The 92,518-nt window shown below is 62.4% G+C and carries 79 protein-coding genes, 2 tRNA genes and 1 pseudogene (1 of these 82 cut by a window edge); 32 read left to right on the forward strand and 50 right to left on the reverse strand.

Annotated elements, in window-relative coordinates:
• Both AC1D11_RS19305 and AC1D11_RS19310 read left to right on the forward strand, forming a co-directional pair.
• A protein-coding gene (locus tag AC1D11_RS19305) for an ATP-binding cassette domain-containing protein (protein ID WP_477647036.1) crosses the window boundary here: on the forward strand, positions 1-343 show its end. 1,586 nt of this gene lie to the left of the window's left edge; only the last 343 of its 1,929 coding nucleotides appear in the window; its start codon lies beyond the left edge, outside the window; it ends in the stop codon at positions 341-343.
• Between the two features lie 126 nt (positions 344-469).
• Positions 470-2,167 carry a phospholipase D-like domain-containing protein gene (locus AC1D11_RS19310; protein ID WP_477647037.1) on the forward strand — a complete coding sequence of 566 codons (1,698 nt, stop codon included), beginning with the start codon at positions 470-472 and terminating at the stop codon, positions 2,165-2,167.
• A gap of 19 nt (positions 2,168-2,186) precedes the next feature.
• On the opposite strand, the gene AC1D11_RS19315 is transcribed toward AC1D11_RS19310, so the two are convergent.
• On the reverse strand, positions 2,187-3,794 hold the full coding sequence (locus AC1D11_RS19315) for a B12-binding domain-containing radical SAM protein (protein ID WP_477647038.1): 1,608 nt from the start codon (positions 3,792-3,794) through the stop codon (positions 2,187-2,189).
• Between the two features lie 146 nt (positions 3,795-3,940).
• Between AC1D11_RS19315 and AC1D11_RS19320 the strand changes: the two genes are divergently transcribed.
• The 5 genes from AC1D11_RS19320 to AC1D11_RS19340 all read left to right on the forward strand — a co-directional run bounded on the left by AC1D11_RS19320 (position 3,941) and on the right by AC1D11_RS19340 (position 9,760).
• The gene (locus tag AC1D11_RS19320; RefSeq protein ID WP_477647039.1) at positions 3,941-6,121 is read left to right on the forward strand and encodes a protein-disulfide reductase DsbD family protein; all 2,181 of its coding nucleotides are present in this window, start codon (positions 3,941-3,943) and stop codon (positions 6,119-6,121) included.
• Positions 6,122-6,171: 50 nt separating this feature from the next.
• On the forward strand, positions 6,172-6,825 hold the full coding sequence (locus tag AC1D11_RS19325) for a thioredoxin family protein (RefSeq protein ID WP_477647040.1): 654 nt from the start codon (positions 6,172-6,174) through the stop codon (positions 6,823-6,825).
• Between the two features lie 78 nt (positions 6,826-6,903).
• Positions 6,904-7,368, forward strand: a complete 465-nt coding sequence (locus AC1D11_RS19330) for a CoA-binding protein (RefSeq protein WP_477647041.1) — start codon at positions 6,904-6,906, stop codon at positions 7,366-7,368.
• Positions 7,369-7,450: 82 nt separating this feature from the next.
• Positions 7,451-8,233, forward strand: a complete 783-nt coding sequence (locus tag AC1D11_RS19335) for a hypothetical protein (protein ID WP_477647042.1) — start codon at positions 7,451-7,453, stop codon at positions 8,231-8,233.
• A 192-nt stretch (positions 8,234-8,425) separates the two neighbouring features.
• The gene (locus AC1D11_RS19340) at positions 8,426-9,760 is read left to right on the forward strand and encodes a class I SAM-dependent methyltransferase (RefSeq protein ID WP_477647043.1); all 1,335 of its coding nucleotides are present in this window, start codon (positions 8,426-8,428) and stop codon (positions 9,758-9,760) included.
• A 106-nt stretch (positions 9,761-9,866) separates the two neighbouring features.
• Here the strand turns inward: AC1D11_RS19340 and AC1D11_RS19345 are convergent, their stop codons facing one another.
• Positions 9,867-10,163 carry a hypothetical protein gene (locus AC1D11_RS19345; protein ID WP_477647044.1) on the reverse strand — a complete coding sequence of 99 codons (297 nt, stop codon included), beginning with the start codon at positions 10,161-10,163 and terminating at the stop codon, positions 9,867-9,869.
• Between the two features lie 252 nt (positions 10,164-10,415).
• Here AC1D11_RS19345 and AC1D11_RS19350 point away from each other — a divergent pair, with 252 nt between their 5' ends.
• The gene (locus tag AC1D11_RS19350; RefSeq protein WP_477647045.1) at positions 10,416-12,929 is read left to right on the forward strand and encodes a putative bifunctional diguanylate cyclase/phosphodiesterase; all 2,514 of its coding nucleotides are present in this window, start codon (positions 10,416-10,418) and stop codon (positions 12,927-12,929) included.
• Here the strand turns inward: AC1D11_RS19350 and AC1D11_RS19355 are convergent.
• Positions 12,910-13,278: an aminoacyl-tRNA synthetase gene (locus tag AC1D11_RS19355; RefSeq protein WP_477647046.1), complete on the reverse strand. Its 369-nt coding sequence runs from the start codon at positions 13,276-13,278 to the stop codon at positions 12,910-12,912. The two genes, AC1D11_RS19350 and AC1D11_RS19355, sit on opposite strands and share 20 nt — an antisense overlap.
• A gap of 123 nt (positions 13,279-13,401) precedes the next feature.
• Here AC1D11_RS19355 and hemE point away from each other — a divergent pair, with 123 nt between their 5' ends.
• Genes hemE through priA form a run of 3 tightly spaced genes read left to right on the forward strand, consistent with a single transcriptional unit; the run spans position 13,402 to position 17,000 of the window.
• Positions 13,402-14,511 (forward strand): uroporphyrinogen decarboxylase, encoded by a 1,110-nt coding sequence (gene hemE, locus AC1D11_RS19360; RefSeq protein ID WP_477647047.1) that lies wholly within the window; start codon positions 13,402-13,404, stop codon positions 14,509-14,511.
• Between the two features lie 48 nt (positions 14,512-14,559).
• Positions 14,560-14,889, forward strand: a complete 330-nt coding sequence (locus tag AC1D11_RS19365; RefSeq protein ID WP_477647048.1) for a hypothetical protein — start codon at positions 14,560-14,562, stop codon at positions 14,887-14,889.
• On the forward strand, positions 14,886-17,000 hold the full coding sequence (gene priA / locus AC1D11_RS19370; protein ID WP_477647049.1) for a replication restart helicase PriA: 2,115 nt from the start codon (positions 14,886-14,888) through the stop codon (positions 16,998-17,000). The genes AC1D11_RS19365 and priA overlap by 4 nt, the downstream gene beginning before the upstream one ends.
• 899 nt (positions 17,001-17,899) lie before the next feature.
• On the opposite strand, the gene AC1D11_RS19375 is transcribed toward priA, so the two are convergent.
• Positions 17,900-18,664 (reverse strand): ArsR/SmtB family transcription factor, encoded by a 765-nt coding sequence (locus AC1D11_RS19375; protein ID WP_477647221.1) that lies wholly within the window; start codon positions 18,662-18,664, stop codon positions 17,900-17,902.
• A gap of 140 nt (positions 18,665-18,804) precedes the next feature.
• On the opposite strand from AC1D11_RS19375, the gene AC1D11_RS19380 reads away from it, so the two are divergent.
• Entirely contained in the window at positions 18,805-20,091 is a 1,287-nt protein-coding gene (locus AC1D11_RS19380; protein ID WP_477647051.1) for an MFS transporter, read from the forward strand.
• A gap of 7 nt (positions 20,092-20,098) precedes the next feature.
• Here AC1D11_RS19380 and AC1D11_RS19385 read toward each other — a convergent pair whose 3' ends face one another.
• The 10 genes from AC1D11_RS19385 to AC1D11_RS19430 form a co-directional block, all read right to left on the reverse strand.
• Positions 20,099-21,397, reverse strand: a complete 1,299-nt coding sequence (locus AC1D11_RS19385; protein WP_477647052.1) for an RNA polymerase sigma factor — start codon at positions 21,395-21,397, stop codon at positions 20,099-20,101.
• A 6-nt stretch (positions 21,398-21,403) separates the two neighbouring features.
• The gene (locus AC1D11_RS19390) at positions 21,404-21,841 is read right to left on the reverse strand and encodes a YciI family protein (RefSeq protein ID WP_477647053.1); all 438 of its coding nucleotides are present in this window, start codon (positions 21,839-21,841) and stop codon (positions 21,404-21,406) included.
• A gap of 32 nt (positions 21,842-21,873) precedes the next feature.
• Positions 21,874-22,410 (reverse strand): SRPBCC family protein, encoded by a 537-nt coding sequence (locus AC1D11_RS19395; protein ID WP_477647054.1) that lies wholly within the window; start codon positions 22,408-22,410, stop codon positions 21,874-21,876.
• 173 nt (positions 22,411-22,583) lie between these two features.
• Entirely contained in the window at positions 22,584-23,357 is a 774-nt protein-coding gene (locus AC1D11_RS19400) for a YciI family protein (RefSeq protein ID WP_477647055.1), read from the reverse strand.
• A gap of 65 nt (positions 23,358-23,422) precedes the next feature.
• Complete coding sequence (locus AC1D11_RS19405; protein ID WP_477647056.1) at positions 23,423-23,860, reverse strand: YciI family protein; 438 nt, start codon at positions 23,858-23,860, stop codon at positions 23,423-23,425.
• Positions 23,861-24,023: 163 nt separating this feature from the next.
• A complete protein-coding gene (locus tag AC1D11_RS19410) occupies positions 24,024-24,977 on the reverse strand; it encodes an AEC family transporter (RefSeq protein WP_477647057.1) in 954 nt (317 codons plus the stop codon).
• Positions 24,978-25,205: 228 nt separating this feature from the next.
• A complete protein-coding gene (locus AC1D11_RS19415; protein WP_477647058.1) occupies positions 25,206-26,267 on the reverse strand; it encodes a porin in 1,062 nt (353 codons plus the stop codon).
• Between the two features lie 194 nt (positions 26,268-26,461).
• Positions 26,462-27,244, reverse strand: a complete 783-nt coding sequence (locus tag AC1D11_RS19420; protein ID WP_477647059.1) for an L-fucose dehydrogenase — start codon at positions 27,242-27,244, stop codon at positions 26,462-26,464.
• A gap of 61 nt (positions 27,245-27,305) precedes the next feature.
• On the reverse strand, positions 27,306-28,586 hold the full coding sequence (locus AC1D11_RS19425) for an L-fuconate dehydratase (protein WP_477647060.1): 1,281 nt from the start codon (positions 28,584-28,586) through the stop codon (positions 27,306-27,308).
• Positions 28,583-28,990, reverse strand: a complete 408-nt coding sequence (locus AC1D11_RS19430; RefSeq protein WP_477651308.1) for an ATP-binding cassette domain-containing protein — start codon at positions 28,988-28,990, stop codon at positions 28,583-28,585. The genes AC1D11_RS19425 and AC1D11_RS19430 overlap by 4 nt, the downstream gene beginning before the upstream one ends.
• A 516-nt stretch (positions 28,991-29,506) precedes the next feature.
• Here AC1D11_RS19430 and AC1D11_RS19435 point away from each other — a divergent pair.
• From AC1D11_RS19435 to AC1D11_RS19475, 9 genes are all read left to right on the forward strand, one after another.
• The gene (locus tag AC1D11_RS19435; protein WP_477647062.1) at positions 29,507-30,370 is read left to right on the forward strand and encodes an IclR family transcriptional regulator; all 864 of its coding nucleotides are present in this window, start codon (positions 29,507-29,509) and stop codon (positions 30,368-30,370) included.
• Between the two features lie 269 nt (positions 30,371-30,639).
• A complete protein-coding gene (locus tag AC1D11_RS19440; RefSeq protein WP_477647063.1) occupies positions 30,640-32,733 on the forward strand; it encodes an ATP-dependent helicase in 2,094 nt (697 codons plus the stop codon).
• A 407-nt stretch (positions 32,734-33,140) separates the two neighbouring features.
• Entirely contained in the window at positions 33,141-33,527 is a 387-nt protein-coding gene (locus AC1D11_RS19445; protein WP_477647064.1) for a hypothetical protein, read from the forward strand.
• Between the two features lie 25 nt (positions 33,528-33,552).
• Positions 33,553-34,758: a phospholipase A gene (locus AC1D11_RS19450; RefSeq protein ID WP_477647065.1), complete on the forward strand. Its 1,206-nt coding sequence runs from the start codon at positions 33,553-33,555 to the stop codon at positions 34,756-34,758.
• 252 nt (positions 34,759-35,010) lie between these two features.
• Positions 35,011-36,336, forward strand: a complete 1,326-nt coding sequence (locus AC1D11_RS19455) for a cation:proton antiporter (protein ID WP_477647066.1) — start codon at positions 35,011-35,013, stop codon at positions 36,334-36,336.
• A 180-nt stretch (positions 36,337-36,516) separates the two neighbouring features.
• Complete coding sequence (locus tag AC1D11_RS19460) at positions 36,517-37,662, forward strand: imelysin family protein (RefSeq protein WP_477647222.1); 1,146 nt, start codon at positions 36,517-36,519, stop codon at positions 37,660-37,662.
• Entirely contained in the window at positions 37,662-39,134 is a 1,473-nt protein-coding gene (locus tag AC1D11_RS19465; protein ID WP_477647067.1) for a di-heme oxidoreductase family protein, read from the forward strand. The genes AC1D11_RS19460 and AC1D11_RS19465 overlap by 1 nt, the downstream gene beginning before the upstream one ends.
• A 66-nt stretch (positions 39,135-39,200) precedes the next feature.
• A complete protein-coding gene (locus tag AC1D11_RS19470; protein ID WP_477647068.1) occupies positions 39,201-40,286 on the forward strand; it encodes an imelysin family protein in 1,086 nt (361 codons plus the stop codon).
• Between the two features lie 10 nt (positions 40,287-40,296).
• Positions 40,297-41,445, forward strand: a complete 1,149-nt coding sequence (locus tag AC1D11_RS19475; RefSeq protein ID WP_477647069.1) for a DUF1513 domain-containing protein — start codon at positions 40,297-40,299, stop codon at positions 41,443-41,445.
• 295 nt (positions 41,446-41,740) lie between these two features.
• On the opposite strand, the gene AC1D11_RS19480 is transcribed toward AC1D11_RS19475, so the two are convergent.
• Both AC1D11_RS19480 and AC1D11_RS19485 read right to left on the reverse strand, forming a co-directional pair.
• On the reverse strand, positions 41,741-42,571 hold the full coding sequence (locus AC1D11_RS19480; RefSeq protein ID WP_477647070.1) for a hypothetical protein: 831 nt from the start codon (positions 42,569-42,571) through the stop codon (positions 41,741-41,743).
• A 145-nt stretch (positions 42,572-42,716) separates the two neighbouring features.
• Positions 42,717-43,001 carry a DUF4148 domain-containing protein gene (locus AC1D11_RS19485; protein WP_477647071.1) on the reverse strand — a complete coding sequence of 95 codons (285 nt, stop codon included), beginning with the start codon at positions 42,999-43,001 and terminating at the stop codon, positions 42,717-42,719.
• A gap of 206 nt (positions 43,002-43,207) precedes the next feature.
• Here AC1D11_RS19485 and AC1D11_RS19490 point away from each other — a divergent pair, with 206 nt between their 5' ends.
• From AC1D11_RS19490 to AC1D11_RS19515, 6 genes are all read left to right on the forward strand, one after another.
• Positions 43,208-44,134: a LysR family transcriptional regulator gene (locus AC1D11_RS19490; protein WP_457282660.1), complete on the forward strand. Its 927-nt coding sequence runs from the start codon at positions 43,208-43,210 to the stop codon at positions 44,132-44,134.
• Positions 44,135-44,515: 381 nt separating this feature from the next.
• Positions 44,516-44,875, forward strand: coding sequence for a DUF4148 domain-containing protein (locus AC1D11_RS19495; protein WP_477647072.1), 360 nt, complete (start codon positions 44,516-44,518; stop codon positions 44,873-44,875).
• A gap of 199 nt (positions 44,876-45,074) precedes the next feature.
• Positions 45,075-45,680, forward strand: a complete 606-nt coding sequence (locus AC1D11_RS19500; RefSeq protein ID WP_477647073.1) for a TetR/AcrR family transcriptional regulator — start codon at positions 45,075-45,077, stop codon at positions 45,678-45,680.
• 92 nt (positions 45,681-45,772) lie between these two features.
• A complete protein-coding gene (locus AC1D11_RS19505; RefSeq protein WP_477647074.1) occupies positions 45,773-46,609 on the forward strand; it encodes an oxidoreductase in 837 nt (278 codons plus the stop codon).
• Positions 46,606-47,607, forward strand: coding sequence for an NADP-dependent oxidoreductase (locus AC1D11_RS19510; RefSeq protein WP_477647075.1), 1,002 nt, complete (start codon positions 46,606-46,608; stop codon positions 47,605-47,607). Before AC1D11_RS19505 ends, AC1D11_RS19510 begins: the two co-directional genes overlap by 4 nt.
• 45 nt (positions 47,608-47,652) lie before the next feature.
• Complete coding sequence (locus AC1D11_RS19515; RefSeq protein WP_477647076.1) at positions 47,653-48,357, forward strand: SDR family oxidoreductase; 705 nt, start codon at positions 47,653-47,655, stop codon at positions 48,355-48,357.
• A gap of 85 nt (positions 48,358-48,442) precedes the next feature.
• Here the strand turns inward: AC1D11_RS19515 and xylB are convergent, their stop codons facing one another.
• The 7 genes from xylB to xylA are packed head-to-tail and all read right to left on the reverse strand — an operon-like array spanning position 48,443 to position 56,951.
• Positions 48,443-49,912, reverse strand: coding sequence for a xylulokinase (gene xylB / locus AC1D11_RS19520; RefSeq protein WP_477647077.1), 1,470 nt, complete (start codon positions 49,910-49,912; stop codon positions 48,443-48,445).
• A gap of 3 nt (positions 49,913-49,915) precedes the next feature.
• The gene (locus AC1D11_RS19525) at positions 49,916-51,070 is read right to left on the reverse strand and encodes a Gfo/Idh/MocA family protein (RefSeq protein WP_477647078.1); all 1,155 of its coding nucleotides are present in this window, start codon (positions 51,068-51,070) and stop codon (positions 49,916-49,918) included.
• The gene (locus AC1D11_RS19530; protein ID WP_477647079.1) at positions 51,067-52,092 is read right to left on the reverse strand and encodes a sugar phosphate isomerase/epimerase family protein; all 1,026 of its coding nucleotides are present in this window, start codon (positions 52,090-52,092) and stop codon (positions 51,067-51,069) included. Before AC1D11_RS19530 ends, AC1D11_RS19525 begins: the two co-directional genes overlap by 4 nt.
• Positions 52,093-52,099: 7 nt before the next feature.
• Positions 52,100-53,062, reverse strand: a complete 963-nt coding sequence (locus tag AC1D11_RS19535) for an ABC transporter substrate-binding protein (RefSeq protein WP_477647080.1) — start codon at positions 53,060-53,062, stop codon at positions 52,100-52,102.
• Between the two features lie 55 nt (positions 53,063-53,117).
• Positions 53,118-54,134 carry an ABC transporter permease gene (locus tag AC1D11_RS19540; protein ID WP_477647081.1) on the reverse strand — a complete coding sequence of 339 codons (1,017 nt, stop codon included), beginning with the start codon at positions 54,132-54,134 and terminating at the stop codon, positions 53,118-53,120.
• Positions 54,115-55,602, reverse strand: coding sequence for a sugar ABC transporter ATP-binding protein (locus AC1D11_RS19545; RefSeq protein ID WP_477647082.1), 1,488 nt, complete (start codon positions 55,600-55,602; stop codon positions 54,115-54,117). Before AC1D11_RS19545 ends, AC1D11_RS19540 begins: the two co-directional genes overlap by 20 nt.
• A gap of 23 nt (positions 55,603-55,625) precedes the next feature.
• A complete protein-coding gene (gene xylA / locus AC1D11_RS19550; RefSeq protein ID WP_477647083.1) occupies positions 55,626-56,951 on the reverse strand; it encodes a xylose isomerase in 1,326 nt (441 codons plus the stop codon).
• A gap of 155 nt (positions 56,952-57,106) precedes the next feature.
• Here xylA and AC1D11_RS19555 point away from each other — a divergent pair, with 155 nt between their 5' ends.
• Complete coding sequence (locus tag AC1D11_RS19555; RefSeq protein WP_477647084.1) at positions 57,107-58,300, forward strand: XylR family transcriptional regulator; 1,194 nt, start codon at positions 57,107-57,109, stop codon at positions 58,298-58,300.
• A 21-nt stretch (positions 58,301-58,321) separates the two neighbouring features.
• Here the strand turns inward: AC1D11_RS19555 and AC1D11_RS19560 are convergent, their stop codons facing one another.
• The gene (locus tag AC1D11_RS19560; protein ID WP_477647085.1) at positions 58,322-59,284 is read right to left on the reverse strand and encodes an amidohydrolase family protein; all 963 of its coding nucleotides are present in this window, start codon (positions 59,282-59,284) and stop codon (positions 58,322-58,324) included.
• Between the two features lie 645 nt (positions 59,285-59,929).
• On the opposite strand from AC1D11_RS19560, the gene AC1D11_RS19565 reads away from it, so the two are divergent.
• Positions 59,930-60,928 carry an NAD-dependent epimerase/dehydratase family protein gene (locus AC1D11_RS19565; RefSeq protein ID WP_477647086.1) on the forward strand — a complete coding sequence of 333 codons (999 nt, stop codon included), beginning with the start codon at positions 59,930-59,932 and terminating at the stop codon, positions 60,926-60,928.
• A gap of 86 nt (positions 60,929-61,014) precedes the next feature.
• On the forward strand, positions 61,015-61,992 hold the full coding sequence (locus AC1D11_RS19570) for an ABC transporter substrate-binding protein (RefSeq protein ID WP_477647087.1): 978 nt from the start codon (positions 61,015-61,017) through the stop codon (positions 61,990-61,992).
• A gap of 84 nt (positions 61,993-62,076) precedes the next feature.
• On the opposite strand, the gene AC1D11_RS19575 is transcribed toward AC1D11_RS19570, so the two are convergent.
• From AC1D11_RS19575 to AC1D11_RS19605, 7 genes and pseudogenes are all read right to left on the reverse strand, one after another.
• Positions 62,077-63,024 carry an SMP-30/gluconolactonase/LRE family protein gene (locus AC1D11_RS19575; protein WP_477647088.1) on the reverse strand — a complete coding sequence of 316 codons (948 nt, stop codon included), beginning with the start codon at positions 63,022-63,024 and terminating at the stop codon, positions 62,077-62,079.
• A 2-nt stretch (positions 63,025-63,026) separates the two neighbouring features.
• A complete protein-coding gene (locus tag AC1D11_RS19580; protein ID WP_477647089.1) occupies positions 63,027-64,013 on the reverse strand; it encodes an ABC transporter permease in 987 nt (328 codons plus the stop codon).
• Complete coding sequence (locus tag AC1D11_RS19585; protein WP_477647090.1) at positions 64,013-64,996, reverse strand: ABC transporter permease; 984 nt, start codon at positions 64,994-64,996, stop codon at positions 64,013-64,015. Before AC1D11_RS19585 ends, AC1D11_RS19580 begins: the two co-directional genes overlap by 1 nt.
• Complete coding sequence (locus tag AC1D11_RS19590) at positions 64,993-66,528, reverse strand: sugar ABC transporter ATP-binding protein (protein WP_477647091.1); 1,536 nt, start codon at positions 66,526-66,528, stop codon at positions 64,993-64,995. The genes AC1D11_RS19585 and AC1D11_RS19590 overlap by 4 nt, the downstream gene beginning before the upstream one ends.
• Positions 66,529-66,602: 74 nt before the next feature.
• A complete protein-coding gene (locus AC1D11_RS19595; RefSeq protein ID WP_477647092.1) occupies positions 66,603-67,706 on the reverse strand; it encodes a sugar ABC transporter substrate-binding protein in 1,104 nt (367 codons plus the stop codon).
• 252 nt (positions 67,707-67,958) lie between these two features.
• A pseudogene (locus AC1D11_RS19600) lies at positions 67,959-68,113 on the reverse strand (dehydrogenase); the annotation flags it as partial.
• Between the two features lie 69 nt (positions 68,114-68,182).
• Positions 68,183-68,593: a helix-turn-helix domain-containing protein gene (locus AC1D11_RS19605; protein WP_477647093.1), complete on the reverse strand. Its 411-nt coding sequence runs from the start codon at positions 68,591-68,593 to the stop codon at positions 68,183-68,185.
• Positions 68,594-68,717: 124 nt separating this feature from the next.
• Here AC1D11_RS19605 and AC1D11_RS19610 point away from each other — a divergent pair, with 124 nt between their 5' ends.
• Positions 68,718-69,410, forward strand: coding sequence for a FadR/GntR family transcriptional regulator (locus tag AC1D11_RS19610; protein ID WP_477647094.1), 693 nt, complete (start codon positions 68,718-68,720; stop codon positions 69,408-69,410).
• A 149-nt stretch (positions 69,411-69,559) separates the two neighbouring features.
• Positions 69,560-70,327, forward strand: coding sequence for an SDR family NAD(P)-dependent oxidoreductase (locus AC1D11_RS19615; protein WP_477647095.1), 768 nt, complete (start codon positions 69,560-69,562; stop codon positions 70,325-70,327).
• Between the two features lie 122 nt (positions 70,328-70,449).
• On the opposite strand, the gene AC1D11_RS19620 is transcribed toward AC1D11_RS19615, so the two are convergent.
• The 19 genes from AC1D11_RS19620 to AC1D11_RS19710 form a co-directional block, all read right to left on the reverse strand.
• Positions 70,450-70,525: transfer RNA gene (locus tag AC1D11_RS19620), tRNA-Phe, on the reverse strand.
• A gap of 57 nt (positions 70,526-70,582) precedes the next feature.
• Complete coding sequence (locus AC1D11_RS19625; RefSeq protein WP_457282636.1) at positions 70,583-71,263, reverse strand: response regulator; 681 nt, start codon at positions 71,261-71,263, stop codon at positions 70,583-70,585.
• Between the two features lie 67 nt (positions 71,264-71,330).
• A complete protein-coding gene (locus AC1D11_RS19630; RefSeq protein WP_477647096.1) occupies positions 71,331-73,634 on the reverse strand; it encodes a sensor histidine kinase in 2,304 nt (767 codons plus the stop codon).
• The gene (locus AC1D11_RS19635) at positions 73,631-74,323 is read right to left on the reverse strand and encodes a DUF4390 domain-containing protein (protein WP_477647097.1); all 693 of its coding nucleotides are present in this window, start codon (positions 74,321-74,323) and stop codon (positions 73,631-73,633) included. Before AC1D11_RS19635 ends, AC1D11_RS19630 begins: the two co-directional genes overlap by 4 nt.
• Positions 74,274-75,704 carry a 16S rRNA (cytosine(967)-C(5))-methyltransferase RsmB gene (gene rsmB, locus AC1D11_RS19640; protein ID WP_477647223.1) on the reverse strand — a complete coding sequence of 477 codons (1,431 nt, stop codon included), beginning with the start codon at positions 75,702-75,704 and terminating at the stop codon, positions 74,274-74,276. Before rsmB ends, AC1D11_RS19635 begins: the two co-directional genes overlap by 50 nt.
• Before the next feature lie 177 nt (positions 75,705-75,881).
• Complete coding sequence (locus AC1D11_RS19645; RefSeq protein WP_477647098.1) at positions 75,882-77,192, reverse strand: NAD(P)/FAD-dependent oxidoreductase; 1,311 nt, start codon at positions 77,190-77,192, stop codon at positions 75,882-75,884.
• Between the two features lie 12 nt (positions 77,193-77,204).
• Positions 77,205-77,555, reverse strand: coding sequence for a c-type cytochrome (locus AC1D11_RS19650; protein WP_477647099.1), 351 nt, complete (start codon positions 77,553-77,555; stop codon positions 77,205-77,207).
• 163 nt (positions 77,556-77,718) lie between these two features.
• On the reverse strand, positions 77,719-78,723 hold the full coding sequence (locus AC1D11_RS19655) for a M48 family metalloprotease (protein WP_477647100.1): 1,005 nt from the start codon (positions 78,721-78,723) through the stop codon (positions 77,719-77,721).
• A 254-nt stretch (positions 78,724-78,977) separates the two neighbouring features.
• Complete coding sequence (locus tag AC1D11_RS19660; RefSeq protein ID WP_477647101.1) at positions 78,978-79,571, reverse strand: LemA family protein; 594 nt, start codon at positions 79,569-79,571, stop codon at positions 78,978-78,980.
• Positions 79,572-79,867: 296 nt separating this feature from the next.
• Positions 79,868-84,088, reverse strand: coding sequence for a DNA-directed RNA polymerase subunit beta' (rpoC, locus tag AC1D11_RS19665; RefSeq protein WP_477647102.1), 4,221 nt, complete (start codon positions 84,086-84,088; stop codon positions 79,868-79,870).
• Positions 84,089-84,115: 27 nt separating this feature from the next.
• Positions 84,116-88,228: a DNA-directed RNA polymerase subunit beta gene (rpoB, locus tag AC1D11_RS19670; protein ID WP_477647103.1), complete on the reverse strand. Its 4,113-nt coding sequence runs from the start codon at positions 88,226-88,228 to the stop codon at positions 84,116-84,118.
• 341 nt (positions 88,229-88,569) lie between these two features.
• Complete coding sequence (gene rplL / locus AC1D11_RS19675) at positions 88,570-88,947, reverse strand: 50S ribosomal protein L7/L12 (protein WP_431094480.1); 378 nt, start codon at positions 88,945-88,947, stop codon at positions 88,570-88,572.
• Positions 88,948-88,976: 29 nt separating this feature from the next.
• The gene (gene rplJ / locus AC1D11_RS19680) at positions 88,977-89,507 is read right to left on the reverse strand and encodes a 50S ribosomal protein L10 (protein ID WP_477647104.1); all 531 of its coding nucleotides are present in this window, start codon (positions 89,505-89,507) and stop codon (positions 88,977-88,979) included.
• A 262-nt stretch (positions 89,508-89,769) separates the two neighbouring features.
• The gene (gene rplA, locus AC1D11_RS19685; protein WP_457282626.1) at positions 89,770-90,465 is read right to left on the reverse strand and encodes a 50S ribosomal protein L1; all 696 of its coding nucleotides are present in this window, start codon (positions 90,463-90,465) and stop codon (positions 89,770-89,772) included.
• Positions 90,462-90,896, reverse strand: a complete 435-nt coding sequence (gene rplK / locus AC1D11_RS19690) for a 50S ribosomal protein L11 (protein ID WP_007871338.1) — start codon at positions 90,894-90,896, stop codon at positions 90,462-90,464. Before rplK ends, rplA begins: the two co-directional genes overlap by 4 nt.
• 139 nt (positions 90,897-91,035) lie before the next feature.
• The gene (gene nusG, locus AC1D11_RS19695) at positions 91,036-91,563 is read right to left on the reverse strand and encodes a transcription termination/antitermination protein NusG (RefSeq protein WP_228778638.1); all 528 of its coding nucleotides are present in this window, start codon (positions 91,561-91,563) and stop codon (positions 91,036-91,038) included.
• A 68-nt stretch (positions 91,564-91,631) separates the two neighbouring features.
• Positions 91,632-92,015: a preprotein translocase subunit SecE gene (gene secE, locus AC1D11_RS19700; protein ID WP_477647105.1), complete on the reverse strand. Its 384-nt coding sequence runs from the start codon at positions 92,013-92,015 to the stop codon at positions 91,632-91,634.
• Positions 92,016-92,148: 133 nt separating this feature from the next.
• Positions 92,149-92,224 (reverse strand) — tRNA-Trp (locus AC1D11_RS19705).
• Positions 92,225-92,240: 16 nt separating this feature from the next.
• Positions 92,241-92,518: EF-Tu C-terminal domain-related protein (locus tag AC1D11_RS19710; protein ID WP_477651471.1), on the reverse strand; the 278-nt coding region annotated here is incomplete at its 5' end.

Below are 92,518 nucleotides of genomic sequence, written 5' to 3' on the forward strand. Positions count from 1 at the left end.
CACGCAATCCAAACGCGCAGCGCAGATCACCGGTGCCAACAAGCCCGCCAGCAGCCCCGCCGGCGGCAAAACTTCAAGCAAAACAAGCCCGCAGCCCAATAAGGACGAGCGCGAGCAGCTATCAAAAAAGAAGCTGAGCTACAAAGAGCAGCGCGAGCTCGACGGCCTGCCGGCGCTGATCCAGCAATTGGAGTCGCAGCAAAAAGCCATCGAGCAGGAGCTCTATGACGGAACGCTCTACACCACGAATGCCAAGCGCGCCGCGGAACTCAACGCGCGCAACAGCAAAATCGAGGAAGAGCTGATGGCGGCGCTGCAGCGTTGGGAAACGCTGTCGTCTTGACTCGCCGGCTTCGCGCCTTTCCGGCGCAGTCAGCGTAGTCAAGCCTCGCGCCTACAAGAAAAATAGGCGCGAACGCAGGGACCGGCGGCACCAAATACATCTCCTTACGCTAAAGTGGCCTGCACCATGCAGCCCACTTCCCGCACCCTTTCCGGCACCCGCTTGATCCCGCACACAGGCTGGCGCGCGTTGCAGGGGCTGGCGCTCGTTTTCGCCGCTCTCTGGGTGACGGGTTGCGCCTCGCTGCCCAGCGAGGTCGACCGCCCGGTTTCCACCGCGCTGGCCAACCCGGCCGAAACGCGCCTGGGCAGCCTGGTGGCAGCCCGTGCGGCCAAAGCCGGCACGCGAAACGATTCGGGGTTTGCGCTGGTCGGCGACGCAGAACTGGCTTTCACCAGCCGCATGACCCTGATCAAGGCGGCGCAAAAGACACTGGATATCCAGTACTACGCGATCTTTGCCGACGAAACCACCGAACGCATGTTTGATGCGCTGCGCGATGCGGCCGGCCGCGGCGTGCGGATCCGCATCCTGCTGGACGACTTCAACACCTCGGGCAAAAACGCACAGGTGCTGAAGCTGGCTTTTGAGAAGAACATCGAGTTGCGCCTGTTCAATCCCTTGCCGGGCGGCCGCGGCTCGCTGATGTTCCGCATCCTGGGCAACCTTAAGGACACCGCGCGCATGCAGCGGCGCATGCACAACAAGATTTTTGTGGCAGACAACGCCGTGGCGATCACCGGCGGGCGCAACCTGGGCGAAACCTACTTCGGCCAGAGCACCGGCACCAATTTTGTGGACATCGACGTGCTGGCGGCTGGCCGCATCGCGCAGGACTTGTCGCGCAGCTTTGACCAGTATTGGAACAACCCGCTGGCTTACCCGGTGCAGTCGCTGATGACCGAGAAGGAAATCGACGCACTCAAGCGCAAACCGCCGGCCCCGGAAAACCCTTCTTCTCCCGCAGGCACGGCGCAGGCCGCTACCCTCCAGGCTGGTGACGGCGCCATACCCTCCCCTACCAAGCCTGAACGAGCCACCACCACACCGCCAGCATTGCCGGATTCGACCGACCTGCGGCTGTTGACCTGGACCTGGGCGCCGTCGGTGTTGCTGGTGGACAAGGCCTCCAAGATCGCCGCCGACGCCGACACGACCGAAGAATCGCAGGACACCACGGTGGACGGCCTGCTTCAGCTGATGTCTCAGGCCAAAAACAACCTGCTGATCGTTTCGCCCTACTTCGTGCCCGGTGAACGCATGATGAAGCAGTTTGCCGACCTCCGGCAACGCGGTATTCGTGTGCGGGTGCTCACCAACTCACTGGCATCCAACGACGCGCCGGCTGCCCACGTCGGTTACGCCCGCTACCGCAAGGCCTTGCTGGAGATGGGTATCGAGATTTACGAGATGCGCGCCGAGCAGGAAGGCTCTTTCAGCAGCTTCGGCTCGGCAGCGATCGCGGGGGGATCCACGGGCGGCTCCACCGGCGGCTCACGTGCCAGTCTGCATTCCAAGGTCGTCGTCATGGACGACCGGCTGCTGGTCGTGGGATCCATGAACCTGGACCTACGTTCGCAGCTGCAAAACAGCGAAGTGGCCATCGTCATCCGCAACCGCGCCATCTCGGCCGAGGCCACGCGGCTGATCGAGCCCACGCTGGCTTCCGGCGCCTACCGTGTCGAGCTCGAAAACGGCAGGCTGGTGTGGCGTGCGCCGCAAGGTTCGCCACTGAAAGACTCCATGATCGAGCCAGACGCGAGCTGGGGACTGCAACTGATGCTCAAGCTGATCGGGCCGTTTGCGCCGGACGAAATGCTTTGAAGATGGGGGCTTTGGCTCATCAAGCGGCTGCCGCGGCCTTTTGAATGGCTTCCCGGTGGGCGCCCGACTCGTCCTGAAACCCTGATTGCTGGTTCACATGGCGCCCCTGCCGCGCTGCGCCCTGCCTTCCGGCGTGCAGCGGCGCAGCCGGCCGGGCGGTACCCAGCAGATCGGCCAGGCAATGGGGGCGGCCGCGAGCGCCACTGGCCAGATAGTCGGCCAACAGGGCGGTGCGCACATCTGCGCTGGCCAGGCCCCGCACTGCGGTAAGGTGCTCAAACAAAAAATCCACCAGCTTTTCGGGCGCGAACTCATGAGTCTTTCCAGTGCTGGCCCAGAGCCAGTCGCTGAAATGCAGAAAATGGCCGAACGCCGAGCCGGGAGCCAGCAGCAACTGGAGTCCCCGTGCAAAACGCCCTGAATTGGCCAGCATTTCCCAATACCGCGCAAAACGGTTGATGCGTTGCATGGTGACAAAGTCGATCGTGGAGTTCTGCAAAATCGTGTACGGTGTCTGCGGGTCATACGCCATGGCGAACTCCGCCGTGTGCCGGGTAATCGGAGTGCCGCGCAGGCGCTTGAGGATGCCGAACTGGATTTCATGCGGCGCCAGTTCATGCAGGCGATCAAAACCCTCGGCGAAGCTCTCCAGCGTCTCGCCCGGCAAACCGAAGATCAGGTCGGCGTGCACATGGGCCTGGCTTTCGTTCACCAGCCAGCGCAGGTTGTCCGCGGTCCTGGCGTTGTCCTGCTTGCGCGAAATGCGCTGCTGCACCTCGGGGTTGAAGCTCTGGATACCGACTTCAAACTGCAGCGAACCTGCCGGGAACTGTGCAATCAGCGCTTTGAGCCGGTCGGGCAGGCTGTCGGGCACCACTTCAAAATGCACAAACAGGTCTGGCGCCATCCGGTCCAGGAAAAACTGCAGGATACGCACCGAGTTCTCGACCTTCAAGTTAAACGTGCGGTCCACAAACTTGAAGTTGCGTGCGCCGCGCCGGTAGAGCGCGTCCATCCCGGCCATGAACGCGTCCAGGTCAAAAGCCCAGGCTGTTTTATCCAGGGAGCTCAGGCAGAACTCGCACTTGAAGGGGCAGCCGCGCGAGGCTTCGACATACAGCAACCGTTTGGCCAGGTCTTCGTCGGTGTATTCGCCGTAAGGCAAGACCAGCGCCTCCAGTGCCGGCTGCTCCCCTGCAACGACCTTCATCAGCGGTTGCGGGCCATCGAGCAAGGCACGGCAGAGCTTGGGAAAACTCACATCGCCCCAGCCGGTGACCACATGGTCGGCCAGGCGGCAAATTTCCTGTTCGCCCGTCTCGTAACTGACCTCGGGGCCTCCCAGCACCACCTTGATGCCGGGCCTCAGGGTTTTGAGCAGGCGCACAACCTGGGTGGTTTCCACCACGTTCCATATATAGATGCCGAGGCCGATGACTTCAGGATCGAGCGCCAGCAACTCCTCGACGATCTGCATGGGCCGTTGCTGGATCACAAATTCGCGCAGCAACGTTTGCGCACGAAGGCCGGGGCCGCCATGCAGGTCCATATTGGCCAGCAGGTAGCGCAGGCCCAGCGAAGCGTGGATGTACTTCGCGTTGAGGGTGGCGAGGACAATGCGCGGCATACCCCTATTATCTGGGCTGACTCTGAAAACGGCTGTAATAAGGCGGCGTGAAAACGGACGAACCATCATCGAGCGATGCCCGCACGCTGTCTTGCCCCCCGGCCTTCCAGGAACTAATCTCTGCGCCACCCGCTCACACTTGCACAATGAATTCCCTGCGTTTTCCGTTTGCCAAGCTTGCTGCTACATTTTTGATAGCTGCTTGCGCAATTCCCGTGCCGGCCAGCGCTCAAAAAGCCTTTAGCGACATTCTGGGCAAGGGCACCCCGGGCACAACCGGTGCGGTGGTCACAACGGAGCAGGTCAGTGCCGAACTGCTGGCCTGGGCGCCGCAAGGCGTGGAGCCCGGCAAGCCGGTCTGGGTGGGGCTGCGGCTCACGCACCAGCCCGAATGGCATACCTACTGGAAAAACTCCGGTGATTCAGGGCTGCCGACGCAGCTCGACTGGCAATTGCCCGCCGGCATCACCGCAGGCGATATCGCCTGGCCGACGCCCAAAAAAATCCCGATTGGCACGCTGGCCAACTACGGCTATGAAAAGACCGTGCTGCTGCCCGTGCCTTTGACCGTGGCGCCCGGTTTCGCCGCCAGGCAGCTGGACGTCAAACTCAAGGCGTCCTGGCTGGTGTGCCGCAAGGAATGCATTCCGCAAGAGGGTGACTTTTCACTGAGCATCCCGGCAAGAAGCTCGACCGCCTCCAGTGGCCAGTTGTTTCAGGACACGTTCGCCGCCACGCCCAAAGCACTGGCGGCCGGCGCCAGCAAAGTGGCAGTCGAAGGCAAGGCGATCAGCATCTCCCTGGCCGGCTTGCCCCCCGCCCTGCAGGGAAAAACACTGGCGCTATACCCAGAAACCGGTAGCGTGATCGAGCCCGCCGCCCCCTGGCAGCAGGCTTGGCATGGCGCGATGTGGACGGCCCAGGTGCCCCTGTCGGGTCAACGCACCGAAAGCCCGGCCAGCATGCCGCTGGTCGTGGCCCTGGAGAACGCTGCCTATCGCATTGACGCGCCGGTCAAAGGCCCCTGGCCCGCGCCGGCGGCCGCCACCGTCGTGCCGCCGGCACTTGAAGCGGCCTTGCGCGCCAATGCGTCGGCCGGTGCAGCGCCCGTGCAAACCAGCGCACCACCGGTCGGCCTCATCGCCGCAATGCTGGGTGCGTTGCTCGGCGGGCTGATCCTCAACCTCATGCCCTGTGTGTTTCCGGTGCTGGCCATCAAGGTGGTGGGTTTTGTGCAGGTGAAGGACCAGGCCACGCGTCTGACCAGCGGCCTGGCTTACACCGTGGGCGTTGTGGTGTCTTTCCTGGCGCTGGGTGCGCTGCTGCTGGGTTTGCGCGCAGCGGGTGAGCAGCTCGGCTGGGGCTTTCAGCTGCAAAACCCGGCGGTGGTCGCATTGCTGGCCGCGCTGTTCACTTTGCTGGGCCTGAACCTGGCGGGCCTGTTTGAATTCGGCAACGTCTTGCCGGGCCGGCTCGCCGGCTGGCAGGCGAAAAATCCCACCGTCAACGCATTTTTGTCGGGTGTGCTGGCCACCGCCATTGCATCGCCCTGCACCGCTCCTTTCATGGGCGCCTCGCTGGGCTATGCGGTGGGGCTGCCGCCGCTTGAAGCGCTTGCGATCTTCGCGGCCATCGGCGTGGGGATGGCGTTGCCGTATCTGGCGGCGAGCGTCATACCGGCCGTAGCAAGAATGCTCCCGCGTCCCGGCCCATGGATGGTGACCTTCAGGCAACTGATGGCTTTCCCGATGTTTGCCACGGTCGCCTGGCTGGTCTGGGTGCTGGGCCAGCAAAGCGGCATCGACGGCGCGGGTGCGCTGCTGGCCCTGCTGGTGTTGATGGCGCTGGCGATCTGGGCTTTTACCCTGCGCGGCGCGGCGCGCACGTTGCTGGCCACTTTTTCGGTGGCGTTGGGCGCGTTGGGGCTGTGGGCCATTGGCCCGAACATCACCAAACCCGCGGCCCTGGTGTCGGCAACACCGACAGCAGGCGGTTGGCAGGCCTGGGAGCCGGGCCGGGTTGACCAGCTCACCGCGCAAGGGCAAAGTGTGTTCGTGGATTTCACCGCCGCCTGGTGCGTGACCTGCCAGTACAACAAAAAGACCACCCTCTCGAATGCGTCGGTACTGGCCGACATCGAAACGAAGAACGTGGCGCTGTTGCGTGCCGACTGGACGCGGCGCGACCCGGCAGTGACAGCGGCACTGAAGCAACTGGGCCGCAACGGCGTGCCGGTGTATGTGATTTACAAGCCCGGCCGCGCGCCGGTCGTGCTGTCGGAGATTCTGTCGGTGGACGACGTCAGGGTCGAACTGGCCAGGCTGTAAAGAAGAACCTGTTGTCGTGTTGTTGATTTCTTCCTGAAGGAGTTCAAGCCATGTTGAATACCCCTCTGCACCCCGTCCGGGCACTTACCCGCCGCAACTTTTCCGGCGCTCTCGTTGCCGCCCCCTGGCTGGCGTCGGCCGCTTTTTCCGTGCAGGCGGCCACAGCAAGTGTCGGCCAGGCAGCCCCCGACTTTTCGGCCCCCGACACGGCTGGCAAGACCCGCAACCTGGGCGATTACAAGGGCAAGCTGGTGGTGCTGGAATGGACCAATCCGGGCTGCCCTTTTGTGCGCAAGCACTACAGCGGCAACATGCAAGGCCTGCAAAAGGAGTTCACCGCCAAAGGCGTGGTGTGGCTGTCCATCAACTCCACGGAGGCCGAAAGCAGCGACTACCTGGCGCCGGCCAAACTGGCCGGCTGGATGGCCGAAAAACAGGGCCAGCCGACTGCAACACTGATGGACGAGTCAGGCAGGATCGGCCAGCTTTACGGCGCCAAGACGACGCCGCACATGTACATCATTAGCCCGCAGGGACAGCTGATTTACGCGGGAGGCATTGACAGCATTCCTTCCGCCCGTGTTGACGATATCAAGACCGCCACCAATTACGTGCGCCAGGGCCTGAGCGAAGCGCTGGGCGGTAAGCCCTTGAGCGTAGCGACCAGCCGGGCTTATGGCTGCTCCGTCAAATACAAGGCATAAACCCGCTTGAATAGATAAACAGCGCCTGAACCGTGTCCGGCAACGCCGGTCCAAGCAAGGCCAACACAAAGCCCAGCCATGAACCCCTTGCCCCCTGCAGAGCGTATGCCGCACATCCTCAACCACTGCCGCACCATCGCGGTAGTGGGCTTGTCGCCCAAGCCTCACCGCGCCAGCTTTGATGTGGCGCGCTACATGCAGGCCAATGGCTACCGCATCATCCCGGTCAACCCGAACGCCGCCGAGGTGCTTGGTGAAAAGGCCTATTCGACGCTCACCGAAGCCGCGCAGCACGAAAAAATCGACTTGGTGAACTGCTTTCGCAACAGCGAAGATATTCCGCCAGTGGTCGACGAAGCCATTGCCATTGGCGCCAAGGCCGTGTGGATGCAGCTCGGAATTTCCAATCCGGCGGCCGCCGCCAAGGCAGAAGCCGCAGGCTTGCTGGTGGTACAGGACCACTGCCTCAAGATTGACCACCGCGTACTGCTATCCCGCGGAATGTTGCACCGGACTGCCCCAACGGGTGCGGCTTCCGCCTAGGAACCTGTTTACGGTCTCTCGGCCGGCAGCAGCCCGGGAAAGCCATGCTTGCGCGGCGCGGCGCAGCCGCTGAAAATGCCCCATGTCACTGCGCACGGCACCCATCCCCCTTCCCGCACCAGCCATTTCTCCTTCCATTTTTTTATTCTTCCGCCTTCCCTTGCTGCTGGCCCTGGCGGCATTGGCCGGCTGCGCCAGCCAGGCGCCCACCCACAAGGGCGAAGCACAGGCCGCCCCGATGGCCGCCAGCGAGGTCGGCCAGTCGGACGTGAACCGCATGGCCACCCTGGGCATGCGCGACAACCTGGAAAGCTTGCTGCGCCTGGCCGACAAGCTGTACCGGCGCAACCCGGCGGAATGGCGGAAAACCAGCACGCTCGGGCGCGACGCGGCCCTTGCCCAGCTGCGCGTGGCGGTCGACACCCGCACACCCTGGCTCGAACTGCAGGGCAAGCGAGATATCGCCGCGCTGTCGCTGGCGCTGGGGCCCGACTTCAAGGGCGACCGCGTGGCGGCGTTCATTTATGCCAGCGCCGACATGGTGGTCACGGCTCACGGCGGGAAAACAGCGTATTACCTGACCGACAGCCTGGATGCGCAATACATCTACAACGCCGCCCGCAACATTGAAATCGCCGTATGGATGCTGTCCAACCGGCGCAATGCCGCAGGTCAGCCCTTGCTGCTGGCCGATGAAATCACCGAGCGCGAGCGCAACCTGAGCTTTGAGCGCGAGTTCGGCAAAATCATTGGACGGCTGGACCTGCTGGCCTCTGTTCTGACCGAGAAATACCGCCGCGCGGTGATCACCTATGTTCAAAATCTACTGGGCGGAACGTTTTTGCAGTTCCTACCTGTGAGGTAGGAACTGCAAAATTAGGTACACCCCCGTCTCGGCTCACTTCGTGTAGCCGGATCCCCCCTTGCAGGGGGCGACCGCTGTGGCCCGGCGAAGCCGGTTCCACGCCGTCACTTGATTTGATGGGCCGTGCCCGACGTCACAGCTCTTCGGGCGGAGACAATAGGCTTTTTGCCAATCGCCTTTCCGGAAGATGCCATGCCCGACAACTATTTGCCCGAAGTCAGAAACCAGTACGAGGCGCTGCCTTATCCGCCTTGCAATCCGCAGGACGACCACAAGCGCCTGGTGCGGACCTGGCTGGAAGACCTGCCCATGATCAATCACTACTGCTTTGCGGGAAAGCAGTCGTTCCAAAATGGCTTTCGTGCGCTGGTGGCGGGCGGCGGCACCGGTGACGCCACCATTTTCCTGGCCGAGCAGTTGCGCCATACCGACGCACAAATCGTGCATCTCGACATGAGCGGAGCCAGCATCGCACTGGCGAAGGAGCGCGCGCAGATTCGCGGACTGGCAAACATCACCTGGGTTCACGATTCATTGCTGAACCTGCCCGCCCTGGCGGCAGAGCTCGGCACCTTCGACTACATCAATTGCAGCGGCGTGCTGCACCATCTGGCCGATCCCGATCTGGGATTCAAGGCGTTGCGCAGCGTACTCAAGGACGACGGCGCCATCGGACTCATGGTGTATGCCACCACGGGCCGCACCGGCGTGTACCAGATGCAGGAACTCATGCGCCTGGTCAACGGCGACGAGGCTGATGCGCAGCGGAAAATCGCCAACACGCGCGACTTGCTGGCCAGCCTGCCCGCCACCAACTGGTTCAAGCGCAGCGAAGACCTGCACCACGACCACAAGATGGGCGATGCAGGCATCTACGACCTGCTGCTGCATTCGCAGGACCGCTCATACAGCGTGGGCGAGCTGTTTGACTGGCTTGGTGACGAAAAGGAAGGGGCAAAGAGCGGACACGGCATGCACCTGGAGTTCACCGATGTACAGCGCGGCCTTTCGCCTTATTTGCCGCATATGGTGCTGGGAAGCAAGCCGCCGGCCATGGCCGCCGCATTGCGCAAACTGCCACGGCGCAAGCAGTACGAAATGGCCGAACTCATGGCCGGCACCCTTATTACCCATTCGCTATACGTCACACGTAACGACCGTTGCAAGGCCCCCTACGGCGATCCGGAGTACGTGCCGTTCTTCTACCATGAGCCCTTGACCGGCGACATCGCGGCGCAGGTGTTTGGCAGCAACAAGGGCCAGCCCTTCATGCTCAGGCATCAGCACTCAGGCGCCTCGGTGATGGTGGATCCCGGCAAATACGGCGCAAAAATTCTCGCGTTGATAGACGGGGAAAAAACCTTTGGCGAAATATTCGACCAGTTCCGCGCGGCCTGGCAGGGCAAAGCGGCTGCGCCCGACAATGCCGTTCTGTTTGGCGACTTTGCCGAGTCGTTCGACGTTCTCAGCGCGCTGGACCGACTGCTGCTCAGGCATCCCTCGGCCGAAGTCGCCGCCGCGAAATAGAGACGCTCACAAACCAAGCGAAGCGGTCCTGGCCAGGCGCGCCGCCGCAGACAGTACACCAGTACGGCAAGGCGGCGCAACAACGCCAGGAAGGTTTGAGTGGCCCTCAGGCGAGGGAGCCCCACGCACTCTCAGTTTGGGGTGACCCGGCCACAAGCAGATCCACAACGACCACCAGCTCGCCGCCGAAGCGGCCTATTCCCAGGCCGCTCATGAGCTTTTGCTCTTCCTCGTCGGAAGCCATTCGCAAAAAGCACAGGGCCTGCTGCTTGCCGGCATGGGCGGCCGGCAGGATGTTGAGCTGCGTGACCGAGCCGAAGCGCTCGCACATGTTTTTCAGAGCCTTCCGCAAAGCGGGGATGTCGGGGCATTGCTGAAGCTGGTCAAGTTCGAGTGGGCTCATGGATTCTTGCGTGAAATAGAACAACGGAAACAATACAAAAACGGAGATAGCCGGGAGTGCTGCAGGTTGAAGGGTGACGCAGTAACCCGGCGTGAGGGGCCGCGCGCCTAAAGCGTAGGACAAAATCCTGTGCAGGTAAGTGACCGAACGTTTTGCAACGCTTTATGCCCAATGCTTGCAAATCTTGCGTAAAAAAAATGCCGCCATGCGTCAGCATCGTCTATTGAATGTCTGAAAAGCAGGTGTTTGCCCGTGACCGTTTCCGTTCCCGTCATTGATCCTGCGTTCGCGCTCCATGTCCTGCCCCATTCCGGCGCCGACCGGCTCGCCCGGCTGGCCGCGCGCGCTTGCGACGCCCCCATCGCCATCGTGGTGGCCCTGGCGGGCGGCGAGGCGGCGCTCAGTTCTGGCACCGGCTTTTCCCCGCAAGAGCGCGAAGGGCTGGTCGCTCTGTGTGAAGCCACACTGGACACACCACCCCGCCAGCCGCAGTTGCCGGCCCGCAGCGCGCCCGACATCCTGTTTTATCGAGGCTTGCCGCTGACACGGGAAGACGGCACGCTGCTGGGCGCGCTAGCGGTCATGGACAAGGTCGCACGAAGCCTCAGCGCCGACCAGGAACAGGATCTCGAAACGCTGGCGGGCCTTGCTGCCGGGCAACTTGTCGCGCAGCACAGCCACGCACTGCAGGCCACGCAGCAGACTGAAGAAGATGCCCAGCGGCTGGCAACTCGGCTGGGTATCACCCTGGAGAGCATCACCGAAGGGTTTTATACGCTGGATACGCAGTGGCGCTTTACCTACCTCAACCGGGAGGGTGCCCGGCTGCTCGGCCGCCCCAGCAAAGACCTGCTGGGAAAAAGCATCTGGAAGGAATTTCCGGGCGCCATCAATACCTCGTTTTCCGAGCAGGTCCGGGCCGCGGTTGCGGGCAACTATCAGGTGGAATTTGAGGCCCTGTATGCGCCGCTAGACAAATGGTTCGAGATCCGCGCCTACCCGTTCCCGGACGGAGTCGCCATCTACTTTCGTGATATCAGCGAACGACGCAAGGCCAGGGAACAGCTCATGCTGCTGGAGACAAGCATCTCCCGCCTTAACGATATCGTGCTCATCACGGAAGCGGTACCTTCCGGAAAACCGGGCTTGCGCATCATCTTTGTCAACAACGCCTTCGAACAACATACCGGCTATAGCCCGGAAGAGGCCCTCGGCCATTCGCCGCGCCTGCTGTGCGGGCCGTTAACCCAACGCAGCGAACTGGAGCGCATCAGCGCCGCCTTTCAGAAAGGCGAACCCGTCCAGGCCGAACTTATCACCTACAAGAAAAACGGCCGGCACTTCTGGATGGAAGTCGACATCGTGCCGGTCGCAGATGACGCCGGCGTTTTCTTTACCCATTGGGTTGCGGTGGGGCGCGACATCACGCGCCGCAAGGTGGCGGAAAGTGAAATCAAGCACCTGGCCTTCTACGACCCGCTGACGCAGCTGCCCAATCGCCAGCTGCTGATGGACAGGCTGCAAAAAGCACTCACCCACAATTACAGACACCCGCGCGAAGCCGCGCTGATGTTCATCGACCTGGACAATTTCAAGACGCTCAACGACACCATGGGCCACCAGAAGGGAGACCTGCTGCTGCAACAGGTGGCCAAGCGCCTGGCGGCCTGCCTGGAGCAGCCCGACACGGTGGCACGGCTGGGCGGGGACGAATTTGTGGTCATGCTGGAAGACCTGGGCCAGGATCCTCGCGAAGCGGCCGCAAAAGCTGAAGCTGTGGGCACGCGGATTCTTGCCGCGCTCAGCGAGCCCTACAGCCTGGCGGGCTACCAGCACTACAGCACCTGCAGCATTGGCATTACCTCGTTCAACCAGACCCTGGACAACATCGGGGATCTGCTCAAGCAGGCTGACCTGGCCATGTACCAGGCCAAGATGTCGGGGCGCAATACCATCTGCTTTTTCAACCCGGCAATGCAGGCCGCCGTCACCGCCAGCGCCGCGCTGCAATCGGACCTGCGCCAGGGCCTGCGTGAAAAGCAGTTCCTCCTGTACTACCAGCCGCAGGTGGGGCGTGACGGGCGCATGACAGGCGTCGAGGCGCTGCTACGCTGGCAGCACGGCAGGCGCGGCCTGGTACAGCCGTCCGAGTTCATTCCGGCGGCTGAGGAGGCCGGGCTGATACTGCCGCTGGGCCAATGGGCGCTCGAGACAGCCTGCCACCAGCTCGCAGCGTGGGCCCATCGCCCTGAAACCGCGGCCTTCAGCGTGGCCGTCAATGTGAGCGTGCGGCAGTTCCGTCATCCGGAGTTCGTGGACCTTGTCATGGCCGCGCTCAAGGAAACGAAAGTCAGCCCGCACAAGCTCAAACTGGAGCTGACCGAAAGCCTGCTTGCCGAAAACATGGATGTCACCATCACAAAAATGGCCCGGCTCAAGAAGATGGGCGTAACCCTTTCCATTGACGATTTCGGCATGGGCTATTCCTCACTCTCATGCCTGAAGCGCTTGCCGCTTGACCAGCTGAAAATCGATAAGTCTTTTGTGGAAGACATACTGCGCGACCCCAATGACGCAGCCATCGCACGCACCATCATCGGCCTGGCGCAAAGCCTTGGGCTGGGTGTGGTGGCAGAAGGCGTTGAGACCGAAGCCCAGCGCGACTTCCTGTCGCGCCACGGTTGCGACTGCTACCAGGGCTATCTGTTCTGCAAGCCCCTGCCCATCGACGAGCTCGAAGCCTTCATCAAGACACTTCGCATTTAAAGGTGACGGCAGGCAATGGCGCGGCCTTGTGGTGTTCCAGCCGGAAGATCACCTCCTTGACGATGCCGTACATCACCGCGCGGTCGCGGCCAGGGTGGTCCGCGAAATGCACCGTCGTGGACCCGAGCGTCGCACCCTCGGCGTCATAGCTCACCGTGATGCCGTAGGCCGTCATCAGCGGCCCGCAGGCACGCCAATCGCGCGTCCACTGCGGCAAGGCCTGATTGCTGTCCCAGAGGGTGCCTGCGCTTTCGTAGCATTCCTCGATGTGTGCATGGCCCAACAGTTGTGCCAGATGCCGCTCTTTGGCGATGCAGCTGCGAAAATACTCCTGGTCATTCATGCGCATGAAACACCTCTTTCGGACCCTGCGGGGCCCATGAGGCCATGGTAAATCCGAACCCGCTCAAGTGCCAGCCCTGCAGATATCCCGCGATGGGAGGGCCCGCCTCACACCTGAGACAATCAGGGCATGTTCGCACCCCTTCAAAACGACACCTTTTTACGCGCCTGCCTGCGCCAGGCCACTGATCACACCCCCGTCTGGCTGATGCGCCAGGCCGGCCGCTATTTGCCCGAGTACCGCGCCACACGCGCCCAGGCCGGCAGTTTCATGGGCCTGGCCACCAACACCGACTACGCCACCGAAGTCACGCTGCAGCCGCTTGAGCGTTACCCGCTGGATGCCGCCATCCTGTTCAGCGACATCCTGACCGTGCCCGATGCCATGGGCCTGGGCCTGTCCTTCGCGCTGGGCGAAGGCCCGCGCTTTGCCACGCCGGTGCGCGATGAGGCGGCCGTGGCGAAGCTTGAGGTGCCCGACATGAACAAGCTGCGCTATGTGTTTGACGCCGTGACCTCAATCCGCAAGGCCCTGAACGGCCGCGTGCCGCTGATCGGCTTTTCGGGCAGCCCCTGGACGCTGGCCTGCTACATGGTCGAAGGCGCGGGCTCCGACGACTACCGCCTGGTCAAGACCATGCTGTACCAGCGCCCGGACCTGATGCACAAAATGCTTGCCGTGAACGCCGACGCGGTTGCCTCCTATCTGAACGCACAGATTGAGGCCGGGGCCCAGGCCGTGATGATTTTTGACAGCTGGGGCGGCGTACTGGCCGACGCGGCCTTCAAAACCTTCAGCCTCGCCTATACGGCCCGCGTGCTGGCCCAGCTCAAACGCGAGCACGAGGGCGTCAAGATCCCCCGCCTCGTCTTCACCAAAGGCGGCGGCCAGTGGCTCGAAGCCATGGCGCAGCTCGATTGCGAGGTGCTGGGACTGGACTGGACGGTCAACCTGGCCAGGGCACGCGTGCTGGTCGGTGAAAACGGACCACATGCCAAAGCCTTGCAGGGCAACCTGGACCCCAACGTGCTGTTTGCCAACCCGACCCAGATAGAAGCCGAAGTGAAAAGCGTGCTGGACAGCTTTGGCAAGCCCCATATTGATGCCAGCGAGCCTGGACCGGCCCATATTTTCAACCTGGGGCATGGCATCAGCCAGCACACACCACCCGAAAGTGTGGAAGTGCTGGTGCGCGCAGTGCACGCTCACTCTCGCAGCATGCGCGCCGCTGGTACCTAAACTTTCCGTCTACCTTCCCAAAAAGCCAGCGGATGACTGATTTCAACCATGGCTAGCACAAAACGGGGCGATGGCGCCCGGACTTATGCACAAAATTCGTGTTGCGGTGCCGCAATGATGAACGCAGGCAGCATGCTTCGCTATCAAAGCAATAGCGGACGTAAGTTGTTGATTTATATAGAGACTTTAAATTGCTTTTTTTCCGGGCAGTTTAAGAAAAGCCTTGATTTACAAGGCTTCGCGACGCGCCACGGCAAGCTATCAACAAAGTTATCCACAGAAAATCTGGAAATCTGTAAAGCGGTGGTAAATCAAGGACTTAGCGCATTATCTGGATGTACTTCTCAAGAAGTAAACACATTTAGTTACTCCAAATGAGCTATTGGCTTCAAGTTGCGGTTGCCGCGCCCGCGCACAGTTCCATCGCAGGGCCACTGACCTACCAGAGTGAACTGCCACTTGCTGTGGGTGCCCTGGTGCGGGTGCCGCTGGGTAAGCGCGAAGTCCTTGGGGTGGTGTGGAAAGTCATGCCTGACAGTGGAACGCTGCTGGAAATACAGACGCGTCATGTCACCGGTGTGCTGGAAGGGCTGCAGCCTCTTTCGGCGACCTGGCAAAAACTGGTGACGTTTACCGCCGCTTATTACCAGCGCTCCCTGGGCGAGGTGGCGCTGGCGGCATTGCCGCCGCAACTGCGCGACCTGAGCAATGTTCAGCTGGCGCGGCGGCTCAAGCGCCCGGTTGCGGACACCAGCGGCCCGCAAGATACCGCGGCGCTGCTGCCGCTCAGTGCGCAGCAGACCCTTGCCCTGGCTGAATTTGACAACGATACCCGGCCCGCGCTGCTGTTCGGCGCCACCGGCAGCGGCAAAACCGAGGTCTACCTGCGCGCCGCGGCCCGCGTGCTGGAGCAAGACCCGACGGCACAGGTGCTGGTGATGGTGCCGGAGATCAACCTCACGCCCCAGCTGCAGTCGCGCTTTGCAGAACGTTTTGCCCACCTGGGCAAAGAGCGCGTGGTGGCCTTGCACAGCGGCCTGACCCCAGCCCAGCGCCTGAAAAGCTGGCTGGCGGCCCACGCCGGCCATGCGCGCCTGGTACTGGGCACGCGCATGGCGGTGTTTGCGTCGATGCCCAACCTGCGCCTGCTGGTGGTCGATGAGGAACACGACCCCAGTTATAAGCAACAAGAGGGCGCACGCTATTCCGCCCGCGACCTGGCGGTCTACCGCGCAAAGATCGAGACCGAAGACGCCACGCATGGTCACGGTCCTTGCAGAGTGCTGCTCGGCTCAGCCACGCCTTCGCTGGAAAGCTGGCAGGCCACCCTGGCCGGCCGCTACCAGCGTCTGACCATGATTGAGCGAGTGGCAGCCAATGACGGCGAACAGGGAAGCCTGCCCGCCGTCCGGCGCGTGGACATGAACCACCAGCCCAAGCACTGCGTCATTGCGCCGCCACTGCTGGACGCCATTGCACAGCGTGTGGCACACGGCGAGCAGTCCCTGATCTTTTTGAACCGGCGCGGCTACGCACCCGTGCTGGCCTGCCACGACTGCGGCTGGAAAAGCGAGTGTCCGCACTGCAGCGCCTATCGCGTCTTCCACAAGATAGACCGCACCCTGCGCTGCCACCACTGCGGCTTCACCGAACGTGTGCCGCGCGCCTGCCCCAGCTGCGGCAACATCGACATCGCACCCGTGGGGCGCGGCACCGAACGACTGGAAGAGCACATGGCCGAGCTGCTGGCCGGCGTGAAACGGCCAGACGGCGAGCCGCCGCGCATTGCCCGCATCGACGCCGACACGACAAGGCTCAAGGGCGCGCTTGAATCACAGCTGGCCAGCGTGCATGCGGGCGAGGTCGACGTGTTGGTCGGCACGCAGATGATCGCCAAGGGCCACGACTTCCGGCACATCACACTGGTGGCGGCAATCAACCCCGACGGGGCGCTGTTCTCCAGCGACTTCCGCGCACCCGAGCGCCTCTTCAGCCTTTTGATGCAGGCGGGAGGCCGCGCCGGCCGTGACGCGCGCCACAGTGAAGCCAGCGAAATGTGGGTGCAGACCTTTCATCCGGGCCATCCGCTTTTTGAAGCACTGAAAAAGCATGACTATCCGGGTTTTGCGACCCAGCAGCTGGCCGAGCGCGAAGCAGCGGGCATGTCGCCCTTCGGTTTTTCAGCGCTGGTGCGCGCCGAGGCGCGTGCGCAGGATGTGGCACAAGGATTTCTGAACGCAGCAGCGGCCCAGGCCGAGGCGCAACAGCTCACGGGCAACGGGCAGGTCACTGCATATCCGGCCGTGCCGATGACGATACAGCGTGTGGCCAATATCGAGCGCGCGCAGATGCTGGTCGAAAGCCCGTCACGCGCGGCGCTGCAACGCTTCCTCGCGGCCTGGCAGCCCACGCTGTTTGAAACGCGCCAGCAGGCAGAATTTAAAAGCCTGATCCGCTGGGCGATTGATGTGGATCCGATTGCGATTTAGGTGGCGCGATGCAAACGTCTCATCTCTCATGCACATCAACGTTGCTTAACTACCGGCCGCCCCGTCTTGACCTTCGCATCTGTGCAATGAGTGACTTCATATCAGCCAGATAAGCCTCATAACTTCTCCAACCCATTACATTGGCCCAGTAACGTTGTTTGAAAAACTTGCGATGGCTTGATTATTCAGGTCATGCTCGATAGCATCAACTAACGAAGCGCCACTTAAGACCCCGTGAGAACTAAAGAAGACCCCTCGCAAGACCGATTGAGCTATCGAATCGTTTTTTTGAGCCTTCTGGGAGGATCTCTTTTCACCGCTGCAGTGTGGGTTGCGATGGATAGAGTTAAGCCTTCTGAAGGCTTCGTCTTTCAACGGTTGCCCGCCCTCAGCGGAGTCTACCGATGTTGCAGTGACAATGACGGAGATTCGCGTACTAGCCAAAGCACTATCGACAATGCACGCATCGAGTGCATTGACATAGGTTATTTCCAAACTGGACGTAGTCGTGATTGTGGAGTCAGGCAACTCAATCTGGAAGTGGTCGAGGTCGAACAAGTTCTCATACCGACTTACTCTGGGCTTTCCCCTGTTGTCTCAAGAATCAGTTACAGAGGGCATAGCTACCTCGACGTAGACGACAAAAAAATTCGAGAGCGATGGCTACTGAGCAATACCATCCATCTTGCGTTTGCGGGTCCGATAGGGGCGCTGGCTTCGGCGTTTCTTCTACTTCTATTTACCAAGCTCATGCGAAAGTGGAGAGTTCGTCAAAAAGGTGTCTCATTGCGCTGACGCCTATACCGAGTGTGTGGGATCTGCCTCAAAGTCCGCCGCCTTATGAATCAATGACGTAAAGGCCGTCTAAAGAATGATGGGGTGGCTGATGGGGCTCGAACCTAGGCGACGCGCAGCGCAGGAGTTGTGCGTGCAGGAAAGGAATCGCCTTCGGTCACCTGCCGCCAGTCCTCCTGCCCCATCCAGTCACGCAGCGCCACCTCGCCCTTGGGCGTGATCTCCAGCGCGCGCATGCCCTGGCGGCGCAGCAGCCAGCCGCTCTCCAGGCTGTGTGTGCAGATCAGCGTGCCCAGTTGCCCGGCCACATGAAAGCGGCGCTCGCTCCAGTCAAGGCACGGGCGGCAGTAAGGCCGCTTGGTGTTGATGCTGGTTGGCGACGTTGACAGCTCAATGCCCAGGCGCGCCAGCACCGCATTGGCTTTGGGGGTGACGTGGCCGGCTTCACCGTCGAACGTGATGGCGCCGTCGGCCAGCAGGTGGTGGGCGATGGCCACGCCGAGGCGGCCGGCGATGTGGTCGTAGCAGCTGCGTGCCATGCGCATGGCGGCGTCTTTGGGGCCGGGCACCACGGCGCGGCGCGGCGCGGGCGCGTTTTGTGAGGCGAGCTGCGTGATGCCTTCGAGCACGCGCGCCACCTCCACCGAGGCCAGGCGGTGGTAGCGGTGGCGGCCGTGTTGCTCCACGCACAGCAGGCCACCTTCGACCATCAGGGCCAGGTGGCGGCTGGCGGTTTGCGGCGACACATTGCCGACGCCGGCCAGTTCGTGGGCTGTGAGCGAGCGGCCGTCCAGCAGCTCCATCAGCATGGCGGTGCGGGCCGGCTCGCCGACCAGCGAGGCGATGTGCGCGATTTGGTTGGTATTCATCATGGTTTAAGACCTTCCGGGTACCAACCTTAGCAGCATCGCAAACCCCATGCTTCGTTCCGGGACGAAGCATCGCGCGCCCTCTTCGCCACACCATGAAGGTCATGCAGCGGCCGCTGCCTTCTCACCAGGAGAACTTCATGGAATTGCCAATGACACCTGCCCTGCAGTCGCCGGCGCCCCGCGCCTTTTACGGAACGACCGTGGTACGGGCCGCCTTTGTGCTGGCCATCTTCGGTTGGGGCATAGGCTTTTACAGCCCGGCGATTTTTCTGCATGCGGTGACCGCGCGCACCGGCTGGGCGTTGCCGCTGGTGTCGGGTGCGGTGACGTTTCACTTTCTCTTTGGCGCAGGCGTGGTGGCCTGCCTGCCGCGCATCCACGCCCGGCTGGATGTGGCCATGACCACGGCCGCCGGTTGCACCGCGCTGGCACTCGGGCTTTTGGGCTGGGCGCTGGCTGCACAGCCCTGGCAACTGTTTGCGGCTGCCATGCTGACAGGCGGTGGCTGGGTGACCATGGGCGCGGCGGGCATCAACGCCATCATCTCGCCCTGGTTTGTGCACGGCCGGCCCATGGCCTTGGCCAAGGCCTATAACGGCGCCAGCCTGGGCGGGGTGATCTTCTCGCCGCTCTGGGGCGCGCTGATCGCCGCGATGGGCTTTACCGCCGCCACTCTACTGGTGGGCGCAGCCATGCTGGTTGTCGTGGGGTGTCTCTGTTTTTATGTGATCACACAAACGCCCGAGCGCATGGGCCAGCAGCCTGACGGTGACGCACGGGGCACGCCAGCACGCAGCGTCACCTCTGCGCATGCCAAGCCCTTGCCGGGCCGCCTGTTGTGGCGCGACCGGAGCTTTCGCACACTGGCTGCGGCGATGGCGCTGAGCATGTTCGCCCAGGCCGGTTTGATCACTCATTTGTATTCGCTGCTGGTGTCGGCCATGGGGGCCCAAGGCGCGGGCCTGGCGATGGCGTTGGCTACCGCTTGTGCCATCGGCGGCCGTACCATCGTCGCCAAATGCATGCCGACCGGAGCCGACCGGCGCCTGATCGCCAGCATGAGCTACGCGGTGCAGATCACCGGCTCACTGCTGCTGGCTTGTGCGGCGGGACACCAGACCGTGCTGATCCTGCTGGGCGTGGTGCTGTTCGGTGTCGGCATTGGCAACGCGACTTCGTTGCCGCCGCTGGTGGCGCAGGTGGAGTTCGTCAAGGAAGATGTGCCGCGCGTGGTGGCGCTGATCGTCGCGATGTCGCAAGGGCTGTGGGCACTGGCGCCGGCCACCTTTGCCCTGTTGCTGGTCACCGCCAGCGGGAGTCCGGCGCATCTCGGTGCGGGCACAGCCCTTTACTTCGGCGCAACGGTGCTGCTCCAGCTGGCAGCCATCGCCTGCATGCTGGGCGGCCGCAGACCGGCACCGTAAGCACGCCTCAGGAAATGCGCGGTGTGGAGCCCGGCGCGCAGGCCGCAGCGCGCGCCAGCAGCAGTTCACGTTCGCGCAGGTTGCGCGTGAGCGAGGCGGCGCGCTCGAACTCGGCATGGGCTTCCTCCAGCCGGCCGAGCTTGAACAAGAAGTCGCCGCGCACGCTAGGCAGCAGGTGGTAGTTCTTCATCAAGGGCTCGGCCAGCAGCGCATCGGCCACCTCCAGCCCCGTCGCCGGACCGAAAGCCATCGCCAGCGCGACTGCGCGGTTGAGTTCCACCACCGGTGACGGCATGAGCTGCGCCAGCGCGTCGTAGAGCGCGGCAATCCGATGCCAGTCGGTGTCGGCGCCGGTGGGCGCGCGTGCATGGCAGGCGACAATCGCGGCCTGTAGCGCGTACGGCCCCAGCGCGCCGCCCAGTGCCTCTGCACGCGCCAGCGCCGCGAGGCCGCGGCGGATCAGGATATGGTCCCAGCTCGCACGGTTTTGTTCCAGCAGCAAGATGGGCTCACCCGAAGGCCCGGTGCGCGCCTTGGCGCGCGAGGCCTGGATTTCCATCAGCGCCACCAGGCCATGAACCTCGGGCTCCTGCGTCGCGAGTTCGGCCAGCACGCGCCCCAGCCGCAAGGCTTGATCGCACAGCGCGGGCCGCATCCAGTCGCCGCCCGAAGTGGCTGAGTAGCCTTCATTGAAGATCAGGTAAATAACTTCCAGCACCGAGGCCAGCCGGCCATCGCGTTCTTCGGGGCCGGGTACTTCAAAGGGCACACGCGCCTCGGCCAGGGTGCGCTTGGCGCGCACGATGCGCTGGGCCACGGTGGGCTCGGGCACCAGGAAGGCGCGCGCGATTTCGTCGGTGCTCAGGCCGCCCAGCAGCCGCAGCGTCAGCGCAATGCGCGCCTCGGTTGATAACACCGGGTGGCAAGCGGTGAAGATCAGGCGCAGCAGGTCGTCGCCATAGTCGTCGGCGCCATCATCCCCGGATCCGGCCTCGTCTATGTCGGCGAAAGCCATTTCCTGCTCCAGCTCGAGTTCATGGCCCAGCTCTTCATGCTTGAGCGCGAGCAGCTTGCGCCGCCGCAGGTAGTCGATGGCGCGGTGCTTGGCGACGGCCATGAGCCAGGCGCCAGGGTTGTCCGGCACGCCGGTCTTGGGCCAGCGCTCCAGCGCAGTGACCAGTGCGTCCTGCGCAATCTCTTCAGCCGGGCCCACCTCTTGCACCATGCGTGCAACCTTGGCGATGACCTTGGCCGATTCGATGCGCCAGACTGCGTCGATGGCACGGTGGGTTTCATGCGACGCCATGCGGCTTCAGGCGCCCTTGCTTCCGATTTTCCCGCTCGGCGCTTGCTGCATCTCGACGAAGCCAGCCGCAGCTTCCTGCACGTCAGGCGGAAAGTCAGACATCTCCTGCACCTGGCGCACTTCAATCATTTCATTTTCACCGCCGGGGCAGCGCGAGGCCCACTCGATGGCCTCGGCACGCGAAGCCACATTGATCATCCAGTAGCCGCCCAGTACCTCACGGGCTTCGGCAAAGGGGCCGTCGCTGACATGGGCCTTGCCACCGGGAAAGGTGACGCGAGCACCCATGGAGGGTGGGTGCAGGCCGTCCAGCGCGAGCAGCACGCCGGCTTTTTGCAACTCCTCGTTGTATTTCATCATCGCTGCGACGGCGTCGGCGTCAGGCACAGTGCCGGCAGCGGCGGTTTCGTAGCCTTTGGGGATCATCAGCATCATGAATCGCATTTCAATACTCCTTGAGTGGGTTGAGATCAGATTTACTTTTCTGCGGCAGCCTTCATGGCGGCCAGGCCGTCTTCAAAGTCCTTGCCCACCATCTTGTCGATGTTGAAAAAGACATGCATGACCCTGGAGATCAAGGGCGCGGGGCCCGCCATCTCCCAACTCACCACGCTGCTACCGGCTTGCGGCTGGATGGTGAAAACCACCTTGTTATGGGCCTCAAAAGGTTTGCTGAAGTTCAGGTCTATCTTGACCAGCGAAGAGGGCACGGATTCGGTGATCAGCATGTCGCCTGTGCCAACCTCCTTGCTTTCCCAGGCGTAGGCCGCTCCCTTGCCGGTGGCCGGGCCGCTGAAGCTGCGCTTCATGGCCGCGTCCTTCTTCTCCCAGGGCGACCAGGCGGCCCACTGTTTGTAGTCATTGATCAGCGGGAAGATTTTCTCTGGCGGCGCCTGGATGGTGGTCTGGCGTTGTACGCGGAAGGTGTCGGGCTTGTTGGAGGCCAGTATCAGCACGGCCACGATGAAAACCACGATGGCGACGGCCGCAATGATGGCGATGGTCTTGAACATGTTTGTATCCCTTTAAGTTGGTGTTTGTTCACTTCGTAAATGGTCGAGCGCCGGATTCACAGGCCCTTTCCGGCCTCCAAAAAGCGTCTGCTCACCGGTACGACGAACGAAAAACCCGAAATCGACAGGCCGGGTCGAAAAATTTCAATTATTTTTTGACCAAACCCAGAACGCTAGGCCTGTGCAAAATCGGCAGCTTCATACAGCAGCCGGATTTCCACCTCAACCTCTTCCGTGTCGCGAAACGGGAAGGGATAAGCCAGCGCCCAGTCCACCGCAGCCTGCAGCGACTGCGCCTGGATGATCCAGAAACCGGCCAGCAATTCCTTGGCCTCGGCAAACGGTCCGTCCATCACGCTGGGTTTGCCCCGCGCGAACTTCATGCGGGATGCGCTGGCGCTGGGCTTGAGCCCTTCGCCCATGAGCAGAACGCCGGCCTTGACGGCCTCGTCGTTGTGCTGGGCCATGCGCCCCAGCCACTGGCTGTCGGGCACGATGCCGGCCTCGGCCCTGTCGTTGGCCTTGAGCAAAATCATGAAGCGCCGGAAACCCTCGGGCAAGGGCGGAGCGCCTTCTCCGGCCACACCGCGCAGACCGCCGGGGCAGCCGCCTTCGCGGATTTCCAGCGAGGTGTTGCCGTCCGCATCTTCCTGCGGCCAGCGCTCCAGCCACTCCAGCACTTCCTGCCGCGACGCCGCTTCCATCATGGTGAAGCCGGCAATGAGCTCCTTGGCTTCGGCGAAGGGGCCGTCAGTCACCGTGGGTTTGCCGCCGGAGAACCGGATGAGCGCGCCTTTGGAACTAGGCTGCAGGCCAACGCCGCCCAGCAACATGCCGGCCTTGGCCAGTTCTTGGTTGTAGGCGCCCATGGCCGCCAGCAGCGCGGGGCTGGGCAGCTCGCCCGCTTCGGTGCTCGCGTCGGATTTGCGCAAGATCATGTATTGCATGCGTGGGATCTCCTTGGAACCCGGTTTTTACCTCAAATGCGGGCCCGGCAGCCAGCCGCCCGCTTTCAGGACTTCGCGGCAGTCTGTGCTTCGACCTGCTGGCGCAAGCGCTCTTCGGCTTCGCGAAGTTCAGGCGTGAATTCGGCGCCGAAGTCTTCAGCCGAAAACACCTGGCGGATTTCGATTTCAGCTTCGCTCTCTGGCGGCAAGGGGCAGCGCTTGATCCACTCAATCGCCTCTTCTTTTGACGAGACTTGCAGCATCCAGAAGCCGGCGACCAGCTCTTTGGTTTCGGGAAATGGCCCGTCGATGACGGTACGCTTGCTGCCGGAAAACCTGACGCGCGCGCCTTTAGAGCTGGGGTGCAGCCCCTCGCCCGCCAGCATGACGCCAGCCTTGACCAGCGATTCGTTGAATTTTCCCATGTCGGCCAGCAGTTGTTCGCTGGGCATTTCACCGGCTTCGCTGTGCTTGTCGGCTTTGATGAGGACCATGAATTTCATTTCGGACTCCTTTGGGGTTGCGTTGGGAGCGGAGAGCCCGGACAACCCGGGCAGAAACATCCTGCTCTTACCGGTACGACGAACGGAAAGCGCGGAATCGACAGCGCGGGCCATCTTTTTTCAGGTTTTTTGTAACGGCGGCCGACAAGGCCTGGTACCTGGCTCAGGTCAGCAGGGTCACTGCTGCCGAAAAGCTGAAAAAGGCCAGCACCGTCGACAGCAGGATGATGCGCGCGATGCGGCCGTTGTCCGCACCGAAACGCTCGGCCAGCAGCGCCACATTGCTGGCGCTGGGCAACGCCGCCACCAGTACGATGACAGTGAGCGCGAAGGGTTGCAGCGGCACGCCCACAGCGATGGCACCCAACCCGACGAGGCCCACCAATACCGGGTGCACCACCAGTTTGATGAGCGCAACCGGCACATACTCCTTCAGGGGTGTGGCAGCCGTACTGTTCATCTGCGAGCGCGCCAGCACCGCGCCAATGGTGAACAGCGCCACAGGCGAGGCCGCATCGGCCAGCAGCCCGACGGTCTGCATCACCGGCCCTGGCAACATCACACCAAAGCCGGACGATAGCGCGCCCAGCACGATGGCCCACGGCATGGGATTGAGCGCCACGCCCTTGAGCGCATTCTGAGCGGCAACCTCGGCGCCATGAATGTCGGCCGAGTCCAGCCGCGACAGCGCGATGCACAGCGAGCTTGTCACCAGCAAATCAACCAGGATGGTGACAATGGCCGGACCGGCGGCCTGCGCGCCCAGCAGCGCCACCAGAAGCGGCACGCCCATGAAGCCGGTATTGGGAAAGGCCGCCACCAGCGCACCGAAAGACGCATCGTTCCAGGCAATACGGCCCTTGCGCGTGAGCATCACGGTGAAGGCCACCATCAGCAACGCGCACACCAGGTAGACGGCGACCAGGCTGGCATCCAGCAGCTGCGCAATCGGCGTGCCGGCGCCAAAGCGGTACAGCATGCAGGGCAGTGCGAAATACAGCACGAAGGTGTTGAGGCCGGGAATGGCCAGCTGCGGGAGCAGGCCCCGGCGTGCAGCAAGGTAGCCGCACAGCACCAGGGCGAAAAATGGGAAGGTGACAAAAAGAATGCTGAGCACGGCGCTGATTGTCGCCCACGCCCTTGCATACGAGTGCGTAGCACGGTTCCGCCTGCACGCCGATTGAGCATAAAAATAGCTGCGGCGCAGGCAGCGCCTGCGCCGCAGCTATATTTTTAATAGCAAAAGTGGCCGGCCGGCTGGTCCGCGTCAGGTGATCCCGATCTGAACCTGCCAGCCTGCCAGCCTGCCGCCGAACGCATGGAACTCGCCCGGCAGCGTTGCCCTTTAAAAGCTGTGCGCGATACCCGCGTAAATGGTTCTTTGCCCCTGGTTGGCCGCCGGATTTCCCGAGATCCCACCGTCCACCCCGAAGTTGGCACCACTGGAGTTGCTGACGCTACCGAATGACGCGTACAGCAGCGTGCGCTTGGACATGTTGTAGTCCGCACCCACCATGCCCAGCGTGGCCTTGCCGGCCACCCGGTCAGATTTGACGTGGAAGACCGAACCGATCAGCGTGAGCGCCGGCGTCACGTCGTAGCGAACGCCGACCCAGGCATGCTTGAGCTTGGACGCGGCGGTGAGGGCCGCGTCGGGTGCGGTGATGTAGTCGTAGGCTGCATAGAGCTTGGCCGGGCCGAACTTGTAAGTGCCGCCTATGATGGTTTCCTTGGAGGTGCTGAAAACATCCGTGAAGGTGGCGGTAGCATTACGGCGCTGGGAATAGATGGCGCGCAGCATCAGGTCCTGGTTCGCATAGGTCATCGATATGCCTTCGCCGCGGAGAGCCTTGCTGTTGCCAGCCTGTTCGCCAAACGAGATTTGCCCGGTGGCGCTAAAGCCGCCCATATCAGGCGTTGAATACTCCACCACATTGTTGGCACCGGGCCAGCTGCGGCCCCTGACCAGTGTGGCGCTGCCCACCCACTGCTGGCCGGTCGGGTCCAGGTCCCACACGTCGTTGCTGATGAACAGGTTCTTGCCGAGGCGGAAACTACCCCAGCTGGCGTTGGACAGACCGACATAGGCGCGGCGGTTGAACAGTCCCCCGCCGGTCGACCCGTTTTTAAGCTCAAAACCGCTTTCGAGAAGGAAGTTGGCCGTCAGGCCGCCCCCAAGGTCTTCTTTACCCTTCATGCCCCACATGCTGGTGCCCCACTGGTTGCTGGCCACCATGGCTTTGGAGAAGCTGGCATTGGCCACCGGGTCATACACATTGTCAATATAGGCCAGGCCGGATACGGCACGTCCGTACAAGGTGACGCTTGACTGGGCCGAGGCCAACTGCGGCGCCAGCACGGCCGCGCAGGCCACACCGAGGTACACACTACGGAAAGCAGCTTTCATGATTTGTCTCTCTTTGCTTTGGTTAGGTTGAGTCAGTTAAAAAGTCCGGATATGCCCATCCGCCGGCATGGCTGCCCAGAGCGAACCCGGTTCGGGCGGGGAAAATCTGCGGCGAGCTTCATCGTGCTTTTCAGGGCTCGGTAGCTGGCAGCGCCGCATGGCGTTTTGGCCGTATTGATGTCTGTTCATGGTGGTCAGCCGACAGGTAAGGCGCGGTCCAGATGCACATAGCCGCCATCGGGATGAATCCACTGACCCGTCGTGTGTGAGGCACGGTCGGACAGCAGGAACACCACCGTGTCGGCAATTTCACGGTCGGTCGTCATGCGCTGACCGAGGGGAATCCGGGCCGTGATGTCGGCGAGCGCCGCTGCAGGGTCGGCAAAGGTCTTGAGCCACGTTTCATAGAGCGGTGTCATGACTTCGGCCGGCAGCACCGCATTGACCCGCACGCCATGCGGCGCCAGCGCGGCAGCCCATTCGCGTGTCAGCCCCAGCTGGGCCGCCTTGGCCGCGACATAGCCGCTGGTGTTGCCCTGCCCGGTGAGCGCCGTCTTGGAGGAAATGTTGACGATGGCGCCGCGCCTGGCCTTTAGCTGGTCCAGGCACAGGTGCGCCATCAGGTAGTAATGCATCAGGTTGGACTGCAGCGAGCGCTCGAAGGCCTCGGGGCCGGCCTCCAGGCCGACGCTGTCGTTGACGCCGGCGTTGTTGACCAGCGCATCAATGCCGCCGAATTCGGCCACGGCACCCTGCACCGCGGTCCGGCAGGCCGACTCGCTTTCAAGGTCGAGCTGGAAAAACCCGTAGCGTGCACCGAGCTCCCGCAAGGCCGCGGAAAATTCCGGCAACAAGGGGCTGCGGCCGAAGATCACCGGCACGGCGCCTTCGCGTGCCAGCTGCAGGCTGATGGCCCCGCCAATTCCGGCGCCCCCGCCGGTGACAATGACAATCTTGTTTTGAAGGTGCAAATTCATCAAGCGCTCCGGTGTCAGATGTTGGTTATGGTCAGGCTCAGCCGAGGGTGTGTAGCGGCCATCAGCCCTTGAAGGCGTACTGCGCCAGCGACTCGCGCTTCATCTCAATCGAATAACCTGGCCGCTGCGGCGGCATGTAGGCGGCATGGCGAATCACGCAGGGGTCCACGAAATGCTCGTGCAGATGGTCCACGTATTCGATCACCCGGCCTTCCTTGGTACCGGCGATGCAGAGGTAATCGATCATCGACAGGTGCTGCACGTATTCGCACAAGCCGACCCCGCCGGCATGCGGACAAACCTTGAGCCCATATTTGGCCGCCATCAGCATCACGGCCAGCACCTCGTTGACCCCGCCCAGACGGCAGGCGTCGATCTGCACCACGTCAATGGCGCCCTGCATGATGAGTTGCTTGAACATGACACGGTTCTGGCACATCTCGCCGGTGGCGACCTGCATGTCGCCCTTCACCGCCTCGCGGATGCGGCGGTGACCCTCGATGTCGTCGGGGCTGGTCGGCTCCTCGATGAACCAGGGCTTTGCAAAGCCCAGGTGGCCCAGCCACTCAATCGCCTCGTTGACATCCCACACCTGGTTGGCATCAATCATCAGGGTGCGGTCGGGGCCGAGCACCTCGCGGGCGACGCGAACCCGCCGGATGTCGTCCTGCAGGTCGCGGCCCACCTTGAGCTTGATGTGCGAAAAGCCGGCGTCCACCGCCTCCTGGGCCAGACGCCTGAGCTTTTCGTCGTCATAGCCCAGCCAGCCGGCGGAAGTGGTGTAGCAGGCGTAGCCTTCCTGCTCGAGCGTCTTCATGCGCGCGTCCTTGCCGGCGGCCTGGTGCGTCAACAGCGCCAGCGCTTCAGCCGGCGTAATGCAGTCGGTGATGTAGCGGAAGTCGATCAGCCTGACGATCTCTTCCGGGCTCATGCGGGCCACCAGCTTCCACACCGGCAGGCCCTCCTGCTTGGCCCACAGGTCCCACACGGCATTGACCACGGCGGCAGTCGCCAGGTGGATCGCGCCCTTGTCGGGACCGATCCATCGCAGCTGGCTGTCCGAGGTGATGTAACGCCAGAAGCGGCCCATGTCTTCGGTCACCCAGTCCATGTCGAGACCGACCACCAGGTGGCGCATGGCTTCGATGGCGGCGCAGCAGACTTCATTGCCGCGGCCGATGGTGAAAGTCAGGCCATGGCCTTCGAGCCCGGGCTCGCCGGTTTCCAGCACCACATAGGCAGCCGAATAGTCCGGGTCCGGATTCATCGCATCCGAGCCGTCAAGATGCCGCGACGTCGGGAAGCGCACGTCGATGACACGCAAGGATTGAATCGTGCTCATGAAGGATTGCCTGCCTGGGGATTGCTGTTTGCCTGGTGAAGAAGCGCCTGAGCGCTTGCCAGCTGCATAAAACCCGGTGAGGCCACGTTGAAGAAAATCAGCAAGCCCAGCAAGCTGGCAAAGGCCAACAGCTTTTGACGGGTGTTGCTGCTAAAAGCCGCAGTGTTGAAACCTTGCAGCCCCTTGGAGATAGTCATGGAGGATGGCTCCTGTATGGCGGCGGGCTCGAGGATGAACCCCAAACTCAGGAAGCGCCGCAGGGTCGCCAGGATCATCATCAGGGTCGACTTGCCGCCGCCGTTCTCACCCATCAGTGCACGCACTTCGCCTGCAGTGATCTCTAGCCGGGCGTTGTGCAGGGCATCCCCTCCCGGAAAGGACTTGCACAGGTTGGTGATGGCCACAAGAGGTGTCATGAGCGGTTCCGGGCAGTTGCGGTGTCACTCAGATCGTTGCGCCGCCGTCGACCCGTAGCGGCTGGCCGGTGACAAAGCGCGGCTCGCCGTTGGCCGGTTTGCCCGTTGGCTGGCGTCTACAGGCCGGTAGTCCGGGCGCCGGTGCCAAGACCGATATCGTTTTCTTGTCAAATCGTCCTGGGCGCATAACAAAACCTTTTTTAGCTGACGGGACCAATGGGCGAGGGCGCCAAAATCAGGAAACTTATTGTTACAAATAGTTCATTGATGAACAATCTATTCACTTATGGATCGAATCGGACTGAATGATAGAAATCTGCTCATCGTTCCAAGCTCCGGACTTTCCCTAGGTCAGGATTTAATTTATTGATGAACATTAAGTGCAAAAGTAAATAAATCGAAAACAATGAAGGCGAAAGTCGTCGCGAACGCCCCGTGCCATATCAAGAGTGCCGCTTTACATATCAAAATTGCAATGCCTTTGACTTCACCTACCCTGCCGCCATGACATCAAAATATTCTTTTCCTCCCCTTGCCGACCAGAACCAGAACGACGATGGCGCCACCGCATCCCCGCCGCTAGCGGAGGACCGCTACCGCGCACCGGCACTCGACAAGGGTCTGGACATCCTGGAATTGCTGGCCCGCCAGCCGCAGGGCCTGACGCGCGCGGAGATCGTCAAGGAAATGGACCGCAACGCGAGCGAGATCTACCGCATGCTGGAGCGTTTGGTGGCGCGGCAATACGTGATGCGCTCGCTCTCGGGCGACCGCTATTCGCTGAGCCTGAAGCTCTTCACGCTGGCCCACATGCATCCGCCGCTTAACCGGCTGGTGACCCAGGCGATTCCCGTCATGGAGGCCTTCGCACAGAAGGCGGAGCAGGCTTGCCACATGGGCGTTTACGACCACGGCAACGTGCTGATCACCGCGCAGGTCAACGGCCCAGGCACCTGGAGCATGACGATCCGCGTCGGCGTGCACGTCGGACTGGTCGATACCGCCTCGGGCCGGGTGTTGCTGGCTTTCGCAGATGCCAGCCGGGCCCAGCAAATGCTGGCCCAGCACACGGCACTCGAGGGCGAGGTGCCGATCGAGTCCGATGCGCTGGCTGCCGCGCTGGCCGTCATCCGCAAGCAAGGCTATTTCGAGCGCGACAGCCTGCAGTCTTTCGGTGTGGCCGATATTTCCTGCCCCGTCTTCGGGCCAGACCACAGTGCACTCGCTGCGCTGACCTGTCCTTATGTACGGCGTATAGACCGCCATGTCGGCCCCGACCAGAAAACCGTGCGCCTGCTGCTGCAGCAGGCAGCCCAAGCCCTGTCATTGACGCAGGGCGGGTTCGCCCCCGCGAGCCGGCAGGCATGAAGCCGCCAACTCGAATGCTACTAATTTAATAGCTACCCGCGCTGGTGGATATTGCCCCTCAGGCCTTTATTGCCTGAATCCGCAGTTGAGGCCGGTTCCATCCGGTGGCGGTTTTTCACCCGGCCTGACCGACCGGCATGAAACCTGCTGCGCGGTCCAGGCCTGCGCTGCAGGCGCCAAAAAAGGCAGCCGCTATGATTTGCCGTTCACCGGCAGCATCTGACAGGGCCGGTCCCGCGCATTTTTCCCCTGGAACCGATCCCTTTTTCATGACCCACGGCCTGAACCTCGCCCAACAAGAAGCCGTGAACTACCTGCATGGTCCCTGCCTTGTACTGGCGGGCGCCGGTTCAGGCAAGACGCGGGTGATCACACACAAGATAGGCCGGCTGATCCAGTCAGGGCTCAAGCCCGAACAGATTGCCGCGATCACCTTCACCAACAAGGCCGCCGCTGAAATGCGCGAGCGGGCCAAGGCGCTGATCGGCAAAAGCGCCAAAGGCGTGCTGGTTTGCACCTTCCACGCGCTGGGCGTGCGCATGCTGCGCCAGGACGGCGCGGCGCTGGGCCTCAAGCCCCAGTTCTCGATTCTGGACAGCGACGATGTGACCAGCATCATCAAGGACGCAGGTGGCAGCACCGATGCGGCCACGGCCCGGCAGTGGCAATGGACCATCAGCCTGTGGAAGAACATGGGCCTCAATGCGGCTGAAGCCATGGCTCATGCCAACGGCGACGAAGAGCGTGCCATTGCCCGTGTCATGGCGCACTACGAAGAGCGCCTGACCGCCTACCAGAGCGTCGACTTCGACGACCTGGTGGGCCTGCCGCTCAAGCTGCTGCGCGAGCACGACAGCGTGCGCGAAAAATGGCAGCAGTCGCTGGGCCATGTGCTGGTCGACGAATACCAGGACACCAACGCCACGCAGTACGAGATGCTCAAGCTGCTCGTCGGTCCGCGCGGCCGCTTCACCGCGGTGGGCGACGACGACCAGTCGATTTACGGCTGGCGCGGCGCCACGCTGGACAACCTGAAAAAGCTGCCGCAGGACTACCCCAACCTCAAGGTCGTGAAGCTCGAGCAGAACTACCGATCCACCAGCGCCATCCTGCGCGCGGCCAACAACGTGATCGGCCCCAACCCCAAGCTTTTCCCGAAGACGCTGTTCAGCGAGCTCGGCGAAGGCGAGCCGGTGCGCGTGATCGACTGCGACAGCGAAGAGCACGAAGCCGAACGCGTGGTGGCCCGCATCCAGAGCCTGCGCGCCGAAGGCAGTTTGCAGGCAGAAGGCGGGCAGTACAAGGAGTGGAAAGATTTTTGCGTGCTGTACCGCGCCAACCACCTGGCCAAGCCTTTCGAGAAAGCCTTTCGCAAAGCCAACATTCCGTACAAAGTCTCGGGCGGCCAAAGTTTTTTCGACCGCGCCGAGATCAAGGACCTGTGCTGCTGGATGCGGCTGCTGGTCAACAACAACGACGACCCGGCGTTCATGCGCGCGGTGACCACACCCAAGCGCGGTATCGGCCACACCACGCTGGGCGCACTCGGCACCTTCGCGAGCCAGTCGAAGCAAAGCCTTTTCGAAGCACTGTTCAGCAACTCGCTGGGCTCGGTGCTGCCGGCCAAGGCGGTCGGTTCGCTGCATGAGTTCGGCCGCTACCTCAACGACCTCGAATACCGGGCCAAGCGCACCGTGGGCGCGGAGGACGCGCGCGTTTTCCTGAACGACTGGCTCAAGGAAATCGACTACGAGAAGCACCTGTACGACGGCGAAGACAGCGAAAAACTCGCGGCCGCGCGCTGGACCAACGTGATGGATTTTTGCGACTGGGTGGCCCAGCGCTGCGGCGGGCAGATCGACGACGCCTCAGGCGCCGTAGTGGCCGCCGAAACCAAAACCATGCTCGAAGTGGTGCAGACGATTGCGCTGCTCTCGACCATCAGCGAGCGCGAAGGCGACCAGAACGTGGTGACACTCTCCACCCTGCATGCCGCCAAGGGCCTGGAGTGGCCGCACGTGGTGCTGGCCGGCGTGAACGAGGGCCTGCTGCCCTTCAAGCTGGAAGACGATGACGGCGTCAACACCGACAGCATCGCACTGCGCCTGCAGGAAGAGCGCCGCCTGATGTACGTGGGCATCACCCGCGCGCAGCGCACGTTGGCCGTGAACTGGCTGCGCAAACGCAAGAAGGGCCGCGACATGATTCCCGGCGCGCCCAGCCGCTTCATCGCCGAGATGGCACTGGACAAAGCCACCGTGAAGGAAGACCCGCGCGAAAAGCTCAAGGCCTTGCGTGCGGAGTTTGCGAAGAAGTCAGCGGACGGGATTGCGGCGGCAGCAGCGGCGGCAGAGACGCGCTAGCGCTGTCCTGTTCCGTGGCTAATTCCGCGCGAGATCAGGTGGGGGCCGCATGAAGGCGTTTTCAGTGCTGTGGTTACAAACCGTTTCAGGCCACGGGTTTTTGCCGGTGCTTTACCTGATTGAGATGTATTCATGAGATAGTGCGCAAGCTCCACGGCCTGCGCGTTGCATCACCCCCGCACTCGCGTGCCCGAGTTTTCCGTTTCACCCCTGCACTGCAGCCTTGGCCGCTCCGTCCGCCTTGCTGCGTTGCTACAGCCCCGTACCGCACGGCCAGGCCGTGCACTCACTTGTTCATGACTTTGCTTTTTCTTCGACCCGCTCTTTTTTTAATTGCCGCTTGCGCAATATCCGCTGGCGCTACGGCCCAAACAAAACCTGACACCGCGTGCCCGGCCGCCGCGGAGATGAAAGCCGCGCAACTCCATGGCCTGTGGGCCGTGCGCTTTGACCGCCCACCTGCCGGCCTGCCGGCCCGTGCCACCATGCTGCTGGAACGGCATGCCGAATTCGCCGAAAGCCTGGCCGGCATCGTGAGCCGCGACCTGGGGCCGGCCGCCGGCGCCAAAGCCATTGCCGGACATGCGGCCAAGGCCGCATTGGCCGGTGACCTGGAGGGTGGCATGTTGCTGCTCGACGAATCCTCCGACAATGTCAGCATCACCGGCACCTGGAACGGCGAAATGGTCGAAGGTTCTTGCGGCAAGGCCTTCAAGGGCACCTGGAAAGACACCAGCAGCAGCGCCCCGGACAATGCCCCCGATGTGCCTTTTACGCTGACCCGGCTGCCCTGAACAGCGCGATTTTCAAGACCGAGCCATGCCACTGAAATCTCTCCATCCTGCTGCTGCATCGCTTTGCACGGTGCTTCTGGCCTTCCTGGGTCTTGGCGCCGCGGCTGCGGCACATGCACAGGCCGCGCCGGCAAACCGCCCATCCAGCACAGGCTGGCAAACCTGCCAGGCCATGAAGGGCGACCCTGCGGCGCAGCTCACCTGCTTCCAGCAATGGGCCGATGCGCAAACGCCTGCCAACACGCCCGCACCCAGCCTGACCACTGCGCCGGCCAATGCCCAGACCGGCCAGCCGGCTACCCCGGTGCTGCTGCTGCCATCACTGAACACCGAAGCGCCGGACGGCAAGCCGATCGGCTGCAAGAACACCAAGTACTCCGAGCTCTCCCGCTTCTGGGAACTGCAGCGCGGCACCGACTGCGACACCTTCTCGCTGCGCGGCTACCGGCCGATCACGCTGGCCGTCTCCACCGCCGACAGCGTGAACACGCAACCCTCATCACCCTCCGCAGGGCATACCGCGCTGACCTCTGTGCCTTATATGCGCACTGAAAACAAAATCCAGCTGTCGGTGCGCACCAAGGTCGCCAAAGGCCTGCTGAAAAGCGGCGACAACGACGATGACGACCATGACTCGGTATGGTTCGGCTACACGCAGCAAAGCTATTGGCAATTGTTCAACGGCAGCATCTCGCGGCCGTTTCGCACCACCGACCACGAGCCCGAGGTGATCTACATCTACCCGCACCAGATCCCTTTGGCCGGTGGCTGGAACTACCGGCTCTCGGGCCTGGGGCTGGTGCACCAGTCCAACGGCCAGTCGCTGCCGCTGTCGCGCAGCTGGAACCGCGTCTACCTGATGGGCGCCGCCGAGAAAACACTGGGCCAGGACTCGGGCCTGATCCTGCAGGGGCGCATCTGGGACCGCCTCAGGGAGTCCTCGGGCAATGACGACAACCCCGGTATCGAAAACTATGTGGGCCGCGCGGAGGTCACGGGCAGCTGGCAGATCAACAAAGCCAACACGGTGGGCGTCACGCTGCGCCACTCGCTGCGCAAGGAAGCCCGCGGCTCGGCCCGGTTTGACTGGATGATGGCGCCGGCCTCGTCGCCCAACTACACCGGCCTGCGTTATCACGTGCAGCTTTTCAGCGGCTACGGTGACAGCCTCGTGGACTACAACCGAAAGCGCAATGTTCTGAGCATCGGCCTGAGCCTGGTGGACTGGTAAATCCGCCGGGTTGCGACAGCAGCCGCAGGCTCATCCGCTATATTTTTTATAGCTGCTTGCGCCCGTTTATATTGGCTCCGAAAGCTTTTCTGCTTAAATTCTTAAGCGAGACCGGCACTCCCGCAGCCGCATCCGGGCCGCGGCCGCGAACAGCCACCTGCGCCCCGCCTTGCTTTAAGCTGTGCGGATGCCCCTCGTCGCCACCTCCACCGGTTCTTGCGCGTGCCTGTCACTGCGCGCACCGGCCGCGCCATGACCGAGCCCACCACCTTCACGCTGGCCTGCATCGTGGCCGGTGCGCTGCTGATTGCCATGACCCTGGGCGGCTCATTCATTGCGCGGCTGCCGCTGAGCGCGGCCATGCTCTACCTCGGCGTCGGCCTGGCAATCAGTCCCGTCGGGCTGGGCTTGCTCAAGCTCGACGCCCTCAAGAATGCCGTGTTGCTGGAGCGCCTCACGGAGGTGGCGGTACTGATCTCGCTGTTCACCGCGGGCATGAAGCTCGAGTTCCGCGTGCGGGATGGCCGCTGGCGCATTCCGGTGCAGCTCGCAACCGTGTCGATGGTGGTTACCGTGGGCGCCATCACTGCACTGGGCGTTTATGTGCTGGACCTGCCCGTGGGCGCCGCGGTGCTGCTGGGCGCCATCCTCGCACCGACCGACCCGGTGCTGGCCTCCGATGTGCAGGTGGCCAACCCGGGCGACCGCGACCGCCTGCGTTTCGGCCTCACCGGTGAAGGCGGCCTGAACGACGGCACCGCTTTTCCGTTTGTGATGCTCGGGCTGGGCCTGCTGGGCCTGCATGAACTCGGTGAAGGCGGCTGGCGCTGGTGGGCCGTTGACGTGCTGTGGGCCGTGGCCGGTGGCCTGGCCCTGGGCTGGCTGCTCGGCACGCTGGTGGGCCGCGCCATCCTCTACCTGCGCATGCGCCACCGCGAAGCACTGGGCTCGGACGAATTCATCGCGCTGGGGCTCATCGGGTTGACGTACGGGCTGGCGCTGCTCTTTCAGACTTACGGTTTCCTGGCGGTGTTTGCGGCGGGCCTGGCGCTGCGCCGCATCGACGAACCCGATGCGCGGCCCGCGCCCCAGGCAGCGGCCGCGCCCGACGAAACGCTGAGCCCCGACGACCAGGAAGCCTCGGGCGCAGAAGCGCCCGCCCACATGATGCGCGCAGTAGAGCGCTTTAACAGCCAGCTGGAAAGTTTTGTGGAAGTCGCCATCGTGCTGGCGGTGGGCGTGCTGGTCGCCACCACACGCTTTCGCACTGAAGTGCTGTGGTTTATCCCGGCACTGTTCCTGGTGATCCGGCCGGCGGCGGTTTTTATCGGGCTGCTGGGAACGCCGGTCAGGGGTTCACAGCGCCGCCTGATGGCCTGGTTCGGCATTCGCGGCATCGGCTCGCTGTATTACCTGCTCTACGCCATCAACCACCACCTCCCGCCCGCGCTCGCGCAGCGGCTGCTTTCCATCACGCTCGCGGTGGTCGTCGCCTCGGTGATTGCCCACGGCATTTCGGTCACGCCGCTGATGAAACGCTATGAGGCGCGCAAGCCGGGCAAACGCCGCAGGCCCTGAACAAGCGGTCCGGCGGGCGTCCGCACAGCCTCACAGAATGTCACCTTATTGATAACGATAACGATTCTCATTTGTATAATCGCACTTTGACCGATTAACAAAGACACAGGAGTCGTCGTGAAACCAGCCATCAAACCCGCCATCCTTGCCGCCCTGGTGGCCCTGCTTGCCGTGCCGGCCATGGCCCAGCCCGCAGCAACAGCGTCGGCCGGTACCGCGCCTGGCACAGTGGCAGCACCAGCCACCACAGCAGCCGCCGTGGCAAAGCATTACGCCCACCTGGTGCAGTCAAACTATGACGACACGCTGGCCAGCACGCTGATCCTGCAAAAAGCGGTGCAGGCTTTTACCGACGCACCTTCGGACGACGGCCTCAAGGCCGCGCGCAAGGCCTGGCTGGACGCCAGAGAGTTTTACGGCCAGACCGAGGCCTTCCGTTTTTACGGCGGCCCTATTGATGACAAAAACGGCCCCGAAGGCCGCATCAATGCCTGGCCCATGGACGAGTCCTATGTCGACTACGTGAAAGATGCACCCAACGCCGGCATCATCAACAACCGCAAGGCCGTGATCAACAAAAAACGGCTGGCCAGCCTGAACGAGCGCAACGGCGAAGAAAACATCGCCACCGGCTGGCACGCGATTGAATTTTTGCTGTGGGGCCAGGACCTGAGCACCACCGGCCCGGGCAACCGTTCGTTTGAAGATTTTGTAGACGGCAAGAAACCCAACGCCGACCGCCGCCGCCAATACCTCAAGGTGGTGACCGAGCTGCTGGTTGACGACCTCGGCAGCCTCTCAAAAGCCTGGGCGCCCACGTCGACGTCTTACCGAGCGAAGTTCGAGCGCGGCGGCCTGGAGTCGGTGCGCAAGATTTTTGTCGGCCTGGGCTCGCTTTCGCGCGGCGAGCTCGCCGGTGAACGCCTCGAAGTCGCCCTGGCCAGCCAGGACCAGGAAGACGAGCACTCATGCTTTTCCGACAACACGCACCGCGATGTGGTGAACAACGCCAAAGGCATCCAGAACGCCTGGCTGGGCCAGTACAAGCGCGCCGACGGCACCACGCTGGCCGGCCCTTCACTGCGTGACCTGGTGGCGGTAAAAAACCCGGCATTGGCAGACCGCACCAGCAAACAGATTGCCGCATCCGTCGCCGCCGCCGAAGGCATCCAGGCGCCGTTTGACCGCGAAATCGTCGGCGCCAAGGATGCACCGGGCCGGCTGCGCGTGCAAAAAACCGTCGACAGCCTGGTGCAGCAAAGCAAGGACCTGGTGGAAGCCGCCAACGCCGCCGGCATCACCAAGCTGACCCTGGTCAAACCTTAATGGCCGACGCCGCATCGTCCTGGAGGGTCACGCGCCCTGCGCGTGCAGTGCTTGCCTGCGTGGCCGCAGCGGGACTGGCGGGGCTGGCCTTCTGGGCGTCGGCAGGGCCGGGTGCGCAAGCCGCCGGCCCGGCGCCCGACGACGAGAAAACCGGCGGCGACACCACGGTGTTTGCCACCGGCCACAACGCGTTTTCATTTCCGCTGGCCAACCTGGGCGATGAGGAACGCACGCGGTTTGTCATCGGCAATTCTTTCTTCAAGCGCAACTGGGTACAGGCGCCGTCCTCCACCACCGCGCGCGACGGCCTGGGCCCGCACTTCATCGCCCGCTCCTGTGGCGGCTGCCATGTGCAGGACGGGCGCGGCGCACCGCCCGACTTCAACCGCGGCCTGGCCGACCAGCCGGTCGGCCTGCTGCTGCGCCTGTCGGTGCCGGGCAAAGACGCGCACGGCGGGCCGCTGCCGGACCCGGTATACGGCGACCAGTTTTCCAATTTCGCGGTGCAGGGCGTGATGCCCGAAGGGCAGATCTCGCTGCGCTACGACGTGGTGCGCGGCAAGTTTGCCGACGGCACACCCTACCAGCTGCAAAAGCCCCGCTACGGTTTCAGCAAACTCAACTACGGCCCCATGGCCAAAGATGTGATGGTGAGCCCGCGAATCGCGCCGCAGATGGCCGGCGTGGGTTTGCTCGAAGCGATTCCCGAAACGGAAATCCTGCGCAATGCGCGTGAGCAGGCCGCATCTGACAGCCCGGTGCGCGGCGTCGTCAACCAGGTGTGGGACGCGCCGACGCAGCAGATGCGCACAGGCCGCTTCGGCTGGAAGGCCAATGTGGCCACCCTGGCGCACCAGACCGCCGGCGCCTTCCTCGGCGACATGGGCATCACCTCGCCGGTCTTTCCGAAAGAGACCTGCACGGCCGCCCAGAAAGACTGCCTGGCGGTGCCGCGCGGCGCACAGGGCAAGGCCAGCGAGATTGACGAAAAAACATTCAACGACGTGGTGTTTTATGAAACCACACTGGCACCGGCGGCGCGCCGCAATCCGCGCGATGCCCAGGTGGTGCGTGGCCAGAAACTGTTTGCCGAAGCACAGTGCGCCGCCTGCCACCGCCCGAGCTACGTCACCGGCGAAAGCCCATTTCCGCGGCTGGGCAGCAAGGCCGTGCAGGGCCAGACCATCTGGCCCTATACCGACCTGCTGCTGCACGACATGGGCGAAGGCCTGGCCGACGGCCGGCCCGACTTCCTGGCGGGTGGCCGCCAGTGGCGCACGCCGCCGCTGTGGGGCATCGGCCTGGTGCCCGACGTGAACGGCCACAACCGCCTGCTGCACGACGGCCGTGCGCGCGGCGCGCTGGAAGCCGTGCTCTGGCACGACGGCGAAGCCAAAGCCAGCAAGGACAAAGTCCTGCGGATGAATGCGCAGGAGCGCGCTGCGCTGGTGAAATTCCTCGAATCGCTATGAGCGCCATGAAGGTATCGAGTGCCTGACCCAGGCATTGCAAGCGACAACCCACAAGGGAGCAGCCCGATGAATCCCCTCACCTCTTTGTTGCAGCCGGCCATCGCCGCCGCGCTGCTGCTGGCCGGCGGCACGGCGCTGGCGCAAGTGGTCGCGCCCAACGTTGCCGTGCCGTTTTACACGGCGGGTGATTTCATGCGCGGCATCCATCGCTTCTGGTATGCGCCGCAAGCCACCGCGTTTGCCGAACAGGCCGGCGGCTTGCCTGCGGCAATGCAAGCCGTGTGCGACGCAACCGCCACCACCGCACCCGCAAAGCTGGAGCAAGCCAAAGAGCGCTGGAAAACCACTGCGCTCGCCTGGGACCGCCTGAGCGGCGTGCAGATCGGCCCACTGGTACAGCGGCGCTCGGCGCGGCAGATCGACTTTTCGCCGACGCGGCCCGAGCTCATCAAGCGGGCGATTCAGTCAGCGCCGCAAGATGCCACCGCCATGGAAAGCATAGGCACGCCGGCCAGGGGCTTGCCGGCGCTGGAATGGCTGCTGTGGAGCCAGCCTGTCTCGTCGTCAGTACCCGCCACACCGGCCTGCCGCTACGCCGTGCAGGTGGCTGCCGATATCCAGCGCGAAGCTGACACGCTGGCCAAAGCCTTCGGCGAGCTGGCAGCGCGCCAACCCGGCGAGTCGGAAGAAAGCAATGGGCCGGCGATGAGCGAGCTGGTCAACCAGTGGACCGGCGCGCTGGAACGCCTGCGCTGGGCCGAGATGGAAAAGCCCCGCATGGCCGGGGCGCAAGGTAACCGCAACGCCGCTTATGCGCGCAGCACCAGCGGCCAGACTGCAGCGCGCTGGGCCGCGCAATGGCAGGCGCTGCGCACACTGGGCGCATCGCAGGCGCGTGAAGCACCGCTGCCCGGTGCCGGCCTGGCGCCGCTGGAAACCTATTTGCGCGGACTGGGCCGCAACGAGCCGGCCAACCAGCTCGCGCAAGCGGTGAACAAAGCCGACAAAGCCATGCAAAGCGCATCGCCCGTCAACAAGGCCGGCATGGGCAGCGCCGGGCGCTCACTGGCCGACCTGAAAAAACTCGCCGAAGCCGACATCGCGCCCGCGCTGGAAGTGAGCATCGGCTTTTCAGATGCCGACGGCGACTAGGAGCCCCGTCATGAGGAACGCGGAGGCCCTGATGAAACTGCAGCGCCGGCAATGGCTGGTGCTGGCAGCCGGCGCAAGTGCCTGGCTCAGACCGGCCCTGGCAGCTGCCACTACGACTGCCCCCTCGCAGCAGCTGGCCGCCGCCTGGGAGGTAACGCACGGCTACCAGGTCGGTGTGCTGGCGTATCGCGGCGCCGCGCTCCAGGTCAGCGCCGCACTCGACGTGCCGACGCGTGCCCATGGCGTGTGGGTCGAGCGCAGCGGCACACTGCTGGCGGTGGCCCGCCGGCCGGGTGACTGGCTGCTGCGCTGGAAGCCCGAAAGCAACGGCACCGGCCAGGCCATCACCTGGGGTTGGGCCGAGCCCGACCGCGCCTTCAACGGCCACGTGATCGCCAGCCCCGACGGCAAAACGCTCTACACCACCGAAACAAACCTCGAAACCGGCGAAGGCCTGGTCGGCCTGCGTGATGCCGCCACGCTGGAGAAATTTGGCGAATGGCCGACCCACGGCACGGACCCGCACGAACTTTTGCTGGATGACGACGGCAGTTTGGTCGTGGCGAACGGCGGCATTCCCGCACTGCCTGAAACCGGCCGCCTGAAAATTCACATGGACCGCATGGACGCCTCGCTGGTGCGGCTGGACACACGCAGCGGCGCGCTGCTGGGCCAGTGGCGCCTGGCCGACAAACGCCTCAGCCTGCGGCACATGGCCTGGGGCCGCACACCAGTGGCGGGCGGTGCGCGTGTATTGGGCATCGCGCTGCAGGCCGAGCATGACGACTCTGCGGCCAAGGCCCGCGCGCCCGTGCTGGCACTTTTTGACGGCCAGAAGCTGCAGACCTGTGCTTCAGGCGCCGGACAGGTGCTTGCGGGTTACGGCGGCGACATCGCCTGGGCGGCCGGCGGTTTTGCCGTGGGTTGCCCGCGCGCCAACGGCGTGGCTGTGTGGCATGCCGATGGGCGCTGGACAGGTTTTTTCCCGCTGGAAGAAGCCTGCGCCGTCACGTCGGTCCCCGCGGCGGGCCAGGCTGACGCCATGTTGTGGGCCGGCGGACGGCTCGCCGCACTGACACGCGACGTCGCGGGCCGCACAGCTTTGCCGGCGCTCAAAAATGTGCGGCTGGACAACCACTGGGCGCCGCTGGCGGGTTAGATAACGGTTGGGTTGGCCGAAGGCATCGATGAATCGCTATCTTTTTGATAGCTGCTCGCGCAGGTTCTTATTGGTCTGCCGGCACATTTGGCACATAAATATGCCCTGAAACTGCGTCCTGGCAGGGATTTTTGCCGTCCCCGGACAACTAAAAACGGCTATTTTCAAAGCAAAACCCGGCTTTGACCCAAGCAGATCCTGTGCAAGCAGCTATTGTTTTTATAGCAACCTGATGCCCTGAGGATTCGAACGCAGCTTGTTCGGCGCCCTATTCGGCAACGTTATTCGGCGGACTTCACAGCTTCTTCCACAGCTCACCGTCCCTGGAGCGGTAAGTGCCACCCGTGGCGCAGCAGCCCCCCGCACCGAAGGCGATGCGCCCGAGGGTAACGGTGACGACACCGTTGTCTGCCTGCAGCGACTGCCGCTCGCAATACGTGAAGAAGGGATAGAGATCGGGTTCGAGCACCATCTGCCAGTCGCCCTCGCCGCCCTTTCCGGGCTCCGTGGACACCTTGGGTATGGCGCGGTAGACCTTGCAGTCATGCACCGCGAGGTGCACCGGCTTACCCTCCAACAGTCCCTTGAATACGCGCTCCGGCGGTATCGCTGCCATGGGGTCCGGCTCGGCAGGTGGCGGAGCAGGGAGACTGCCACCGCCTGCCAGCCCCAATCCAATCCCAAGCCCGACAGCCAGCAGGAGCTGGCCCCACAGCATGTTCCGCTCAGGCCTTGTCACCGGCGAAAACGCCTGCCACGCCAGCGCCGCCGCAGCCGCGGCTGACAGCACTGTGGCAACCCAGATCAGCAGCTCCGCGGCGTCGGTGAAGGGACTGATCGCCCAGGCAACAGCCAGCACAGCCGTATTGACCAGCAACAGCACGAGGCTAGCCCATGGCCGCACCCGGGAGAACAAGCCTGCAATCAGCAAGAGCACCGTGCACAGCAGCACGGCGGGCAGCACCACCACGCCTGAAAACAGCAGCTCGAACACTCCCAGCAGCCAGCCACCACTGCCCGCCATCTTGCCAACGGTGTACAGGTAAAGCGCCAGACCCAGGCCTGGCAGGGCCAACAGCTGTGCGGCGACAAAAGCAAAGGCGTAAGGTGTGTTGGAGGTCTTCAAGGTGTCTGGGATTCTAGAGTGCGGCCGGGATACTGCCGTATGCGGACCTGCGTGAATCCCGTACGCCCAAATGCCATCGCCCCGGCAACCTTTGGCTACCGGGGCGATGGTGCTGAAGCCGGCTGCTACCGGCGCCTTAGCAGGCTTATTGCTGGCTGGTCTTCACGAGTTCAGCAGCAGCCTGGGGTGCTGCACCGGCCTTCTCGGCGCGGGGAGCGCCGAGGTTTTGCTGGGCGGTGGCGCCGTTGTAGCTGGAAGCAGAGCCGGCATTTTGGGCGTGCACCACTTCGCTTTTGACTTCAGCGCGGGTTTTGGTCGCAGGTGCCTGCATCTGGTCAAACAGATAGGAGTTGAAGGTTTGGGCAGAAGCAGCCACGGAAGTCAGGGCGGCAACAGCAACAACGGTAGCGGCGATAAAGTTCGATTTCATGATGAATATCCTCTCAAAGTTAAGTGACGTTCCGGGCATGGCGGGCTCATCTTCCCGTCTGTCCAGCCTCGGTGAGTCGCCTTGTAGTGGGCTTCGGCTCATCGATGTATGAACTTTATTCCATTCAAATCCATCAAAAAATAGCAATTTCAACAATACATTACTGTTAAATCAGCAACAATGATGGCTTAATTTAGGGGTAAACCATGGACCGGCTTCAATCAATGCGCGTTTTTCAGCAAGTGGTGGATGACGGGAGTTTTGCGGCCGCAGCGCGCAAATTCGACATGTCTTCCGCCGTGGTGACCCGGCTGGTCGGTGACCTGGAAGATCACCTTGGGGTGCGGCTGCTGCAGCGCACCACCCGCCGCCTGGCACTCACCGATGCGGGGGAAACCTACCTGGCCCGCGTGCGCCATATCCTGAACGACATTGATGAAGCCCATGCTGCCGCCCAGGCGCACGCCCAGGAAATGTCCGGCGTCATCCGCATCCTGACGCCCCCGGTGTTTGCCACGCATGTGCTGGCGCCACTGGTGGCCGAGTTCGGGCGGCGCTACCCCAAGGTCGTGCTCGACATCCATACGGATTCGCCGCTGGTGCCGCCCATTGAAGACTACGACCTGACCCTGCTGGGCGCCGCCGACACCTTCGACGCCAACATCATCGCGCGGCCCATCGCCTCTTCGGATGGGATCCTGTGCGCCGCCCCCAGCTACCTCCAGGAGCACGGCATCCCCGCGCAACCGGAAGATCTGGCGCATCATCGCTGCCTGCGCGTCAAGCTCCAGGCAAACCGGCACCTCAGCCTGCGCCTCATCAACCCGGAAGAAAACAAGCGCGAACTGGAAATAAAGGTCGAGCCCGCCCTGCTGGTCAACAACACCTCCACGCTGATCCGGGCTTGCCTCGATGGGGCCGGCATCAGCATCCAGCCTATCGACCTCGTGGCGAAATCCCTCCAGAACGGCGAGCTGCAGCGGGTGCTGTCGCCGTGGATCACGGGAAGGAACACGCTGTATGCCGCGCTGCCCAGCCGCAAATTCATTCCTGCACGCACCAGCGTGTTTCTGGAGTTCATGACCGAGTACACACGCGCCGTGCTCAGGAAGATGGAAGCCCGGCAGGACTAAAACCTGCGCCGGGCACACGGCAGAAGCACCAACCCGGCGGCCGGTGTAGAAAAAGCAGCCGAGCGGCCCAACCTAACGATGGCGGCCTTGCCTCGTGCTGCCCTGGTTCATGGCATTTCGCCCTTCGTGCAACATGCCTCAGAAATCGCGAAGAACCGTGTGCGAACTTTTCGAACACCAAAAAGTTCCAGGACTACACGCCGTTATTGTTCCGGTTTCGACAATTGAATGTTCTGCCAATACGCACTTGTGTATCAGCGCTGCGGAACAAGGTTTGATGCATCGGTGAGCCACCTGTTCAAAGCGACTCAGCGATGAAGGCCTCACGGGCAGAACGCCCGTCCCGCCTGTTTTCACAATTGTTCTTAAAGGAAATTCACCATGAAATCGACGAAACTTGTTTCCGCATCCGTTCTTGCCCTTGCAGCGCTCGCCTCGGCGAACAGCTTTGCCCAGGACAGCAACTACCCCGGCAATGAAGTGAGCTCCGCCAGCACCTTGAGCCGCGCCGATGTCCGCGCAGAGTTGGCGCAATCACCGCGCGCGTCATACCAGGTCAACAGCGACAGCAGCTACCCCGGAACCGATGCGACACCCGTTGCGAGTACCAAGACCCGCGCCGAAGTCCGCGCCGAACTGGAGCAGGCACAGCACGAAGGCTACAAGCTGAGCATCGACAACTCCTATCCCAACGACTTCAACGTGCCTGCCGCACACGGCAGGGCACACTCCGCGGGCTAAGCAGCGCCGCACCGCCAGCCAGGCGTGTGCACCTCGCGTTAAATCGCATTGCAACGTCCAGGAAGCCTCCGGCTTTCTGGACGTTGGCCTGCGCGCAGCACGGCCCTTTCTTCCCTGTTGTCCTTCCTGGCGTGCGTGAAGGACATTCAACAAGTCAGCGCTCAAAATTGCCTGGACACGCATATTTGCGAAATCATGTATGATGTACATCATGCGAAACACCAAGATCAACGCCAGAACAGCCGCCAAGGAAGCCTCCCATGAACGCATCGTGTCAGTCGCTGCGCGGGCGATACGCCGCAGTGGCTATAGCGGCACCGGCGTGGCCGACATCATGAAAGAGGCAGGCCTGACGCATGGCGCGTTTTACGCCCACTTCGCGTCGCGCGAGGCCATGCTGGCCGAAGCCGCAACGCGGGCCTGTGCCGAATCGGCTGCCGTGGTGGCGGGTGTTGCAGCCGGCTCGCCGCCTGAACAGGCCATGGCGGCCATGCTGCGCACCTACCTTTCGCCGGAGCACCGGGAGCAGATCGAGATGGGCTGCCCCCTGGCCGCGCTGGGCTCGGAGACGCCGCGCCAGGCGCCTGAAGTGCGCCGCGCGACCACCCGGCACATCAAGGAAATGGTGGATTTCGTCGCCCGCCAGTCACCCGATTGGGGCCAGCCCGGCGCCCACGAGCGCGCACTGGCCACGGTCGCCACCATGGTCGGCACCTTGCTGCTGGCGCGCGTGGCCGACGAGCCCGCGCTGGCGGACAGCTTTTGCGAAGCCGCGCTGAAGCAGCTGGTACCGGTCTCCCACTGAATTCATTTTTTTGAAGCACGCCTGCTTCTTTCTTCGCTATTACGTATGACAGTCATCATGCCAAATTCACCTCACACTGAAAGAACAACACCATGAACACCCAAAACAAAATTGCCCTTGTGACGGGCGCCTCCTCAGGCATCGGCAAAGAGACGGCAGAGCGGCTTGCAAAAGCCGGCTACAAGGTCTACGGCACCAGCCGGCGCGGTGGCCGGGCGGGCGGGCAACCCTTCGAGATGCTGTCGCTGGATGTGACCCAGGACGCATCTGTTGAAGCCGCGGTGCAACAGCTGATTCAGCTTGAAGGCCGCATAGACCTTCTCGTCAACAACGCGGGCTTCGGGGTCGCCCCGGCCGGTGCGGAGGAGAGTTCGATCACGCAGGCCCAGGCTATCTTCGACACCAACTTCTTCGGGATCGTCCGGATGACGCGCGCGGTCGTGCCGCACATGCGCCGACAGGGCGCGGGACGCATCATCAACATCGGCTCGGTGCTCGGGTTCCTGCCCATGCCGTACGGGGCACTGTATGCGGCGACCAAGCATGCGATCGAAGGCTACTCCGAGTCGCTCGACCATGAGCTACGCACGAGGGGCATTCGGGTCTCGGTCATCGAGCCTGCATACACGAAGACGCCGTTCGACGCGAACTTCCTGGAACCCGACACCAAGCTCGAGGAGTACCGCGAGGTTCGCGCCGCCGTGAACCAGCGCGTGAAGGAAGTGATGGCCACTGCGGAACAGCCGGGCGTCGTGGCGGATGTCGTGCTGAAAGCTGCCAGCACTGCTCGCCCCAAACTCCGATACACCGCAGGCGGACTCGCGAGTCGCCTGCGATTGCTCCGCACATTTGCGCCTGCTGGTCTGGTGGATGCCGGGATTCGAAAAGATCTGCGGCTCGACGTGATGCCAACCGTGAAAACATCATGAAAGCATTCATCGTTGAACGTTATGGAAAAAAGAGCAGTTTGCGGTTGACGGACATGCCGAGCCCGGAGCTGCGCGATGACGAGGTCATGGTCCAGGTGCATGCCGCCGGCGTGAACCAGCTGGACTTCAAGATCCGCGACGGCGAGTTCAAACTTATCCTGCCCTATCGCCTGCCTCTCATCCTGGGCCACGACGTCGCTGGGGTGGTCGTCCGGGTCGGCCCACGCGTGCGGCAGTTCAAGCCGGGTGATGAGGTCTACGCGCGGCCCGATGATTTCCGGATCGGTACCTTCGCTGAATTCGTCCCGGTCAAGGAGGCATCCCTGGCGCTCAAGCCTGCGGGGCTCACGATGGAAGAAGCCGCGTCTATCCCGCTGGTGGCCCTAACGGCCTGGCAGGCACTTGTCGAGAAGGCCAAGCTGAAAAAAGGGCAGAAGGTCTTCATCCAGGCTGGCTCAGGGGGCGTTGGCACCTTTGCCATCCAGTTGGCGAAACATCTGGGCGCTACCGTTGCCACGACGACGAGCACGGCCAATGTCGCGCTTGTCAAGAGTCTGGGCGCGGACATCGTGATCGACTACAAGACGCAGGATTTCGAAAATGTCCTGCGCGACTACGACGTAGTGCTGAACAGCCAGGACGGCAAGACGTTGAAGAAGTCACTGCGGGTGCTTAAGCGCGGCGGGAAACTCATCTCCATCTCCGGCCCACCCGATCCGGCATTCGGCAAGGAAAGCAGTGCTCCTGCATTCGTAAAGCTGGTGATGCGCATGCTGAGTTCAGGCATCCGGCGCAGGGCAAAGAGCCGCGGAGTTGACTACGCGTTCCTCTTCATGAAGGCAAGTGGCAGCCAGCTGCGCGAGATCACGCGGCTCTTCGATGCTGGAGTCATCCGTCCAGTGATGGATCGGGTCTTTCCGTTCGAAGCAACCAACGAGGCCCTGGCCTACGTCGAGGCGGGCCGTGCAAAAGGCAAGGTCGTCATCAAGGTCAAGTGAGCCTGTTTTCCCGAATCAGCTTTTCCCACCCACTGGAGTTTTCTCATGCAAATCAAAAACGCTGTTGTTCTCGTCACCGGCGCCAATCGCGGCATCGGCCTGGCATTCGCGCGCGAGCTGCTCGCCCGCGGTGCCCGCAAGGTCTACGCGGCCGCTCGCGACCCCGCCACCGTCACCCTGCCCGGTGTTCAGGCTTTAAAGCTCGACGTCACCAAGCCTGAAGACGTAGCGGCCGCCGCGGCGCTGGCGCCGGATGTCACGCTGGTGATCAACAACGCCGGCATTGCCCAGCCGGGCGGTTTTCTGGCGGCCGACAGCGAGGATGTCGCTCGGCGCATTTTTGAGACCAACTTTTTTGCCGTGCTGCGCATGAGCAAAGCCTTCGCGCCTGTGCTCAAGGGCAACGGCGGCGGCGCCCTGCTCAATGTGTTGTCGGTGGCCTCGTGGGTGAACGGCGGTGAGCTGGCAGCTTATTCGGCCAGCAAGTCGGCGGCCTGGTCGCTCACCAATGCCTTGCGCAGTGAACTGGCGGCGCAAAAGACGCAGGTGCTGGGGCTGCACATGGCCTATGTCGATACCGACCTCACCCGCGGCTTCGAGGTTCCGAAGTCCAGCCCTGAAGACATCGTCAAGCGTGCGCTCGACGGACTCGAATCGGGCGTTGATGAAGTGCTGGCCGATGAAATCACCCAACATGTCAAAGCCGGGATGACAGCGGCCAGGCCCAGCTACCTTCCGCAGGCATCCTGACTTCGAAACCTGGCCGGAGCCTCTGCGCCTGAAGGTTGTGGCCGATGCCATCGCCACGCCAACGCACGGGTGGTGACTCGACGTTCTATGGCTGAAAATGAGGTGCGAGACTGCTGTACAACCCTGCCAGCCGGTCGGCGCGGTTCTGCATCCGCGTGCGCTCGGCCGCTCGCACCTCGAATACGTCAGTCACCCCTGGTGCTCGAAATATTTCCGCCGCTTCGCCCGGGTCGCAGGCCAGCCAGGCCAGCCGGGCCGCGCCCAGCGATGGGCCGACCTCGGCATCCGCATGCCGGACTACCTGCAGACCGGTAGCGTCGGCCAGCATCTGAGCCCAATAGGCATTGCGCGAGCCGCCGCCGATCAGGCTGACGCACGCCAGGCCAGGCTGAACCGACTGCAGCGCGGCAATCCCCTGCGCCATGCCCAGGCACACACCCTCGAGGGTGGAATTCACAATGTCTTCGCGCTGCGTGCCTGCGTGCATGCCGAAGAACACGGCCTTGGCATGCGGATTGTTGTGCGGCGTGCGTTCGCCGTTCAGGTAGGGCAGGAACAGCGGCGTATCTTCACGCAGGCCGCGCTGCTCTGCCTGCGCAAGCAGCACGGCCACGTCGCGCTCTCCCAGCAGCCCCGCTGTGAACTCGAGGCACGAGGCGGCCGACAGCATCACGGACATCAGGTGCCAGGCCTCTGGCAACGCGTGGCAAAAGCTGTGCACCGCCTGCTGCGGATTGGCGACAAAAGAGCCGGTGGCCACGAACACCACACCGGACGTTCCCAGGGACAGCATCGCCTCACCCGGGTTCACCACTCCGGCGCCCAGGGCGCCTGCTGCGTTATCGCTGGCACCGGCTACCACTGGCACTTCGCGCAAGCCCCAATGCTGCGCGACCTCGGGCAGCAGGGTGCCGGTGACCTCGGGGCCTTCGTGCAACCTGGGCATGTGCGCGGTGGACAGGCCGCAAGCGGCCAGGAGTTCGTCACTCCATTCGCGCCTGCCCACATCCAGCCACAGTGTGCCGGATGCGTCGGACAGGTCGGTCGCATAGTCGCCGGTCAGGCGCCAGCGCAGCCAGTCCTTGGGCAGCAGTACTTGCCGAACCCGGTCGAACACGCCGGGCTCGTGTCTGGATACCCAAAGCAGCTTGGGCGCCGTGAAACCCGGCATCATCAGGTTGCCGGTGATCTGCCGCGACTGCGGCACCGCCCGCTCCAGTTCCGCGCATTCCGCCGCCGCCCGGCCGTCGTTCCAGAGGATGGCCGGCCGCAGAACGTCACCGCGCCCATCCAGCAAGGTTGCGCCGTGCATCTGCCCGGTCAGGCCGATGGCCTCGATCTCGCTGCCTGTGCGGCCGCCGCGCCGCAACTCCTGCAACGCGGCACCTACGGCGGCATCGCACGCACGCCACCATTCGGCGGGATGCTGCTCACGCCACAAGGGATGGGGCGCATCCACCGACAGCGGCGCGGAGCCGCTGGCTACCAGGCGGTGGCCACGGTCCAGCACGACCGCCTTGACACTGGAGGTGCCCAGATCAATGCCCATGAACATCGGTCAGTCCTCGAACGGCGTCCACTTGGCCGTGCTGGCCGCGGACTGCACCACCTTCTCGATGAACCGCACACCGCGGGCGCCATCTTCGAGGCGGGGATAGTCGGCGTCCAGCGGATCCGGCGTACTGCCGGATTGCAGCGCGCGGATATGCGCGGCCACCCCCAGATAGACATTGGCAAAGGCTTCGATAAAGGCCTCGGGGTGCCCCGTGGGCAGTCGTGTCGCGCGGCGAGCCGCCTCACCGAGCCACGGCGAGCCCCGCGTCAACATGCGGGCCGGACCGTCGATGGGGGCATGCAGCAGCCGGTTAGGCTCCTCCTGGCGCCAATCCAGCGTACCGGTGGTGCCGAACACGCGCAGCCGCAGGTCGTTCTCGCAACCCACCTCGATCTGGGACGCGATCAGCACGCCCCTGGCGCCGTTCTTGAACCGCAGCAGGACATTGCCGTCGTCGTCAAGGCGCCGGCCCTGCACGAAGATGGTGAGGTCCGCGCAGATGCTTTCCAGCTCCAGCCCCGTCACCGTCGCCACAAGGTTCTCCGCGTGAGAGCCGATGTCGCCGATGGCGCCGGCCACACCGCTGCGCGCCGGGTCCGTACGCCAGTCGGCCTGCTTCTGCCCGCTTGCCTCCAGGTGGGTGGCAAGCCAGCCCTGGTTGTATTCGACGATAACCTTGCGCACCACGCCGATCGCGCCGCGCGCAACCATGTCACGCGCCTCGCGCACCATGGGATAGCCCGTGTAGTTGTACGTGACGCCGAAGATGGAGCCGCTGCGCTCGACGACCCGAACGAGCTCGGCGGCCTCCTCGCAGGTATGGACCAGCGGCTTGTCACACACCACATGGATGCCCGCCTCGGCGAACGCGCGGGCGACGGGGAAATGCACATGGTTCGGCGTGACGATGGAAACGAAATCGATGCGCTCGTCCTTGCTGCGCCGCAGTTCGCCTTCCAGCAGGTCTTCCCAGCGGCCGTGGTTGCGTTCATCCCGCAGGCCGAGGTCGCGGCCCGATGCGCGCGCGCGCTCAGCATCCGAGGACAGCGCACCGGCCACCAGTTCCATCTGCCCATCCAGCGCCATGGCCTTGCGGTGCACAGCGCCGATAAAAGCACCCTGCCCGCCGCCCACCATCGCATAGCGCAGTTTTCTCATGAGCCCGCCATCCCGCCCTGCTTGGCCTTGTCGAACACGGCGTCGAACGCTCCCGCGGCCGGCTTGAAGTCCAGCCGCTTGCTGTAGGCCGCGCTTTCAGTAGCGCCGTGCACGCGGTCCATGCGGCTGTCCTCCCACTCGACGCTCAGCGGTCCGTTGTAACCCACGTCGTTGAGTGCAACGATGATGGATTCGAAGTCGATCTGCCCGCGCCCGACACTGCGAAAGTCCCAGTGGCGGCGCGCGTCACCGAAATTGGTGTGCCCGCCGAAGACCCCCACAGTGCCGTCGCCCCGGCCCCACCACACGTCCTTCATGTGCACGTGATAGATGCGGTCGCCGAATGTCCGGATGAACTTGACATAGTCCACGCCCTGGTAGCCCAGGTGGCTGGGGTCGAAGTTGAAACCGAAACGCTTGTGACCTCCCACGGCTTCGATGGCGCGCTGCGCTGAAGCGATGTCGAAGGCGATTTCCGTGGGGTGCACTTCCAGCCCGAAATTCACGCCACACTGCTCGAACACATCGAGGATGGGTTTCCACCGGTTGGCAAAGTCGACGAAGCCCTTGTCCCAATACTCCTGCGAAGTGGGCGGAAACGCGTACAGCGAATGCCAGATGGACGAGCCGGTGAAGCCCGTCACCACCTTCACGCCCAGCTTGGCGGCGGCACGCGCGGTGTCCTGCATTTCCCGCGCGGCGCGCTGCCGCACGCCTTCCGGATCGCCGTCCCCCCAGACTTGCGGCGGCAGGATGGCCTTGTGCCGCTCGTCGATGAGGTCGCACACCGCCTGACCCACCAGGTGGTTGCCGATGGCGAAACAGCGCAGCCCGTGCTGTTCCAGCAGATCGCGCCGGTCCTGCACGTAGCGATCACTCGCCAGGGCCTCCTGCACATTGAAATGGTCGCCCCAACATGCCAGTTCCAGGCCGTCGTAGCCCATGCTGCGTGCCAGGGGTGCCAGCTCCTTGAGAGGCAGGTCCGCCCATTGCCCGGTAAAAAGAGTGACAGGTCTTGCCATGACTGCCTCAGAACGGGGAATCGGGGAAGTAATACTGCTTGGCGTTCTCCCTGGTCACCAGCACCGACGGGATGATGGTGGTGGCAGGCAGTTTCTCGCCCTTCACCCGCGCGGCGGCCGTGAGTTTCATCGCGTCGGCAATCATGGCGGGAGAGTAGGTGACGTCGGCCGTCACGATCTTGTCGCCGTCCATGACCTTCTTGATGTAGTCCTTGGAACCTGCGCCGCCCAGCACGAGCTTGACATCGGTTCGCTTGGCCTGCGCGATGGCCTTTTGCACGCCGACCGCCATGTCGTCGTCCGAGGCCCATACGGCGTCGATCTGCTTGAAACGGGTCAGGTAGTCCTGCATCACCTTGAAGGCATCGTCGCGGTTCCAGTTGCCATGCTTGGCATCCAGAACCTTGATGTCGGGATAGTTCTTCATCACAGCCGTGAACGCGTCCACGCGCTGGTTGTCGATGACCGTGGGAATGCCCCGCAGTACTACGACGTTACCCTTGCCGCCCAGGGCTTTGGCCATGTACTCGGCCGATACCTTGCCAAAGCCGGGGTTGTCCCCGGCAACGTAGGCGTCCTGCGCATTCACATCCGTGAGGCCGCGGTCGACAACCGTGACGTACACGCCTTTGCCCTTGACCTGCGCGACCGGTTGCGTGAGCGGCGCCGACTCGAATGGCAGGATCACGAGGGTGTCGATCTTGTTGGCTGTGTGCAGGTCCTGCACCTGGTTGGCCTGTTCCGAAGCAGACCCGGCCGTCTTGATGGTGACTTTCAGGCCCGGGTACTGCTTTTCCAGTTCGGACTTGGTCCGGTTGGCCCAGTACACGACCCCGCCTGTCCAGCCGTGCGTGGCGGCCGGTATCGAAACGCCGATGTGGGGCTTGCCCTGGGCTATGGCGGAGGGTGCCGCACCCAGCGCCGCGAGAACTGTGGCGCCTGCGGCCATCAGACTTATCAGTGATTTCATGGTTTGTCTCCTTATGTTGTGAGAAACGGCAGCCTTGCCACCTGTGGGGAACCGGTTACTTGCGCCCGCGCTGGAAGAACGCGACGGCGATGATCACGAAGCCCTGCACCGCCGCGTTCAGGTACACACTGATGATGCTGGTCAGGTTGAGGATGTTGCCGATCACCGAGAGCAGCACGGCGCCGATTACGGTGCCGGTGATGCCGCCGGCGCCGCCGCGCAAGGCGGTGCCACCGACTATGACCGCAGCGATGGCTTCCAGCTCCCACAGCAGCCCGGTGCTCGGCGAGGCCGAACCCAGGCGCGGCACATAGAGCACGGTGGCGATTCCGACGCAGATGCCCAGCAACATGTATGTGAGAACCTTGACGCGGTCCACCTCGACGGCCGCGTAGCGCGCAACCTGCTCGTTGGAACCGATAGCCTGAACGTACCGGCCGAAAGCGGTACGATTGAGAACGAGGCCGCCCAGTAATGCGACGGCGGCGAATACCCACACGGGTACCGGCACCCCCAGCCAGCTGCCGTAATACACCGGGCTGTAGATATCGACCAGTGCACTGTCGAGCGTGATGGCGCCGCCGTTGGAGAAGTAGGTCAGGTAAGCACGGAAAATGCCCAGCGTTCCCAGCGTCACGATGAAAGGCTCGATGCGTCCCTTGCTGATGAGCAGCCCATGGCCCAGGCCGAACAGCGCGCCAAGCACGACAGCGAAGGCCATGCCGGTCACCACGGCCGCCATGGGGTTCCAGCCGGCGCCTGCTGCCGCATTCATCAGCAGGATCGTGCTGCCCGCAATCAGCGCGGCCATGGATCCCACCGAGAGATCAATGCCGCCGGAGATGATGACGAAGCACATTCCCACCGCGATGATCCCGATGAAAGCCGTGCGGGTGAGCACGTTCATCGCGTTGTCGAGGCTGGCGAAGTTCTCGTTGAGAATCGCACCCGCGATGCACATCAGTGCCAACCCGGCCAGCGGCCCGGCTCCGGTGAAAGAGGGCCATCTGCGCAGGGTCGGCCTGACGACAGGCACTGGAGCGGCGGCGGTGTCAGTGGGTTCCAGTTGCATGGGCAATCAACAGTTCTTCGGACAGCTGGTCTTGCGGGAGCTCGGCAACGAGCCTGCCTTGCCGCATCACGAGGACGCGATGGCAAAGGCCGATCAGCTCGAGCAGCTCGGAGGACACGACGATGATCCCGCGGCCTTCGCTGGCCAGCCGCTGGATCAGGAAATAGATATCGCGCTTGGCGCCGACGTCGACCCCTCGTGTCGGCTCGTCCAGCACCACGACTTTAGGGTCGGGCTGTAACACCCGCGCGAGCGCCAGCTTCTGCTGGTTGCCGCCGGACAGGGCGGAAGCCGGTATGTCGGAGCGTTGCGTGCGGATACCAAAAGCCGTGGTCGCGGCCACGAGGGCTGCCTGTTCCCGCTGCGGGTCGAGCAGCGGCTTCGCATAACGCTCCAGCGCCATCAGCGTGAGGTTCTGCGCCAGCCCCATGCGCAGGTGCAGGCCACGGGTCTTGCGGTCCTCGCTGAGATACGTGAGACCCAGCCGTGCGGCCGAACGCGGATTGCGCCGCATCCAGGTTTTGTCTGCCACCTGCACAGATTCCGCGCTGGAGGGGCGCAACCCCAGGAGCCCTTCAAACAGCTCGGTCCGGCCCGCACCGACCAGCCCTGCAAAGCCAAGCACCTCCCCGGCGCGCACCTGGAAGCTTGCGTCGTGGCACCACCCGGGTACGGTCAGGCCTTTCACATCCAGCAGGACGGGCGCGCCGGCCGCCACGGGAAGCCTTCCCGGAAAGAGATCGGCCAGTTCGCGTCCCACCATCAGGCTGGCCATTTGCTGGCGTGTCACGTTCTGTGTGGGCCGGCGAGCCACGAAGCGCCCGTCACGCATGACGACCACCTCGTCGGTGATGCGTTCGACTTCGTCCAGCTTGTGGGATATATAAAGGATGGTGGAGCCTGCCGTTCTCAGTTGCCCGATGAGGGAAAACAGGCGCTCGGTCTCGGAGGGCGTCAATGTGGCGGTGGGCTCGTCCATCACCAGTACGCGTGCGCTCCGGCTGAGCGCGCGTGCGATCTCCACCAGCTGCTTCTCGGCCACGATGAGATCGCCCACGCGGCGCGCGGGGCTGCAATTCAGGCCAACCTGACGCAATGCGGCGCCCGCCTCCCTGGCCATCAGGTCTTCGTCCAGCAGCCCGTAGCGCTTACGCTCATGACCGAGGAAGATGTTCTGCGCAATCGTGAGGTCATCGGCAAGGTTGAACTCCTGATGGATCATCACCACACCGGCCGCTTCGGCCTCGCGCGGCCCCTTGAAACGCACGACATGCCCGCCCACCTCCACCACGCCCTCACTGGCGACCTCGTAGCCGGCCAGGATCTTCATCAGTGTCGACTTGCCGGCGCCATTTTCTCCAAGCACCCCGTACACCCGGCCCGGCGCGAGTTCGAAACTGACCCCATGCAGTACCTGCACGGGGCCAAAGCTCTTGCTCACGTCCTTGAAGCCGACCGTCAAACTCACTGAGTGCTCCTGCGCTCGGTTCTTCAGGCCGCGCCGGCGAAGATCGCGGCATTGACCCGGTTTTCCAGCCACTCCTGACGGCCGCTCACAGGCTTGGGCCGAAGATCGTTGACGAAGGCATGTTCGGCGAGCTGGCTGAGGCTCATGTCGCCCGTGATGATGCGCCGCCCCAGTTCGCCATCCCAGTTCGCATAGCGCTGCTGGCGGAACTGCTCGAGCTCGCGGGACTCCATCAAACGCGCGGCACTCTTGAGCGCCAGCGCCAGCGCATCGATCGCACCCACATGCCCGTGCAGAATGTCAACCGGGTCCATGCTTTGGCGCCGCACTTTCGCGTCGAAGTTGAACCCGCCGCTGCCGATTCCGCCGGCGCGCAAGACTTCGTAGAGTGCCAGCGTAAGGTCCTCCACGCTGTTGGGAAACTGGTCGGTGTCCCATCCGTTTTGCGGGTCGCCACGGTTGGCATCGATGCTGCCGAAAATTCCGAGGGAGGCGGCGGTTGCGATCTCGTGCTGGAAGCTGTGGCCCGCCAACGTGGCGTGGTTGGCCTCGATGTTGAGCTTGATCTCTTTTTCCAGGCCGAACTCCTTCAGGAAGCCATACACAGTGGCGCTGTCGAAGTCGTATTGATGCTTGGTCGGCTCCAGCGGCTTGGGCTCGATAAGCAGCTGCCCTTTAAAGCCGATCTTGTGTTTGTGGTTCACCACCAATTGCATGAATCGGCCCAGCTGCCGGCGCTCGCGCTGCAAATCAGTATTGAGCAGGGTGTCATAGCCTTCACGGCCACCCCACATCACGTAGTTGGCGCCGCCAAGCTGCTGGGTGGCATTGAGTGCGCTGAAAACCTGCGTCGCCGCGTACGCGAAGACGTCGGGGTCCGGGTTGCTCGCTGCGCCGGCTGCGTAGCGGGGGTGGCTGAACAGGTTGGCAGTCCCCCATAGCAATGAAATGCCGGTTTCTTTCTGCTTCTGGGCGAGCACATCCACCATCGCCGACAGATTGCTGCGGTACTCGGCCAGGTTCGCGCCTTCCGGCGCCACATCGGTGTCATGGAAAGTGTAGAACGGGACATCCAGCCGGGAGATCAGGCCAAAGGCCGCATCCGCCTTCTTCCGCGCCATCGTCAACTCGTCTCCACCGGTATGCCAGGGCCGCGCAAACGTGCCCTGTCCGAAGACGTCGCTGCCGGGCCACACGAAGGTGTGCCAGTAGCAGACCGCGAGCCGCAGGTGCTGTGCCATCGGCTTGCCCAGCACGAGCGCGTTGGCGTCGTAATGGCGGTAGGCCAATTGCGTTGCGGCCTGAGGGCCTTCATAGCGTACGGGTTCGATGGATTCGAGAAAGTTCATGTTTGTGGTGGGTAACAGCTTCCAATGGTCCCATCCTAGAACCGCCGGACTTCGCCCGCGATTGCGAAATTCGCGAGGATGGCTTGCGAAATTGCTTTCTGCAGCGCAGCAATCTCTCCGATATGCCGGTATCCTCATGGTCAACCGACCCGACCATGAAATCGTCAATACGTCAAAGTGGCCCCACCGTGCTGCGCGTGGCATTGCTCTTCCATGCGAGCAAGGTGTACGACCGCGAGATCATCACGGGCATCGGCGACTATGTGAACCACACGCGTGTCGCATGGGATCTCTTCCTTGAAGAGGATTTCCGCTTTCGGCTTGACGGCATCCACGACTGGGACGGCGACGGGATCATCGCGGACTATGACGATCCGGCAGTGGCACACGCTCTCACAGGGGTACGCGTACCTGTCGTCGCCGTCGGGGGCTCCTACGAGGATCCCGCGTGCTACCCCGTCAATGTGCCGTACGTTGCGACGGACAACCGCGAACTGGTCGCGCATGCGCTGACCCACCTGGTGGAGTCCGGGCTTTCCCGCTTTGCCTGTTACAGCCTGCCGGAATCGCCGCTCAACCGTTGGGCCCAGGAGCGCGAGAAAGCATTCACCGCCCGGCTTGCCCGCGATGGGCTGACTGGTGAGATCCACCGGGGCCTGGCAACCAGCGCGCCCACATGGGGTAGCGCGACAAGAAGACTGCTCTCCTGGCTGAAAAGCCTGCCCAAACCCGTTGGCATAGTCGCCGTCACGGACGCGCGCGCACGGCAGTTGCTGCAAGCCTGCATCGTCGGCGCAATCGCGGTTCCCGACGAAGTCGCCATCATCGGGATCGATAACGACACACTGGGCCAGCACCTGACGAGAATCCAGCTCAGCTCAGTCAGCCAGGGAACGCACGAAATGGGCCATCGCGCGGCGCACCTGTTGCACCAGGCCCTGGGCGGCTCGCCGGTGAACGACGTGCGTGTGGTCGTGCCTCCGGCCGGCGTGCATTCACGCGCGTCCACCGCGCGCGATGTCGAACACAGCGCAACCGTGATGCGCGCTCTCCATTACATCCGCCAATACGCCTGCCAGGGCATCAAGACGGAGCAGGTTGCCGAAACGGTGGGGCTTTCGCGCTCATCGCTGGAGATGTACTTTCGCCGCGAGTTGAAACGCTCCGTCCACGACGAAATCCTGCAACACAAGTTGCAGCGTTGCTTTCAATTGCTCAGCAACACGCAAATGGGCATCGATGACATCGCGCGGGCGAGCGGCTTTCGTTCCGTCCAGTACCTCAATACAGTGTTCAAGCGGGAACTCGGGGCAACGCCGGCTTCATGGCGGGAAAGCCGCCGGAGCTGAGCCGGCAGCTTCTCTGGTCCGCTACGCCTTGTGCCGGCGATAGAACGCGAGGGCGTTCTTGAACATCACGTTGTCGCGCACGCCGGCACCGAACGGGGCCAGATACGCCTCGGCGATGGCGATCTGTGCCTCAAAGGTCCCATGCAGGGTGATTACCGGCCAGTTGCTGCCCCAAATCAGGCGGTCCTTGCCGAACGCGGACATCAGTACGTCGAAGTGCGGCTTGTAGGAAGCGAGGTCGGTGGGAGACGGAAAAACCACGTCGCCGGGAGCGTACATGTCATAGAACGACGAAAACTTCATGTACAGATTCGGGCACTCGCTGGCGAGGCGGCGAACGTCGGATGCCCAGGTGGGGTCCACCGCCGGCCCGGTTGCGCCGCCCAAATGGTCGATGATGATGCGCAGATTGGGCACCGCGGTACAAAGCGCCTGCACCTGGCTCCTCGGGTTCTTGGTCCCCCGGCTGATGATGTCGAACGTCATACCGCGCGCTGCCAGGTCGCGCAGGCTGGTGAGCTGTGCCGCACTGAGCGTGATGCCCTCGGCCGGGCCGGTGAGATAGCCGCGGATTCCCACGAAGCGCGGGTCCGCTGCGAAACGCGCGAGGTCAGCGGAAAAGTTCGGCGCGCCAATCTCGAGGTTCCCGACGAAGAACGCGTAAAACGGATCGTTCCTGGTGAGGTCGAGGACCCACTGGTTGTCCTGAACGATGCCGCTCGCTTCCACGATCCCGGCCGCCACCACGCCCTGGGACCTGGCGAATGCGCTGTACTCCGGCGGCAGCACGTCGCGGAAGATCGGCCCTTCCGCCGCTGTGGGCCATGGCACACCGCCGGGCCGGGCCACTTGCCAGAAGTGAATATGCGTCTCGACGATGGGCCGTTTGCCGGTCGGGGCGTTGCGCTCGGCGGATTCGATAGCAGCCTGCAGCGCCTGATCGATGCCACCACGCCCCCCGCGCCCCGCTGCGAGCCACGTCATGCCAGCGGCGCCGCCGCTGCCGCGCAGTGCCTCAGGCCTTCGCTTACTGTCTCCTTCATGGTCTTCTCCTTGTCGGGTTGATGGGTGTTCCGGAACGAACCCTGTCACACGGTAAGCCAGTGGTAACTGACACATTGTTGACGCAGATCGAGGCGCTATTGGACCGCGACACGCCTCCGGCAGGATGCGCGGATCAGGGTATGACCGATATTACACATGCGTCAATATTGGCCTGACCAATCAAGACCGCAGGCCTGCGAAGCCCGCCAAGAAGAAAAAATGGATCGGAAATACCCGGCACTCCCAACCAGGTGGTTTTCGCTCCATGCAAGCGCCTGAACGCCGTGTCCAGGAGAGAAGCGGAGGGAATGCCACGCCGGCGTCGTAGAGAGCCGCCTGGCCAGAGCGGCCACCCTCTCTAATCGGTGAAGGCTCGCGCCCGACGCCAGGCCCACTTGCTTTCCTGCCGGCTTCACCACGTCGTTTGCAGCAATGTCTTTTCTCCTCTGAAGCGCACAGCCAGGAGGGCAATTCGGGAATCGATATAGCTTGCAACCCATACGAATTCGTGTATGAATCAAACCAAAAACATGATCGCCAAAGCAGAGCCGGCTTGCTATCATCCGCGCCTTTCAGAGGGCCCGAATGCAACCAGATTCTTCCGGACTCCTTCTCGTCACGGGTGCCACCGGCAAGGTGGGCCGCGCGTTCATCCAGCGAGTGCTGGAGGACGCCAGCCTCGAGCGCTTTCGCGTGCGGGCGCTCTGCCACAACCGTGTGTTGCAGCCCCGCGAACGCCTGGAGTGCGTGCGAGGCTCCATCCAGGATCGCACGGACGTGCAGCGCGCGCTCGAAGGCGTGACACACGTGCTGCACCTGGCCACAAGCAAGGAAACGCCGGACGAGGTGATGGATGTCGCCGTCAAGGGCATGTTCTGGTTGCTCGAGGGCTGCCGGACGAGCACCACCTTCCGGCAATTCGTGCTGGTCGGCGGCGACGCCGCTGTCGGGCATTTCCACTACGCGCACCCCGTACCGGTGGTAGAAAGCCAGCCGCATACCGCTTACCCTGGATGCTATGCCCTGTCCAAAGTACTGGAAGAAGTAATGCTCCAGCAGTACCAGGTCCAGTATGACCTGAATGGCTGCTGCCTGCGTGCACCCTGGATCATGGAGAAAGACGATTTCCGCTTCACCTTGTCCTTCGGCGACGACGTGTTCGGAGGCCCGCGCTGGCGGGACCTGGTGACAGAGAGCGAAGCGCGCGACCATGTACGCAGCGGCGCCGTCCCGGTGATGCTTGATCCGGATGGGCAACCGGTGAAGCGCAACTTCGTCCATGTGTGCGATCTTGTGGATGCCATCTTGCTGGCCCTGGACGCACCACGCGCCCGGCAGCAGCTAATGAACGTGTGCATGGACGAACCGCTCGACTATGGCGAGCTTGGCACATACCTGGCACGCACGCGGGACCTGCCGCTCGTGCCAGTCCGCACACCCTACCGCTCCACATGGCTGGACAACACCAAGGCGAAGTTCCTGCTGGGCTGGCGCCCCCAGTTCGACATGGCCCGGATGGTCGAGTCCGCGTGGACGTACCAACGAGCGCCCGACGATCCTCGCGTGGTCTGGTACCCCGGCTGAGTTCAGCCGCCCGTTACAGCACCGGGCGGTCCGTAAGGCAAGAGTGCTGCACCCGATCGAACAGATACGAAGACAGGAGACACAAGATGAACCCGATGAAACGACGCAGCTTTGCCGCCATCATGGCGGCCGCCGGCCTGGCATACGCCTGGGCGATACCGGCCAGGAGCCAGGGGAAAGGCAAGAAGCTGGTGATCGGCTTCGCGCAGACCGGTGCCGAAAGCGAGTGGCGCACAGCCAATACCGACTCCGTCAAGGCCGCGGCCAGCGCGGCCGGCTATGAACTGAAGTTCTCTGACGCGCAGCAAAAGCAGGAGAACCAGATCAAGGCAATCCGGTCCTTCATCGCCCAGAAGGTGGACGTCATCATCCTCGCGCCGCTCGTCACGACGGGCTGGGATACCGTGCTGCGGGAGGCCAAGTCCGCCAAGATTCCCGTCATTCTGGAAAGCCGCAGTGTGGTGGTGAAGGATCCCTCCACCTGGACCACCTTTGTGGGTTCGGACTTCGTCGAGGAAGGCCGGCGCGCCGCGCAGTGGTTGCTTGAGCACACCAAGAGCACCACCGGCGACGTGAACATCGTCGAACTGCAGGGCACCGTGGGTTCCGATCCCGCGATCGAACGGAAGAAGGGCTTCGAGGAAGGACTCAAAGCCAACCCGCGCTACAAGATCATCCGCTCGCAGACCGCCGACTTCACCCGCGCCAAGGGCAAGGAAGTCATGGAGGCCTTCCTCAAGGCTGAAGGCAAAAAGGTCAACGTGCTGTACGCGCACAACGACGACATGGCCATCGGCGCGATTCAGGCCATCGAGGAAGCGGGTATGAAGCCGGGCAAGGATATCCTCGTAATCGGCGTGGATGCGGTCAAGGGCGCCTTCGAGGCGATGATCGCCGGCAAGATGAATGTCAGCGTGGAGTGCAACCCCCTGCTTGGTCCCCAGCTGATGGAAGCGGCAGCCAAAGCCGCCGCCGGTCAGACGCTGCCACGCTGGATCAAGTCGATCGAGGGTGTCTTCCCGGCCGAAGTGGCTGCCAAGGAATTCCCGAACCGCAAGTATTGACACTGGCCGTCGCGGCCCGCTGCAAACCACAGCGGCGGGCCCAGCTGCGGCTCATTATTCTCAAAGTCGCCGCGATGTCGTGAGCTACACCAGACTGCGTGCCCAGACACCAGACGTTGTCAGGTAGCAGGCGTACAGCGACGTCGTGGCCGTGATGAAGAGGCGGTTACCTCGCTGCCCGCCGAACTCTACATTCGCCACCGGCTCGGGAACGAGGATCCGGCCAAGCAGTTCACCCTGCGGCGAGAAGCAATGCACGCCGTCTCCGGCGCTGGTCCACACATTGCCGCGCAGGTCCACGCGAAGGCCGTCCGGTATGCCCGCATCCACGGTGGCGAAGACTTCACCGCCTCGCAGCCGGCCGCCAGCAGCCACTTCAAACACTCGAATATGCCGCGGCCCCTGCGGGTCATGCGATGCCCCGGAATCCGCCACATACAACCGCATGCCGTCCGGAGAAAACGCCAATCCATTGGGCTGCACGAAGTCCGTGGCTGCGGCTTCCACTCGCCCGCTCCCGGCGTCGACCCGAAACACGTAGCGGCCACCGTACTCAGGCCCGGCCGTGTAACCCTCGTAGTCGGACAGGATCCCGTAGGTTGGGTCGGAGAACCACACAGCGCCATCTGGCGCTACAACAGCGTCATTCGGTGAGTTCAGCCGCCTGCCTTCAAAGGCGCTTGCGATCACGGTGCGCCTGCCATCGAGCTCGGTGCGGCTGATGCAGCGTGTGCCATGCTCGCAGCTGATAAGGCGGCCTTCGCCATCTCGCGTATGGCCGTTGGCGAAGTTGGAGGGCCTGCGGAATTCCACTACGCATCCATCGCCTGCGCCGTCGGGCACCCACCGCAGGATGCGGTTGTTGGGGATGTCGCTGAACAGCAGGAAGTCGCCAGCCGGGAAATACGCGGGGCCCTCCGCCCAACGCGTGCCGGTGAAGAGCTTTTCTAAGAAACCGTTCGGCGGAACCAGTTCGCGAAAACGCGCATCGTGCAGCAGGAAGTCGCCCCGGATGCCATAGCGGTCAGCCAAGATCACCTCACCCTGGCCGAACGGCCATACAGCAGCAGCATGCACAGGATCAGCGTGCCGTAGATGATCTGACGGCCCGCCTCGGGCATCTGCAACACCGCAAGCACGCTTTGCAGCAGCACGATGAACACCACGCCCGCAACGGTGCCCAGGTAGCTGCCGCGGCCGCCCAGGATGTTGGTGCCGCCCAGTACGACCGCGGCGATCGCGGGCAGTACGTAGGGATCCCCCATGGCCTGGTAGGCGTTGGCCGAATAACCGGCAAGCAGGATGCCGGCGAGCGCTGCCAGAGCCCCGCAGGCCACGAAGCACAGCACGATGACCCTGCCGGTGCGCACGCCAGACAGGTAGGCGGCGCGCTCGGTGTTGCCGATGACGTACACGTAGCGGCCGATGGCAGTGCGCGTCAGCACCAGGTAGAACAGCAATGAGACGGCCACCCAGGTCCACACGGCATTGGGCACACCCAGCGTCCTGCCCACGCCCAGGGCGCGCATCAGCTCGGTGGCGCCGTGCACCGGTGCGTGCCCGCCTGAGTAAAGGACCATCAGACCCTGTAGCACGGCGTTCGCGCCCAGCGTGAAAATCATTGAAGGGATGCGCAGGATCGCCACCCCCAACCCATTGACCAGGCCGATCAGCGCGCCGCAGGCGATGCCCGCGGGGATCGCCCAGCCGGCGCCATAGGTGGCGCCGGCTGCGGCGGCCATCATCGCTCCGGTGGTGATGGTCCAGGGCACCGACAGGTCAATGTGGCCCAACAGGATGACGGCCATGAGCCCGGCGGCTGTGATGCCAAGGAAGGCGGCGATCTGCAGTTGCAGCAGCAGGTAGCCCGGCATCAGAAAATTGCTGTTGACGACACTGGCGGCCAGCAGAAGAGCCAGCGAACACAGGGCCACCATGGCCGGGGGATTCAACAGCAGTCTGTGGAACACACGTTTGCTGGTGGCGGAGGAACGCAGGGTGTCAACGGAGAGGCTGGTCATCAGAACAGGTCCAGGCGGTTTCGCAGGCGAAGCACGTGCAGCGCGCCGACGCACACAGCAGCCAGGAGGATGAGTCCTTCGAACAGCGGCTGCCAAAGCGCGGGCGCATTGAACACGAACAGCAGGTCGCCAATGGTGCGCAACACGAAGGCACCCAACACCGATCCCACCATACCGCCTGCGCCCCCATAGAGCGAGGTTCCGCCGATCACGACCGCCGCGATGGAATTGAGGGTGTACAGGCCCGCCTGCGGCGAGCTGGCCTCGCCCGACAGGGAGATCAGCGACAGCAGCAACCCGGCAAGCCCGGAAAGCAGTCCCGCGGCGGTGTAGGCGATGAATTTGGCCCGCTGCGACGGAACGCCCGAAAGATAAGCCGCCTGCTCGGAAGACCCCACGGCATAGCAGGCGCGGCCGATGACCGTGCGCCTGAAGGGCATCCAGCCCAGCACGATGACCACGGCCAGCAACACCAGCGTTGTGGGAATCGTGCCGAAGAGACGACCGGTCAGCGCGTCTGACAAGCCCTCGCTGACCTCCCCGCCCGGCGCAGGACGCAGCAGCAAAGCCAGGCCGAAAAACACTGCGCCCGTGGCAAGCGTGACGATGATCGGCTGCAGGCGTCCGAACACGACGATTGCGCCATTCAGGGCACCGGCCGCCGCCCCGGAGGCCAACACCAGCATCACCCCGAGCGCCACTTGCCAAGGTGCACCGTTCACCACGACGGAGGCCAGGCAACTGGTGAGCACCATCACCATCCCCACGGAGAGGTCCAGGCCGCGCGTAATGACAGGCAGGGTCTGGGCCATCGCAACGATGGCCAGCAGCGCCGCCTTGTTCGAGGCCGTGGTGACGATTCCGACCGAAATCGAGCGCGGATGCTCTAGCAGGAACAGCGAAAACATCAGGATGAACACCACCAGCGCACCCAGCGGACCACTGTTGCGGCGCAGCCCTCGCAGCCATTCTTCCCTGTTCATGTGACAGCCTCCGGTTCGGTCGAAGCGAGGGATACATTGAGGGATGAGGCCACAATCGCCTGCTCGGTGATCTCCTCCCCGACAAGCGTGCGCGCGATGCGTCCTTCGTACATGATCAGGACGCGGTCCGCCAGGCCGATCAGTTCTTCGTAGTCGGTGGAGTAAAGCAGGATGGCCACGCCCTGGGAAGCAAGCTGGCGCAACAGGACATAGATTTCCTGCTTGGTGGCCACATCGATGCCGCGTGTGGGATCGTTCAGCAGGAGCACGCGCGGCTGGGTCATCAGCCACTTGGCGATCACCACCTTCTGCTGGTTGCCCCCGGACAAGGTCTGCACCGGATCTTCCACGGAACCGATCTTGATGCGCAACTTGTCCACCATCTGCACCACGGCCGCCTGCTCGGCCACCGGGCTCAGCAAGCCGCAGCGCGTGAGCGCCTCCAGCCGGGCAAGGCTCGCATTCTCACGGATACTCATGGGCAAGACCAACCCTTCGGTCTTGCGATCCTCCGGGATGAGGGCGATCCCCAGCCCGGGTTGCTTGCATATGTGTGGCGCCAGATTGGTGACCGGTTGATCAAAAACCTCGATTTCGCCGTGCACACCCTTAAGCACGCCGAAAAGCGCCAGCAGCAATTCGCGCTGCCCCTGTCCGTCCAGCCCTCCCAGGCCGACGATCTCGCCTCGCAGGATCTCCAGCGAAATGTCCCGGAGGCTGGGCTCCCAGCCCAAGGACTTGACCGTGACAGCCGGTCGCGCATCCGTGGCCGGACCGGTCTTGGGTGGGTACGACTTGGCAACGTCACGGCCGATCATGAGTTGCACCACTTCAGCGTCGGACCGCGTGCCGTTGGCAAACGTGTCGACGCGGCGACCACTGCGAAAGACCGAACAGGTACCAGCGAGCGCCTTGACCTCGTGCATGCGGTGCGAGATGAACAGCGCCGCGACGCCCTGGTCTCGCAGACTGAAGAGCAGCCGGTACAGGCGTTCCACGTCTTCGCTGCTGAGGGCGGAGGTCGCCTCGTCCAGGATGAGCAGGCGCGGCTGCGCGCCTAGCGCCTTGGCGATCTCGACAACCTGCCGGCGGGACAGCGGCAGGTCGCGCACGCGGTCCATGGGGTGAATGTCGCCGCAACCCAGCAGGGAAAGCAGCTCGGTAGCTCGCTCTTGCTGAGTCTTGGCGTCGATCAGGCCGTACTTCATCGGAGGCCTGGACAGGAAAATGTTGTCGCACACGGACAAGTCCGGGACCAGCGACAGTTCCTGGAACACACAAACGATGCCGCGCTCGCGCGCGGCGTTCGGAGAGTCCAGCCGCAGTTCCTTGCCGTCCAGCAGGATGCGGCCCGCGTCGGGCTGGACCACGCCGGCGATGATCTTGATCAAGGTCGACTTGCCGGCACCGTTCTCGCCCAGAACAGCGTGGATTTCACCTGCCGTACAAGCAAAGTCCGCGCTGTCAAGCGCACATACGCCGCCGTAGTGCTTGGTGATGCCCTGGAGTTCGAGCAAGGGGTTCTGGGTCACGGAAAGAAAAGCCTCCAAACAGGAAAAAAGCCGGGCGCGGCACACAGCCCGGCGTTAAAACTCCAAGGCTGATCTCAGGTATTTCCCTCGCTCTGCTTCATGATGTCCGGCGCCGTCAGGTTGATGTTGCAAGGCGGAAACTCGTTGGCCACGTAAAAGGTGTCGGGCAAATCCGGGTAGAAGTTCTTGCCGGGCGCCATGTCCTGGTACTCCACATAGGGGATGGGCACCGAGATGTACTGCGGCAGCTTTTGGCCTTGCAGTGCGGCGATGGCCGCCTTCAGGGCCACCGAGACCAGGCCAGGCGACTGCGCGGCTGAAGCGCCTTTGAGGCCGTCCTTATGGTACTGATGGACCATCTTGCGAAAGCCATTCTCCCCTTCCGCACCGATGGGCACGAACGGGTGCTTGGCCTCGATCAGTGCGCGAATGGTGCCGTTGGATCCGGCCTGCGTGTAAATGCCGTTGAAGCGGCCATGCACGGCAATGGCGTCGGCCGCTACCTTCTGCGAGGTGCCGTCGTCCCAGTTGCCCACCACTTCGATGATCTGGACCTGCTTGTGCTTGTCCATGATCTCGCGGAAACCGAGATGGCGGTCGCGGTCCACCGAGTTGCCCGGCAAGCCGCGGATCTCCAGCACCTTGCCGCTGGTCACGCCATTCTTCTCCAGCCAGCGGCCCATCAGGCGGCCCATTTCCAGCTGGTCTTCGTTCACCTGGATCACCTCGTCGGTGTCGAGCACGTTGTCGAAGGGAATCAGCACGACGCCAGCCTCCTTGGCGCGCTTGATCACCGGCTTGAACGAGGTGGGAGACACCGCGATCGTGAGGATAGCGTCGAAGCCTGCGTTGATGAAGTTGTCGATGGCGCCCAGCTGCGCAGCCACGTCCGTGCCGGTGGACACGACCTTCAGCTCCTTGATGTGCGGCTTCATCTCCGGCGTTGCTGCATAAGCCTTCAGCGACTTGATCATCTGGATGCGCCAGCTGTTGCCCGCATAACCATTTGCCAGCGCGATGCGGTAAGGTCCCTTCTTGGCAGGATACTGGATGGTCTTCGTGTTGCCGGAGAACGGCTTGAAGCAGGCCGGCTCGTAGGTCTGGGCCAACGCCGGCGCGCCCATGCCGGCCAGTGTCGCGGCCGCACCCGCAGCCAGAATATCTCGTCTCGTTTGCATGCTTGTCTCCTGTTTAGAGTGTGCCGGTCTCTGAAGCCGGCGAGCTGACAACGGCGCAGGATTGCGCGAAGCATTTGGCCAGGCCAAAACTTAACCAATTCATTTTTGGTCTGGCCATAACGGACCGCATCAGGGCTTTCCCTTGACTTGCGCCGCTTCGAAGGCTGCGTCGCCCTCAGGACCCAAGGCGCCGCAGGCGGGTCAGCCTGCCTGTGACACCAACACCGACGGCGAGCTCCAGGAGCGGGGCGACATGACAGTCCGGAAGTCCTCGACCGTAGCGTTGCGGCTGCCAGGTAACGTAACGTGGCTTCGCGCTTGTGAAACTCAGGATCGAAGAAAGTAATGCTGCCGCGGACGATGGAAAAGAGGACGCGCTTGCCACCGTGGGTGATGAACCGGAATCCGAGTTCCTTCACAGATCACGTCAGCATGACTGGCCTTGTGCAGTGGCCAGACCGGTAACTATATATTTGCTAATTTGGGCCGACCACTCTCGGCGGCGAGCTTTCGAATCTCGGAAAACCTGGGGAGACCCCCAGCAGCGGAAGCGGTACTTTCGCAGTCTCTGATACTCCGTTCAAAATTAGTTCCGGCATCTCGCCATCAAACAAGGCCGGCCCGGCCAGGCGGTCGACCCAGTCCAGAAGCTGCATGCCGCAGTACACCACGTGGCGCCCACGGATGGTGATGCGCAGACCCCGGCGGTGGCGCTGGAAGACGGGCTCCCCGACCGCGTCCTCGAAAGCCTTCAGCCGGTGACTGGCGCCCGACAGGGACAAGTGGCAGCGGCGCGCAGCTTCCGACAATGAACCGGACTCGGCGCAAAGCACCACGAGCCGGATCGAAGCGAGGTCGAAGCGTTGAAGGTTGATAAATTTGGTCATGCCAATTTTTTGAATGTACCAATTTTGGTCTGACCAGACAAGGTTTTTCCACCGCAACTTGCCGGCCATGGCCGCGCAGAGGCACTGCCCGACGGTATGATCCTTTCGTTACACCTTCCCCGCCATGAGAGTTACCAAGCCTGCCGAACCCCGTCGCCTGTATCAGCAGATCGCCGATCAGATCAGGGAACTGATCGCCAAAGGATCGTTCCAGGTCGGCGACCGCCTGCCGGCCGAGCGCGATCTGGCATTGCTTCTGGGCGTGTCACGCCCTTCGCTGCGCGAGGCATTGATCGCCCTGGACGTCCAGAGCAGTGTCGAAATCCGTGGCGGCTCCGGTGTCTACGTCTGCCCGCAGCCCAAACGCACTTCCGGGAAGGCCACACCCGCACTCGGCGAGAGCCCAAGGGAACTGATGCAGACGCGCTCCGCCCTGGAGAGCGCGGTGGTGATCCTTGCCTGCGCGCGCGGCACCCCTGAGCAGCTCAAGCAGCTCAGGACGATCGTCACGAGAATGAGGGCTGAAACGGATCGCAACCGCGCCCCGCTGAATCTTGATCGACGCTTTCACATGACGCTTACGCAGATGAGTGGTAATTCCGTTATGGCCCGCATCATCGCCGAGTTGTTCGATGAACGGCACAGCCCGATCTCGGCCAAGCTGTCTTCGAAATACGAGAACCCACGCACCTGGAAGGCTGCGCTGAAGGAACATGAGGCTATTCTCAGCGCTCTGGATGCACGCGATCCGATAGCCGCACAGGCTGCCATGCTCGCCCATCTGCGCGCCTCCGAGCTGCGTTGGGTGGGGGACTGACCCCGTCCCCTGAGGCGTGCATCCATGAGCCCACGATGCGCAGTTTGCTATCGCTCGCGCCGGAAATTGAATTGGTGCCGGGCCCGAGTCGGGCCTAGCATCGCGCGTGCACCCCGCCGCTGCACATCGCAATTCAGGAGACGATTCACATGAACATGCAAACCCGCTATCCCAGCCTGAAGGACCGGTCCGTCCTCATCACCGGGGGGTCGACCGGCATCGGTGCCACCCTGGTGCGGCAGTTCGCTGCGCAGGATGCGAAGGTCGGGTTCATCGACATCGATGTGGACAACGCGCTCGCCCTTCAGGCAAGTGTGGCGAAGGAGCTCGGCAAGCGCGTGCATTTCATGCGCAGCGACGTCACCGACACTGACGAAATGCGCCGGGCGATCAAAATGCTTCGCTCCCAGATCGGGCCGATCCGGGTGTTGCTGAACAACGCGGCCAACGACGAGCGACACCTGATCGAGGACACGACACCGCAATCCTGGGACGCGGGTGTCGCCGTGAACCTCAAGCACCAGTTCTTCGCGGCGCAGGAAGTCGTGCCAGACATGAAAGCGCTTGGCGGCGGCTCCATCGTCAACTTCGGCTCGGTCAGCTGGATGCTCAAGCAAGGCGGCATGCCGGTTTACACCACCTGCAAGGCGGCCGTGCAAGGGCTCACCAGGAGCCTGGCGCGAGACTTCGGGCCCTTCCGCATTCGGGTGAACACCCTGGTGCCGGGTTGGACCATGACGGAAAAGCAGTTGCGGCTGTGGGTCACACCCGAGTCCAAGGCAGATCTGGCTCGCGCGCAATGCCTGCCGGGAGATTTGATGCCTGAACACATTGCGAAGGCGGCACTGTTCCTGGCTTCCGACGACAGCGAGATGATGACGGCGCAGGATTTGGTTGTCGATGGGGGGTGGACATGATTGATGGGCCACCCGAAGGATATTGAATTCCATCGAAATCTGACAAGGGCGGCCCTACCAGGAGCGACGCCCCAGAATTGAAAAAGCCCCTGAATCCGTTAGGAATCAAGGGCTTGCGCATCTGGTGGCCTGGGGCGGAATCGAACCACCGACACAAGGATTTTCAATCCTCTGCTCTACCGACTGAGCTACCGGGCCTGAGCCTCAGATTATATATCACCCGAAAGGGGTGTCCGGTCCCCTGGGTCTTCAGGGTCAGACGCCGCGTTTGCCGCGGGTCAGATCGACACCGAGTTGCTTGAGCTTTCGGTAGAGGTGGGTACGCTCAAGACCGGTTTTCTCCGCCACACGGGTCATGGAGCCGCCTTCCTTGGCCAAATGAAATTCGAAATAGGCTTTTTCAAATTCGTCACGTGCATCGCGCAGGGGCTTTTCAAGCAAAAAGCTTTGTGTGGCCTGGGGACCCAGGTCAACAGGTGTCGGCAAGGTCCCGCCGGTCATCACGGCTTCTACCGTGAGGTCGGCTGCGTGTGCCGCAGGGCTGCTGTTCATTACGGCGGGTTTGCGGGGAGCTGCCTTGGTGAGGCCCTGCTCCACGGCCTTCAGGAGTTTTTGCAGCGTGATGGGTTTCTCAAGAAACGCCATGGCGCCGATCTTGGTAGCCTCGACTGCCGTATCGATCGTGGCGTGACCGCTCATCATGATGACGGGCATGGTCAGCAGGCCACTGGAAGACCACTCCTTGAGCAGCGTCACGCCGTCGGTGTCGGGCATCCAGATGTCCAGCAGCACCAGGTCGGGCCTGGAGCGACCGCGGGCGGCGCGGGCCTGAGCGGCGTTCTCGGCGAGCTCGACCTGATGCCCTTCGTCATTAAGAATTTCTGAGAGAAGGTCGCGTATGCCCAGCTCATCGTCGACCACCAGAATATTTGCCATGATTGAATTGCTGCCTGCCTGTTATTGCGAATGCCGTGCGGATATCGAAGTGTTACTGAATGTGTTGTTAAGCCACAACTGCAAATGATAACGACACTTGTGCCCCTTGCACCAAACCGTCTGCCACGCGGTTCGAAATATCGATGCGGGCTCCGTGTTCATCTGCAATTTTTTTGACGACCGCGAGCCCCAGTCCCGTACCCTTGACCTTGGTCGTGACGTAAGGCTCGAACGCGCGTTTAAGGATGTGTTCGGGGAAACCTGTTCCGTTGTCGCGCACCGTCAAACGCACACGCCTGGACGTTTCAGAGTATTCGGTCTTGAGCGTGACCCGTCCGTCCTCCTTGCCTTCCTGCGCATCCTGGGCGTTTTGCAGCAGGTTGTGGATGACCTGGCGCAGTTGCTGATCGTCGCCCTGGATTTTTGGGGCCTTGGGGTCCAGCTCGGTGACCACCGGAACCGCGGCACTGTCGCTGCGCAGTTCGCTGTGACCGTCACTGAGGTAGAGCTGCATCACGTCGTTGATCAATGCATTGAGGTCAACCGGCTTGAGCTCAGCTGCCGGCAGGCGGGCGTAGTCGCGGAATTCATTCACAAGCCGCTTCATCGCGTCGACCTGGTCGACGATGGTCTTGACGGATTTGGTCAGCAGCAGTTGCTCGGGCTCGCCGACCTTGCCAGTGAGCTTCATTTCGAGGCGCTCAGCCGACAGCTGAATGGGTGTGAGCGGATTTTTTATTTCGTGGGCCAGGCGGCGCGCCACCTCACCCCACGCCTGCGCGCGTTGGGCCGACACCATTTCGGAAACATCGTCAAACACCAGTAAAAATTCTTCGGTGCCCGGCATCTTGGCGCCTCGGGCGATCAGCGTGATGGCGTTGTCGGGTGCACCCGGCACGGCCGCATTGAGTTCAAAAGACTGCTGCCAATGCTCGAGCCCGTGCGGCGCACTTTCGCTGAGGTAATCGGTGAACTGGGCCAGCACGTCTTTGGCAAACAGGCCCAGCCCCGGCACTTCGCCCAGCGACTTTCCGTGGTACGCCGCCAGCGGTGCACGCAGGATGCGGGTAGCCCCAGGGTTGCTGGACTGGATGCGGCCATGCACATCCAGCACGATCACACCGGCGGTCAGGTTGTCCAGAATGGTCTGCAGGTTGGCGCGTGCGGCGTCAACCTGGCTCATGCTTTGCTGCACCGCCGAGCGGGCATCGGCCAGCTGCTGGGTCATGTCGGCGAAAGAACGCGTGAGCCCGCCCAGCTCGTCCTTGCCCTGCAGGGCGGCCTTGGGCGTCAAGTCGCCCTGGGCCACCTGACGCACGCCCTCCGCCAGCACCAGCAGCGGTTTGGCCAACTGGTTGCCCAGCACCACGGCCAGCAGTACCGCGCCGAATACGGCCAGGAACAGGCTGAGCGTGAGCGTGCCTATGTACATCTTGCGCAGGCCGCCGCGTGCCAGCGCGCGCTCCTGGTATTCGCGGTTGGCTTCCTGGACGGCGACGGCATTCGCCACCAGGCCCTCAGGCAGCAGCTGGGTTACCTGCAGAAAACGGGCATCCCCCAACACATTCACGTTGGGGTTGTTCACCACGGCAATCGCCTTGACCCGCGCAGTGGCCCCCGGCGCGATGCCGGCAGCTCCCGTGGTCAACTCGCCGTTGCCGGCGGACACCACCTCGTCGAGACCTTCAATTTGCGTGACAACGCGCTGTGTGCGTGCTGCGCGCAGTTGCTGCACCGAAGGGCGTTCGGGTTTCAGCAGAAACCTCGACTCACCGGCGCTGGCTATCACCTGGCCCGAGGGGCTCCAGAGCACCACATCGCTGGCCTGGAGCTGGTCGCGCAGGCGTTCAAGTGCCAGGCCGGCCATGGCGTCCGGCGTCTCGGCAATCTGGGTGGCGGCCTGCCGTGTCTTGTTGCCAAGGTCGGCGGCCAGGGTGTCCAGTGTGGCCCGGCCCAGGTTCAGCCCGGCCGCCAGCGCCCCCTCCACTTCCACGTCAAACCAGCTTTCAATGGACCGCGACACAAACTGGTAGGACACCACATAAATCATGAGCCCCGGCATGAGGCCGACCAATGCAAAGATGGCGGCCAGTTTGACCAGCAGCCGGCTGCCAAAGCGGCCGCGGTACAGCCGCAGTGCAAGGCGCGCCACGATCCATCCGATGACCAGCAGCAGCAGGCCTGCAACGGCCACGTTGAGCACGAAGAGCAGCGCGTAATTGCGCTCGTACAGCTCGCGATTGCCGGTGGCCTGCGTCAGCAGGAACATCAGTACCAGGCCGAGCGCTGCGATGGCCCCCACGCCGACACCGACCGTCCAGCGAAAAGCCTTGCTGCTCCTGAGTGAGCCGCCGCTGACCTGCAGGTTCACTTGACGCCCTCGGCGCTGGAGACCACAGGCGTGGCGGGCTCCAGTTTCAGCCGCTCCCTGACCTGCGCGGAGATATTCCAGTCTTTTTGCCCGGCAACCCCGATCTGGAAGGGGCGCGGCAGCTGCGTCAGGTCGAGCCTGAAACTGAAATCAAGCTTGTGGGCGGCGTCGGGGTCGACCTCGGCCGCGTCGGCGATTTTCCAGCGCGCTACGCGCTGGATGGCAGAGAGGGCCTCAGGAAGGGTTTCGTAATTCTGGTTCAGTGTGGCGCGCAGGCCCACCGAACTGGTGATGAGGCCCGAAGCGATGTTGACGCGCCAGCGACGGGTCAATGGCTGGTAAGCCAGGCGAACGGTGCGGGCCGCACTGGCCACGCGCGGGTCCGTCCAGTACCAGCGGTCGCGGTAAATATCGGCTTCGACCACAAAAAACATCGGGATACCCTTGAGCAGGGCGTCCTCCACCACGGCCGGAAGCTCAAACCGGACTTGCGCGGACAGGTGAACACCGTCGTCACCGCGCTCCACGCGCAGCTGCGTGATCTCGGTGGCCGACGCCAGTCCCGGTGCGGCCATTGCGATGCAAAGGCACAGCCCCTGCAGGAAACGCACCATGATGCCCACCGCACGCCGCCAGCCGTCAGCGGCTGCGCTTTTCGAGAAGGGCGTAATAGAAACCGTCGTGTTCACGCATCAAATTGTCCGGGAAGACTGTCGCTCCGACGCCACTTTGGGGGAGCAAATGCCCCGGCGAGGGCTTTAATAAGGCGTCGGTGTGGTGCGTAAGAAACGTTTGTATCTGGTTGTCGCCTTCCGCACGAAAAACTGAACAGGTGCAATACAGCAGGCGCCCGCCGGGCTTGAGCAAAAGCCAGAGCGTTTTCAGCAAATGCGCCTGGATGTCGGCCAATTGGGCGATGTCCGTGGGCCGGCGCAGCCAGCGTACATCCGGGTGGCGCCGCACGATGCCCGAGGCGGTACAGGGCGCGTCCAGCAGGATCGCGTCGAATGCCTGCCCATCCCACCAGGAATCAGGCTGGCCGGCATCGCCGACACGGATGTCGGCCTGCAGACCCAGGCGATGCAGATTCTGCTTCACGCGTTCGCAGCGGCGCGCGTCGATATCCAGCGCCGTCACATCGCAATCAGCGAATTCAAGCAAGTGGGCGGTTTTGCCTCCGGGTGCAGCGCATGCATCCAGCACTTTCAGCCTTCCGGTTTCCCCGGCCCCGGTACTTAGACCTTCCAGGAGCAAAGGCGCAGCCAGCTGCGCTGCAGCGTCCTGCACCGAAAAATGCCCTTCCGCAAAGCCCGGCAACGAGCTCACGGCCTGCGCACGGGCGAGGATGACCCCCTGCTTGCCGACCGGCATTGCTTCAATATTGATAGCGGCCAGCGCCCGTTGGTATTGGGCTCGAGTCGTTTTTCTCTCATTAATTCGTAAAATCAGCGGTGCCTGGGTATTGTTGGCCTGCAGTATGGCCTGCCAGTCCCCGGGATGGTCCTTGCGCACCCGGTCTATCCACCATTGGGGATGGTTCCACACGGCCTGCGGGCTTTTCTCGGTGCGGGCCAGCAGCTCCTCGCGTTCGCGCAAGAACCGGCGCAGGCAGCCATTGATAAAGCTGGCCTGGTGCTGTGTGGCGTCGCCGCGCTTGGCGGCTTCAACGGCCTGGTCGACCAAAGTGTGGGCTGTGTATCTGGCCCCCACGCTTGTCGCTTCGCGTACTGCGCTGCCCCCCGAGGGGGCTAATTTTCCTAGGGGCGGCCTGTCGGAAAATTGTTCCGGCCGGTTGACATCGATTTCGTTCCAGGCCAAGGCCAGCGCGACACACAGCAGCGCATCCGCCTCGGACGGCGGCGGGCGGCGCGCCAGTTGCTGGCGCAAGGCCTCGGCGCGGCCCAGCCAACGCAGGGTGTGAAAGCCCAGCGACTGCACGCCGGGCCGCAACGCAGCGTCGACGTCTTCCAGCGCGGCTGTCATGGACTGGCCGTCGCGCACGGCCATTAAAAGGGAAGCAGCGCCCTGAAGCTGGCGCCACAGGGGGACTTGGGTCGGGTTGTCTTGCATCTGTCTCACGTCTGCCGCCCGGAACGGACGGCCAACCCGTATTAGACCAGCCAAGAGATCAACGTCCTTCGAGGAGGAATGAAATGCAAGCATGAGCCGCGGAACCGGCTTTGCCAGGCCGCAGGCGGCGGCCCCCTCGGGGGGCAGGGAGTTACGCGAAGCGAACGACCGTGGGGGCTAAACCAGCGTGTCTGCCCAGATATTGCTGGCCCAGTTCAGTGCGTAGACACCCTCGAGCTCTGTAGGCCCGGTGCTGACGCCGCCGGAGCCGGCAACCGCTTTGAAGGTTTTCTCAGCCACCACGTATTCATGCACGCTGGCGACGTGGATCACGTTCTTGTTGTCGACAAAGCTGTAGCAGGTGTTGGTCAGCATGGGCGCGGGGTTCACATCCCAACCCGAGAGCTGCGCGACGATCGCGGCCGCCGCCACCTTGCCGTGGTTGTTGGCCATATGGCCGCTCTTGGGCATGGCGGGGGCGACCTGGATGGAGTCGCCCAGCACATGAACGTCCTTTGCGGCAGTGGATTCAAACGTCAGGTAGTTAACGCCGCACCAGCGGTTGTTGGCCTGGTTGTTAAGGCCCGCCTGCACGGCAATCGTGCCGGCGCGCATGGAAGGCAGCACATTCAGCACGTTGGCCTTGACATCGTCCTGCACATCGAACTTGATGATCCCGGCTTTGGCGTCAACCGCGGTGGCCTTGTGCTGGCCGCGGTATTCGATGATGCCTTTGTATTGCTCGGCCCACACCTTCTTGAAGAGCGGCCCTTTGGACGTGACATCCGGGTTGGCATCAAGGATGAGCACCTTGCTGCGCGGTTTGGCGGCCTTGAAGTAGCCGGCAATGACGCTGGCGCGTTCATACGGGCCGGGTGGGCAGCGGTATGGCGCTTCTGGAATGGTGATCGCGTAAACGCCGCCGTCGGGCATGGCTTCAAGCTGCCGGCGCAGCGCCACGGTTTCCGCGCCGGCCTTCCAGGCCTGCAGGACCTGGCCGGAGGCATTGGCGTCTTTCAGGCCCTCGATGCTGCCGAACATCAGTTCCACACCAGGCGAGACCACCAGCTTGTCATAGGCGATGGTGGTGCCGCCTGCCAGGGTGACCGTTTTCTTCGCGGTGTCGATGGCGCTGGCGTAGTCCTTCACCACAGTGATGCCGTGGTTGCGCGACAGGCCCGCGTACGATGTGGTGAGATCCGCAATCTGTTTACCGCCGCTGAGCACGAGATTGGAAATGGGGCACGAAATAAACGCCTCCTGCGGCTCGATCAACACCACGTCGATTTTGTTGTCCGAAAGCAGGCGCACGTATTTGGCAGCTGTAGCGCCGCCGTAGCCGCCGCCAATTACCACAACTTTGGCGCTGGACGGAATGGAAGTGCTGGCGCAGCCGGCCAGACCCAGCAAACCCAAAGCGGCACTGGACTGCAGGAAAGAGCGGCGCTTGAGACCTGCCAGCGAAACAGTGTGAAGAGGCGTGTTCATGGTGTTTGCTCCTTACTTCTTTTGAGCGGCAAAGTAGCTCGCCAGCGACTCGATCTGCGCGTCGTTGAAACCCTTGCTGATCTGGTGCATCACCGTGGCGGGCCGCGTGCCGGCCTTGAAGGCATTCATCTGCGCAACGATGTAACCCTTGTCGAGGCCTGCAAGTGAGGTGACCGCGGAACCCTGAACCACTTTGCCATTGGTACCGTGACAGTTGGCGCAGGTTGCCGCCAGACCCCTGGCGTAAAGCGTTTCTTTGCTGCCGGCGTCTTGCGCCTGCGCCATGGGGCTGAGCGCAAGGCAGAGCAAGGGCAACGCAAGGCGCTTGAGCCTCCTGGGTATTGGAAGACGTAACGTTCTCATAGGTTCTCCTGTCGTTTTGGGCAGCCGTCTTTTCAACTGAAAATTTAACGCGGTGCGCTCTGCACCCTATAGGGAGTATCCAGTACTTCGGCAGCAGCTGGAGCCTTGCCGTTCAACCCAATGGCGATGTGCTTATTGGAAAGTTATTGCTGCCATGGCGAATCTAGAAAATGGCGTCCGGCCGCGTCGGCATTTCATCATCGCGCTGCGTGGGTAGCGCCTCCATTGACCGGCCATAGATGCGGCGAATGCGCTCGGCCAATGGAGGATGGCTGGCGAACCAGTGGGTGTCTGCGCGAAGGCCCACCAGCAGCATGTGTTGCACGGCCGGGTGCACGCTGCGCGGCATCAGCCCCTGCGCCTGCTGGCCCGCCACCTTGCGCAGCACGCCGCCCAGGCCATCCTTGCTGCGCGTGAATTGCACTGCCCGTGCATCTGCCAGAAACTCACGCTGGCGTGATACCGCCGCCTTCAGTGCGCGCCCCGCAAGCCACCCGAGCGAGCCTGTGGCCATGATGGCAAAGCCGGGCAAGGCAAGGAAAGACCGCCCGCCGCTGTCATTCTGCGCGCACATGCTGCGTCCGAGGTTGAAGACCATCTCAAGCCCGAACACCATGCCTGCCAGCCGCATGTTCAGGCGCGTATCGCCTTCGCGTATATGGCTGAATTCATGTGCCACCAAGCCCTGCAGCTCGTCTCGCGTCAGGTACTCCAGTGCACCGCGCGTCACCGCGACCACCGAGTCGTCCTCATCCCAGCCGGTGGCAAACGCGTTGATGCCCTCCTCCCGGTCGAGCACCATGGCCTGGGGCGGGCGCATGCTGGAGGCGATGGCCAGTTCACTCACGATGTTGCACAGCTTCTGTTCAGACTCACGGCTGGCCGGCCAGGCTTCGCGGGCACCGGCACGGCGCGCCAGCTTCTCGCCACCGCCCTGGAGCGCGGAGGTTTCCAGCCACCAGCCGCCAAACACGAACAGAAGGGTCACGCCCGTGTTCACCGCAAAAAAGTAGCCGGGGTAGCCACTGAACCCGGGGGCCACCAGGCGCCAGGTGAGCGCCAATGCGGCATTGACCGCAACGACCAACGCGAACACCGCCAAGCCAAACAGCACCAGCAACTGCGTGGTCTGCCCACGCGCCGTTTCTTGTCGCTCAAAGAACCGCATTCACAGTCCCTCGAGTCATCTCATCTTTCAATACCTGAGGAGCACTCAGGCGGCTTACAGAGGATCCAAACCAGCCAGGGCCGCGGAACCGGCTTTGCCGGGCCGCAGGCGCAGCGGCCCCCGAGGGGCTGGAGCCTGCGACTCCAAAACTGCTTGAGCAGCTTTGGACAGGCGACACGGGCGAAGCGTCTCGCGAGCCGCGGCCTGCAAGGCCTCGCGTGGTACAAGAAGTGACAAGCGTGGGGGCCACGTCATCAGAACTGGACACGCACAGCCTGGCGCTCAGCTGGCGTCTCGGTGGCGCGCAACATGGCTGAAGGCCCAAAACCGAACGTGCGGGCAATCAGCAGCGCGGGAAACTGCCCCTGCGCATTGTTGTAGTCCAGCACGGCATCGTTATAGGCCTGCCGGGCAAAACCGACTTTGTTTTCAGTGCTGGTGAGCTCTTCGCTAAGTTCACGGATGGTCTGGTCGGCCTTGAGTTCGGGGTAGGCCTCGGCTACGGCAAAAAGGCGGCCCAGGCTACCGTCCAGCGCCTGCTCCGCAGCAGCAAGCGCCACAACAGCGCCGGCATTGGCGGGGCGGCTGCGCACTGCATCGCTGGCTGTGCGCGCCTGATTGCGTGCGAGCATCACGGCCTCCAGCGTGCTTTGCTCATGCTGCAGGTATTTCTTGGCGGCTTCAACCAGATTGGGGATCAGGTCATAGCGACGCTTGAGCTGCACATCGATCTGGCCGAAAGCGTTGGCAATGATGTTTTTCAGCCGAACCAGCCGGTTGTAGGCGCCGACGGCCCAGAAAACCAGCAAGGCAAACACAATGACGAAAACAAGCGTGCTAAGAGGCATGGATATTCCTTGGTGCGACATGAGCTGACACTCACCCGACAGTTCGGCGGGCAGCTGCCGCGAGGTTAACTGTTTTTGGGCTCAAACGGCAAGCGTGCAGCCTGCATTTAAACGCTGCGAAACGCTATCGTTTTGATAGCTGCTTGCGCCCGTCAGATATGCGTTAAAGCCGAATTCTTCTTGAATTTTCACTGACAGGCCACCAGAAAACAGCAAGAAAACTGCCCATAAAAAAGCCCCACACCCTTGCGGAATGTGGGGCCTGGCGCCTTCTACGGCGCGGGAGTCAGTCTGGCTTACTCGGAAGCCGCGCTGTCGCCACCCGCTTCGGCAGCGGCGGGCATGGCTTCGAGCTCGGCCGCTTCGGCTTCAGCAATGGCGCGGCGCTCTGCGTCGTCCATCTGGTCCTTGGCTTTGCGTGCCTCGTGGTAGGCCATGCCGGTACCGGCAGGAATCAGGCGACCGACGATCACGTTTTCTTTCAAGCCACGCAACTCGTCGCGCTTGCCCATGATGGCAGCCTCGGTGAGCACGCGGGTGGTTTCCTGGAAGGAAGCCGCAGAAATGAACGAATCGGTCGACAGCGAAGCCTTGGTGATACCGAGCAACAAGTTGCTGAACGTTGCCGGAATCTTGCCGTCGGCGCGCAGGGCGTCGTTGGCATCCAGCATGGCGGAACGCTCGACCTGTTCACCGGCGATGTAGCTGGAATCACCCACGTTTTCAACGACCACGCGGCGCAGCATCTGGCGAACAATCACTTCGATGTGCTTGTCGTTGATTTTCACGCCCTGCAGACGGTAAACGTCCTGCACTTCGTCGACGATGTAGCGTGCCAGCTCTTCCATGCCCAGGAGGCGCAGGATGTCTTGCGGGTCGGCCGGGCCGTCCACAATCGACTCGCCCTTGTTGACCACCTGGCCTTCGTGCACCAGGATGTTCTTTTCCTTCGGAACCAGGTCTTCCCAGACCTTGCCTTCGGGATCAGTGATCTGCAAGCGAACCTTGCCCTTGGTCTCTTTACCGAAGGACACGGTACCGGTCATTTCGGCCAGCGTGCCCTTGTCTTTCGGCGTACGGGCTTCGAAGAGCTCGGCAACACGCGGCAGACCGCCGGTAATGTCACGGGTCTTCTGGCCTTCGATCGGGATACGGGCCAGCACTTCACCGGGGCCCACGTCCTGGCCATCACGCACCTGGACCAGCGCACCCACCTGGAAGCCAATCGTCACCGAGTGATCGGTGCCGGGGATCTTGACTTCGTGGCCGGAGGCGTCGATCAGCTTGACCTGCGGACGGATCACTTTCGTGGCGCCGCGGCGTTTCGGATCGATCACCACCAGGGTGGACAGACCCGTCACATCGTCAACCTGCTTGGCAACCGTCACGCCTTCTTCCACATTCTCGAAGGCCACCTTGCCGGCGAACTCGGTAATGATGGGGCGCGTCAGCGGATCCCAGTTGGCCAGAATGGCGCCAGCCTTGATGGTCTGGTCGGCCTTGACGGTCAGTGTGGCGCCATAAGGCACCTTGTGGCGCTCACGCTCACGGCCATGTTCATCATGGATGATGATCTCGCCGGAACGAGCGATCACGACCAGTTCGCCCTTGCTGTTGGTCACATAACGCATCGGTGCGTTGAAGCCGATCACGCCGTTGGACTTGGCTTCTACGCTGGAGGCGATCGCTGCGCGCGATGCGGCGCCGCCGATGTGGAAGGTCCGCATCGTCAGCTGCGTGCCGGGCTCACCGATCGACTGGGCGGCGATGATACCGACGGCTTCGCCGATGTTGATGAGGCCGCCGCGGCCCAGATCTCGGCCATAGCATTTGGCGCACAGGCCGAAACGGGTTTCGCAGGTCAGTGCCGTGCGCACTTTCACTTCGTCCACGCCGGCTGCTTCGAGCTCTTCGATCAGGTCTTCGTCCAGCATGATCCCGGCTTTGGCCAGCACCGAGCGGTTTTCCGGGTGCAGGATGTCTTCAACCGCCGTGCGGCCGAGGATACGGTCACGCAGCGATTCAATGACTTCACCACCTTCGACGATGGCGCGCATGAGGGAACCCTCTTGCGTGCCGCAGTCTTCTTCGGTGACCACCAGATCCTGAACCACGTCGCAAAGGCGGCGCGTCAGGTAGCCGGAGTTGGCCGTTTTCAACGCCGTATCGGCCAGACCCTTACGGGCACCGTGGGTGGAGATGAAGTACTCCAGCACGTTCAGGCCTTCACGGAAGTTGGCCGTAATCGGCGTTTCGATGATGGAGCCGTCTGGCTTGGCCATCAAACCGCGCATACCGGCGACCTGGCGAATCTGCGCAGCGGAACCGCGGGCGCCGGAGTCGGCCATCATGTAGATGGAGTTGAAGGACTCCTGCTCGACTTCCTTGCCGTTGCGGTCCAGTACTTTCTCTTTCGAAAGCTGGGCCATCATCACCTTGGAGACTTCGTCGCCGGACTTGCCCCAGATGTCGACCACCTTGTTGTAGCGCTCGCCGGATGTCACCAGGCCCGAGACATACTGCTGCTCGATTTCTTTGACTTCCTTTTGCGCGCGCGCAATGATGGCCGGCTTTTCCTTGGGGATCAACATATCGTCGATGCAGATCGAGATGCCGGCTTTTGTCGCCAGGCGGAAGCCCGACTGCAGCAGCTTGTCGGCAAACACCACGGTCTCTTTCAATCCGCACTTGCGGAAAGACACGTTGATCAGCTTGGAGATTTCCTTTTTCTTCAACGCCTTGTTGATGTTGGAGAAAGGCAAACCTTTGGGCAGGATCTCGGACAGCAATGCGCGGCCGCCCGTGGTTTCCCACAGCTTGGTCGACGGCACGAACTCGCCCGTGGCTTTGTCCTTGGTGTACTCGGTCAGGCGCACGCTGATGCGGGCGTTCAGGTCGAGCTCACCCGCGTCAAATGCGCGGCGGACTTCGCCGGTGTCGGAGAACACCAGGCCTTCGCCCTTGCCGTTGGTACGGTCGCGGGTCGTGTAGTACAGACCCAGCACAACGTCCTGCGAAGGAACGATGGACGGCTCGCCATTGGCAGGGAACAGGATGTTGTTCGAAGCCAGCATCAATGTGCGGGCTTCCATCTGTGCTTCCACCGACAGCGGCACGTGGACAGCCATCTGGTCACCGTCGAAGTCGGCATTGAAGGCCGAGCAGACGAGCGGGTGCAGCTGGATGGCCTTGCCTTCGATCAGGATGGGCTCAAAGGCCTGGATGCCAAGGCGGTGCAGCGTAGGCGCACGGTTCAACATCACGGGGTGCTCTTTGATCACCTCTTCCAGGATGTCCCACACCACTGGCGTGCCGGATTCGACTTCCTTCTTGGCCGCCTTGATGGTCGTGGCGATGCCGCGCGACTCGAGTTGCGCGAAGATGAAAGGCTTGAACAGTTCCAGCGCCATGAGCTTGGGCAAGCCGCACTGGTGCAGCTTGAGCGTTGGGCCCACGGTAATAACAGAACGGCCCGAGTAGTCGACGCGCTTGCCCAGCAAATTCTGGCGGAAGCGGCCTGACTTGCCCTTGATCATGTCGGCCAGAGACTTCAGTGCGCGCTTGTTGGCGCCCGTCATGGCCTTGCCGCGGCGTCCGTTGTCCAGCAGCGAGTCCACAGCTTCCTGCAGCATGCGCTTTTCATTGCGGGCAATGATTTCAGGCGCTTTCAGCTCCAGCAAACGACGCAGACGGCTGTTGCGGTTGATCACGCGGCGATACAGGTCGTTCAGGTCGGAGGTCGCAAAACGGCCGCCGTCCAGTGGCACCAACGGACGCAGGTCCGGCGGCAGCACAGGCAGCACGTCGAGCACCATCCAGCCCGGCTTGATACCGGACTTCTTGAACGCTTCCATCAATTTCAAGCGCTTGGCGTTTTTCTTGATCTTGATTTCGGAGCCGGTCAGGTCATTGCGCAGCTTCTCGATTTCGACGTCGAGGTCCAGCCCTTCGAGCAGGTCCTTGATGCCTTCGGCACCCATCTTGGCGGTGTACTCGTCGCCATATTCCTTGCGCTTGGCGTCATAGTCGTCTTCCGACATGATGCTGAATTTCTTCAGCGGGGTCATGCCAGGATCAGTAACGACATATGCTTCGAAGTACAGCACGCGTTCGATGTCGCGCAACGTCATGTCGAGCACCAGGCCCAGGCGCGACGGAAGCGATTTCAGGAACCAGATGTGCGCGCACGGTGCGGCCAGGTCGATGTGACCCATGCGCTCGCGGCGAACCTTGGTTTGCGTGACTTCAACGCCGCACTTCTCGCAGATGACACCGCGGTGCTTCAGGCGCTTGTACTTGCCGCACAGGCACTCGTAGTCCTTGATGGGGCCAAAGATCTTGGCGCAAAAAAGACCATCGCGCTCTGGCTTGAAGGTACGGTAGTTGATGGTTTCAGGCTTCTTCACTTCGCCGAAAGACCACGAACGGATCTTCTCGGGCGAAGCCATGCCGATCTTGATGGCATCGAAATGCTCATCCGGCGTGAATTGCTTGAACAGGTCGAGTAATGATTTCATGAGTTAAATCCTTTTCTTTCCTGTTGATTAGCTGCGTTCGAGTTCGATGTCGATACCGAGCGAGCGGATTTCCTTGACCAGCACGTTGAACGACTCGGGCATGCCGGCCGTGATCGCGTGCTCGCCCTTGACGATGCTTTCGTAGACCTTGGTACGGCCCTGCACGTCGTCCGACTTGACGGTGAGCATTTCCTGCAGCGTGTAGGCAGCGCCGTATGCTTCGAGCGCCCAGACCTCCATCTCGCCGAAACGCTGTCCGCCGAACTGCGCCTTGCCGCCCAGCGGCTGCTGGGTAACGAGCGAGTATGGACCGGTCGAACGTGCATGCATCTTGTCGTCCACCAGGTGGTGAAGTTTCAGGAAGTGCATGTAGCCCACCGTGGTCGTGCGCTCGAACGCATCACCCGTACGGCCGTCATACAGCTGGGCCTGGGTACGCGTTGCCGTCAGACCCTTGGCCTTGGCAATGTCGTCCGGATAAGCCAGCTGGAGCATGCCCATGATCTCGGCCTCGGAAGCGCCGTCAAACACGGGAGTGGCAAAAGGCACACCGGTGGTCAAGTTGCCGGCCATTTCGATGATGTCGGTATCCGACAACTTCGCCAGGTCCTCTGCGCGGCCTGACTTGTTGTAGATCGTTTCCATGAACTTGCGGATTTCCTGCACCTTGGCTTCGGCTTGCAGCATGTCGCCGATGCGATGGCCCAGGCCCTTGGCGGCCCAGCCCAAATGCACCTCAAGCACCTGGCCCACGTTCATGCGCGAAGGCACGCCCAGCGGGTTCAGCACGATGTCGCACGGTGTGCCATCGGCCATGTGCGGCATGTCTTCGACCGGAACGATCTTGGACACGACACCCTTGTTGCCGTGGCGGCCGGCCATCTTGTCGCCAGGCTGCAGGCGGCGCTTGACGGCAAGGTAAACCTTGACCATCTTGAGCACGCCCGCCGGCAATTCGTCGCCCTGCGTGAGTTTCTTGCGCTTTTCTTCGAAAGACAGGTCAAAGCTGTGGCGCGTCTGCTCCATCGAGTTCTTGACGCTTTCGAGCTGGGCAGCCACTTCGTCATCGGCAGGACGAATGTCAAACCAGTGGTACTTCTCGACATCGGCCAGGTAGGCCTTGTCGATTTTGGTTCCCTTGGCCAGCTTTTTCGGGCCGCCGTTGGCAACCTTGCCGATAAGCAGCTTTTCGATACGGTCAAACGCATCGGCTTCCACAATGCGCAACTGGTCGTTCAGGTCCAGGCGGAAACGCTTGAGCTCGTCGTCGATGATCTGCTGGGCACGCTTGTCGCGCACAATGCCTTCACGGGTGAAGACCTGCACATCGATCACGGTGCCTTGCGAGCCCTGGCTCACGCGCAGCGACGTGTCTTTCACATCGCTGGCTTTTTCGCCGAAGATGGCGCGCAGCAGCTTTTCTTCCGGCGTCAGCGTGGTCTCGCCCTTGGGCGTGACCTTGCCGACCAGCGTGTCGCCAGGCTGGACTTCAGCGCCGACATAAATAATGCCGGATTCGTCGAGGCGGTTCAGCTGTTGCTCGGACAGGTTGGGGATATCGCGTGTGATTTCTTCGGCACCCAGCTTGGTATCACGGGCCATCACGACGAGTTCTTCGATGTGAATCGAGGTGTAGCGGTCTTCGGCTACCACGCGCTCGGAGATCAGGATCGAATCCTCGAAGTTGTAGCCGTTCCACGGCATGAACGCGATCAGCATGTTCTGGCCGATGGCGATTTCGCCCAGGTCAGTCGATGCACCGTCGGCAATCACATCACCCTTGGCCAGCTTGTCACCGATCTTGACGATAGGACGCTGATGGATGTTGGTGTTCTGGTTGGAACGCTGGTACTTGATCAGGTTGTAGATGTCCACACCGACTTCGCCGGCGAGGGCTTCTGCATCATTCACGCGCACCACGATACGGGTTGCATCAACATAGTCCACCACACCGCCACGGTTGGCAGTCACCACGGTGCCGGAGTCAACCGCCGCGACGCGCTCAATGCCCGTGCCGACCAGCGGCTTTTCGGGACGCAGTACTGGCACGGCCTGACGGGACATGTTGGCGCCCATCAACGCGCGGTTGGCGTCATCGTGCTCCAGGAACGGAACCAGCGAAGCCGCCACCGAGACGATCTGTGCAGGAGACACGTCCATGTACTGGACACGCTCAGCGCCCACCAGGACGGACTCACCGTTTTCCCGGGCAGACACGAGGTCACCGGTCAGCTTGCCGGCATCGTCCAGAGCCGCGTTGGCCTGGGCGATAACGTATTTGCCTTCTTCGATGGCCGACAGGTAGTCGATCTGGTCGGTGATCTTGGCGTCCACCACACGGCGATACGGCGTTTCAATGAAACCGTATTCGTTGAGGCGGGCATACAAGGCCAGCGAGTTGATCAGACCGATGTTCGGACCTTCAGGCGTTTCAATCGGACAGACACGTCCGTAATGGGTCACGTGCACGTCGCGCACTTCAAAACCGGCGCGTTCGCGGGTCAAGCCGCCTGGGCCAAGGGCCGAAACACGGCGCTTGTGGGTGATTTCGGCCAGCGGATTGGTCTGGTCCATGAACTGCGAGAGTTGCGATGCACCGAAAAACTCTTTCAGCGCAGCCGAAATTGGCTTGCTGTTGATGAGGTCGTGCGGCATCAGCGGCTCTTGCTCGGCCTGGCCGAGGCGCTCTTTCACGGCCTTTTCGATACGTGCCAGACCGGTGCGGTACTGGTTTTCAGCGAGTTCGCCGACACAACGCACGCGGCGGTTGCCGAGGTGGTCAATATCATCGACTTCACCGTTGCCGTTGCGCAGGTCCACCAGGATCTTGACGACAGCGAGGATGTCCTCGTTGGTCATGACCATGGGGCCAGTGGATGAATCGCGGCCCACGCGGGCATTGAACTTCATGCGGCCGACCTTGGACAGATCGTAGGTATCCGGGTTGTAGAACAAGCGCTGGAACAGGGCCTGCACGGCATCTTCGGTGGGCGGCTCGCCGGGGCGCATCATGCGGTAAATGGCAACGCGCGCAGCAAACTCGTCTGCGGTTTCGTCGGAGCGCAAAGTCTGGGAAATGTACGAGCCCTGGTCGAGTTCATTGGTATACAAAACCTGCAGGTCCTGCACACCGGCAACGCGCAACTTCTTCAGCAGCACTTCGCTCAGTTCATCATTGGCCTTGGCGATGATTTCACCGGTCTCAGCATCAACGATGTTCTTGGCGACCACACGGCCGATCAGGAAATCTTCGGGAACGCTGATTGTCGTGGTGGCGCTTTGCTCCAGCTCGCGGGTATGGCGAACGGTGATGCGCTTGTCTTTTGCGATCACGACCTTGCCGTTTTTGTCGGTAATGTCGAAACGAGCCACTTCACCGCGCATACGCTCGGCCACGAATTCCATTTGTGCACCGCTATCCATCAGGCGGAAATTGTCGAACACAAAGAAGTTGGCCAGGATGGATTCCGGGTTCAGGCCAATGGCCTTGAGCAGAATCGTGACAGGCATCTTGCGACGACGGTCAACCCGGAAGTACAGGATGTCTTTGGGGTCGAACTCGAAGTCGAGCCACGAACCGCGGTAGGGAATGATACGAGCCGAAAACAGGAGCTTGCCCGAGCTATGGGTCTTACCCTTGTCGTGTTCAAAAAACACGCCAGGCGAACGGTGCAACTGGGACACGATCACGCGCTCGGTCCCGTTGATCACAAAAGAGCCCTTGTCGGTCATGAGCGGCACTTCGCCCATATAAACCTCTTGCTCTTTGACTTCCTTGACCACCTTGGACTGCGACGTGGAGGATTCGCGGTCATAAATGATCAGCTGCACCTTGGCGCGTACGGCCGAGGCGAAAGTGAGTCCACGGGTCTGGCATTCACGCACGTCAAACGCGGGCTTGGCCAGGTTGTACTCGATGAATTTCATCTCGACAAAACCATTGTGCGAGACGATGGGGAAAGCGTTTTCAAACGCTGCCTGCAGGCCTTCCACGGTGCGCTTTTGAGGTGCACGGTCGGCTTGCAGGAACGCTGTGTACGCGTCTTTCTGCATTTGCAGCAAATAGGGAACAGTCAACACGCTTTCGCGGTTGCCGAAGCTTTTGCGGATGCGTTTACGTTCGGTGTAGGAATAGGCCATGAGTTCTCCGCGTTGATGGGCTCTGGCGACTCTCGTGCCCGAATACACCACGTATTCAGGCAGCTTGGTGGTTGGCCACTACCAACCATGGCGGACGGTGACGCATTGCACGTCACCCGAACCAAGGCGTTTTCTGCAGTCGGGGTCAGAAAACACTGGAAAAAGGACTGATACCAATCATTTTTCCAGTGTTTCTACAAAACACTGGGCAGGCTACAGGCCTGTCAGGGTTTGAAGAACACTGGAAAGCAGACGGTTAAGTCTGCTTTTCGGTGTGTTCCTTGAAACACGAAAGGCTGGAAGCCCGACTACGGTCTTCCAGCCTTCTCAAACACCAAGAATTACTTGAGTTCGACTTTCGCGCCGGCTTCTTCGAGCTTCTTCTTCGCAGCTTCTGCGTCAGCCTTTGGAGCGCCTTCCTTGACGTTCTTCGGAGCACCGTCAACCAGGTCCTTGGCTTCTTTCAGGCCCAGACCCGTGATTTCGCGAACGGCCTTGATGACCGACACCTTGTTGGCGCCAGCTTCGAGCAGCACGACATTGAAGTCGGTCTTTTCTTCAGCAGCTGCAGCAGCACCGCCGCCACCGCCAGCAGCGGGAGCAGCCATCGCAGCTGCGCTCACGCCAAATTTCTCTTCGATGGATTTCACCAGTTCGTTGAGTTCGAGGACCGTCATGCTATCCAGCGCGGTCAAAAATGCGTCTTTATCGAATGCCATTTTGAATTTCCTAAAAAGTTGGGTACAAATTACGCTGCTACAGCTTCAGCTGCTGCGGGGGCATCGGCTGCGCCGCCGCCCTTTTTGGCCGCCAGGGCGCCCAGCACAACGGCCGTACGCGACATAGGCGACATCAGCAAGCCACACAACTGGGCGAGCAACACTTCCTTGGAAGGAATGTTGGCCAGTTGCTTCACGCCGTTCACGTCCAGGGATTTACCACCGAATGCACCACCGCGAATTACCAATTTGTCATTGGTTTTTGCGAAGTCAGCGACTACTTTTGCAGCAGCCACAGCATCTGTGGAAAAGCCATAGATCAGCGGGCCCGTCATCTGGTCGGACACGATTTCGAATGCGCTACCAGCCACGGCACGGCGAGCCAGGGTGTTCTTCAGAACACTCAGGTTCACGCCTTTGTCGCGGGCTTGGCTGCGCAGACGGGTCATGTCAGCGACCGTGATACCACGGTATTCCGCCATCACGAGCGTTTGAGCTTTAGCGGCGAGGCCAGTCACTTCATCAATGACGGCTTGTTTCTCACTGCGGTTGAGACTCAAGGTCTACTCCTTAAAAATGTGTGGTCAGCTTCCAGCGGCTTTCACCACCTTCAACCTTCAACACGCTCATGTTCAGCGACCAACTGTTTCAGATTCTTTGCAAAACCATCTGCAGCGGGACCGCCATCTGCGTTGGCTGTCTTTCGATTAAGCGGCAAGCCCAAAAAGCCTGCCACGCCAACGGTCTTTGATGACCTGCCGGAGCGAACCCCGGCAGCCCACCACATTGAACAACCCCTGCGGGTTGTTCAAATTTCTGCGATTACGCTGCGATAGTTTGCGTGTCGACGCGAACGCCTACACCCATCGTTGACGAAACCGCCACTTTCTTCAAATACACGCCCTTGCTCGAAGCCGGCTTGGCTTTTTGCAACGCGTCGATCAATGCAGCCAGATTGCCTTGCAACTTGGCGGTGTCGAACGAGCGGCGGCCAATCGTGCCGTGAACAATACCGGCCTTGTCGACGCGGAACTGAACCTGGCCGGCTTTGGCATTCTTGACGGCTTGCGCCACGTCAGGCGTCACGGTGCCAACCTTGGGGTTGGGCATCAGGCCGCGGGGACCGAGCACTTGGCCCAACGTACCCACGATGCGCATGGCATCGGGGGAAGCAATCACCACGTCGAAGTCCATCTTGCCTGCCTTGATTTCAGCAGCCAGATCGTCCATGCCGACGATATCTGCGCCAGCGGCTTTGGCTTCTTCAGCCTTGGCACCCTGGGCGAATACGGCCACGCGCTTGGTCTTGCCGGTGCCGTTTGGCAGCACGACAGCGCCGCGAACGACCTGGTCGGATTTCTTGGCATCGATGCCGAGCTGGACAGCCACGTCGATGGATTCATCGAACTTGGCGACAGCAAATTCCTTCACGAGGCCGAGGGCGTCGGAAATGGCGTACAGCTTGTTGCTGTCGATTTTGTCGCCAATGGTCTTCTGGCGTTTGGTCAGTTTGCTCATACAACACCCTCCACCGACACGCCCATGGATCGGGCCGTACCGGCAATCGTACGAACTGCAGCATCGAGGTCAGCAGCCGTCATGTCTTTCATTTTGGTCTTGGCGATCTCTTCAAGCTGTGCGCGAGAAATCTTGCCAACCTTCACCGTATGCGGCGTGGACGAACCCTTGTCGAGCTTGATGGCTTTTTTGATCAGAACGCCTGCCGGAGGCGTCTTGATGACGAAGGTAAAACTCTTGTCGGCAAATGCCGTGATCACCACAGGCAATGGCAGACCTGGCTCAACACCTTGGGTCTGGGCATTGAATGCCTTGCAGAATTCCATGATGTTCAGGCCACGCTGACCGAGCGCAGGGCCGATCGGGGGGGACGGGTTGGCCTTACCAGCTGGCACTTGCAGCTTGATGAAGCCGACGATTTTTTTCGCCATACTTTTCTCCTTGCGGGTCATAACGCCTGAACGCTGCCAAGGCAGGTCCGGGCTCCCCGGGGGTTACACAACTCAAAACAGTCCGCAAGGACCGTTTCGCGCCGAGTTGCAAGGCGCGAAATTATTTACCGAATCGAAATTACGTTTTTTCGATCTGGCTGAATTCCAGCTCTACCGGCGTAGCACGCCCGAAGATCGTGACCGACACTCGCACCTTGTTCTTGTCGTAGTTGACTTCTTCCACCGTACCGTTGAAGTCGGTGAAAGGGCCGTCCTTGACGCGGACGTATTCGCCCGTTTCAAACTCGACCTTGTGGCGCGGCTTCTCGGTACCGACCTGCATCTGACTGACGATTTTCTGGACGTCTTCTTCAGAAATGGGAGCCGGGCGATTCTTGGCACCACCGACAAAGCCCGTCACCTTGTTGGTGTGTTTCACCAGATGCCAGGTCTCATCATCCATGACCATTTCAACAAGCACATAGCCCGGAAAAAACCGGCGCTCGGTCGTTTTCTTCTGGCCGTTCTTGATTTCAACCACTTCTTCAGTGGGCACCAGGAAACGACCAAACTTGGACTGCATGCCCGCACGGTTGATGCGCTCAACAATGTTGCGTTCGACCGCTTTTTCCATGCCGGAATAGGCATGGACGACATACCACTGCATGCCTGGGGTCGGCGTGAGGGACGTTCCCGCCGCCACTTCGCTGACTACCGTGCCGTTCAGATCGCTCATTATCTTTTCCATCCCAGGATCAGGTCATAAAACACCCACTCGAGTGTTTTATCGGTAAGCCACAAGAACAAGGCCATGATCACCACAAAACCGAATACATAGGCCGTCATCTGGATCGCCTCTTTACGGGCTGGCCAGACAACCTTCCGGACCTCGCGCCACGAGTCCCGCCCAAAAGCCACAAATTGCTTGCCCGACTCCGAGGTCATGAACACAGCAACCGCGGCCACCAAACCAGCAATCAAGGCACCCCACTGGGCTACCTGGCCCTGTTTGGCAAAGAAGTAAAAGCCCACCAGCGAGGCCAGCACCAGTGCGACAGCCACACCCAACTTGGCCTTGTCGGCGTTGGTACTGACGGTTTCAACTTGAGAAGAGGCCATGGTCGCCGATTTCCTGTTCAATCTTCATGCGTCCCTGCAGACGCTTAAGCCCACCTGGAGTTTTTTGACTCCTGGCGGGCTTGCTTTTTATCTTTTCAAACCACCCTCAGCATCGACACTCATCAAAGCCGGGTGGCAGGGGCAGTAGGAATCGAACCTACAACCTTCGGTTTTGGAGACCGACGCTCTGCCAATTGAGCTATACCCCTCCATCAACCTTACAAATTACGCAATGATTTTGGCAACGACGCCGGCACCGACGGTCTTGCCGCCTTCGCGGATGGCAAAGCGCAGGCCCTCTTCCATGGCGATCGGGTTGATCAGCTTGACGGTGATCGACACGTTGTCGCCTGGCATGACCATTTCCTTGCCTTCTGGCAACTCGATCGCACCGGTCACGTCCGTCGTGCGGAAGTAGAACTGGGGACGGTAGTTGTTGAAGAATGGCGTATGGCGGCCGCCTTCGTCCTTGGAGAGAACGTAGATCTCACCGGTGAAGTGCG

The organism is Polaromonas sp. P1_E11 (assembly GCF_056405995.1).

What these genes read in the sequence shown, in the direction of transcription:
- AC1D11_RS19310 (WP_477647037.1), top strand. Translation starts at nt 470, where the DNA reads ATGCAGCCCACTTCCCGCACCCTTTCCGGCACCCGCTTGATCCCGCAC.
- AC1D11_RS19315 (WP_477647038.1), bottom strand. Translation starts at nt 3,794, where the DNA reads ATGCCGCGCATTGTCCTCGCCACCCTCAACGCGAAGTACATCCACGCT.
- AC1D11_RS19320 (WP_477647039.1), top strand. Translation starts at nt 3,941, where the DNA reads ATGAATTCCCTGCGTTTTCCGTTTGCCAAGCTTGCTGCTACATTTTTG.
- AC1D11_RS19325 (WP_477647040.1), top strand. Translation starts at nt 6,172, where the DNA reads ATGTTGAATACCCCTCTGCACCCCGTCCGGGCACTTACCCGCCGCAAC.
- AC1D11_RS19330 (WP_477647041.1), top strand. Translation starts at nt 6,904, where the DNA reads ATGAACCCCTTGCCCCCTGCAGAGCGTATGCCGCACATCCTCAACCAC.
- AC1D11_RS19335 (WP_477647042.1), top strand. Translation starts at nt 7,451, where the DNA reads ATGTCACTGCGCACGGCACCCATCCCCCTTCCCGCACCAGCCATTTCT.
- AC1D11_RS19340 (WP_477647043.1), top strand. Translation starts at nt 8,426, where the DNA reads ATGCCCGACAACTATTTGCCCGAAGTCAGAAACCAGTACGAGGCGCTG.
- AC1D11_RS19345 (WP_477647044.1), bottom strand. Translation starts at nt 10,163, where the DNA reads ATGAGCCCACTCGAACTTGACCAGCTTCAGCAATGCCCCGACATCCCC.
- AC1D11_RS19355 (WP_477647046.1), bottom strand. Translation starts at nt 13,278, where the DNA reads ATGCGCATGAATGACCAGGAGTATTTTCGCAGCTGCATCGCCAAAGAG.
- hemE (WP_477647047.1), top strand. Translation starts at nt 13,402, where the DNA reads ATGTTCGCACCCCTTCAAAACGACACCTTTTTACGCGCCTGCCTGCGC.
- AC1D11_RS19365 (WP_477647048.1), top strand. Translation starts at nt 14,560, where the DNA reads ATGGCTAGCACAAAACGGGGCGATGGCGCCCGGACTTATGCACAAAAT.
- priA (WP_477647049.1), top strand. Translation starts at nt 14,886, where the DNA reads ATGAGCTATTGGCTTCAAGTTGCGGTTGCCGCGCCCGCGCACAGTTCC.
- AC1D11_RS19375 (WP_477647221.1), bottom strand. Translation starts at nt 18,664, where the DNA reads ATGAATACCAACCAAATCGCGCACATCGCCTCGCTGGTCGGCGAGCCG.
- AC1D11_RS19380 (WP_477647051.1), top strand. Translation starts at nt 18,805, where the DNA reads ATGGAATTGCCAATGACACCTGCCCTGCAGTCGCCGGCGCCCCGCGCC.
- AC1D11_RS19385 (WP_477647052.1), bottom strand. Translation starts at nt 21,397, where the DNA reads ATGGCGTCGCATGAAACCCACCGTGCCATCGACGCAGTCTGGCGCATC.
- AC1D11_RS19390 (WP_477647053.1), bottom strand. Translation starts at nt 21,841, where the DNA reads ATGCGATTCATGATGCTGATGATCCCCAAAGGCTACGAAACCGCCGCT.
- AC1D11_RS19395 (WP_477647054.1), bottom strand. Translation starts at nt 22,410, where the DNA reads ATGTTCAAGACCATCGCCATCATTGCGGCCGTCGCCATCGTGGTTTTC.
- AC1D11_RS19400 (WP_477647055.1), bottom strand. Translation starts at nt 23,357, where the DNA reads ATGCAATACATGATCTTGCGCAAATCCGACGCGAGCACCGAAGCGGGC.
- AC1D11_RS19405 (WP_477647056.1), bottom strand. Translation starts at nt 23,860, where the DNA reads ATGAAATTCATGGTCCTCATCAAAGCCGACAAGCACAGCGAAGCCGGT.
- AC1D11_RS19415 (WP_477647058.1), bottom strand. Translation starts at nt 26,267, where the DNA reads ATGAAAGCTGCTTTCCGTAGTGTGTACCTCGGTGTGGCCTGCGCGGCC.
- AC1D11_RS19420 (WP_477647059.1), bottom strand. Translation starts at nt 27,244, where the DNA reads ATGAATTTGCACCTTCAAAACAAGATTGTCATTGTCACCGGCGGGGGC.
- AC1D11_RS19425 (WP_477647060.1), bottom strand. Translation starts at nt 28,586, where the DNA reads ATGAGCACGATTCAATCCTTGCGTGTCATCGACGTGCGCTTCCCGACG.
- AC1D11_RS19435 (WP_477647062.1), top strand. Translation starts at nt 29,507, where the DNA reads ATGACATCAAAATATTCTTTTCCTCCCCTTGCCGACCAGAACCAGAAC.
- AC1D11_RS19440 (WP_477647063.1), top strand. Translation starts at nt 30,640, where the DNA reads ATGACCCACGGCCTGAACCTCGCCCAACAAGAAGCCGTGAACTACCTG.
- AC1D11_RS19445 (WP_477647064.1), top strand. Translation starts at nt 33,141, where the DNA reads ATGAAAGCCGCGCAACTCCATGGCCTGTGGGCCGTGCGCTTTGACCGC.
- AC1D11_RS19450 (WP_477647065.1), top strand. Translation starts at nt 33,553, where the DNA reads ATGCCACTGAAATCTCTCCATCCTGCTGCTGCATCGCTTTGCACGGTG.
- AC1D11_RS19455 (WP_477647066.1), top strand. Translation starts at nt 35,011, where the DNA reads ATGACCGAGCCCACCACCTTCACGCTGGCCTGCATCGTGGCCGGTGCG.
- AC1D11_RS19460 (WP_477647222.1), top strand. Translation starts at nt 36,517, where the DNA reads ATGGCCCAGCCCGCAGCAACAGCGTCGGCCGGTACCGCGCCTGGCACA.
- AC1D11_RS19465 (WP_477647067.1), top strand. Translation starts at nt 37,662, where the DNA reads ATGGCCGACGCCGCATCGTCCTGGAGGGTCACGCGCCCTGCGCGTGCA.
- AC1D11_RS19470 (WP_477647068.1), top strand. Translation starts at nt 39,201, where the DNA reads ATGAATCCCCTCACCTCTTTGTTGCAGCCGGCCATCGCCGCCGCGCTG.
- AC1D11_RS19475 (WP_477647069.1), top strand. Translation starts at nt 40,297, where the DNA reads ATGAGGAACGCGGAGGCCCTGATGAAACTGCAGCGCCGGCAATGGCTG.
- AC1D11_RS19485 (WP_477647071.1), bottom strand. Translation starts at nt 43,001, where the DNA reads ATGAAATCGAACTTTATCGCCGCTACCGTTGTTGCTGTTGCCGCCCTG.
- AC1D11_RS19490 (WP_457282660.1), top strand. Translation starts at nt 43,208, where the DNA reads ATGGACCGGCTTCAATCAATGCGCGTTTTTCAGCAAGTGGTGGATGAC.
- AC1D11_RS19495 (WP_477647072.1), top strand. Translation starts at nt 44,516, where the DNA reads ATGAAATCGACGAAACTTGTTTCCGCATCCGTTCTTGCCCTTGCAGCG.
- AC1D11_RS19500 (WP_477647073.1), top strand. Translation starts at nt 45,075, where the DNA reads ATGATGTACATCATGCGAAACACCAAGATCAACGCCAGAACAGCCGCC.
- AC1D11_RS19505 (WP_477647074.1), top strand. Translation starts at nt 45,773, where the DNA reads ATGAACACCCAAAACAAAATTGCCCTTGTGACGGGCGCCTCCTCAGGC.
- AC1D11_RS19510 (WP_477647075.1), top strand. Translation starts at nt 46,606, where the DNA reads ATGAAAGCATTCATCGTTGAACGTTATGGAAAAAAGAGCAGTTTGCGG.
- AC1D11_RS19515 (WP_477647076.1), top strand. Translation starts at nt 47,653, where the DNA reads ATGCAAATCAAAAACGCTGTTGTTCTCGTCACCGGCGCCAATCGCGGC.
- xylB (WP_477647077.1), bottom strand. Translation starts at nt 49,912, where the DNA reads ATGTTCATGGGCATTGATCTGGGCACCTCCAGTGTCAAGGCGGTCGTG.
- AC1D11_RS19525 (WP_477647078.1), bottom strand. Translation starts at nt 51,070, where the DNA reads ATGAGAAAACTGCGCTATGCGATGGTGGGCGGCGGGCAGGGTGCTTTT.
- AC1D11_RS19530 (WP_477647079.1), bottom strand. Translation starts at nt 52,092, where the DNA reads ATGGCAAGACCTGTCACTCTTTTTACCGGGCAATGGGCGGACCTGCCT.
- AC1D11_RS19535 (WP_477647080.1), bottom strand. Translation starts at nt 53,062, where the DNA reads ATGAAATCACTGATAAGTCTGATGGCCGCAGGCGCCACAGTTCTCGCG.
- AC1D11_RS19540 (WP_477647081.1), bottom strand. Translation starts at nt 54,134, where the DNA reads ATGCAACTGGAACCCACTGACACCGCCGCCGCTCCAGTGCCTGTCGTC.
- xylA (WP_477647083.1), bottom strand. Translation starts at nt 56,951, where the DNA reads ATGAACTTTCTCGAATCCATCGAACCCGTACGCTATGAAGGCCCTCAG.
- AC1D11_RS19555 (WP_477647084.1), top strand. Translation starts at nt 57,107, where the DNA reads ATGAAATCGTCAATACGTCAAAGTGGCCCCACCGTGCTGCGCGTGGCA.
- AC1D11_RS19560 (WP_477647085.1), bottom strand. Translation starts at nt 59,284, where the DNA reads ATGACGTGGCTCGCAGCGGGGCGCGGGGGGCGTGGTGGCATCGATCAG.
- AC1D11_RS19565 (WP_477647086.1), top strand. Translation starts at nt 59,930, where the DNA reads ATGCAACCAGATTCTTCCGGACTCCTTCTCGTCACGGGTGCCACCGGC.
- AC1D11_RS19570 (WP_477647087.1), top strand. Translation starts at nt 61,015, where the DNA reads ATGAACCCGATGAAACGACGCAGCTTTGCCGCCATCATGGCGGCCGCC.
- AC1D11_RS19580 (WP_477647089.1), bottom strand. Translation starts at nt 64,013, where the DNA reads ATGACCAGCCTCTCCGTTGACACCCTGCGTTCCTCCGCCACCAGCAAA.
- AC1D11_RS19585 (WP_477647090.1), bottom strand. Translation starts at nt 64,996, where the DNA reads ATGAACAGGGAAGAATGGCTGCGAGGGCTGCGCCGCAACAGTGGTCCG.
- AC1D11_RS19595 (WP_477647092.1), bottom strand. Translation starts at nt 67,706, where the DNA reads ATGCAAACGAGACGAGATATTCTGGCTGCGGGTGCGGCCGCGACACTG.
- AC1D11_RS19605 (WP_477647093.1), bottom strand. Translation starts at nt 68,593, where the DNA reads ATGACCAAATTTATCAACCTTCAACGCTTCGACCTCGCTTCGATCCGG.
- AC1D11_RS19610 (WP_477647094.1), top strand. Translation starts at nt 68,718, where the DNA reads ATGAGAGTTACCAAGCCTGCCGAACCCCGTCGCCTGTATCAGCAGATC.
- AC1D11_RS19615 (WP_477647095.1), top strand. Translation starts at nt 69,560, where the DNA reads ATGAACATGCAAACCCGCTATCCCAGCCTGAAGGACCGGTCCGTCCTC.
- AC1D11_RS19625 (WP_457282636.1), bottom strand. Translation starts at nt 71,263, where the DNA reads ATGGCAAATATTCTGGTGGTCGACGATGAGCTGGGCATACGCGACCTT.
- rsmB (WP_477647223.1), bottom strand. Translation starts at nt 75,704, where the DNA reads ATGCAAGACAACCCGACCCAAGTCCCCCTGTGGCGCCAGCTTCAGGGC.
- AC1D11_RS19645 (WP_477647098.1), bottom strand. Translation starts at nt 77,192, where the DNA reads ATGAACACGCCTCTTCACACTGTTTCGCTGGCAGGTCTCAAGCGCCGC.
- AC1D11_RS19650 (WP_477647099.1), bottom strand. Translation starts at nt 77,555, where the DNA reads ATGAGAACGTTACGTCTTCCAATACCCAGGAGGCTCAAGCGCCTTGCG.
- AC1D11_RS19655 (WP_477647100.1), bottom strand. Translation starts at nt 78,723, where the DNA reads ATGCGGTTCTTTGAGCGACAAGAAACGGCGCGTGGGCAGACCACGCAG.
- AC1D11_RS19660 (WP_477647101.1), bottom strand. Translation starts at nt 79,571, where the DNA reads ATGCCTCTTAGCACGCTTGTTTTCGTCATTGTGTTTGCCTTGCTGGTT.
- rpoC (WP_477647102.1), bottom strand. Translation starts at nt 84,088, where the DNA reads ATGAAATCATTACTCGACCTGTTCAAGCAATTCACGCCGGATGAGCAT.
- rpoB (WP_477647103.1), bottom strand. Translation starts at nt 88,228, where the DNA reads ATGGCCTATTCCTACACCGAACGTAAACGCATCCGCAAAAGCTTCGGC.
- rplL (WP_431094480.1), bottom strand. Translation starts at nt 88,947, where the DNA reads ATGGCATTCGATAAAGACGCATTTTTGACCGCGCTGGATAGCATGACG.
- rplA (WP_457282626.1), bottom strand. Translation starts at nt 90,465, where the DNA reads ATGAGCAAACTGACCAAACGCCAGAAGACCATTGGCGACAAAATCGAC.
- rplK (WP_007871338.1), bottom strand. Translation starts at nt 90,896, where the DNA reads ATGGCGAAAAAAATCGTCGGCTTCATCAAGCTGCAAGTGCCAGCTGGT.
- nusG (WP_228778638.1), bottom strand. Translation starts at nt 91,563, where the DNA reads ATGCAGTGGTATGTCGTCCATGCCTATTCCGGCATGGAAAAAGCGGTC.
- secE (WP_477647105.1), bottom strand. Translation starts at nt 92,015, where the DNA reads ATGGCCTCTTCTCAAGTTGAAACCGTCAGTACCAACGCCGACAAGGCC.